This is a genomic window from Rudanella lutea DSM 19387, assembly GCF_000383955.1.
Classification (GTDB): Bacteria; Bacteroidota; Bacteroidia; order Cytophagales; family Spirosomataceae; genus Rudanella; species Rudanella lutea.
The window spans coordinates 3416708-3532050 of record NZ_KB913013.1 but is presented as its reverse complement, the minus strand read 5'-3'; the positions used below and the strand labels follow the sequence as shown (position 1 = coordinate 3532050).

Annotated in this window: 104 protein-coding genes and 1 riboswitch (2 of these 105 running past the window's edge); of the genes, 53 read left to right on the top strand and 51 right to left on the bottom strand. The window is 54.0% G+C overall.

The features are described 5' to 3' along the window. Positions 1-272 carry the 5' portion of a fasciclin domain-containing protein gene (locus RUDLU_RS0114545; RefSeq protein WP_027303073.1) on the bottom strand. The gene continues 283 nt to the left of window position 1, outside the view, so the window shows 272 of its 555 coding nt (coding positions 1-272); it begins with the start codon at positions 270-272; the stop codon falls past the left edge of the window. A gap of 254 nt (positions 273-526) precedes the next feature. On the opposite strand from RUDLU_RS0114545, the gene RUDLU_RS0114540 reads away from it, so the two are divergent. The 3 genes from RUDLU_RS0114540 (at position 527) to RUDLU_RS0114530 (ending at position 2151) form a co-directional block, all read left to right on the top strand. Then, positions 527-1423 carry a hypothetical protein gene (locus RUDLU_RS0114540; RefSeq protein WP_019989124.1) on the top strand — a complete coding sequence of 299 codons (897 nt, stop codon included), beginning with the start codon at positions 527-529 and terminating at the stop codon, positions 1421-1423. A 201-nt stretch (positions 1424-1624) separates the two neighbouring features. Beyond that, a complete protein-coding gene (locus RUDLU_RS0114535) occupies positions 1625-1936 on the top strand; it encodes a DUF3817 domain-containing protein (RefSeq protein ID WP_019989123.1) in 312 nt (103 codons plus the stop codon). A 5-nt stretch (positions 1937-1941) separates the two neighbouring features. Continuing rightward, positions 1942-2151 (top strand): hypothetical protein, encoded by a 210-nt coding sequence (locus RUDLU_RS0114530; protein ID WP_019989122.1) that lies wholly within the window; start codon positions 1942-1944, stop codon positions 2149-2151. Between the two features lie 113 nt (positions 2152-2264). Here the strand turns inward: RUDLU_RS0114530 and RUDLU_RS0114525 are convergent, their stop codons facing one another. The 14 genes from RUDLU_RS0114525 to RUDLU_RS0114460 all read right to left on the bottom strand — a co-directional run bounded on the left by RUDLU_RS0114525 (position 2265) and on the right by RUDLU_RS0114460 (position 23479). Continuing rightward, positions 2265-3458, bottom strand: a complete 1194-nt coding sequence (locus RUDLU_RS0114525; RefSeq protein ID WP_019989121.1) for a helix-turn-helix domain-containing protein — start codon at positions 3456-3458, stop codon at positions 2265-2267. A 39-nt stretch (positions 3459-3497) separates the two neighbouring features. Beyond that, entirely contained in the window at positions 3498-4124 is a 627-nt protein-coding gene (locus tag RUDLU_RS0114520) for a hypothetical protein (RefSeq protein WP_019989120.1), read from the bottom strand. Between the two features lie 12 nt (positions 4125-4136). Next, positions 4137-6605: an outer membrane beta-barrel family protein gene (locus tag RUDLU_RS0114515; RefSeq protein ID WP_019989119.1), complete on the bottom strand. Its 2469-nt coding sequence runs from the start codon at positions 6603-6605 to the stop codon at positions 4137-4139. Positions 6606-6702: 97 nt separating this feature from the next. Beyond that, complete coding sequence (locus RUDLU_RS0114510; RefSeq protein WP_019989118.1) at positions 6703-7800, bottom strand: M48 family metallopeptidase; 1098 nt, start codon at positions 7798-7800, stop codon at positions 6703-6705. 7 nt (positions 7801-7807) lie between these two features. Then, positions 7808-8764 (bottom strand): YjgN family protein, encoded by a 957-nt coding sequence (locus RUDLU_RS0114505; RefSeq protein ID WP_019989117.1) that lies wholly within the window; start codon positions 8762-8764, stop codon positions 7808-7810. Positions 8765-8992: 228 nt separating this feature from the next. Next, positions 8993-10330 carry a TldD/PmbA family protein gene (locus RUDLU_RS0114500; RefSeq protein WP_019989116.1) on the bottom strand — a complete coding sequence of 446 codons (1338 nt, stop codon included), beginning with the start codon at positions 10328-10330 and terminating at the stop codon, positions 8993-8995. A 160-nt stretch (positions 10331-10490) separates the two neighbouring features. Further along, positions 10491-12131 carry a TldD/PmbA family protein gene (locus RUDLU_RS0114495; protein ID WP_019989115.1) on the bottom strand — a complete coding sequence of 547 codons (1641 nt, stop codon included), beginning with the start codon at positions 12129-12131 and terminating at the stop codon, positions 10491-10493. Positions 12132-12290: 159 nt separating this feature from the next. Continuing rightward, positions 12291-13622, bottom strand: coding sequence for a TldD/PmbA family protein (locus tag RUDLU_RS0114490; protein WP_019989114.1), 1332 nt, complete (start codon positions 13620-13622; stop codon positions 12291-12293). Between the two features lie 97 nt (positions 13623-13719). Further along, positions 13720-15363, bottom strand: coding sequence for a TldD/PmbA family protein (locus tag RUDLU_RS0114485; protein WP_019989113.1), 1644 nt, complete (start codon positions 15361-15363; stop codon positions 13720-13722). 167 nt (positions 15364-15530) lie between these two features. Beyond that, positions 15531-16139, bottom strand: a complete 609-nt coding sequence (locus RUDLU_RS0114480) for a cytochrome c oxidase subunit 3 (protein WP_019989112.1) — start codon at positions 16137-16139, stop codon at positions 15531-15533. A gap of 6 nt (positions 16140-16145) precedes the next feature. Further along, on the bottom strand, positions 16146-16976 hold the full coding sequence (gene ispE / locus RUDLU_RS0114475; RefSeq protein WP_019989111.1) for a 4-(cytidine 5'-diphospho)-2-C-methyl-D-erythritol kinase: 831 nt from the start codon (positions 16974-16976) through the stop codon (positions 16146-16148). Positions 16977-17277: 301 nt separating this feature from the next. Then, positions 17278-19836 (bottom strand): OmpA family protein, encoded by a 2559-nt coding sequence (locus RUDLU_RS0114470; protein WP_019989110.1) that lies wholly within the window; start codon positions 19834-19836, stop codon positions 17278-17280. A 111-nt stretch (positions 19837-19947) separates the two neighbouring features. Continuing rightward, entirely contained in the window at positions 19948-22086 is a 2139-nt protein-coding gene (locus RUDLU_RS27480) for a T9SS type B sorting domain-containing protein (protein ID WP_019989109.1), read from the bottom strand. Between the two features lie 238 nt (positions 22087-22324). Beyond that, positions 22325-23479 carry a CaiB/BaiF CoA transferase family protein gene (locus RUDLU_RS0114460; RefSeq protein ID WP_019989108.1) on the bottom strand — a complete coding sequence of 385 codons (1155 nt, stop codon included), beginning with the start codon at positions 23477-23479 and terminating at the stop codon, positions 22325-22327. A gap of 181 nt (positions 23480-23660) precedes the next feature. Here RUDLU_RS0114460 and RUDLU_RS0114455 point away from each other — a divergent pair, with 181 nt between their 5' ends. The 3 genes from RUDLU_RS0114455 to RUDLU_RS0114445 all read left to right on the top strand — a co-directional run bounded on the left by RUDLU_RS0114455 (position 23661) and on the right by RUDLU_RS0114445 (position 25670). Then, positions 23661-24269 carry an RNA polymerase sigma factor gene (locus tag RUDLU_RS0114455; RefSeq protein ID WP_019989107.1) on the top strand — a complete coding sequence of 203 codons (609 nt, stop codon included), beginning with the start codon at positions 23661-23663 and terminating at the stop codon, positions 24267-24269. Next, a complete protein-coding gene (locus tag RUDLU_RS30150) occupies positions 24266-25048 on the top strand; it encodes an anti-sigma factor (protein ID WP_019989106.1) in 783 nt (260 codons plus the stop codon). Before RUDLU_RS0114455 ends, RUDLU_RS30150 begins: the two co-directional genes overlap by 4 nt. Before the next feature lie 142 nt (positions 25049-25190). Further along, positions 25191-25670, top strand: coding sequence for a tryptophan-rich sensory protein (locus RUDLU_RS0114445; protein WP_019989105.1), 480 nt, complete (start codon positions 25191-25193; stop codon positions 25668-25670). Between the two features lie 23 nt (positions 25671-25693). Here the strand turns inward: RUDLU_RS0114445 and RUDLU_RS0114440 are convergent, their stop codons facing one another. Next, positions 25694-26593 carry an oxygenase MpaB family protein gene (locus tag RUDLU_RS0114440; RefSeq protein ID WP_019989104.1) on the bottom strand — a complete coding sequence of 300 codons (900 nt, stop codon included), beginning with the start codon at positions 26591-26593 and terminating at the stop codon, positions 25694-25696. A gap of 150 nt (positions 26594-26743) precedes the next feature. Next, positions 26744-27943, bottom strand: coding sequence for an acyl-CoA dehydrogenase family protein (locus tag RUDLU_RS0114435; RefSeq protein WP_019989103.1), 1200 nt, complete (start codon positions 27941-27943; stop codon positions 26744-26746). Positions 27944-28083: 140 nt separating this feature from the next. Between RUDLU_RS0114435 and RUDLU_RS27470 the strand changes: the two genes are divergently transcribed. Continuing rightward, positions 28084-28776, top strand: coding sequence for a porin family protein (locus RUDLU_RS27470; protein WP_019989102.1), 693 nt, complete (start codon positions 28084-28086; stop codon positions 28774-28776). Between the two features lie 251 nt (positions 28777-29027). Here RUDLU_RS27470 and RUDLU_RS0114425 read toward each other — a convergent pair whose 3' ends face one another. From RUDLU_RS0114425 to RUDLU_RS0114390, 8 genes are all read right to left on the bottom strand, one after another. Beyond that, positions 29028-29846 (bottom strand): SDR family oxidoreductase, encoded by an 819-nt coding sequence (locus RUDLU_RS0114425; protein WP_019989101.1) that lies wholly within the window; start codon positions 29844-29846, stop codon positions 29028-29030. A 168-nt stretch (positions 29847-30014) separates the two neighbouring features. Then, on the bottom strand, positions 30015-30926 hold the full coding sequence (locus tag RUDLU_RS0114420) for a DUF1735 domain-containing protein (RefSeq protein ID WP_169578044.1): 912 nt from the start codon (positions 30924-30926) through the stop codon (positions 30015-30017). 68 nt (positions 30927-30994) lie between these two features. After that, complete coding sequence (locus tag RUDLU_RS0114415; RefSeq protein ID WP_019989099.1) at positions 30995-32581, bottom strand: SusD/RagB family nutrient-binding outer membrane lipoprotein; 1587 nt, start codon at positions 32579-32581, stop codon at positions 30995-30997. A gap of 10 nt (positions 32582-32591) precedes the next feature. Continuing rightward, positions 32592-35726 (bottom strand): SusC/RagA family TonB-linked outer membrane protein, encoded by a 3135-nt coding sequence (locus RUDLU_RS0114410; RefSeq protein ID WP_027303071.1) that lies wholly within the window; start codon positions 35724-35726, stop codon positions 32592-32594. A 282-nt stretch (positions 35727-36008) separates the two neighbouring features. Further along, entirely contained in the window at positions 36009-38072 is a 2064-nt protein-coding gene (locus RUDLU_RS0114405; RefSeq protein ID WP_019989097.1) for a M13 family metallopeptidase, read from the bottom strand. Positions 38073-38203: 131 nt separating this feature from the next. Continuing rightward, the gene (locus tag RUDLU_RS0114400) at positions 38204-38722 is read right to left on the bottom strand and encodes a hypothetical protein (protein ID WP_019989096.1); all 519 of its coding nucleotides are present in this window, start codon (positions 38720-38722) and stop codon (positions 38204-38206) included. Between the two features lie 21 nt (positions 38723-38743). Next, positions 38744-39097, bottom strand: a complete 354-nt coding sequence (locus RUDLU_RS0114395; protein ID WP_019989095.1) for a PadR family transcriptional regulator — start codon at positions 39095-39097, stop codon at positions 38744-38746. A 133-nt stretch (positions 39098-39230) separates the two neighbouring features. Then, positions 39231-39806, bottom strand: coding sequence for a thioredoxin family protein (locus tag RUDLU_RS0114390; protein ID WP_019989094.1), 576 nt, complete (start codon positions 39804-39806; stop codon positions 39231-39233). 230 nt (positions 39807-40036) lie between these two features. Between RUDLU_RS0114390 and RUDLU_RS0114385 the strand changes: the two genes are divergently transcribed. Beyond that, positions 40037-40723, top strand: coding sequence for an alpha/beta fold hydrolase (locus RUDLU_RS0114385; RefSeq protein WP_019989093.1), 687 nt, complete (start codon positions 40037-40039; stop codon positions 40721-40723). Here the strand turns inward: RUDLU_RS0114385 and RUDLU_RS0114380 are convergent. Next, positions 40696-41859 carry a BamA/TamA family outer membrane protein gene (locus RUDLU_RS0114380; RefSeq protein WP_019989092.1) on the bottom strand — a complete coding sequence of 388 codons (1164 nt, stop codon included), beginning with the start codon at positions 41857-41859 and terminating at the stop codon, positions 40696-40698. The genes RUDLU_RS0114385 and RUDLU_RS0114380 overlap by 28 nt on opposite strands. A gap of 190 nt (positions 41860-42049) precedes the next feature. Here RUDLU_RS0114380 and lpdA point away from each other — a divergent pair, with 190 nt between their 5' ends. Next, positions 42050-43453, top strand: coding sequence for a dihydrolipoyl dehydrogenase (lpdA, locus tag RUDLU_RS0114375; protein ID WP_019989091.1), 1404 nt, complete (start codon positions 42050-42052; stop codon positions 43451-43453). A gap of 92 nt (positions 43454-43545) precedes the next feature. Here lpdA and RUDLU_RS0114370 read toward each other — a convergent pair whose 3' ends face one another. The 3 genes from RUDLU_RS0114370 to RUDLU_RS0114360 all read right to left on the bottom strand — a co-directional run bounded on the left by RUDLU_RS0114370 (position 43546) and on the right by RUDLU_RS0114360 (position 46715). Continuing rightward, positions 43546-44829, bottom strand: coding sequence for an acetyl-CoA hydrolase/transferase family protein (locus tag RUDLU_RS0114370; RefSeq protein ID WP_019989090.1), 1284 nt, complete (start codon positions 44827-44829; stop codon positions 43546-43548). 143 nt (positions 44830-44972) lie between these two features. Then, positions 44973-45332, bottom strand: coding sequence for a nucleotide pyrophosphohydrolase (locus RUDLU_RS0114365; protein ID WP_019989089.1), 360 nt, complete (start codon positions 45330-45332; stop codon positions 44973-44975). Positions 45333-45437: 105 nt separating this feature from the next. Then, positions 45438-46715, bottom strand: coding sequence for a DUF349 domain-containing protein (locus RUDLU_RS0114360; protein ID WP_019989088.1), 1278 nt, complete (start codon positions 46713-46715; stop codon positions 45438-45440). Between the two features lie 87 nt (positions 46716-46802). On the opposite strand from RUDLU_RS0114360, the gene ettA reads away from it, so the two are divergent. The 11 genes from ettA (at position 46803) to RUDLU_RS0114305 (ending at position 56248) form a co-directional block, all read left to right on the top strand. Then, a complete protein-coding gene (gene ettA / locus RUDLU_RS0114355; RefSeq protein WP_019989087.1) occupies positions 46803-48470 on the top strand; it encodes an energy-dependent translational throttle protein EttA in 1668 nt (555 codons plus the stop codon). 23 nt (positions 48471-48493) lie between these two features. Next, the gene (locus RUDLU_RS0114350) at positions 48494-49315 is read left to right on the top strand and encodes an aminotransferase class IV (RefSeq protein WP_019989086.1); all 822 of its coding nucleotides are present in this window, start codon (positions 48494-48496) and stop codon (positions 49313-49315) included. A 291-nt stretch (positions 49316-49606) separates the two neighbouring features. After that, the gene (locus RUDLU_RS0114345; protein ID WP_044130341.1) at positions 49607-50233 is read left to right on the top strand and encodes a transposase; all 627 of its coding nucleotides are present in this window, start codon (positions 49607-49609) and stop codon (positions 50231-50233) included. Between the two features lie 127 nt (positions 50234-50360). Beyond that, on the top strand, positions 50361-50954 hold the full coding sequence (gene hisH / locus RUDLU_RS0114340; protein ID WP_027303068.1) for an imidazole glycerol phosphate synthase subunit HisH: 594 nt from the start codon (positions 50361-50363) through the stop codon (positions 50952-50954). 54 nt (positions 50955-51008) lie between these two features. After that, a complete protein-coding gene (gene hisA / locus RUDLU_RS0114335; RefSeq protein WP_019989083.1) occupies positions 51009-51728 on the top strand; it encodes a 1-(5-phosphoribosyl)-5-[(5-phosphoribosylamino)methylideneamino]imidazole-4-carboxamide isomerase in 720 nt (239 codons plus the stop codon). 9 nt (positions 51729-51737) lie between these two features. After that, positions 51738-52451, top strand: a complete 714-nt coding sequence (locus RUDLU_RS0114330) for a hypothetical protein (RefSeq protein WP_019989082.1) — start codon at positions 51738-51740, stop codon at positions 52449-52451. Then, the gene (locus RUDLU_RS0114325) at positions 52448-52873 is read left to right on the top strand and encodes a GNAT family N-acetyltransferase (RefSeq protein ID WP_019989081.1); all 426 of its coding nucleotides are present in this window, start codon (positions 52448-52450) and stop codon (positions 52871-52873) included. The genes RUDLU_RS0114330 and RUDLU_RS0114325 overlap by 4 nt, the downstream gene beginning before the upstream one ends. Further along, positions 52873-53673, top strand: coding sequence for an imidazole glycerol phosphate synthase subunit HisF (hisF, locus tag RUDLU_RS0114320; protein WP_019989080.1), 801 nt, complete (start codon positions 52873-52875; stop codon positions 53671-53673). Before RUDLU_RS0114325 ends, hisF begins: the two co-directional genes overlap by 1 nt. A 24-nt stretch (positions 53674-53697) precedes the next feature. Next, entirely contained in the window at positions 53698-54303 is a 606-nt protein-coding gene (hisIE, locus tag RUDLU_RS0114315) for a bifunctional phosphoribosyl-AMP cyclohydrolase/phosphoribosyl-ATP diphosphatase HisIE (RefSeq protein ID WP_019989079.1), read from the top strand. A gap of 104 nt (positions 54304-54407) precedes the next feature. After that, the gene (locus RUDLU_RS0114310; protein ID WP_019989078.1) at positions 54408-54743 is read left to right on the top strand and encodes a phage holin family protein; all 336 of its coding nucleotides are present in this window, start codon (positions 54408-54410) and stop codon (positions 54741-54743) included. Positions 54744-54886: 143 nt separating this feature from the next. Then, entirely contained in the window at positions 54887-56248 is a 1362-nt protein-coding gene (locus RUDLU_RS0114305) for a flavin monoamine oxidase family protein (protein WP_019989077.1), read from the top strand. Positions 56249-56439: 191 nt separating this feature from the next. Here the strand turns inward: RUDLU_RS0114305 and RUDLU_RS0114300 are convergent, their stop codons facing one another. The 3 genes from RUDLU_RS0114300 to RUDLU_RS0114290 are packed head-to-tail and all read right to left on the bottom strand — an operon-like array spanning position 56440 to position 58368. Further along, positions 56440-56736, bottom strand: coding sequence for a muconolactone Delta-isomerase family protein (locus RUDLU_RS0114300; RefSeq protein WP_027303067.1), 297 nt, complete (start codon positions 56734-56736; stop codon positions 56440-56442). A gap of 14 nt (positions 56737-56750) precedes the next feature. Continuing rightward, positions 56751-57383, bottom strand: coding sequence for an alpha/beta hydrolase (locus RUDLU_RS0114295; RefSeq protein ID WP_019989075.1), 633 nt, complete (start codon positions 57381-57383; stop codon positions 56751-56753). Between the two features lie 31 nt (positions 57384-57414). Continuing rightward, positions 57415-58368 carry a ring-cleaving dioxygenase gene (locus tag RUDLU_RS0114290; protein ID WP_019989074.1) on the bottom strand — a complete coding sequence of 318 codons (954 nt, stop codon included), beginning with the start codon at positions 58366-58368 and terminating at the stop codon, positions 57415-57417. A gap of 329 nt (positions 58369-58697) precedes the next feature. Here RUDLU_RS0114290 and RUDLU_RS0114285 point away from each other — a divergent pair, with 329 nt between their 5' ends. Both RUDLU_RS0114285 and RUDLU_RS0114280 read left to right on the top strand, forming a co-directional pair. After that, positions 58698-59630, top strand: a complete 933-nt coding sequence (locus RUDLU_RS0114285) for an AraC family transcriptional regulator (RefSeq protein WP_019989073.1) — start codon at positions 58698-58700, stop codon at positions 59628-59630. 40 nt (positions 59631-59670) lie between these two features. Continuing rightward, positions 59671-59768: riboswitch (TPP riboswitch) on the top strand. A gap of 86 nt (positions 59769-59854) precedes the next feature. Beyond that, entirely contained in the window at positions 59855-62236 is a 2382-nt protein-coding gene (locus RUDLU_RS0114280; RefSeq protein ID WP_019989072.1) for a TonB-dependent receptor, read from the top strand. Between the two features lie 84 nt (positions 62237-62320). Here the strand turns inward: RUDLU_RS0114280 and RUDLU_RS0114275 are convergent, their stop codons facing one another. Next, positions 62321-62707, bottom strand: coding sequence for a TraR/DksA family transcriptional regulator (locus RUDLU_RS0114275; protein ID WP_019989071.1), 387 nt, complete (start codon positions 62705-62707; stop codon positions 62321-62323). Positions 62708-63039: 332 nt separating this feature from the next. Between RUDLU_RS0114275 and RUDLU_RS0114270 the strand changes: the two genes are divergently transcribed. The 3 genes from RUDLU_RS0114270 (at position 63040) to RUDLU_RS0114260 (ending at position 66903) form a co-directional block, all read left to right on the top strand. Next, positions 63040-64314, top strand: coding sequence for a Glu/Leu/Phe/Val family dehydrogenase (locus RUDLU_RS0114270; protein ID WP_027303066.1), 1275 nt, complete (start codon positions 63040-63042; stop codon positions 64312-64314). A gap of 201 nt (positions 64315-64515) precedes the next feature. After that, positions 64516-65181: a phosphatidylserine decarboxylase family protein gene (locus RUDLU_RS0114265; protein ID WP_019989069.1), complete on the top strand. Its 666-nt coding sequence runs from the start codon at positions 64516-64518 to the stop codon at positions 65179-65181. A 111-nt stretch (positions 65182-65292) separates the two neighbouring features. Then, entirely contained in the window at positions 65293-66903 is a 1611-nt protein-coding gene (locus tag RUDLU_RS0114260; RefSeq protein ID WP_019989068.1) for an OmpA family protein, read from the top strand. Between the two features lie 33 nt (positions 66904-66936). On the opposite strand, the gene RUDLU_RS0114255 is transcribed toward RUDLU_RS0114260, so the two are convergent. The 5 genes from RUDLU_RS0114255 to RUDLU_RS0114235 all read right to left on the bottom strand — a co-directional run bounded on the left by RUDLU_RS0114255 (position 66937) and on the right by RUDLU_RS0114235 (position 71558). After that, positions 66937-67707, bottom strand: coding sequence for a hypothetical protein (locus tag RUDLU_RS0114255; RefSeq protein ID WP_019989067.1), 771 nt, complete (start codon positions 67705-67707; stop codon positions 66937-66939). A 144-nt stretch (positions 67708-67851) separates the two neighbouring features. Further along, entirely contained in the window at positions 67852-68775 is a 924-nt protein-coding gene (locus RUDLU_RS0114250) for a helix-turn-helix domain-containing protein (RefSeq protein WP_019989066.1), read from the bottom strand. A 169-nt stretch (positions 68776-68944) separates the two neighbouring features. After that, a complete protein-coding gene (locus RUDLU_RS0114245; RefSeq protein ID WP_211220238.1) occupies positions 68945-70084 on the bottom strand; it encodes an acyl-CoA dehydrogenase in 1140 nt (379 codons plus the stop codon). 109 nt (positions 70085-70193) lie between these two features. Beyond that, positions 70194-70931 (bottom strand): 3-oxoacyl-[acyl-carrier-protein] reductase, encoded by a 738-nt coding sequence (gene fabG / locus RUDLU_RS0114240; protein WP_019989064.1) that lies wholly within the window; start codon positions 70929-70931, stop codon positions 70194-70196. Positions 70932-71087: 156 nt separating this feature from the next. Continuing rightward, complete coding sequence (locus RUDLU_RS0114235) at positions 71088-71558, bottom strand: MaoC family dehydratase (protein WP_019989063.1); 471 nt, start codon at positions 71556-71558, stop codon at positions 71088-71090. A gap of 47 nt (positions 71559-71605) precedes the next feature. Here RUDLU_RS0114235 and RUDLU_RS0114230 point away from each other — a divergent pair, with 47 nt between their 5' ends. After that, a complete protein-coding gene (locus tag RUDLU_RS0114230; RefSeq protein ID WP_019989062.1) occupies positions 71606-72424 on the top strand; it encodes an alpha/beta fold hydrolase in 819 nt (272 codons plus the stop codon). Positions 72425-72428: 4 nt separating this feature from the next. Here the strand turns inward: RUDLU_RS0114230 and RUDLU_RS0114225 are convergent, their stop codons facing one another. Together RUDLU_RS0114225 and RUDLU_RS0114220 are read right to left on the bottom strand one after the other, a co-directional pair. Beyond that, positions 72429-73097: a TVP38/TMEM64 family protein gene (locus RUDLU_RS0114225; protein WP_019989061.1), complete on the bottom strand. Its 669-nt coding sequence runs from the start codon at positions 73095-73097 to the stop codon at positions 72429-72431. A gap of 27 nt (positions 73098-73124) precedes the next feature. Next, entirely contained in the window at positions 73125-74363 is a 1239-nt protein-coding gene (locus tag RUDLU_RS0114220; RefSeq protein ID WP_044130332.1) for a peroxiredoxin family protein, read from the bottom strand. 110 nt (positions 74364-74473) lie between these two features. On the opposite strand from RUDLU_RS0114220, the gene rsmH reads away from it, so the two are divergent. The 11 genes from rsmH to RUDLU_RS0114165 all read left to right on the top strand — a co-directional run bounded on the left by rsmH (position 74474) and on the right by RUDLU_RS0114165 (position 84519). Further along, the gene (gene rsmH, locus RUDLU_RS0114215) at positions 74474-75442 is read left to right on the top strand and encodes a 16S rRNA (cytosine(1402)-N(4))-methyltransferase RsmH (RefSeq protein ID WP_083940666.1); all 969 of its coding nucleotides are present in this window, start codon (positions 74474-74476) and stop codon (positions 75440-75442) included. Next, positions 75379-75768 (top strand): FtsL-like putative cell division protein, encoded by a 390-nt coding sequence (locus tag RUDLU_RS0114210; protein ID WP_019989058.1) that lies wholly within the window; start codon positions 75379-75381, stop codon positions 75766-75768. The genes rsmH and RUDLU_RS0114210 overlap by 64 nt, the downstream gene beginning before the upstream one ends. Further along, positions 75758-77878 (top strand): penicillin-binding protein, encoded by a 2121-nt coding sequence (locus RUDLU_RS0114205; RefSeq protein ID WP_019989057.1) that lies wholly within the window; start codon positions 75758-75760, stop codon positions 77876-77878. Before RUDLU_RS0114210 ends, RUDLU_RS0114205 begins: the two co-directional genes overlap by 11 nt. Positions 77879-77918: 40 nt before the next feature. Next, positions 77919-78521: a PDDEXK family nuclease gene (locus RUDLU_RS0114200; RefSeq protein ID WP_019989056.1), complete on the top strand. Its 603-nt coding sequence runs from the start codon at positions 77919-77921 to the stop codon at positions 78519-78521. A 53-nt stretch (positions 78522-78574) separates the two neighbouring features. Beyond that, positions 78575-80053, top strand: coding sequence for a UDP-N-acetylmuramoyl-L-alanyl-D-glutamate--2,6-diaminopimelate ligase (locus RUDLU_RS0114195; protein ID WP_027303063.1), 1479 nt, complete (start codon positions 78575-78577; stop codon positions 80051-80053). Positions 80054-80166: 113 nt separating this feature from the next. Next, the gene (gene mraY, locus RUDLU_RS0114190) at positions 80167-81378 is read left to right on the top strand and encodes a phospho-N-acetylmuramoyl-pentapeptide-transferase (RefSeq protein ID WP_019989054.1); all 1212 of its coding nucleotides are present in this window, start codon (positions 80167-80169) and stop codon (positions 81376-81378) included. 38 nt (positions 81379-81416) lie between these two features. After that, positions 81417-82166: a 5'-nucleotidase C-terminal domain-containing protein gene (locus RUDLU_RS0114185; RefSeq protein WP_019989053.1), complete on the top strand. Its 750-nt coding sequence runs from the start codon at positions 81417-81419 to the stop codon at positions 82164-82166. Beyond that, the gene (locus RUDLU_RS0114180; RefSeq protein WP_019989052.1) at positions 82144-83064 is read left to right on the top strand and encodes a bifunctional metallophosphatase/5'-nucleotidase; all 921 of its coding nucleotides are present in this window, start codon (positions 82144-82146) and stop codon (positions 83062-83064) included. The genes RUDLU_RS0114185 and RUDLU_RS0114180 overlap by 23 nt, the downstream gene beginning before the upstream one ends. A gap of 101 nt (positions 83065-83165) precedes the next feature. Continuing rightward, entirely contained in the window at positions 83166-83855 is a 690-nt protein-coding gene (gene purQ / locus RUDLU_RS0114175) for a phosphoribosylformylglycinamidine synthase subunit PurQ (protein ID WP_019989051.1), read from the top strand. 53 nt (positions 83856-83908) lie between these two features. Then, a complete protein-coding gene (locus RUDLU_RS0114170; protein ID WP_019989050.1) occupies positions 83909-84115 on the top strand; it encodes a hypothetical protein in 207 nt (68 codons plus the stop codon). Further along, positions 84097-84519, top strand: a complete 423-nt coding sequence (locus tag RUDLU_RS0114165; protein ID WP_019989049.1) for a putative toxin-antitoxin system toxin component, PIN family — start codon at positions 84097-84099, stop codon at positions 84517-84519. Before RUDLU_RS0114170 ends, RUDLU_RS0114165 begins: the two co-directional genes overlap by 19 nt. Positions 84520-84597: 78 nt before the next feature. Here RUDLU_RS0114165 and RUDLU_RS0114160 read toward each other — a convergent pair whose 3' ends face one another. The 3 genes from RUDLU_RS0114160 to lolA1 form a co-directional block, all read right to left on the bottom strand. Further along, positions 84598-85926: a RagB/SusD family nutrient uptake outer membrane protein gene (locus RUDLU_RS0114160; protein ID WP_019989048.1), complete on the bottom strand. Its 1329-nt coding sequence runs from the start codon at positions 85924-85926 to the stop codon at positions 84598-84600. A gap of 37 nt (positions 85927-85963) precedes the next feature. Further along, on the bottom strand, positions 85964-88972 hold the full coding sequence (locus RUDLU_RS0114155; RefSeq protein ID WP_027303062.1) for a SusC/RagA family TonB-linked outer membrane protein: 3009 nt from the start codon (positions 88970-88972) through the stop codon (positions 85964-85966). A 215-nt stretch (positions 88973-89187) separates the two neighbouring features. After that, a complete protein-coding gene (gene lolA1, locus RUDLU_RS0114150; RefSeq protein WP_027303061.1) occupies positions 89188-89817 on the bottom strand; it encodes an outer membrane lipoprotein periplasmic chaperone LolA1 in 630 nt (209 codons plus the stop codon). Between the two features lie 600 nt (positions 89818-90417). Here lolA1 and RUDLU_RS0114145 point away from each other — a divergent pair. Beyond that, complete coding sequence (locus RUDLU_RS0114145; protein WP_019989045.1) at positions 90418-91569, top strand: sigma-54-dependent transcriptional regulator; 1152 nt, start codon at positions 90418-90420, stop codon at positions 91567-91569. Between the two features lie 87 nt (positions 91570-91656). Here the strand turns inward: RUDLU_RS0114145 and RUDLU_RS0114140 are convergent, their stop codons facing one another. Next, positions 91657-92724 (bottom strand): hypothetical protein, encoded by a 1068-nt coding sequence (locus tag RUDLU_RS0114140; protein WP_019989044.1) that lies wholly within the window; start codon positions 92722-92724, stop codon positions 91657-91659. A gap of 41 nt (positions 92725-92765) precedes the next feature. Here RUDLU_RS0114140 and RUDLU_RS0114135 point away from each other — a divergent pair, with 41 nt between their 5' ends. Further along, complete coding sequence (locus RUDLU_RS0114135; RefSeq protein ID WP_019989043.1) at positions 92766-93320, top strand: hypothetical protein; 555 nt, start codon at positions 92766-92768, stop codon at positions 93318-93320. Positions 93321-93401: 81 nt separating this feature from the next. On the opposite strand, the gene RUDLU_RS0114130 is transcribed toward RUDLU_RS0114135, so the two are convergent. Continuing rightward, positions 93402-94592, bottom strand: coding sequence for a sensor histidine kinase (locus RUDLU_RS0114130; protein WP_019989042.1), 1191 nt, complete (start codon positions 94590-94592; stop codon positions 93402-93404). A gap of 308 nt (positions 94593-94900) precedes the next feature. On the opposite strand from RUDLU_RS0114130, the gene hemA reads away from it, so the two are divergent. The 8 genes from hemA to RUDLU_RS0114090 all read left to right on the top strand — a co-directional run bounded on the left by hemA (position 94901) and on the right by RUDLU_RS0114090 (position 100360). Continuing rightward, on the top strand, positions 94901-96178 hold the full coding sequence (gene hemA, locus RUDLU_RS0114125; RefSeq protein ID WP_027303060.1) for a glutamyl-tRNA reductase: 1278 nt from the start codon (positions 94901-94903) through the stop codon (positions 96176-96178). 74 nt (positions 96179-96252) lie between these two features. Beyond that, on the top strand, positions 96253-96849 hold the full coding sequence (locus RUDLU_RS0114120) for a DUF4230 domain-containing protein (protein ID WP_019989040.1): 597 nt from the start codon (positions 96253-96255) through the stop codon (positions 96847-96849). Between the two features lie 67 nt (positions 96850-96916). Further along, positions 96917-97474 carry a YqgE/AlgH family protein gene (locus tag RUDLU_RS0114115; RefSeq protein ID WP_019989039.1) on the top strand — a complete coding sequence of 186 codons (558 nt, stop codon included), beginning with the start codon at positions 96917-96919 and terminating at the stop codon, positions 97472-97474. A 69-nt stretch (positions 97475-97543) separates the two neighbouring features. Further along, a complete protein-coding gene (locus RUDLU_RS0114110; RefSeq protein ID WP_019989038.1) occupies positions 97544-98143 on the top strand; it encodes a porin family protein in 600 nt (199 codons plus the stop codon). 14 nt (positions 98144-98157) lie between these two features. Next, positions 98158-98637, top strand: a complete 480-nt coding sequence (locus tag RUDLU_RS0114105; RefSeq protein ID WP_019989037.1) for an NADH-quinone oxidoreductase subunit A — start codon at positions 98158-98160, stop codon at positions 98635-98637. Next, the gene (locus tag RUDLU_RS0114100; RefSeq protein WP_019989036.1) at positions 98634-99185 is read left to right on the top strand and encodes a hypothetical protein; all 552 of its coding nucleotides are present in this window, start codon (positions 98634-98636) and stop codon (positions 99183-99185) included. Before RUDLU_RS0114105 ends, RUDLU_RS0114100 begins: the two co-directional genes overlap by 4 nt. 64 nt (positions 99186-99249) lie before the next feature. Further along, entirely contained in the window at positions 99250-99846 is a 597-nt protein-coding gene (locus RUDLU_RS27465) for an NADH-quinone oxidoreductase subunit B (RefSeq protein ID WP_083940580.1), read from the top strand. A gap of 28 nt (positions 99847-99874) precedes the next feature. Continuing rightward, a complete protein-coding gene (locus tag RUDLU_RS0114090) occupies positions 99875-100360 on the top strand; it encodes an NADH-quinone oxidoreductase subunit C (RefSeq protein WP_019989034.1) in 486 nt (161 codons plus the stop codon). A 231-nt stretch (positions 100361-100591) separates the two neighbouring features. Here the strand turns inward: RUDLU_RS0114090 and RUDLU_RS0114085 are convergent, their stop codons facing one another. Next, positions 100592-102265 (bottom strand): peptidase dimerization domain-containing protein, encoded by a 1674-nt coding sequence (locus RUDLU_RS0114085; protein ID WP_027303059.1) that lies wholly within the window; start codon positions 102263-102265, stop codon positions 100592-100594. A gap of 219 nt (positions 102266-102484) precedes the next feature. On the opposite strand from RUDLU_RS0114085, the gene RUDLU_RS0114080 reads away from it, so the two are divergent. Together RUDLU_RS0114080 and RUDLU_RS0114075 are read left to right on the top strand one after the other, a co-directional pair. Next, a complete protein-coding gene (locus tag RUDLU_RS0114080; RefSeq protein ID WP_019989032.1) occupies positions 102485-104917 on the top strand; it encodes a TonB-dependent receptor in 2433 nt (810 codons plus the stop codon). A 180-nt stretch (positions 104918-105097) separates the two neighbouring features. After that, positions 105098-106321 carry an NADP-dependent isocitrate dehydrogenase gene (locus RUDLU_RS0114075; RefSeq protein WP_019989031.1) on the top strand — a complete coding sequence of 408 codons (1224 nt, stop codon included), beginning with the start codon at positions 105098-105100 and terminating at the stop codon, positions 106319-106321. Positions 106322-106400: 79 nt separating this feature from the next. Here RUDLU_RS0114075 and RUDLU_RS0114070 read toward each other — a convergent pair whose 3' ends face one another. The 5 genes from RUDLU_RS0114070 to RUDLU_RS0114050 form a co-directional block, all read right to left on the bottom strand. Next, positions 106401-107168, bottom strand: coding sequence for a ferritin-like domain-containing protein (locus tag RUDLU_RS0114070; protein WP_019989030.1), 768 nt, complete (start codon positions 107166-107168; stop codon positions 106401-106403). 12 nt (positions 107169-107180) lie between these two features. Beyond that, positions 107181-107918 carry a ferritin-like domain-containing protein gene (locus RUDLU_RS0114065; protein ID WP_019989029.1) on the bottom strand — a complete coding sequence of 246 codons (738 nt, stop codon included), beginning with the start codon at positions 107916-107918 and terminating at the stop codon, positions 107181-107183. A gap of 235 nt (positions 107919-108153) precedes the next feature. Continuing rightward, positions 108154-109080, bottom strand: a complete 927-nt coding sequence (locus tag RUDLU_RS27460; protein ID WP_019989028.1) for an FKBP-type peptidyl-prolyl cis-trans isomerase — start codon at positions 109078-109080, stop codon at positions 108154-108156. A 116-nt stretch (positions 109081-109196) separates the two neighbouring features. Further along, a complete protein-coding gene (locus RUDLU_RS0114055) occupies positions 109197-110273 on the bottom strand; it encodes an MBL fold metallo-hydrolase (protein ID WP_019989027.1) in 1077 nt (358 codons plus the stop codon). Then, positions 110270-111235 carry a fasciclin domain-containing protein gene (locus RUDLU_RS0114050; protein WP_019989026.1) on the bottom strand — a complete coding sequence of 322 codons (966 nt, stop codon included), beginning with the start codon at positions 111233-111235 and terminating at the stop codon, positions 110270-110272. Before RUDLU_RS0114050 ends, RUDLU_RS0114055 begins: the two co-directional genes overlap by 4 nt. A 232-nt stretch (positions 111236-111467) precedes the next feature. Here RUDLU_RS0114050 and RUDLU_RS0114045 point away from each other — a divergent pair, with 232 nt between their 5' ends. From RUDLU_RS0114045 to RUDLU_RS0114035, 4 genes are all read left to right on the top strand, one after another. Next, positions 111468-112205 carry an undecaprenyl pyrophosphate synthase gene (locus RUDLU_RS0114045; RefSeq protein ID WP_019989025.1) on the top strand — a complete coding sequence of 246 codons (738 nt, stop codon included), beginning with the start codon at positions 111468-111470 and terminating at the stop codon, positions 112203-112205. A 143-nt stretch (positions 112206-112348) separates the two neighbouring features. Beyond that, positions 112349-114892, top strand: coding sequence for an outer membrane protein assembly factor BamA (gene bamA, locus RUDLU_RS0114040; protein ID WP_211220237.1), 2544 nt, complete (start codon positions 112349-112351; stop codon positions 114890-114892). Positions 114893-114964: 72 nt separating this feature from the next. Continuing rightward, positions 114965-115195, top strand: a complete 231-nt coding sequence (locus RUDLU_RS29685; protein ID WP_157580202.1) for a hypothetical protein — start codon at positions 114965-114967, stop codon at positions 115193-115195. 3 nt (positions 115196-115198) lie between these two features. Next, a protein-coding gene (locus tag RUDLU_RS0114035) for an OmpH/Skp family outer membrane protein (RefSeq protein ID WP_019989023.1) crosses the window boundary here: on the top strand, positions 115199-115343 show its 5' portion. It continues 449 nt past the right edge of the window; only the first 145 of its 594 coding nucleotides appear in the window; the start codon lies at positions 115199-115201; its stop codon lies beyond the right edge, outside the window.

Sequence of the window (115343 nt, the reverse complement as noted above, 5' to 3'; positions counted from 1 at the left end):
TCAACGGTGCCAGCGGGCAGTTTACCAAATGCCTTGTCGGTCGGTGCGAATACGGTGAACGGACCAGCCCCTTGCAATGTCTCAACCAGACCAGCAGCTTTTACAGCGGCTACCAGTGTGGTGTGATCTTTTGAATTAACGGCGTTCTCAATGATGTTCTTCGTCGGGTACATCGGGGCGCCACCTACTGTTTTGGGAGCCTGTGCCTGAACAGAAGTTGATACGGCCAGAAGAGTCAATGCGGCAAAAACTGATTTTATGATCGCTTTCATGTGTGTTGCGAAATGAGGTTTTTTGTGAAACGTATCGTGGTTGCAACCGATTACTGTCATACCTACGCGCCTATTGGACACACGGATTGACTAAACCCTAAAATTTTGTCAAAAACCTTAAACAGCGCCTTGAATGTCAGCCCATTATTTAGCGCAACGCGCCCCTATCGAGACCCGCTAAAGCCCTATCTGTAAGCCCGTAAGCGGCAAACAGGCACCTTTTTCTTTCGCAAAGCGCCCTTACCTTTGCGGGTATGATCTACCTCGTTGCCAGCATTGTTCTTTCGGTGCTGCTGCTGCTAAACTTCCGGCTCTTTCCGCGGTTTGGGGTCAATACCACCCAGGCCATTGTATTCAACTACCCCGTTTGTTTCCTGACCGGGCTGCTGCTGATGCCCGCGGGGCAATCTTTCTCGGTCGACTTTTCGGCCACCTGGACTTGGCTGGCACTGGGCCTGGGCGTGGGGTTTATTGTCACGTTCCTGTTGTCGGGGGCCAGTACCCAGCGCAGCGGCATTACGGCTACTTCGCTGGCCAACAATTTGTCGCTGGTGATTCCGGTCACGTTTAGTCTGCTGGTACTCGGGGGCGGCAAAGTGTTCGATGCGCTTAATTACCTGGGGCTGGGGCTCGCCCTGGTAGCTGTTGGTTTGAGTACGTACAAAAAACCGGACTCAGGTACGAGCACCGGCAGTAACCTCTGGCTACCGGTGGCCGTGTTTCTGATGTACGGGTTTACCAACACCACCATCAATTACATGAATGTGCGGTACATCACAGCGGCCGACCAAACCGTAGCCGTAACCCTCACGATGGTGCTGGGCGCTATTGCTGCCGGGGCCGTTTTGCTCGTTGTTCGGTTGGTGCGCGGGCAGGAACGCATCGAAGCCCGTAGCTTCGTGGCCGCCGTTACGCTGGGGGTACCCAATTACCTGAGCTTTTACACCTTGATTCTGGCTCTGTCGGCCTACAGTGGCAACGGGGCTTTTGTGTACCCGGTGTACAACATCGGCGTGATTCTGCTGGCAGCCGGCACAGCGGCCCTTTTCTTCCGCGAGCAATTATCGGGTCTCAATAAGGTTGGGCTGGCTTTGGCCGTGCTGGCTATTGCGCTCATTTCGTGGCAGGAGCTTAACACCCTGCTCGCCTGACAGGTTTCTCCGTTTTATTCACTCTCCAGTCTTTTTGCCCGGCCTAATCTGCCGACTGCCACCTCACAGTTCGATTCAGAACCGCTCATCACAAAGTGGGGTCTGGGGCGATTTATTTTCTGCCCGTCACGGTTTTCTTGTCAATCTTTCTTTCGCGGGCCCGCCAAACCCACGGCAGCTTGCTACATCCTGTCTACCGCTATGTTCGACCTGTTGAAATCCCAACTGGGGCGTCTCCGTATTCTGGCCTTCCTCGAAGGTGTTTCGTTTCTGTTGCTGATCGGTGTAGGTATGCCCCTCAAATACGCCTACGCTATGCCCATGCCCAACCGCATTATCGGTATGGCACACGGGCTGCTTTTTGTTCTGTACGTATTACTCGTGATTCAGTGCGGCATTGAATATCGCTGGAGCTGGCGCAAAACCGGCCTGGCCCTATTGGCTTCGATTATTCCGCTGGGTACGTTCTGGGCAGACGCCCGGCTGTTTCGCCATCCAAACCAAACCCTCTAACGTGTATGGACGTGTTAGTTTTTAAAACCGATTTGACGCAACAACATCTGCCTTTGCTTACGCATACACTGAACCCGCTCGGCGGACTTCTGCGCTGGTCGGTGGATTGGGAAGACTGCGACCGAGTCCTGCGGGTTGAGAGCAATGACCTCCCCTCGCAGGTCGTAATTCGGGAGCTTGAACAGCTAAAAATCAGCTGTGAGGAGCTTACTTAACTATTTTGAAAAATAATACCACTATTTTTCAACTATGAAACATTCCGATACCTCCCGCCGTTTACTATACAACTGCGTCGCAAAGCTCGCCTGATACTCTCGGGTGAGCTTTTTTATTGCTGGGCAAACTCCTTTGGTGAGGTGCCCGTAAACTTCCGAAACGCCCGGTTGAACGTGGCCTTCGAATTGAATCCGCAGTCGAGCGCCAACCCCAGAAAACTCAAATGCGTGTTGGCCGGATTGAGCAGCTGCCGCTTGAACTCCTCAACGCGGTACTCATTCACAAAATCATTAAAGTTCTTGCCCACCCCCGTGTTGATCACCTGCGACAGCACGACCGGATTGGTGTGCATACGCCGGGCCAGGTCGGTTAGGGAAAGGTCAGGTTCGAGATAAGGTTTTTCAGCGTTCATGAAATCGAGTAACCTATTGCGCAGCGGAAGCAGGTCATCGGGAAGCAAGGGTACTACGCTCGGCTCGGGCTGACGCTCCGTACCAGATTCGGCAGTGAGCGTGGGAGCGTAGTCTGATGAAAGCGTCACTAGTGTAGGGGCAATGTCAGGCGTTTGGAACGTGAGCCGCCGACCCGGTTGTATTTGCGCATAGCCGTTAATGCTAACGTAGTAAATTAGCACCACTTTGGCGAGTTCATCCCACCAGTTCTGCCAGAAATTCAGATTCAAAGCCACACTTAAGCCATCCATCAAATAACCCAAAAACGTAGCCAGTGTGAGCGCAATCAGAAAGTTGCGGAACCAACGAAAACTGATGGAGTCGGTTTCGGAAAACTGGTTCTTAATCCACTCCCGATATTGGCGGTAAAGTTGTATCGCCAGGTATAAGTAGTATAGATCAATGATTATACCCAGCCAGAACTCCACTTCGCCGATATGGTACGGGTCATGAACCTGGGCTTCCCAGTATCGTACGAACGCTGCTCCCTGAGCAAACACAACGAGGTGATACGTCAGTTGAATCAGAAAGGGTACGGCATGCCAAATGTCGCGCCGGGAAAACCGAAAATCGGCGTTAAACTGCGTTTTGAGATAAAAACAGCACAGCACCGGAAACAGGTAGCCCAGCGTTCGGGGGAAAAACTCCAGCTCACGCCAGAGAATTTCGATACCCCCAAAACCCAGCATGTACTCCCAAATGTTAAACGCCATGCCTACCAGTACCCAGCCCAGCAGCACGTCGGACAAGCGCTCCTCTCGCCGACCCCGAATCCAAAGTAAAACGGCATAGATCCAGGCTTGCAAAAAACCAAACAGCAATGGGCTGGAGTAGGCAGAAAAGTAAAACGACATCCGTGATCAAAGTGAACGGTTACAATATACGACGGCACGTTATTTTACTGGAAATGACTTTCCAGAATCGGTAGCCTTGATGACTAGAAATGGCTTATCGGCATCGATCCGTTTACCACTCATAACGGTGTTCACCTGCGCATCATCGGCAAGGTAAATTTTTGTACCAACAGGAAACGTGAACGACTTACAGCCCACCAGAGGAGGCAGTATGGCAATACTCGTACTGTTGCCGGCAGCACCGGGTTCGTAGCTAATAACGGCCACTTTGCGGGGTAGTACACCTGGGTTTCGAATGCTGAATGTAATGCCGGTACTACTGGACGATGCCCCTACGTTCTTCATCCGCCTATCTTCGACGGCCCCCGTGTCCGTTACGAGGGTTTTGCCCTCATCGTTGGCGGTTACGGTCAGAATGAGGCCGGTAGACGTTTCTCCATCCTGCGTGAAGTACAGTTTGGAGCCAACCGGCCAATTGCAGGGAATGGTTTCGCGCCGGCTCATGGTAAAACCGTATTTGATCCCCGGCCCCTCGACCAGAAACATGCGATGGTAGCCCAGCGTATTCCTGAGCATGAAGGTGATACGGGCGGGGGTATTGATAGTACCCGACTGCGGTTTTGCCTCGGTACATATCAGCAGAAAAACAAGGAGGTAAATTTTCATAGCCGATGTTTATTACAAATTTCCTTTGACTTTAATCCGGCCCGCATCCTGACCCATTTCGCGCTCGCGGGCGGCTTTGATCTCGCGGCTACCGAATCGGTAACTGAAGCGGATATTGACCCGGCGGCTTTCCCACTTGCGGTCGATACTAAACTGCGGAGCGTACGTTGCCCCAGCCTGCCCCTCACCCGACTGTTGGGTGCCAGACCACCGCCAGCGCATAGTGTTCAGCACATCGTCGAGGCTGAAGGTTAGCTTACCCCGGTTACCCAGCACGTTCTTTTGCAGACTCAGGTTGAGCGCCCCCAGGCCCCCAATGCGGTAAATAGCCTGCCGGGTGGGGGCATTCCAGAACCCCGAAACCTGCGCCGACCACATTTTTGAGAGTGTGAACGACTGCTGCATGTAGCCCTCGAAGGCAAATGCCCGTTCGCGAAACGAAACATCAGGCGACAGTTGACCAACAAACCGGTTCCAGGTGGCCCCGGCATATCCGTACATACTCCACCACTTCGTGAATTGGTAAGGGCTGCTCACCGACACGTTCAGCGCGTCGACTTGGCCTACATTGGCTACCGTCTGATACGCAACAACGCCCTGTTGCTGAATAACATCCGTCGAGAAATCAGTGGTGCGGCTGTACGCAAACTTGACCGTTGTTGCCCATTTGTAGGTGTAACTTAGCTCCATATTGTGCGTGTAATTGGGTCGCAGGTAGGGGTTGCCGCGCCCACTCGTGTACGGGTCGACTGGGTAGACAAACGGGTTCAGATCCTGATAGGTAGGCCGCCCGATACGTCGGCCGTACTTCATCGAAATCTGGCTATTCTGCGTTGCCCCATACTGCACAAAAGCGGTTGGGAAGAGATTCAGATACGTGGTGTCAGGACGATCAATACGACGGTTCAGCAGATCGGTTGAGCGGCCTGTTGCGGTGGTGTGTTCGGCCCGGAGCCCCCCCTGCACCGACCATTTCCCCGCCGACCGACTAAGCGATACGTACCCCGCGCGCACAACCTCCCGGTATGTAAAACGGTTGGTGCGGGTGAGGTCGGGTTGTTCAATAGCAGCGGCTCCGGTAAATGCCAGCAGCTCGTTGTCGGTGGCTACATCGGTGTGTTTTAGGCCGGTTTCCAGTTTTACCGAAGCACCAGCCGGCCGATTTGGCTTCCATTCCTTCACCAGATCGGCCTTCAACGCTACAATCGTAATATCGGTGTTGGCATCGAAGCGATTGCGTCGGGCAAACAAAACCGGGCCATCAACGGGACCAGCTATAAAGTTGCTCATGAGTGAATTAGGCGAGGTATTGGCGAAACGGGTCAGGTCAGCATCCAGATTCAGTTCCAGGCCGGTTGTGTCGGTGTACCGGTAATTCAGGGCGGCCTGCATTCGGTTGTTTTGTGCCGGGTTATCCACTCTGTTCACCACGCTCGTATCTACCCGGTTGGTTAACCGGTTGGCTATCTCTGTGGTGGTGTACGTTCCGAACCGATTACCTATCGTGTTACCCGATACGAGCAGGCCCAGTGTCTGGCGGGAACTTAGGGAATAATCTATGCCTGTTTTGTACACCAGCCCGCGCGTACCATCCGAGTCGTATCCGCGCTGCCGAAACAGGAAGCCCCCCGCCATTCGGTCAATGCGGACATGCGTGATCTGGTAATTATCACTACCCGAAGCGTTACCGAACAGATTGATACGTTTGGCGCGGTAATTCAGGTCGAGGGCCGCGTTGGCACGGTGATGATTGCTCTGCCCATACCCGCCCGACGCGCTCCCGTTGATTCCCAGGCTTTTGTTGCGCCGGAAGCGGATATTGATAATACCGGCACCACCCTGCGCATCGTAACGGGCCGAAGGGTTCGTCATCAGCTCGACTTTGTCGATGGTAGCGGCCGACGTAGCCCGGAGCAAATTAGCCAAGTCGGCAGCCGAAAGGTTGGTTGGTCGGCCATCGAGCAACACCACGGCCCCTTGTTTACCGGCCATTCGGATATTATCATTTGGGTCAATGACCACGCCGGGAGCCTGTTGCAGCAATTCGTACGCTGTTTTACCCTGCGCTGCCGCATCAGCCGCGACATTCAGCACCGTTTTGTCAACCTGCTGGTCAACGGGTAGCTGCCGGGCGCGCACCTCTACCCCGGCCAGGGTCTGTACGGCTTCGCCCAGTTGAATCGGGCTCACCCGCACCGGTTGGTCACCAGCAACCTGCACCACCGCACTTACAGCACTTTTCAGGCCCACGAGCGAAGCCTGCACGCGATAATTTCCGGGCGGTACGTTGGTAAATGTGTAGCGCCCGTCCTGATTGGCAACGCTTCCCCGGACAAGTGTCGAATCGGCTAAGCGAAGCAGTTTGACCACCGCGTACGGAGCTGGCCGGTTGGCCACATCGCGCACGGCCCCACTCAACGTTTGGGCGTCGGCAAATTCAGTAGAGACAAGAAAAGCGAGGGTAAACAGAAAGCGAGCCATACATCAAGTGCCACTGCTGGCGTTTTTGATTGATGGCTCAAAGGTGGCCGATTAGCCCCCTTCTGTTCGACTCAATACTAATTTGAGACGGCTCAGGTTATGATTTGAGACTAAACCCGGCCGCTTTGATCTCATTCCACAGGCGTTTTAACTCAGGGCTACTATTTCCGCGGGTGCGCGCCTTTTTGGCCAATGCCCGCGTAGCCGCTACCCGCTCGGCATTGTGCGGGTGCGAGCGGAGCAATGTCGGAATCACCTCGCCCTCGGTAGGCAGGGCTTCCATGAGCCATACGGCGCCCATCGGGTCGATGCCCTGCCGCGCCAGTTGCTCTACCGCAAAAGCGTCGGCCTCTGCTTCGTGCTGACGCGAGTACGACAGCGAAACCAGATTGTCGGCATTATCGACGAGCACTGCCGTTATACCACTCACATCCCCAAACATGACCGATATAATGCTGTAAGCCGCTATACTGCGGATCAGCTGTTGCAGCGAGTGCCGCTTTTCGACGTGGGCGGCCTCGTGGGCGAGCAAGGCCGCCAGTTGCTCAGGCCGGTTAAACTTTTTCAATATTCCCGTAAACACCACTACATGACCACCGGGCACGGCAAAGGCGTTTACATCTTTACTCTCGACAACGGCGATCCGGATCGGCAAACGGGTTTTCACGCCCATTTCGCGCCAGAACCGTTCAACATGGGCCGTTTTCGCTTTATCGACTGGCAATTGACCTGAGTTTTCGAGCTGCCGGTAGAGCATATCGCCGAGGGCAACCTCCTGTTCGGCAGGTACCTGACGGGCCACCTGCAACGACAGGGCCGGAATCCCGTAGGCGTACAGAACCCACAGGAGAGCTACCGTTACTACGCCAACCAGCACCACACCCCGGAATCCCTTACTGAGCACAAACTCGTACAGACCCGGCCGTGCCGGCTTGAGCAGTTGACGGGCGGGAATAAACCGGGCCTCGTAATCGGCCGTTTCCACATCCAGATACTGATGCGGAAACGGCCCAAACTGCAGCCGCGTCTTTCCCGACGGGTTCCAGGTCGCCAGCCGGGCCTCCTGCAAGGGCCACACTACCTCCTGCTCCTGCCCATCGGTATCGGTGTAGCGGATCTCAACGGTGTAAGCCGAGAGGGTGTACTGAGCCGGATGCGGCCGGGAGACTTTTCCGTCGAAAAAAGTAGCGTTCACTATCGTTTTAAATTAAGCCAATGTCCATCATGTCGGCCAGGTCTTCGCCGGTTGCATCGCGGTATTCGAGTTCAGTCTGCACCAGCGAACTGGTATCCAGCCGCTCGTCGAGGAGGGTATTGTCGAGCAAGGTTTGCAACGTACGTGCCGTAGCCCAGGCCGCCCCGAGCCCCAATGTCAACACAATCAAGAGAATATTCCCAATGACCAACCCGGCATACGAGCCTACCGTAAGCGACGACTGAAACTGGTACATTTCGCCCTCGTTTTCAATGGCGAGGTTGTCGACGAAATAAGCAAACAAGTCGCGGCCCCACCAGAACCCGTAAATGCCGAGCGTCAGAATCGTCAGAACATATCCTTTCAGGCAGAGCCAGAAATAATCGCTCCCGTCGCCGGTGTAGTGCATCCGGGCCGAGCCAAACCGGATATGCCCAATGGTGTAGCGGTTGATGTTTTGCGTCATCCAGAAGCTATAAATACCAAACGTAACCACCGTCAGCAGCCCTTGCAGAACGTACATTTTGATCAGTTCGTTGCGGTCGCCCCGGTAGCCAAAGTGAATGCCCCGCCACAAACTGCGCGACATCCGGTAACGCAGCGCCCCATGAACCGCAATAGGCACCAGCGCCAGCGCAAAAGCGTAGATAGCCACAAAACCTATAATCTTCAGGCCCAGCGAAGAAGCAAACGTAAGGGCAATGGCGGCCGCGTAAACCCCCACAATAACAGCTACTGCTTTCAGAAAGCCCACAAAAATCTCTTTACCCGTGCCGTGAAACTGAAACGGACTGTTGTCTAAGTGCGTGTTGGCGTAGGTGTATCGGAGCACGGCTGCTTTGGCCCAGGGGTAATACAGTCCCAGCGTGACAATACTCAGCAGCATGTTGAGGAGATAAATACCGAACAAATCGGCACCGGTGCCTACAAAACGCAGGCGGTTGCGCAAGGCGTACGATTCCATGAATGATTAAAGGATTTAGGTTAAGAATACGTTAGAGCAGTAATCTAAGAAATAGATGCATATAAAATCAAGTGTACTACCCGTGACATGCAAATAAGGCCTATCAATTGATTAAACGTATCGGTTACAACCCATTTGTTGGGCCAACAGGCTTGCTGGGGCCCCCAACAAAAAACCCGGACCGTAGCAAAGTACAGTCCGGGTTTGAGCAGGTTGCCGGGCCGGGAATTATACGGCGTCGGACAAACTTGAAAACGTGAACTCCCGAATTTTCATGGGCGGAATAAGATAGTTTCCGTCCGACTCAGTACTTACGACCCGCTCGGGCCGACCGAGGGTTTCGAGGTTATTGAGCATGATAACGGGGCTCTCGTTGAACCGGAAGTTTTTCACGGCATGTTTGATTTTGCCGTTTTCGATGTAGAACGTTCCGTCGCGGGTGAGGCCCGTATACAGCAGCGTCTGCGGGTCAACTTCCCGGATGTACCACAGTTTGGTAACCAGAATACCGCGCTGTGTGCTTTTGATCATGTCTTCGAGCGAGGCCGTTCCGCCCGCCATCATCACATTGTTCGGAAAGGGCACCGGCTTTTTGCCCTGCTTCTGAGCCCAGTAGCGCGAGTAGGCCATGTTTTTCACAATACCTTTCTCAATCCAGTTGATGCGGGTCTGCGGCTGTCCGTCGCCCGCCCACGGTGAGGCTGGCAGTTCGGGGTGGGTGGGGTCAGAGTAAATCGTGACGCGGGGGTCTACAATTTTCTCGCCCAACTTGGTTTTACCACCGGGCTTGCTCAGAAAACTCCGTCCTTCGTCGGCCGAGCGGGCGTCCATTGAGAAAAACAGTTGTTCCATGAGCACAGCGCCAGCCGTTGGCTCCAGAATCACGGTGTACTTGCCCGGTTCAAGAGCCTGTGCGTTGGCCGAAGCAGCCGCTTTCTGAGCCGCAATGCGGGTAGCCGCGGCTGTATCGAGCTTGCTAACGTCGGAGTACCCCTTGGCTACATAGCCCGATCCTTTGCCATCGTCCGTCCGTACGGTGAGCGAAAAGTTGATGTTGGTGCTGGGGTAATACGCAAACAGGCCCTTCGAATTCATCATGGCCTGGTAGCCTTTGAAATCTTCCAGAAAACCAGCCGCAGTCAGGTTCTGCGTACGGGTTAGCTCCAGGCTTTTGGCTACGGCTTCGGCCCGGTCTTCGGCGGTGAGCTTAGCCGTCGATTCAAAGTAGCCGTTACTTTTGAGGTAGGTCTGCGGCCCTAAAATTCCGACCCACTCGGGGTTTTCGGGGGCCAGCCGAGCCAGTTCCTCCGCCCGACGAACTACTTTTTCGAGCGAGGCATCATCAAACTCGTCGATGGTTGCGGTACCCACTTTTTTGCCAAACGCCGACTGCACCACCAGATTCTGATTGGCCCGGGAGCCGCTGGTCGATACGGCATTGCGGGCATACCGAATGTTGCCCCGAATATCACCCGACAGGTTTGCCTCACACTCGTCAGCTTTCGAGTAGCTGAGGACTTTTTGGAGAAGCGTTTTGGCTTCTGCTTCGGTTAGAATGATTGCCATAATTGCGTCAGGCTGAAGCCTTTCTTCACAGTTGTTACGCAGAGATTCGCAGAGGAGGAAAGAGAGATTCGCAGAGATCTTTTCTCTGAAGTTCTATACGCTTTTCTCTGTGAATCTTCATTTTTCTCTGCGTAATAACTCCTTAGGGACTTCAGCTTCGTTAAATCTTCCGTGCCGTATTGATCACATTAACCCCGTTGAACCGCGTAGTGGCCGACCCATGCGACACCGCGCTGCTCTGACTCGGTTGCCCCTTACCGTCGAAGAAGCTACCGCCGAGCCGGTAATCGCGCTCGTCGCAAATGGCGGCACACGAGTTCCAGAACTCCTGCGTGTTCGACTGGTAGGCCACGTCTTTGAGCATACCGGCAATCTGTCCGTCTTTGATTTCGTAGTACAGTTGCCCGCCAAACTGGAAGTTGTAGCGTTGCTGATCGATAGAGAACGAGCCGTCGCCAATGATGTAAATACCTTTTTTCACATCCTTGATCATATCCTGCACCGAGAGCGGTGTTTTGCCCGCTTCGAGCGATACGTTGGGCATCCGCTGAAACTGCACCGTACCCCACGAATCGGCATAGCAGCAACCGTGCGATTCTTTCTCGCCGATGATGGCCGCCTGATCCCGAATGGCCTGGTAGTTGACCAGTACGCCATCGCGCACGAGGTCCCACTTTTTGGTTTTCACGCCTTCATCGTCGTACCCAACAGCCCCAAGCGAGCCAACCTGCTGCTTATCGGCCACGAAGTTGACAATCTTGCTGCCGTACTGGAAGTTTTTCGACTGCCACTTGTCGAGCGTGGCAAAACTGGTACCCGCAAAGTTGGCTTCGTAGCCGAGCACGCGGTCGAGTTCGAGAGGGTGCCCCACCGACTCGTGAATGGTGAGCCACAGGTGACTGGGGTCGAGTATGAGGTCGTACTTACCCGCTTCTACCGACTTGGCGGTCAGTTTTTGCCGGGCCTGCTGAGCGGCCGCTGTCACGTCTTCGAGCATATCGTACCCCTTGTTGTAGCGGGTCGTGATACCGGTTACTTTGTCAGACGGGTTGGTTTGCAGGTACTCATAGCCCATACCCACCGGAGCACTCAGGGCGTTACGGGTTTCAAACTTCCCCGATTTCGCGTCGATGCAGGTAACGTTGAAAATCGGCCAGATTCGGTGAATATCCTGATCGGCGTAGGTCCCGTCGGTGGTGGCAATGTACTTCTGCTCGTTCACCATAAACAGCACCGAATTCACGTAATTGGCCCCGTTTTTCATGGCTGCGGCATTGACACCCAGCAGCAGGTCTACTTTTTCTTTGACCGGAACTTCAAACGCGTTTTTCTGGATGGGAGCCTTCCACGAAACCTCGCCGTAGCCGGGCTGCGGAGCCAGTTGTACGGGTTCTTTCAGCAGCCGGGCGTTCGCTTTGGCAATGGCCACGGCCTGTTCGGCCGCGCGGGCCATATCGGCTTCGCTTTTGGCATCGGCCGCAGCCGCAAACCCCCAGCAACCGTTGGCAATTACCCGAACCCCAACCCCGTAACTCTCGGTATTGGCGATGTTCTGCACTTTGTCTTCGCGGGTAACTACAAACTGATTCAGGTAGCGCCCAATACGCACGTCGGCATAGGTAGCCCCTTTCGACTTAGCCGCGTTGAGAGCCGCATCGGCCAGCCGCTTTTTGAGGGCTACATCGAGCCCCGGCTCCAGCAAGGCTTCCGGGGCTACGGATCGCCCCAGCGAGGGTAGGCTGGGCAGTACCAGACCGGCAGTGCCCATGCCCAGGAGTTGATTAAAGTGTCGGCGGTTCATAAAATAAGCGGGCCGGAGCCCTTATTATGTTGTTATGCAGAGATTCACGTTTAGGTTGTTACGCAGAGATTCATGGAGTAATTAAGAGATTCGCAGAGGGGTGTGGGCGAAACGGCTCTGTGCATCTCTGCGTAACAGCTTTGCTTAGCACCTGATTAATTAAACAGCGTCAGACAAGCTGGAGAACGTGAAGTCGCGGATTTTGAGCGGTGGAACCAGGTTACCCCCAATCCGTACCGGCCGGCCAATGGCTTCGAGATTGTTGAGCATGATAACGGGGCTCTCGTTGAACCGGAAGTTTTTCACCGGGAACTTGATCTGCCCATTTTCGATGTAGAACGTTCCATCGCGGGTGAGGCCTGTGTACAGCAGTGTTTGCGGGTCAACCGGCCGGATGTACCACAGGCGCGTTACCAGAATACCCTTCTCGGTGCTCTTGATCATGTCGGCCAGCGATTGGGTGCCGCCTTCCATGATAAAATTACCCCCCGGCGGAATAGCCGCTACCCCTTTTTTCTCGGCCCAATACCGCGAATACGACATGTTTTTGACGACCCCTTTCTCAATCCAGGTGACCCGCTCCAGCGGACGGCCATCGCCCGCAAAGGCCGATGTAGGCACTTCGGGGTTCATGGGGTCCGAATAAATCGTGACGCGCTCATCGAAGAGTTTTTCGCCCAGGCGGGTACCACCCCCTTTTTTACTCAAAAACGAACGCCCCTCGTCGGCCGAGCGGGCATCCATCGACCGAACCAATGCGGCCATCAGCGAGGCATCGGTATTCGACACGAGGGCGGCCGGTTCCATAATCACGGTGTACTTGCCCGGCTCCAGCGCGCGCGCACTCACCGAGGCCATGGCTTTCTGCATGGCAATTTCGGTGGCCTCGCGGGTGCTCAGCTTCGATACATCGGTAACGTCGCGGGTGGCATAACCCGAGCCCAGACCATCGGCCGTGCGGACGGTGATCGAAAACTCGGCGGATGTCTGCTGATTGTAAGCCCACAGGCCTTTGCTGTTGGCGAGCGCAAAAAACCCGGTCGAATCTTCGAGGTAACCGGCCGCAGTAAGGTTTTTCTTACGGCAGGGGTCCAGGCTATCAAAAGCCGCCTGGGCCCGGTAAGCCGGGTCTATCTTGGCAGTAGTTTCGGCGTAGGGCTTCGTGTTCAGATACTTTTGTGGCCCCAGCATCGGCACGTACTCCGGGTTTTCGGGGGCCAGCCGGGCAATTTCTTCGGCCCGCCGAACGGTCCGGGCAAGCGAGTCATCGTCCAGTTCGTTGATGGTTGCCGTACCGCTGCGCTTTCCGAAAACAGAGGTGACCGCCAGCGACAGGTTATTGCTTTCGCCACTCGTCGATACCGAGTTGCGGGCGTAGCGGATGTTGCCCGTGCGCCCACCCGAGATGGTGACGCTTGTTTCGTCGGCTTTGGCAAAGCTCAACACTTTATCAACAATCCGCTTGGCTTCTTCTTTACTTAAAATAGCCATGTTTTATTACAGGTTTTTCGGTGTCAGGTTTACAGGGCTGCTGCCTTGCTTCGACAGGAAGCGCGGGTCTGTCTGCGTTCTGCAAACCCAAAACACGTTAGATTTTCCGTCTGGTATTAATCACATTGACCCCATTGAAGCGCGTAGTCGGGCTACCGTGTGATACGGCGCTGACCTGCGAGGGCTGACCTTTGCCATCGAAAAACGACCCAAACGTACGGTAGTCGTCTTTGTCGCAAAGCTGGGCGCACGAGTTCCAAAACTCCAGGGTGTTGGCCTGATACGCCACGTCGTCGAGCATACCCGCGATCTGACCATTTTTGATCTCGTAAAACAGCTGCCCGCCAAACTGGAAGTTGTAGCGCTGCTGATCAATTGAGAACGAACCCCGGCCAATGATGTATATGCCCTTGTCGACACCCTTGATCATGTCCTGTACCGAACGCTTCTCGGTGCTGGGCTTGAGCGATACGTTGGGCATCCGCTGAAACTGCACCGAATCCCAGTTGTCGGCGTAGCAGCAACCGTGCGACTCTTTCTCACCAATGATGGCCACCTGATCCCGAATGGCCTGGTAATTGACCAGAATGCCGTCTTTGATCAGATTCCACTCTTTGGCCGGTACGCCTTCGTCGTCGTACCCAACAGCCCCGAGCGAACCGACCTGGGTTTTGTCGGCCACGATATTGACAATCGGGCTACCGTATTTGAAGTTTTTCGACTGCCACTTGTCGAGGGTAGCAAAGCTGGTACCGGCGTAGTTGGCCTCGTAGCCGAGTACGCGGTCGAGTTCGAGGGGGTGCCCCACCGACTCGTGAATGGTCAGGCCGAGGTGGTTGGGGTCGAGTACAAGGTCGTACTTACCAGCCTCTACCGACTTGGCGGTCATCTTCTCCTTCGCCTGTTTGGCAGCGAGGGTAGCGTCTTCGACCATGTCGTACGAGTTCCGGTAGCCAACCAGCCCGTTGGGACCGGGGATTTTTTCGGAAGCCAACCCATCGAGGTATTCGTAGCCCATACCCATGGGTGAGCTGAGGGCATCGCGGGTTTTGAACTTACCGGCCGCCCGGTCAACCGCCGTTACGGTAAACGTAGGCCAGATCCGGTGCACATCCTGATCGATGTACGAGCCATCAGTCGAGGCAAAGTACTTCTGTTCGTTGATGAAGAACAGGTTGGAGGTCACAAAAGCCGCGCCGTTGTCGAGGGCCGCATTGTTGACCTTCATCAGCAGATCAACTTTTTGCTGCACCGGAATCTCAAACGCGTTTTTGGTCAGGGGCGTTTTCCAGGTCACCTCGCCTACGCCTTTTTGCGGGGCCAGCTGCACGGGCTCAGTCTGAATTTTTGAGTTGGCCTTGGCAATGGCTACGGCGGTTTCGGCGCACTTGGCAATACCGTCGGGGGTGACGTCGGAAGTAGCCGAGAAGCCCCAGGTGCCGTTGGCGATCACCCGGATACCCACGCCATAACTCTCTGCGTTGGTGATGGTCTGCACCTGCTTTTCGCGGGTAAACAGAAACTGCTGGAGGTAGCGCCCGATCCGCACATCGGTGTAGGTGGCGCCCCGGCTCCGGGCCGCGTTGAGGGCAATATCGGCCATACGTTTTTTGATGGCCACATCGACTCCGGGTTCGAGCAAGCGTTCGAGGGGTACGGCATTTCCGACAATCGGAACTGACGCGCCCATGAGTGCTCCTACGCCCAGCCCCGCCTGTTGAATGAAGTTTCTTCGATTCATGCAGTCAATAAAAATAGTTGCATTAATGGTTGAAGTACTGACTGGCAATATCGCGAAAAACAGAACGCAACGGGGCCAATAATGATGAACGGCAAATTTTATATGGCTGTATCGCACAAAAAAAGCCGAACCCTAAGGCTCGGCTTCTCTCGGAAACAGGCGCTTACTCAGGCCATCAGATTCCAGTTGAGGCTGTGATGCAGCAACAGAAACAAAAACAGAGCTACCCACAGGATATCCACAAAATGCCAGTACAATGAGATCAGCTTGAGCTTGAGCTGATTGGGTGGGTTTACGCTGTACACAAACGAGTCGACGTATTGTCGACGGCGCATGGCTTCGAGCAACGCAATCACCAGAAAAATAAGGCCGATCAGAATATGAAGCAGGTGCAGGCCCGACAAAATATAGACAAAGCCCCCGGCCGGATTTCCCTCCAGCCCAACGCCCGCTACCACCATTTGTCGCCAGCCCCAACCCTGCAACAGGATAAACAGCGTTCCCAACACGAGGGTCATACCCATGTTGGTTCGGTACAGAGCAAACCGCTCGGTCTGAAACGCCCGATTCGCATTGTGCAGGGTAAAACTGCTGAGCAGAATCACCACGGTACTAATCAGAAACACATTGGGTAACCGAACCTCGGCCCAGCCGGGCCCGGTGCTTCGGACAATGTAGGTGGTCAGCAAAATGGTGAAGAGCAACACGCTACCCCCAATGCCGAGCCAAACCATGAAACGGAACGGCTCCCGCCGTTTGGTAAAGACATTACTCATGCAAGCTTAGAGTTTCCCCTGCCAGGTTGTATAACGTTCAAAAACGGCCATACCGTTCGGCTCGGCCCCAAAAATCCCGTAAACCGTAGAGCCCGAGCCCGTCATGGCGGCATACACCGCCCCCAACTCGTACAACTGGGCTTTCAGCTCACCCAAAACAGGGTACCGGGGAAACAGACTATCTTCAAAATCGTTATGGACCGTGTGCCGCCACTCACTCAGCGGAGCTTCGAGCAGGGTGCGCAGGGGTACGTCGGGCTGATGGGGGCGCACACCCGCGTAAGCTTCGGCCGTCGAAATGGCCAGATTTGGGTACACCAGCACGATATGATACCCCGTCAGGTCAACGGCAAGCGACTCAAACACATCGCCTTTTTCCACGCAGTATAGAGGGCGATTCTGAATAAAAAATGCACAGTCGGCTCCGAGCGGGCGCGCGTACTCTTCCAGTTGCGCCAGGCTCAGACCCAGCTCAAACATACCATTGAGGTGCTTGAGGGTGAGGGCGGCATCGGCCGAGCCCCCGCCGAGCCCCGCCCCGATGGGGACAATTTTGTGCAGGTGCATTTTTACGGGCGGCAGGTCAAAATCGGCCCGGAGGGCTTCGTAGGCACGCACGCAAAGGTTGTTGGACGCCGAGGGATCGCCGGGAATCGGAATCCCGGTAGCGGTAAACTGCACCGGTACCGGGGCATCATTGGCCGATACGGAAATGATTTCCAGCACGTCGGACCAACCCACCGGGTAAAAACAGGATTGGAGATTATGGTAGCCGTCGGGTCGGCGTTGGGTAATCTGAAGACCGATATTGATTTTACAGTTGGGAAAACCGAGCATGATGCAAAAATAAAGCACCGGACGTTAGCAGCTGACCTGTAGGCACTACTCATTTCAGAGCGCCCGGCCCGAAACATCATCGAGTACTTTATGTAATACGGTTTAGCCCGTTTATGGTTTTTGGTTTTTAGTTATGTCAACCTTTCGCAACCCACTCATTGCGATGAAGGGCAGACACGTTCAAGTGAATGAGCAATGTAAAATGCATAATGAATAATTGGATTGCCTGCTGACGATCAGCAGTTTAATTATCCATTTTACATTGTTCATTATACATTCACTTCTACCCGATTGCTTAAACTTATTTGATTGCCAACACTTTAAACTCCGTCCGGCGGTTGCGCTGATGCTCGTCTTCGGTACAGATGACCCCATCGGTGCAGTTGTTCAACAGCATCGACTCACCGTAGCCGCGCGCCGTGATGCGTTTGCGACTGATGCCCTTGGACACCAAATAATCGGCCACCGACCGCGCCCTGCGTGTCGACAGCTCCCGGTTGTAGGCCGCGTCGCCCTTGCTGTCGGTATGCGACCGAACCTCGATCACGAGCGATGGATACCGGCGCATGGTCGACACCAGCTTGTCGAGCTCGCGGGCCGCATCGGTACGAATACTCGATTTGTCCAGATCGTAGTAAATATTGTCGAGCGTGACTACATCGCCCACGCTGAACATACGTACGTCGGCTTCAACCTGTTTTGGCTTCGATTTCTTGGGAAGCTTCTTGATTTTCTTCGTGCTGGTGCCGTAGGTTGGCTTACGGGTAACGAGGGTGTAATCGCAGCCTTCGGTCAGGTCAAAAACATATACCCCATCGGGGCCTGTCACCACCGACTGTACGCTTTTGTCACATTCATTCCGGAGAGTCACCGTCACGCCTTCGATAGGTCGCTGATCGCGCTCAGTAGCCACTATACCCCGGATACGCGAGCGGGTCAGGGTAGCTATGTCAGCGGCCGAGCCCGGTGCCGCCGTGTACACCGTGTCGATCATGAGAGTGGGTTTGCTCAGGCCGATTTCCAACCGGCTGGGCTGGTCATCGGTGAGGCCTTGTGTTGAAAAACCCACGGTACTGCTCACGTATCCATCGCGCGACGATACAAACCGAAACTCGCTATCGCCCTGCAAACAAAGCCGTACAAGCCCGTTTTTATCGGTCAGCAGTTGCTGGTCTTCGCCCCCTTCGGTACGGCCCACCACATCAACCTGCACACTATCGAGCGGCTGATCGGTGTCGGCGTCATAGAGTCGGATGGTAAGGTCGCGGCAGGCGTAGAGCGAGCTCTGCCGCACAAACCGCATAATATCGTCGCTACCATTGCGCCGGTTAGTGCTAAAGTAACCCGACTGCCGGTTGGCGTCGGTAATCAGACCAAAATCGTCCTGTGGCGAGTTGATGGGCGCATCGAGGTGTTCAACAGTTTGGGGAGCCGTGCCAGCCATCGTAGCCATGAAAATATCGAGTCCTCCCAGCCCGCGTTTGCCGTCAGATGCGAAGTAAAGATTACCGGCTTCATCCACAAACGGAAACAGCTCATTTCCTTTTGAGTTAACCGTAGCCCCCAGATTGACGGGTTTCGACCAGCGTCCGTTCCCGTACTGGGTGACGTAAATATCACTGCCTCCCTGTCCGCCGGGCATATCCGACGCAAAGTAGAGCGTGCGGCCGTCGCGGGTTAGCGTAGGGTGGCCCACCGAATACTCGTCGCTGTTAAAGGGCATCTCTTCGACGTTGACCCATGCCCCGTTTTGCTGCTCGGCCGTGTAGAGCTTCAGTTTATTTACGCCCTCGGCACTTTTGCGGGCTTTGCCGTCATTGTAGTTGTTGCGGGTAAAAATAATCCGCGAGCCATCGGCATAAAACGTAGCCGGGCCCTCGTGGTAGCGCGTATTGAGCGATTTGCTGAACTGCTGAGCCGCACTGACCGGGCGGGCATCGTAACCCAGCCCTTCCGACGCCCGAATACCGCCCGAAAAGCTCGGCACCGTTTTCGAATCATTGGAGGTTGGGCGGGTATAGGCATCTTCACCTACCCGATTCCGACGACGGTTACGCGGGTTATCGGCCTTAATTTCCGAGCCATCGGGGCCAATAATAGTCGACGCCAGAATATCGTTCCGGTTCGGAATATACAAGAGGTCGAGGTAGCCCGAACCGCCCCCACTCCCGGCCGTTTCGATAGCCGATCCGCCTTTGCTACCGGCCACGTACACCAGCCCGTTGCGGTAATACATCGGGCTGAACTCTTCGTTTTTGGTGTTCAGTTCGAGGCTTTCGAGCCGGTATTGCACCGGCTGACTACTCCGCGAGCGTTGCCCGGCCTCGGTGGTCACCTCGGCTGCCCGGCGCGCTTTCTGCGCATCGAGCAACTGGTTGTATTCCTCGTAAAACCCTTCTGCTTCTTTAAACTTGCCGTTGGCAGCCAGAGTTTGGGCCAACTGCAACACTGGCTGCGGTCGGCGTTCGGTGGCAGGTACCCTGGCGAGCCAGTCGCGGTAGTACTTTTCGGCCTTTGTATTATCGCCCACCAACCGGTAGGCATTAGCAAGGCCAACCGTAGCGGCCGTGCGCTGGGCTGCATTCAAAGGGCCCTCCGTATCGGCCAGCAACTGCGTGTAGATGTCGATCGCCCGGCCGTACGCCTTCCAGCTGACCATTCGGTCGGCCTGCCGCAACAGCGAGTCGGGCGTTACAAGAGGCACTTTGGGGGGCACTGCTTTGGGGGCAGTAGCCGTCACGGTCTGACGACGCCCGGCGTTCTTTTTTGTGCGCGGACCGTTGGCCGGGCTTTCGGCCCATACCACCGCCACCCACAAAAAGGTTGCCAGCACGCTCAGAAATGTCCTATAGCGAGTCATTGGTTCGCTTGGGTTAACGTTATTGAGCCAAAAGCTCGATTTCAATACGCAAAAGAACTACCTAAAGTATTCTATTTCGATAGGGTTATCTCCTTCTTGCCAAAAAATAACTTACCGACTGAGCGTGAGGAAGCGGGTGTACTCCCGGCCATCGCTCAACCGAACGGTGTAGAAGTACGTCCCTTCGGGCAAACCCTGCCCTTTGGGGCCCACTCCTCCCTGATTCGAGGTGCCGCTCCAGTCGTTACGGTAGTTGTCGCTGGCATACACCAGGCTCCCCCAACGGTTGTACACTTTCAGCTGAACCGTTGTATTTGTTGGGACTCGACTCACCACAAACTGGTCATTGATCCCATCGCCATTGGGCGAAAAACCTTCGGGAATAAACACGGTGCCCTCAGGCGATACCGACTGAAGCGTAATCACCGTTGGCTCATCGTTATCCGCCGGATTACCGTTGCTATCGGGGTCAGGATTATCGCCATTGGTCGATAAGTCGCGGCACAAAGCGCCGTTTTTATCAACTGCCTGCACCTGTGCCTGATTGCTGAAGGTGAGCGTGCGGGCCTCACCCACATTGAGCCGCACCCGTAGCCTTACCCCCAGTACTCCGCCTGATGGCAAGGTTTGGCCACGAGCCAGCAAGTTGGTGTTGGGCGCAATCCCTGTGTACGTTGGATCGACCCGAAACCCATTAAACTCATTGACCACAACCGCCTTGACCTTAGCACCCGATGCCGTAAAGGCTTCGGCCAGATCGTCGGTTACCTGAATGTTGCTCAGGTCGTACTGCCCCCCATTTTTTACCGTCATGTGGTACGTCAGTTCCACCTCGCCATTTTCGAGCCAAACCGGTTCAAATACTTTTTTGCTCAGGCCTACGATTTCACGCAAGGCATTGTCGGCGCGCGGTACGGCAACGGTCAGGCTTGCCACTGCGCCCACACACGGGCCGCTGCCGTCGGGGTCGGGCGTGGTCAGGGCAAACACAACCGAGCCGCGCTGCCGGTCGGCTTCGGAAAACAAATACCGACTCGGCACCCGTTTGGGGTCTGTCAGCAGGCCGCTACCGGTGGTGCTCCACGTCAGTTCCTCAACATCGCCCCCGATCCGAGCCTGCAATACAACCGATTGGCGCTCGGCATTGAGCGAATCGGTCCAGGCCACTACCCGGGGCGGATTGCTGATACAGGGCGCAATACCATCCTGACAGGGGGTTCGTTCGGCCTGAATGGGCACGGCCCCGCTGAAGCAGCCGTCGTTCGTTTTCAGGTACAGGAAGTACGATCCCGGCCCGGCTGCCATCGGCGATTTCACGTCGGGGCCGTTGGGGTCCTGGGTGTACCGAAACAGCCATTGCCCGGATGGGTTGGCCGAGGGGTCGGCCGGAATGGCCTGTGTTAAGTCAATCGTTTGAAACGGGCAACGGTTCGTAAAGGTCCGCTGCTTTACAATTGGCGTAAACTGGGCAGGCAACACCTGCACGGTTACGGCCTCGGAGCTATCGCTACGCGCACTTCCAACCTGACAAACAGCCCGGTACGTTTGGGTAGCATTCAGATTGCTGGCAATGGTTGCGCCCGACAGCCCGTTCGACCAGCGTACGACACCCAGACAGTTGCTCGCCGTAAGGGTGGTGGTTGTGCCAAAGCAAACGGCCGATTTAGCCGCCGTCACGACTGGCCGGGTGGGCGTAGCTACCAGCAACTGAACTGGTACAGAGCCCACACTGGGGCAGCTATTCACGGTACAGATAGCCCCGCTGAACGTGGTTGTTTCGTTGACCCGGAAGGTCGTGGTAAGCCCGGTTGTGCCGTCGGGCCAGCTCACGGTGCCGGCGCAGCCGCTCGCGGTAAGCGTCACCTGATCGCCCGCTGATACGGGCGAAGCCGAAGGCGTTACCACCGGCGGACGAGGTGTATTGATCCGAATCGTGACCACGTCGGCAAAGCAGCTCAGGCAGCCCTGCGCCGACCGGCAAAGAGCCGTGTAACGCGTATTTTGCGTAGGCTGAACCGTAATTTGCGGGCCTGTTTCGCCGGTACTCCAGATGATGGTGCCGGTGCAGCCCGTTGCCGAAAGCACAGCCGACTCACCCCGGCAAATATCCGTTCGGTCGCTTTTCAGCACGGGTGCTGCCGGGGCTATACAGGCATCTGCCGTTTGGGCGCAGGCACTCGTGGCCAACCGCCCAATCAGGAACGCTGTAAACAACCAGCCTGTCGTGTGTTGACGTAAAGTTGATACCATGCAACGCGGATAATTTTTTCGTCTGCTGTTTATACCTAAAAACAGCTCTATCCACTTGCATTCAGTCGAATATCATGCCAAGGCCTTTATTGGCCTGTTTGCGCCTTTTCTGGCTTATTTTTTTACAGTACGGCCCTTCTCTTTCTGCTCCACTCAAAAACGCCGGGGTTGAACATAAATCATGCCATATTTAATCAACATTATTTCATCTATACACTCCTTTGTCACTTAATCGCATTTAAATATCATGACTACCATCTTCGCCCAGTTTTGGAGCAGGCCATGCCGGTTGAGCAGGCGTTGCCGAAAACTTGATCGGTACCCCAATTGAGGGTACAGAACCTACTACGGGGTGGTGTTCAGTCAGAACCATGTTACGGGCCGTAAGATGTGGGTCGGTAGCCAGATCGGCGAGATCATGTACCGGCGTGATGAGCAGATCATGCTCGGTGCCAAACTGCACCCACTCAGCCTGGGTCCGCTCCAGAAACAGGTCTTGTAACTGATTTTTGTAAGCCACCAGCTCGTCGGGGCTTTGTGGAAGCATGAAGCCCATCCAGTCGGGCTTATTGAGCAGGTTACAGAATTTGAGCCAGAATTTGGGCTCCAGCGCCCCCAGCACCACATACCTGACCCGGCCATCGGGCTCCGGTTTTGTGGGGTACACCCCATAATTGGGCAACCCACCCGACAAAGGCATTTGGCCGCGCTGCGGGTTCATACCGCCCGCAAACAGACTGTAGGCTACCGACAGCAACGGCATGACGGCGTCGGTCATCGATACATCGACGTGCTGCCCCTCGCCCGTGCGCTCGCGGGCGTACACAGCCGCCAAAGTCCCCATCACACAGCCGTACGAGCCCCCCGCAATGTCGGCCAGTTGAACACCGGGCAGTGTCGGCGCTTCGGCAGGGTTGCCAGTGAGACCCAGCACGCCCGATATACCGAGATAATTAAGGTCGTGGCCGGCTAAGCGCGCGTAGGGGCCTGTTTGGCCATACCCGGTAACCGACACATAAATGACCCGGGGGTTGCGGGCGCGGGCGGTGGCGTAACCCAGCCCCAGCCGGTCGAGGTAGCCGGGCCGAAACTGCTCGACCACGACATCGGCCGTGGTGACCAGATCGAGAAACTGCGCCCGGCCTTCGGGAGTCTGGTAATCGAGCAACACACTCTTCTTGGAGCGGTTGTACATCAGGTAGTTGACCGATTCGCCCTCGATGTGGGGCGGAAACATCCGAACGTAGTCGGGGCTATTGGGGTTCTCGATCCGAATCACCTCGGCCCCCATATCGGCCATCAACATGGTACCGAGTGGGCCCGGTAGCAACCGGGTGAGATCAAGAACACGAAGACCCACAAGCGGGCCGGTGGCGGGTTTACGGTCGGTCATGCGATTGGGTATTGGAAACGAAGTGGCCTATCCGCAAAGTTGACGAAAGTTTGTCGGTAATGGAATGCCCCGCCAAATCGGTTGGCGTGCGGGCTCGTGTGGAATTTGGCACGCCAATGCATCTACTGACTGAATGCGTACATTTACCCCGCATCCGGTTGCTTTATAAACTTGCCTGCTGATGTTTCTGAAGCGGTTTCTCCCTTTTCGCTCGCCCTCTTCGCGCCCGCAAACGGATGCCGAGTATGTTGCGACCTACCGCGAATCGGGCGACCTGGAACTGCTAGGTGAGTTGTATGAGCGGCATATGGATCTGGTGTACGCGGTTTGTTTCAAGTACCTGCGCGATGAAGAAGAAAGCCGCGATGCCGTAATGCAGTTGTTTGAGCAACTGATACACGACCTGCGCCGGCATGAGGTAAGTAATTTTAAAAGCTGGCTGCATAGCGTAGCCCGCAACTACTGCCTCATGATACTGCGTAGCCGTAAAACGGCCGTGGTTGAACCCGCCGATGGCCTGCTCCCTACCGACGATGACGAGCGTGCGGGGCAACGGCTGCCTGTTCAACCGGACGATGATGACGATGCGTTTTATCTCGAAGAGAACCTGAACCGCATGAATGGATGCCTGCAAACGCTGCCTCCGCAGCAGCGGCAGTGTATCGAACTGTTTTATTTACAAGAAAAATCATACGTCGAAGTGGCCGAACTGACCGGCTTCGACCTGAAACAGGTGAAGAGCTTCCTGCAAAACGGCCGCCGAAACCTGAAAAACTGCATGAGCCAGTGAACAATCAATTGACTATCGACGAACTGCGCGCTTATCAGGCTGGCCAACTCGACGGCCCGGCCCGGCACCGCGTTGAGCGTTTGCTGCTCGAAGACCCCTTTTATGCCGATGCACTCGAAGGGCTCGAAGCCTTGCAGCGTACCGGTGCCTCACTGCCCCGCCAAACGGCGCAATTACGGCAGGCTCTGCACCAGCGGATCAACGAATCGGCTACCGAGAAACGGCTGTTCCCGCTTTGGGTGACAACCATGGCCGCTTCCATTTTGCTGATGATGGGGGTGGCCCTGTATTTTATTTTCAACACGAAACCGGCTAAAAAGCCCCTTCGTCAACCCGATCAGCACACCGAAGCGGTCGGGGGCCTCCCCGTTGAAATTGGACCCGGCGACTCGGCCGTACAGAAGACCGTAGAGACCGTAGCCGCCCTGGAAGCGCATGCCAACCGCCATACCGACCGGTTTGCCTATTTTTTTGCCACGAACCTGAGCCAGTCGGAAAAAGAAACGTTTGCTGCATATCTGCGGGCTCAGGCATCGGCCGGTTTTCAGGGGCCAATTTCGGTACGTGTCCGCACCCGGGCCGACGGCTCAGTACAACAGGTTGAGGTCGAAGACGGGATCCTCATTGCCGAAAGAGGGAAGAAACCCCGGCGCGACTTCCGGCCCAGCCCCGCCCAGAGAGCCGAAGCGGAGCAATTAGTGCGGCAGTATTCCAACTGGCCCCACAAACGGCAGCTTATTCTGTGGGGGCTGGGATGGCCCCAGCCCGACAAGCCCTGATCCATTACCTAAACTCTTTGCCTGTCAGCTTGTTATCTCCTAAAGCACGTTGCTTGACACCGCGTTAACCATCAGCTATTAGGCTTTCTGCACATAAGATAGCATCTGAAAGCTGTTGACCTACTCTCACCTATACTCCACTATGGCCTGGACCATTATCAGCAGCATCCTGATTTTTTACGGTATTCTGACCGTCGTGAATATTCCGGCTCCATTTATCGGGCTGGAATTTGGTAACGACACTGCGCCCCGGCTGTGGTACCAGCCACCCGGTTACGTAATCCCGATTATTTGGTTTGTCCTGTTTGCGCTCCTCGGCGTGGCTCGGTCTGCTTTACTACCCACGGCGCAGCCTCAGGCACAATGGTGGCTGTTTGCCCTCGCTTTTCTGTGTGCCACCTACGCCTACTACACACTCGGTTTTGCCAAACTGACGCACATCTCAGCTCTCTGGTTTGGGCTCATCGGCAACATTATCGTGATTCTGTTTGCCGGGCTGGTGATTTACCAGCTGTTACCCATCTCGAAACTGGCCGCGTATCTGACCGTACCGGTTATCGTCTGGACGGCTTTCGCCACCCTCATCGTGCTGGGCGAACTCAAAGCCGAACACCTGATCTAACCAAACCTGACCGCCGGTAGTCTCTACCCAGCCTCGCGTCGGATTACCCGTTGCAGGCTGGCAGGCCCCAGGGCTTCGATCTCGGGCAGGCCAGCTTTGTACGATCGGTAGTGGGTGTTGTCAATGCGGGTTGGGTAGGGCTTAAACGTGATGTATCGAAGCGGCTGTTTCCGAAGCCAGAAAGCCCCCTCAAGCAGGGCCACAAACAGGCGGGGCGGCTTCCCGTAGCCAAAGGCCTGCCGTAGTTTTTCGCTGATGAGTGCGGCAAAAGTAGGTTGCACAAGCGGCCGCAGGGGAGCCGGGAACCAATTTTCGACGATCCGGACGGTGGCATCGGCAATGCGCCGGTTCGACTCGGTGTACCGAAAATGAGTGGCCTCGTAGGCATCCGTGAAGGCCCGCAAGCCCTCAATTGTGTCGGGCAGGTTCTGAATATGCATCCGGCGACCTGCTTCCATCCAGAACCGAAACAGAGCCCGTTTCTCGCGGGCGGTGAGCGCGCGCCAGCCGTACTTCGCCAGCCAATCGATAGGGTAAAACACGAACGTAGAGAGTACGAGCAGGTAATCGTCGTTGGCAATGGGATACGCCCCATGAATCCGGTTCATGTGGTCGATGGCCCGGCGGCCCAGCTCGCTGTCGAGCCCCTCCTGCATGAACCACGAGATGAGCAGACTCGTATCGTCGTAACGCTGCTGCCCGCGTCGCTTAAACTCACCCGTACGCGCCAGCAAGCCCGAAATACTCGGGCTGGCGTAGGTATGAAACAGGGCCAGTTCGAGCGCCCGCGTAATGTCGAACGGGAATTCATAGCCTACCAGCAACTGCACCATCCGTTCGTAGTCGTGTTCGGGGTCGAGTTGTTCCAGCTCCTGCCGCACCGCCGGGTTGCGGAACAAGCCCCATTTTTTTGCGTATTCCATACATCAAATCGGTTTTTGGAGAGAGAAAGTCTTTCAGGTGGGTGTAGGACAGGTTTGTTTTTTCGACAGGATGTACAGGATTATTTTTAGGGAAGAAAATCCTGTACATCCTGTAATCCTGTCGAAAAAAAGAACTTACCCTACACCCTTTCAGGTTTTGTACACCCGTTTGTAGCCCACGGCATCAATCACAATTTTGGCGATAATCTCACGCATGATTTCCGACGAGCCACCCGCTATGGTGCCCACGCGGGCGTCGCGGTAGGCCCGACTAATGGGGTAATCGTCCATGTAGCCGTAGCCGCCAAAAAACTGAAGGCAGGTATCCACTACCCGTTTCTGCATTTCGGAGGTGTAGAGTTTTGCCATAGAGCATTCTTTTACCACCACTTCGCCCTGTGTGTAGAGCCAGCAGGTGTGGTACACAAACTGCCGGGCCATCTCGATTTCGGTAGCCACGTCGGCTATTTTGTGCCGAATGGCCTGAAATGCCCCGATAGGCTTTCCGAAAGCCTCCCGCTCCTGTATGTATTGCAACGTCCACGAAAGGGCCAGATCAGCCCCCGACACCGCCATGATGGCCGCCACGAGCCGCTCCAGTTGCAGGCTCTCCATGAGGTAGTAAAAGCCCATGTTTTCCTGCCCGATGAGGTTGGTAACGGGCACACGCACCTCATCAAAACGAATTTCGGCCGTGTCCGACGAGTGCCAGCCCATTTTGTTCAGCTTGGTGCGGGTAATGCCGGGGCTGTCCAGATCGACCACAATCAGGCTCAGTCCATTTTGGGCCGCCCCCTCGGTATTGGTGCGGGCCGTGAGCGTGACAAAATCGCCGTAGGTGCCGTTGCTGATAAACGTTTTGGCCCCACTGATAACGTATTCTTCGGCCCCCGTATCGGCATTGACTTGTCGGCGGGCGACCGTCCGGATAGCCGACACATCGGAACCAGCATCGGGCTCAGTAATGGCAAGGGCGGCTACTTTCTGACCCGCAATGGCCGGCACGAGGTATTTTTCTTTCAGTGCCGGGCTCCCGGCCTTAGCCAGATGATTCACGGCCATGTACTCGTGTACACTCACGGCCGTTGTAAACCCACCCATGCCACAACGGGCCAATTCTTCCAGAAAAACAACCGAGTACCAGAAGTCGGCGTCGGAGCCCCCGTAGGCTTCGGGGTATGGCAAGCCCAGATACCCAAGTTGACCCATTCGCTCAAAAATGGAGAGCGGAATACGCCGGGCGGTCTCCCAAGCCTCGGTATTGGGTACTACTTCGGTCTGAATAAACTGCCGAACGCTCTGCCGAAACAGGTCGTGATCGTCGGAAAAATAAAGGGAGGGGCGCTTCATAGTCTGTTAATGCAATTTCTTCGTAGTGTTGTACAACCGTCAAAAGTACGCCCCCCGGACCGTTCAAGAAAGTGAAGGGCCAAAATCAAACATTCATCTTGTGGGCTCGTTTACCCCGCAGTAACACATTCAAATTCACTATGCAAAAGATTGCTTTTTTTCAACGCACATTACTCACGTTATCGCTCATAATCATTGCCTTAGCTACTGCCAATGCTCAAACGCGTCAGCGGTGGAGCCTCGGGCCACGGCTGGGCCTGAATCTGTCGAAATTTAGTGGCGACGTGATAATTCCGAATAATCAGGTTTCAGACACCAAATTTCTACCCGGTTTTTCGGCTGGTTTAGGAGCCATGTACAGCGACATCAGCCATTTTGGTTTTGCGATCGACGCCCTCTATTCACAACGCGGTGCCCGCTACACCAACGGTAACTCGCGCCAGCGGATCAACTATATCGAGATCACGCCCACGGCCCGCTATTTCCTGAACGATGGCGGTAATTTCCGGCCTAACATTCTGCTCGGACCATCCGTTAATTTCCGGACGGGCGCCAATTTTGACCCGACGCAGGGTTCTCCGGCCGATAAGTTCGACAATATCAACTCAACCCGGCCTTATGACATTGGCATTACGGCGGGCTTGCAACTCAACTTCCGGGTGCGGAACCGCGAGCGGTTTATCATCGACACGCGCTTTACGCAGGGCCTGACCGATGTGATGACCACACCCGGCGTTACGCGCAACCAAACGATCACAATCGGACTGGGTTACAACTTCGGCGTAGGCCGTAACTACAACCCCGGCGATCAGAAATTGCCCTTGCGCCGGTAAGCGTCGATTCAATCTGCATTTCGCTTAAAAAGGGCCGCTCCTATCAGGATGCGGCCCTTTTTTGGTATCTGTATTAAACCAACGTGAATTATGGATGACGCAGGCCTCTACTACCTGATTTACAATTAGTTGCTGACGCAAAGGCCTTCGACAGGCTCAGGCTGACGGGCAGCTCACAAATTTGAGGTCAGCCTGAGCCTGTCGAAGGCCTTTGCGTCAGCCATTTTCCATAACTCACGTTAAACCAATTGTCAGAATAATCGGGGATCAGGGTAACTAAACGAGTATCCCGTCTGAGCAATCAGTTTGGCCGACGAAACCAGTTTGAAGGGCAACGGAGACTCTGGCTCAACCAGCTGCGGCAAGGCATAGCCGTGTTTTTGGCAACTAGCCGCATATACCTCGGCGCGGGTCGGGTGCTGCGGAGCTACCACATTGTACACGCCCGTAAGCCCCTGCTCGAGCACGGCTACCAGCAACCCCACGGCATCATCGCGGTGTATGTAGTTGACCCGCACAGCCCCACTATCGACCGTACGACCCGCTACGTATTTACCCGCCTGTCGCTCGTAGCCCATGAGGCCCCCACAGCGCAGGATGGTGACCTGGAAAGAATCGGTCTGGAGCGATTGCCAGATCTGCTCGGCCTGCAACAGCGCCGGAGCCGCCGATTCGTCGGGGGTTTGTACATCCGTTTCGACTACCTCCCGATTCAGCTCGGGGTACACCGAAGTTGAACTGACATAAAGCACCCACCGCACGGCTGATGCCGCGACGGCATCAGCCAGGTGCCGCATCTGTTCCGGGTGGAACGCATCACCCATTTTGCCGGCTTTGGGCGGCACATTCACCACCAGCACATCGGCTTCCAGCAAGTAGGACAAGTTACCCTTCGGCGCTGGTTCGAGCGCCATAACCACGGCATCGTACCCGCTACGCTGTAGCGAAGACTCTTTTTCGGGGGTACTGGTACTGCCTTTTACCGAATAGCCTTTTTGCAACAGAGCCTGCGCCAATGGCAAACCCAGCCACCCTAAGCCGATAATACTGATTCGCGGGGTGTTCGTCATCTTTAGCTGTTTGATTAGTGGGGGCACTTTCGGTACAGTGGAGTAATGCTCCCAGAACAAAACACAAAAGTCCTCTTCTGTGCTAAACAAACAAAGCCGTGCCGGGAGTTTTCCGGCACGGCTTTGTGCTACCCGAACGAACAAAGGCCCGTTCGGTTTAGGCTTCTCTTAGCGAGGATGCGAGAACGTCAGCGTCTCTTTCCAGGTAGTCCGAACGTTGGGGGCAGCGGCTACCACGCTTGGCTGAACCATGAAGTAGTTCAGGCTGATGGTTTTTGCCGCTGGGTCGTATTTGTTGGCACCCGATGGATCCAGACGACCCGAACGGGTGTTACCCGCGGGCTGACCGTAGAAGTTAGTGATCGCTACAACCTTGTCCGTAGCCGGGTCAAATTCAACCACCGCACCGAAGCTGCCGTAGTAGCTGATACCGGTACCTGTCCAGAACACGTGTGCCGGAGCGCCGATGCCATACTCCCGGTCAACGATGGCGCACTTGGTGGCCGAGATCGTTTCGAGCGAGTACTCCAGCGGCTGACCTACTTCGGTCAGGTGCTTAAAGGCAGCGTTCGTTACGTCGACCATCGTTCCTTTCACGGTATAAACGCCGTCGTACTTGTTCTTGGCGTTTACGCTCAGCAGAATCGTGCCGAAGTTACCGCTAACGGTACCTGTTGAGGCCGATTTGATCTGAAGCGGCAGCACGTAGTTCTTGCTGAAATCGAAGTTGTTGCTTTTGAACTTCAGCACGACATCGGCCGTACGCTCGCCTTTCCGAATCGTTGCCGATGTAGGAAGGGTGTACAACGAAGCCGGAATCAGTTCATACGCCGTGCTTTGTTCGGTGTTGTACTGCTTAATGGCCGGCTCGTCGATACCGAGTGTTACGGCGATATCTTCGGGAGCCACCTGCGCGCCCGAATAGCTTACCGTAACGGTGTAGCTATTTTCGGGGGCCAAATCAAACGCCTTGGTGTACAGGGCATACTTGCTACCGTACGGCGACACAAAACTCGACGGATTCTTGAACTCAATCACGTTGGTCGACTTGTCGGGGTCCAGCGTGATGGTGTCCTTCAAACATGACGTCAGGACCATTCCCAACGCAAAAACTAAAAGTATATTGAAATATTTTTTCATGAGTCAGATCAATTGGGGTCCCAGAAAATCAGATCGCCAAATACGTTGATTGCCTTGTAGTTAGCCGAGTTGTACGACTGTTCCGACGATGGGTACAGTACGCGGGTTGGCAGCTTATCGGGCCGTGATGAGTTCGACTTGTTCGAAGCAATGTTGGTGTATCCGTTTCCAGCCGGGTTAGTTTTTGGGTAACCCGTCCGACGGTATTCGTTCCAGCCTTCTTCTGAGTTGATCATCGCCACCGCAATGTACTTCTGGGTGATGATAGCCTCCAGCTTCTGCTCATTGGTAGTCGCCAGGCTAAAGTTTACAAGGTAGCTGGCCGCGTTGTCTGATTTGTACTTGGCTACGTCGGTTGCTACGTTCTTGTTCGATGCCACCACGTTGGTTACGTCCTTATACAGGTACGTGTACGAATCGGTGATACCTTGATTGAAGGGTACCGCCGGATCGCCCGCCAGCAGGCCTTTCAACCGGCCTTCAGCCTGCAAAAAGCTCGACTCAGCGGCCAGCATCAGAACCTGTCCCTGCGAGGGGCCTTTCAGTACGCCCAGAGCGTTGCTGATGCTCGATGCGCTGCTAAACGTACCCGTGTACCAGGTTGAGTAGTTGGTAATAACCGTCGGCGCGTTCGACTCGTTGCCCAACTGGTTGATCGGCGTAGCCGGGTTGCTCACCCCAAAGTTTTTGAAGATCACGCTACCCCGGCCCGGATCGGTCAGTTTCTGACCGTTGTAGAAGCCGTACACATACTGGGTTGAAATCCGCGACGAGTTAGCCAGCGTACCCGTAGTTGAGTAACCAAACGTGTTCCACGATGGGTTTGGCTTGTCTTTCACATAACCGGGGTTCACAATAGCATCAGCTGCCAGGAAACCCAGGTTCTTATCCAGGGCCGCTGCCTTTGAGGTCACAAACGACGACAACGCAGCAACGCCCGACATCCGAATCAGAATGCGCAGCTTAATGGTATTGGCAAACTGCTTCCAGCGGGTCATATCGCCACCAAACAGGGGGTCCGACGACGAGTTGAGACCCAGCGGGAACTTCGCATTGTTGATCGTTGCAATGGCCTGATCGAGTTGGTTGATCAGATCCTGATACACCGCCGAACCCGAGTCATACTTCGGAGCCAGGTTACCGTTGCCTTTCAGAGCCTCGCTGTACGGAACGTCGTTGAAGGCGTCGACCAGACGCTGGTAGCTCAGGGCCGTCATGATACGAGCCGCAGCGTTGTAATACGCCTGATCGTCTTTACCGTCGGTTTGCTCCAGTACATACTTGTAATCCTGGAGGTTATCGTAGGTATTCGTCCACAGGAAGTTATAATCACCCGGTACAAGGTTGTAGTTCAGCAGGTTGCCAAAACCGGAGAAACCACCGGCATTGGCGATGTAGCCACCGAAGTGAGCTCCGTAGTTGAAGTTGAACTGCGACGTAATAGCAGCTGTACCAACAATAGCCTGAGGCAACACGAGTTGTGCCGAAGCGCTGGTAGCCTGGTTGGGGTTGGTGTTAACGTCCAGATACTTTTCGCAGGAAGTAGCGAAGAAGGTGGTGAGCGTCAACAACAAATAGATATGTATTTTTTTCATTGGTCGTCAATTAGAACGTGAAGGATACCGTACCACCCATGTAACGGGCTGGCGGAGTCTGACCCAGGTTGGTTACCCCAACGGCGTTGCTGTCAGCACCATTGGCACTGTACTCTGGATCGGTGTAAAGGTTCGACTTGGGAACCCAGATAAACAGGTTACGGCCCTGAGCGCTAATCGTTGCTCCCTTCACGAAGCGTGATTTAGCCAGCAGCGTAGCCGGAACGTCGTACGAAAGCGCTACTTCGCGCAGCTTCCAGAAACCAGCCGAGTTGGTGTAGTTCTCACCAATACCCGTGTTGCGGGTTCCGTCGGTCCAGAAGTCAGCACCACCGCTGCGTACAGCAATATTGGTGTTGGCAACGTACGAACCATCGGCCTGCTTGATCGATGAGTTCGGGATTACGAAACGATCGCGGTTGAACCAGGTAGTACGGATACCAGCCCCTGAGAAATCGTAACCCGTCGATACAGCATTGTAGATGTAGTGACCGTTGCGGTATTCGAACAGGGTCGTGAAGCGGAAGCTCTTGTATTTCACCAGTGAGTTCAGACCCACAATGTGCGGAGGAGTCGTGATACCTACGTTGGTGAACGAACCGTCGCTGGCTGGGTAGCCCGTGATCGGGTCAACAATGATCCGGCCCTGTGGGTCACGGTTGTAGCGGGTTACCTGGAGCAGCGGGAACGGCTCGCCTACTTTCGCCAAAACGCGTGAAGCCGTACCAACCGTCGACAGAATCAACTGATCCGACTGGTCTGACAACGAAATTACTTTGTTACGGTTCAGGGTGTAGTTACCACCCAACGTTACTTCCAGACCGCTTGAGGTACGGATTGGCGTAATGCTCAGCGTCGACTCAAGACCCCGGTTTTCAACTTCACCCACGTTGGTGAGCAAGTTGCTGAACCCGCTTGCGGTAGAAACCAGTACCGAAATCGTCTGATCAACCGTGCTGGTCTTGTACGCCGTGATGCTACCCGTTACGCGGTATTTACGCAGTTCGAAATCGAGACCACCTTCGATACCCGTCGTGATTTCGGGGTTGATGTTCGGTGATACCAGGCGGTTGCCTACCGTGAAACCAGCACCGCTGGCGTACGGATAGCCATAAGCCTGACCAAATGTGGTGTTCAGCGAGTAAGCACCGCCGGGGTTACCACCGATGTTTACCTGACCTACCTGTGAGTAACCGCCCCGAATCTTGAGGCTTTGCAGCCAATCGTTAGACTGGAGAGCTGGGAATGCGTCGGTTACGATAAACGAGAAGTTAGCCGAGGGGTAGAAGAACGATTGGTTACCCTTCGCCAGTACCGAACGCCAGTCATTCCGGCCCGTTACGTTAATGTACAGGTAATCGCGGAAGCCCAACTGAGCCGAACCGTAGACACCGGCTTGCCGGGTCTGGTAGTTAGCCTCGCCGGCGCCGGGGTTGTTCAAGCTGTTACCTACGTTGAACAGACCGTCAATTACGAGGCCGTTGGCGCTCACCGATACATCTTTATTTGTGTTGTCGCGCAATGATGCACCACCTACCAGATCCAGTGAGAAATTCTGGTTGAGCTTCGTCTTGTAGTTCGCAATCAGGTCATTCACCAGCTGCGTCGAGAAACCGCTGTAGTCCGAAACGCCACCGGCAATGTCGGTCTTCGAGCTACCCGAAATACTCTTAGTGTAGTCCGAGTAGATGAACTTACCCGTTGAGCCCTTCGATGAGTTGTTGCGGGTGCTGATACCAACCCGGTACGTCAGAGCCAGATTCTTGATCGGCGTGAACCGCAGTTCGAGGTTACCCTGGAAATAGTCGTTACGGGTCAGGCTGCGGTTATTAGACAGCGTGAAGTACGGGTTGGGGTAGTACTCGTTGAAGTAGCCGTTCGGGTTAGCAAACGGATCGGTCCGCCAGTTTTCGTACTTCGTTACATCCACCTGTGCAGGCGACATGAGTAGGTGCTCGTAAGCCGCGCCCGTTGCGCTGCTGATGTCGTATCGGTTGGCAATGAAGTTCGTGTTGAAAATAGCCGTCAGGTTTTTGTGGATCTGACGTGTGCTGTTGGCCCGCACGCTGTACCGCTGATACTTGTCATAAGGCACGGTCGACTGCTGTGTAAAGTACTGACCTGATACAAAGTAGGTCGACTTATCGTCGCCCGACGAAATGCTGAAGTCCGTTTGATTCTGCACGCCGGTCTTCCAGAATTTCTCCCGCGAGTACTTAGGATCGTAGGTCGTTTCCTGAATAGAGCCATCCTGCAGCGGCTTACCAATCTGAACCATGCTTCCGTTGAAAGCCGGGCCATACTGCTGGTTCTCGTACGGCGTGTACGTAGGCACATCGTCCGGGGTAGTACCTGAGCCAAACTGCGTTTGCAGCTGGGGCAGGTAGCTTACGCGCTCAAACGTAGTGGTGTTCGACAGTTTCACCTGCGTTACGCCAGCCTTTCCTTTTTTCGTGGTCACGATCAAGGCGCCGTTCGACGCATCAGAACCGTAAAGAGCAGCAGCACCCGCACCGTTGAGTACCTGAATATCTTCAATATCTTCGGGATTGAGGTTGCCTAAAATGCTGTTTGGTGAGATGATGTTGTCGATGATAATAAGGGCCTGGTTGTTACCAGTCAATGAGCGGTTACCCCGCAAAACCAGACGATAGTTCGGGTTAACCCCGCTGCTTACCGCCGTAATAACCAGACCGGGCACTTTACCCGACAAACCAGCCGCGATGTTCGATGACTTACCCTGGGTGATTTCCTGCGACTTGATGGTTGTCGCCTGGTTACCCAACTCGCGGCGCTGAGCGGTCAAACCACCGGCCGTTACAACGACTTCGTTCAACTGACGCGAATCCGTTGCCAGCACGACGTTGATAACGCCGGAAGCCGGAATATCGAGCCGCTTGCTGAGGAAGCCTACGAACGAGAAGTTCAGCGTACGCGTGCCTGCCGGTACATTCAACGAGAATGCTCCCTTCGCATCGGTCAGCGTACCCACGTTGGCCAGCCCTGGAATGCTAACGGTTACCCCGGGCAATGCAGAGCCATCTTCTTCAGACGTTACCTTACCGGTAACGCGTCGGTCTTGTGCCCACGACGGCCCACTCAGCACGCCCATAAGCAACAGACAAAGCAGTAGAATTTTTTGCATGTTGATAGATTAAGAAACGAAAAAATAATTTGTGTACTACCGACAAATGTATGCATACATTCTGCCAATTCAAACAATTTGCAATTGTAACTTACCGGTAACAAACACCATAAATAGCCCAGAAAAAAGCTTTTTTATTGAATTTTCCTAAGAAAAACGTATATAAGACCGTGCAGAAAACCAATTTTTTTGGACGTTTTTTGAAAATTTAATTTTTAGGAAATACACAAAAAAAGCGGACAAAAGCCCGCTTTTTCTAAAACATTCATTAGGGTAAGTTAGTTACCAGACCTTTATCCGCTGATCGGCCGGCTTGTACATTTTGTCGCCCGGCTGCACGTTGAATGCCTTGTACCAGGCATCGATATTAGCTACCGGTCCGTTACAACGGTACTGCCCCGGAGAGTGCGGATCCGTCAGAATTAACTGCGCCTGCGTCTCGGGCAGTACATTGGCCCGCCAGATTTGCGCCCACGACAGGAAGAAACGCTGATCGGGTGTGAAACCGTCGATCAAGGCTTTGCTTTTACCCTGCTTCGTTTTCTTGAACGCATCGTAGGCAATGGCCAGGCCACCCAGATCGGCCAGGTTTTCGCCCAGCGTCAGCTGACCGTTTACCTTGAGCGAGTCGAGAACTTTGAAGCCAAAAAACTGCTCCTTCACCTGATCGGCCCGCTGCTTGAAGTTAGCCGCATCTTCTTTCGTCCACCAATCGCGTAGCATACCGTCGGCATCATACTGCCGGCCCGAATCATCGAAACCGTGGGTCATTTCATGCCCGATTACAGCCCCGATACCACCGTAATTGATGGCATCGTCGGCTTCAAAATCGAAGAAAGGGAATTGCAGAATAGCCGCCGGGAACGCGATCTCGTTGTTTACGGGATTGTAGTAGGCATTTACGGTCGGCGGTGTCATACCCCACTCCGTTTTGTCGATGGGCTTACCCAGCCGGTTGATCATGTAGTTGTACGACCACTTGCTTGCCGATTTTACGTTGCCGTAGAAGTCATCGCGCCGGATGGTTACGCCATCGTAGTTTTTCCACTTATCGGGGTATCCAATCTTGCGCTTAAACGAGGTCAGCTTGTTCAGCGCCCGCTTTTTGGTATCAGCGCTCATCCACTCCAATCCGTTGATATGCTCTTTGTACGAAGCCTCCAGGTTATCAACCAGCACGAGCATCCGCTGCTTGGCTTCGGGCTTAAAGTACTGCTGTACGTACAACTGCCCCAGCAAGTCGCCCAGCGTCCCGTCGATCAGGCTGCTCATCCGCTGCCAGCGTGGGGTTTGCTCTTTCTGACCGGTCAGCACGCGGCTAAAGGCGAAGTTCTGCTTCACGAACGGCTCACTCAGATATGGGGCCGAGCTTTTCAGCAGATTCCAGCGCATATAGGTCTTGATATCTTCTACAGGCGTTGCCGTAAGGAGACTATCTGCCGACCGTAAAAACGACGGGTTCTGTACCAGCACGGTATCCTGATTCCGTACGCCCATTTTCTCCATCAGGCTAGCCCAGGGCATACCGGGCGTTTGCTTGGTGAGGTCAGTTACGGTCAGTTTGTTGTAGGTTTTGTACGGGTCGCGCATTTCCACCCGCGACATCTGCGCCCGCGCCAGCGCGGTTTCGAGTCGCATAACCAGATCAGCGTTTTGCGAAGCCCGGCTGGGTTCTTCGCCAATCAGGCCAAACATCTTGGTCAGGTGATCGCGATAAGCTTCGCGGATCTTCTGACTGCGCGGGTCGTTTTTGAGGTAATAGTCACGGTCGGGCAGCGTAGTTCCACCCTGCGAGAGCTGGGGCAGGTACTTGCTCACGTTTTTACGATCCTGTGCCACAAAAAAGCCGTGCAGCATACCATTGCCCTGCGTCCGCTGATACGCCATTTCGTTCAGCACATCCGCCTTGTTCTTTACCGCATCAATGCGGGCGAGGTCGGCCTTGATGGGGTCAAAGCCTTTTTTGTCGATGGACACGCTATCCATCCCGCTCGAATAGAAATCACCCACCATCTGGTACAGGCGGCCCCGGTTGGTGCTTTTGGTGGCGTCTTCGAGCAGGGTTTTCATGGCCTGCAAGCTTTTTTCGCGCAGTTCGTCGAAGCTACCCCAGCGGGTTTTCGACGCCGGGATCGTGTTTTTCTTCAGCCACTCTCCATTAGCGTAGCGGTAAAAATCATCGCCGGGTTTTACGGCCAGATCCATGTTCTGGCGGTCAATAAAAGGACCCTTTGCCGTTCCGGGCTTGGGGGCTTTAGCCGATGCGGGCTTGTTTGTGGGGGGTGTTGCTGCCATCAGGCCGGCCGAGAGGGCCACCGCTGATAGTAAAGCAATTCGTTTGTTCATGAGATAATTGGGAATTGGACTATTAAGGAGACAAATTTAACGCATTAGTAGCTCAATTCCAGCGTACCCGGCGTCGGCTCCGCACCTGATTGCCGCAACTCGTTATACGCACAAAACGGTCCCCCTCACCCTTAGGAAATCTCCATATACCGCTGCCGGAGATTATGCAAAAACCACGACCCGACGGCCACCCCCACGCAACTCACGCCCACCAGCCACAGGAGGCCCAGCGGACTCATGTACGAGAACGACCGCTGATTAAACGCAGCCACCCAAACCACAAGCATCAGAAACGCCCCAATACCGAGCAGCAGGGCATTCAGCAACGACAATCGGTAGCTCTGCCGGAGGTCGTACGCGCCGTAGTACTTGTTGCGGAACTCAAACACGATGTCGTCGAGGGTCGCACCCCGCATGGCATCAAGGTCCATAGCGGTTTGGTAGGTTTGGTTGAGGTAATGCACGGCTGTATGGCTGGCTTCGAGCAGTACTTTGTCAAAAGCAGCCTCGAAGGGCAACCCAATCCACATGTAGTGTTCTACTTCACAAATGAGGTGATCGAGCAGTTCGTACAGCAGGGCGTCGGAAGCCCCTTGCCGGATTAGGTGGTCGTGCAATTGTTTGATCTGGGCAGTCGAGAGCTTTTGCATACTATACAGGATTGAAGTGGATTACATGCCGGGGGCCAACGAAGGAGGAGGCAACAGCAGTATGCGCATAGCCTCCATAAATTGTTCGAAATCAGATACTTTTTGTACAGCCACCTGGCTGCCACCGGGCGTAAGCGAGTAGTACTTGCGCAACCGCCCCTCTACTTCCTGCGACTCCGTAACGAGCAGCCCCTCCTGTTCGAGTTTGTGCAAAACAGGGTACAGGGCCCCAAACGTCAGGGTAATTTGCCCCCGGGTACGCTCCTTTACGGCCTGCGTGATCTCGTAGCCGTACATTCTCCCCTGCTCGGCCAACAATTTCAGGACAATCGTTTTGAGCGTTCCCCGCAAAAATTCATTGGCTGATGGTTCCATAGTGCTAAATTCTTGTATCAAATATATATAAGAAAACTATATATCCAACAACAAGCAAAAAAAATCCGCTCCATTACCTGGAGCGGATCGAATAAAGTAGCATTAACCAGCAAGCCGTCAGGCGATTGTCTATTTACTGCCCGGCCGACGGGTTAGGTAATTTAGCCTGAAACTCTTTCACATAGGTACCGGCTTTGTACTGGTCAAACGACTCTTTGGTGTGAAAATCACCGGCAAAGTACGTCGTAATCTGGTGAAACATCCGGGGTTCCAGATAGCCCGGTACCGGCTGAATAAGTTCCATTTTTTCGTTCAGGTACACGGTAGTTGGGTAGCTCATTTTACCCTGCAACATGGCCGCGGCCAACTCGTGTACGTTACCCAATGATTTGTACGTACGGCCCCCGAGAGTAATATCTTCTTTACCTTCGGCATCGAGTTTTACGGAGTAGTAATTCTCGTTCATGAAATCAACGATGTACGGATTGGTAAACGTATTCCGATCCATGACCTTGCACCAGCCGCACCAGTCGGTGTACACGTCCACAAATATTTTCTTCGGCTTCTTCTGCGTAGCGGCAAAAGCCTCCTGAATGGTCATCCACTTAATTTTTTTATCACCGGGTTTCAGTTCCCCGATCGCCGTGGTAAAGCCAACACCGGCTATGCCGATGCATACGGTCAACAGGAGGGTAAGAAGCGTTTTCATGCTTTATTCGCGTTAGCTAACTCGTTCGTTCACAACAAATATAACAGACTCACCGGGGCAAAACGTATGCCAGCGATGTTCTTTTTGGGGATTAAACAACGCAAAATGGCCTCCGTTTGGTCCTAACCCATCGGTTCTGTTACTGACCCATTCGCCAAAATGCGTAGTTTAGCCTGCCGGGGCGCCCTTCTCCCCATACAACAATCTTGCCCAACCCAAATCCTTATCAAATGAAACGTCTGATTCTGATTCACGGCTACCTCGAAGATCCGGGTATTTTTGATCCCCTCGCTCCGTTGCTCATGCCTGCCTATTTTGTGCCGGTCGACCTGAAAGACGAGTTTGCCCGCTGGCAACCCAAAGGACCGATCAACGCCCGGCAACTGGCACAGTACCTCACGGATTATTATGAGATTACAGCCGACGACGTGTTGATTGGTCACTCAATGGGCGGCTGGATTGCCGTGAACATCAAGCAACTAACCGGAGCCACTACGGTGCAGCTTGGCTCCTGGACGAGTCAGAAGAAGATCAATTTTCCGGTCACCAATCTCCGGCTCCTGCGCCTGATGCTCTACGGCGGTATTACCCAAAGCAACTGGCTGATGGCGTTCTTTAAAAAGCAGTACCCGTTTGCCGAATCCAGATCGCTGTACAATCAACTCGTCGACGGTGGTCGGCAGCAAGATCGGGACTACGTGTACCAGCAGCAGATGACCCTGTTTGGCAAGGTACCCCCGCTCACGGTACAGCCCGACCTCCGGATTCACGCCCGCCCCGACAGCATCGTGTTTCCGCCCGACGAGCCCTTTGTTGAGGTGCCCGGCGACCATTTCAGCCTGTATTTTCACCCGGAGCGCGTTGCCCAGCCGATTCTGGAGCTGTTGGCTCAAAAAGCCTCTCCCGTAAACACATAGAATCCCGGTCCCTCGCGGGTGAAACCCACATCGAACCGCAGAAAGATGTCTTTCTTCGGAAACAGGAAATACCGTAATCCGGCTCCACCGGCGGGCAACAGCTTTCGTACATCCAGTTGCGCGGGTGTGGGCGCTACGGTACCCACGCTCGCGAACACCGCCCCCCCCAATCGCTTGCTGAACGGAAACGGCAAAAACCGGTATTCCAGCTGCGTGGCTACATACGCCCGGTCGCGGAACCGGCCGGGGTAGTACCCACGCATGATGGTTTCGCTCCCCAGCAAGGCCAGCTGGTTGAACGGCACCGTGCCCGACATAAACTGCCCGAACCCCTGCCATGCCAGCACCTGCGTGGCATTGATAGTCCGGTAGTAGCGCAGGTCGAAGTTGGTATTCTGAAACCGGAAGGTACTACCCCAGGCCGGGTTATAATCGAGGTAGGCTAACTCGCCAAAAAATCCCCGGCGGGCATTGAGCGCATTTTTGCGGCTGTCGTATACCACACCCGCCCCCAATCCCAGATTGGCAGACCCTCGCGCGCCCGTTGGCAACGGAAACGGGTTTCTGTCGGGCTGTTCAAACGACACCCGACTGAGGGCCTGATAATCGACCTGAAGGCCCGCAAACAGATTTTTGCCAATACCTTTCAGCGCCCGCTGCCGAACCTGAATCGAAAGAGCATCGACCGTAGCCGGAGCTGCGGGGCTCGCTTCCGGCCCAATGCCATAATACAACAGTGGAAACCGTTGCAGCCGCGTGCGGCCAATAAAAAGCCAGCGGTCGCGGTGGCCATACAAAGCATTATCGATGTTGAACCCGTACTGACCGCGCAGGGTCACAAACGTAAAGGCATTGATCTCGCTCAGTCGGTTGGCTTTATAGTCGCCCCGGGCGTGGTAGAGATACAGGGTGGATACGCCCAGTTCGAGGCTGGTTTCGGGTGCGTAGGTAGCCGTCGGATACACCAGAAAGCGGGGCTTCTCGGGCGCGGTGGTATCGTTGGTAAATTTGCCCAGATACCGGCCCAGCAACGTATGCGGTTTCACCACCTGCGCGTTTGCCTGGGTACCAACAACGGTAAGCCACAGCAGGAACAGAAAAATTCGGAAAGAACAGCGTAGAGGTCGTGGTATCATTTCATCTGTTTTAACGCCCAAATACCCGGTCTGGTTATGTACGTACCCTAACCAAAATGCCATTCCCCAACAAAAAAGCGTCATTGTGCCGGGAAGAATCAAAATCTGAACGAAATTCGCCCCGCGAACGCTTTATAAATGAATGGTTTCCCACTTGATGAGAGGCCATCGAACATACGACTATTACCCTATGCAAGAATACGACGTTATCTTTATCGGCGCCGGACCGGGTGGTTACACGGGCGCTATTCGTTGTGCTCAATTGGGCCTCAAAACGGCCATTATTGAAAAATACAACACCCTCGGCGGCACCTGCCTCAACGTTGGCTGTATTCCATCGAAGGCCCTGCTCGACTCATCGGAGCACTACTACAATGCCAGCCATACCTTTGCCGAACACGGTATTAAGCTCGATAATCTGGCCGTGGATCTGGGGCAGATGATCAAGCGCAAGCAGGAGGTTGTCGATCAGACCACGAAGGGCATCGTTTTTCTGATGAAGAAAAACAAGATCGACACGTACTTCGGTCTGGGCTCATTTGTAGACGCTAACACCGTTAAAATTGCCAGGAACGAAGGGGGCGAAGAAACCATCAAAGGCAAGAACATCGTCATCTCGACCGGCTCGAAGCCTATGGCGTTCCCATCGATGCCACTCGACAAGGAGCGTATTATTACCTCGACCGAAGCCCTTAAGCTGAGCGAAGTTCCCAAACACCTGATTATTATCGGGGCGGGCGTAATCGGGGCCGAGTTGGGGTCGGTGTACGCCCGTTTGGGTGCAAAAGTGTCGTTTGTCGAGTTTGCGGATTCAATGATCCCGACCATGGACAAAACCATGGGTAAGGAACTGCAAAAGGCCGTTAAAAAACTGGGCGCCGACTTCTATTTCAACCACAAGGTAACCTCGGTAGTACGCAATGGCGATGAGGTGACTGTAAACATCGACACCCCCAAGGGCGAGCAAATGACGCTCACGGGCGACTATTGCCTTGTTTCGGTAGGTCGGAAACCATACACCGAAGGCCTGAATCTGGAAGCGGCCGGTCTGAAAACCGACAACCGGGGCAAGATTGAAGTCGACGATAACCTCCGCACGGCCGTACCGCACATCTTCGCTCTGGGCGACGTGATTCGGGGGGCTATGCTGGCGCACAAAGCCGAAGAAGAAGGCGTATTTATTGCCGAAACCATTGCCGGTCAGAAACCGCACATCCACTACCGGCTCATCCCGAACGTGGTGTACACCTGGCCTGAAGTAGCCGCCGTAGGTTACACCGAAGAAGAACTGAAGGAATTAGGCAAATCGTACAAAACCGGGTCGTTTCCGTTTAAGGCGTTGGGCCGCGCCCGCGCCAGTATGGACATCGACGGGCTGGTAAAAGTATTGGCCGACAAAGAAACCGACGAGATTCTGGGCGTTCATATCATTGGTCCCCGCGCTGCCGACATGATTGCCGAAGCCGTAGTAGCTCTTGAGTACCGGGCCTCAGCCGAAGACATCTCGCGCATGTCGCACGCCCACCCGACCTACACCGAGGCCTTCAAAGAGGCTTGTTTGGCCGCTACCGGCAACCGGGCTATTAATATGTAAAAGAGGAGAAAGGAAAATGGAGGAAGGGAGAAGGGTCGCAAGTGTGCCGTTCTCCCTTCCTCCATTTTCCTTTCCTCCTTCCTCCGCCTTCTCTACACACTTCCGAAACGGGCGTACGCCTGTCGTTCGAGTTCTTCGCGATGATCGGGGTGGGCAATCTGAATAAGTGCCCGCGCCCGTTGCCGCAGGTTTTGCCCATACAGATTAGCAATACCGTACTCAGTCACAATGTAGTGTACGTGTGCGCGAGTGGTAGTCACGCCCGCCCCTTCTTTCAAAAACGGCACAATCTTGCTGAGTCCTTTGCTCGTGACCGAGGGCAGCGCAATAATCGGTTTACCTCCTTCCGAAAGCGACGCCCCCCGCACAAAATCCATCTGCCCGCCCACGCCTGAGTATTGCATGGTTCCGATGGTATCGGCACACACCTGACCGGTCAGGTCGACTTCGATGGCGCTGTTGATAGCGGTCATTTTAGGGTTACGCCGGATATTGACCGTATCGTTGGTATAATTGGCCTGCTTCATCACCACGGCCGGGTTGTCGTTGATAAAATCGTACACCCGCTGCGTTCCCATGACAAAACTCGATACAATTCGGTGAGGCAATACCGCTTTGTGCTCACCCGTGATAACCCCACGCTCAACCAGATCGATTACCCCATCGGAGAACATTTCGGTATGAATACCCAGCCCCTTGTGGTAAATCAGCTCGGCTAAGGTTGCGTTGGGAATCCCCCCGATACCGAGTTGCAGCGTAGCGCCGTCTTCCACCAAACTGGCTACGTGTTGCCCAATTTTGTGGTCAGTTTCGTCGATCGTACCGGGGTGAACTTCGTAAATAGGCTCATCGACCTCAATGGCGGCATGAATCATCGACGCCGGAATCATACCGTCTCCGTGCGTACGAGGCACGCGGGGGTTTACCTGCGCAATCACGTACTTGGCCGCCCGGATGGCCGACAGCGACACATCGACCGAGGGCCCAAGCGAGCAGTACCCGTGCTGATCGGGGGGCGAAACCTGAATCAGAGCCACATCAACCGGCAAGATCCGGCGCGAAAACAGTAGCGGCACCTCACTCAGAAACACCGGCACGTAATCGCCGATTCCCTGCGCCAGTTGCTTGCGCATGTTAGCTCCAATAAAAAAGGAATTGGGCTTAAAGCTTTGTTGCAGGTTAGCGTCGAGGTAAGGCAGGGGGCCTTCGGTATGAATATGACAAATTTCAACATCGCGCAGACGGTCGGCCTGCGCCACCATCGCATTGATGAGAGCATGGGGGGTTTGCGCCACGCTGTGCACAAATACCCGGTTGCCCGACTGAATAACCGACACGGCCTGTTCGGCCGGAACAATCGTGAGTAATGAGGCCAAATTAGAGTTGGTTTTACAATACCAGGGCTAAACTACGGCTGATACGTTTATAATCAGCGAGCGAACGATTTGTTCGGCCCTGGGGTCAAACAAACCGTTCGCTCATGCTGGAAGGAGTACCTCGGAGGTTTTAGTAATTCGAATCAGTTGCCGGAGCCAACTACATCAGTAGGATTACCGGTCAGCTTCGGATTCTCTTTGTGCCGGGTGGCATCGCGGATATTCTTTTTTTCCAGATTCTTATGGAGTGCTTCGGTCAGGTCCACACCGGTTTGGTTGGCCAGGCAGATCAGCACCCAAAGAACATCGGCCATTTCATCGCCGAGGTCGCGGTTTTTATCCGACTCTTTCTCCGACTGCTCGCCGTAGCGCCGGGCTATAATGCGGGCCAATTCTCCTACCTCTTCGGTTAGAATAGCCATGTTGGTTAGTTCGCCGAAGTAGCGCACACCCACCGTTTTGATCCAGTGATCGACCGTATCTTGTGCTTCGCGCAGCGTCATAAAACAGTGATGAGTGATGAGCGATGAATGATGAGTTTGCTGACGCACACATGCTTTTCTTGCGTCAGTAAACTCATCATTCATCGCTCATCACTCATCGTTCGATTAGTATTCGATCGTCTCCAATCGCTTGTTGAACTCACGCAGAATGAGTTCTTTCATCGCGATCTTCCGCTTTTGGGTATTGATCTTATTCAGAATCTGCTTGTCTTCGGGATTATCGGGGTTCAGGCTATCTGCATCCTGCAGGGCAATTTGCAAATCGCTTTTCTCGCGACGAACCAAGTATTCCATCTCCCGGATTTTGGTACGCAGCTGCTCCGATTCACTCTTCATCTCGAAGGCCGGATATTTCCGCGTCAGTACGCGCCCAAGGTAACTTAATTCAAAGATTTTGTCGCAGGCCGCCCGGAAACGCTCGTTGATCGACTTGTCCTGCAACTTAAACGGAACTTTGATTTCTTTCCAGCTATTGAGGAGTACTTTAGCCCGCTCGGCAGCCGCAAAAATATCGGTCTGCTTCGAGAGCCGCTCGGCCTCCTCGGTCATCTTCATCTGCGCTTCTACACGCGGATCTATTTTCGGAACCACAACGATGCCTTTAGCTTCGTTATACTTCGTGTAGATGATCGTGGTGGCTTTCTTAAATTGCTTGTAGAGTTTGCCACTTTTCTTGATGGGCACCTCACCAACGGCTTTCCAGGCATTGTTGAGTCGGCGTACTTCACCGTAGGCTTCTTCGATATTGTGGCTACGCGAGAGTTTGAAGGCCTCCCGAATCAGGGCGTCGTATTGATCCAGACGCTCCTGAATAACCTTGTTCTGTTCGTTGAAGAAATCCCGACGGCGCTGGAAGAAGCTATCCAGCAAGCCCGTAAAGGTCCCCTCAATTTCTTCATCGAGCAACTTGTCTACCGGCCCCGTTTTGATCCACTTCATTTTGATCTCCTGCAAGGCATCGGCGGTGGTTTTCCAGTCGTCGCTACCCACAATGGCTTCGGCCTCGGCGATAAGCGCCCGCTTAATTTCGAGATTTTTAAGCTGATTGTGTTTGATCAGATCGGTCAGCACCAACTCCTGCGCATCGAGACGGTCGAGCAGCGGAATAAAGTCCCCGATGGCATCAAAGGTGGTCAACTTTTTACGCAGCTGCACCAGTTTAGTCAGGTACGACCCTTTGTTCTGAGCCTCTTCGATTTCACGTTCGAGCTGAGCAACTTTGTTTTGGGCAATAACGAAGCGGTTCTTAAAGTAGTCGAGTGCTTCCTGCTCGGTTCTTTTTACTTCGCCAATTTGGCGATCCGGGTAGTGGAGGTAGCCTTTCAAAAATACCTTTCCGTCTGCGACGTAACCGTATTCATCTACCAGTGAAGCGTTTTCCATTTTTCCAGCAAATTAAAGCTGCGCTTAGGGTTAATTGTTTGATATTTGCCAACCACAAATCAGACCGCCGAAACGGCAGTACATATAATGAGTCAGGAAACCATTATCTTCTCTATGGCGGGCGTGAGTAAAATTATTCCGCCTAACCGACAAATCCTAAAAAACATATACCTTTCCTTCTTTTACGGCGCGAAGATCGGCGTTTTGGGACTCAATGGATCGGGTAAATCTACCTTGCTGCGCATCATTGCCGGCATCGACAAGAACTACAACGGCGAGGTTGTTTTTTCGCCCGGTTATTCGGTCGGAATGCTTGAGCAAGAGCCCCAACTCGACCCCAGCAAAACCGTGAAAGAGGTTGTGGAAGAGGGCGTTCAGCCCATTGTCGACCTGCTGAAAGAGTTTGATCAAATCAATGAAGCCTTCGGTGATCCCGACGCCGATTTCGACAAACTTATTGCCCGGCAGGGTGAGGTGCAGGAGAAGCTCGACCACTACAATGCCTGGGAACTCGACGCCCGGCTCGAGCGCGCCATGGACGCCCTCCGGACACCCCCTTCCGACGCGCTTATCAGCACCCTCTCAGGGGGCGAAAAGCGCCGGGTGGCCCTCTGCCGACTGCTGTTGCAGGAACCCGACGTTCTGTTGCTCGACGAACCCACCAACCACCTCGATGCCGAGTCGGTGTTGTGGCTGGAAGAACACCTGCGGCAGTACAAAGGCACGGTGATTGCCGTAACCCACGACCGTTACTTCCTCGACAATGTGGCCGGCTGGATTCTCGAACTCGACCGGGGCGAAGGTATCCCCTGGAAAGGCAACTACTCGTCGTGGCTGGAGCAGAAAGAACAACGCCTGGCCAAGGAGGAAAAAACGGAATCGAAACGCCAAAAGACGCTTCAGCGCGAATTGGAGTGGGTGCGCATGGCTCCCAAGGCCCGGCAGGCTAAGTCCAAAGCACGTTTGGGTGCGTACGAGAAGCTCCTCAGCGAAGACGCCCAACAACGCGAACAGAAGCTCGAAATTTTTATTCCACCCGGACCCCGGCTCGGTGCCAAGGTTATTGAAGCGCACGGTGTTGCCAAAGCCTTTGGCGATAAACTGCTGTACGAAAACCTCGACTTTACGTTGCCACAGGCAGGTATTGTGGGCATTATTGGCCCCAACGGCGCGGGTAAAACGACTTTGTTCAAGCTGATTACCGGTCAGCTCAAACCCGACGCAGGCACCTTTGAAGTGGGCGAAACCGTAAAACTGGCTTACGTAGATCAGGAACACGACGGCCTTGACCCCGACAAAACGGTATTCCAGACTATCTCGGAAGGCAACGAGTGGATTATGCTCGGTGGAAAGCAATCCAACGCCCGGGCATATTGCAGCCGCTTCAACTTTGCCGGTTCGGATCAGGAGAAAAAAGTGGGCACACTCTCAGGCGGGGAGCGCAACCGCGTACACCTCGCCATTGCGCTCAAGGAAGGCGGTAACCTGTTGTTGCTCGACGAACCGACCAACGACCTGGACGTGAACACCCTCCGGGCGTTGGAAGAAGGTCTCGAAAACTTCGCCGGTTGCGCCGTGGTCATCAGCCACGACCGTTGGTTCCTCGACCGCGTAGCTACGCACATTCTGGCGTTTGAAGGCGATTCGCAGGTTTACTGGTTTGAGGGTAACTTCTCTGAATACGAAGAAAACCGGCGCAAGCGGCTCGGCACCGATGCCACGCCCAAGCGCATCAAATACAAGAAGTTGGCTTAGAAAAAGCGTTAATCGTTTTCGGTATGCACTACGGGTATCTTAACGGCACCATCCGACCTGTCGATGAACTGAGCATCGGTATCACCGACCTGAGTTTGTTGCGCGGCTACGGCCTGTTCGACTACTTCCTGACCTACAACGGCCGGCCTTTTCAGTGGGACTGGTACTGGGAGCGGTTTCAGAACTCGGCCACGGGGCTACGCTTGCCCCTACCCATGGGCAAAGACGAAACCTACGCCTTAGTGATGGATCTCGTTAACCGGGCCGGTGGGGCCGATGTAGCCCTTCGGTTTGTGCTGACGGGCGGCTATTCGGCCGATAGCATCAGTATCGGAGAGCCTAACCTGCTGATCATCACAGAGGACATTCACCCGGTACCGGGCGAGCAGTACAAAGTGGGGATCCGGGTGATGCTCGACGAATACGTTCGGGATATGGCTGAGATCAAAAGCACCGATTACAAGCGCGTAATTCTGAAAGCCCCGGCTATTCGGGCGGCTGGTGCGTCGGATTTGCTCTATCATAAAGACGGCGAAATCAGCGAGTTGAGCCGGAGTAATTTCTTTCTGGTGAAAGGAAATACGCTCATCACGCCCAACCGGCACATTCTGCGGGGTATCACCCGCCGAACCGTGATTGAGCTGGCGAAGCCTGACTTTTTTGTGGAGGAACGCCCCGTATTGCTTTCTGAGTTGCAGGATGCCGATGAGGCCTTTACTACCAGCTCGACCAAACGGGTGCTACCCATTGTACAGGTTGGCGAGATCACCATTGGCAACGGGCAGGTTGGCCCCAAATCACGGTTTTTGTTGCAACGGTTCGATGAGTTTGTGGCAAAATGGTAGCCATCTTGTATCTTTGTACCATGTTCAGCACAAAGACAGTACATCACCACCATCATTCGATTTGCCCATAAGGCAGAACGATGCGGTTTGTTTTGTGCTTTTGCAAGAAATTGGCAACAACACACAATACACAAGAGCCCGGTTCTGCATCCAGAGCCGGGCTTTTTGATTGGTACAGTGGAGCGATGCTCCGCTGGGCCGCAAGGCCAATGAATAAACGCCTAACAAACGCTTGAGTAAGCGATGCCTGTTGGCCTATCGGCTCAGCGAAGCACCGCTTCACTGTACAATATGCATTATCATCGAAATTTGCCTCATATCCAGCCAACCGAAGCGGTCTTCTTCATTACCATGAGGTTATCAGGGAGCATACCTACTGCCATAGTAGCGATGATACAGGAACGTTATGAGTTGGATCAAAAAAGGTTGGAGAAAAGCATAATCGATGAAAAGCAATTGAACCAACTTAAAGCCGACAACCGAAAGCGTTACTTTGCTCACTTTGAGCATCACCTCGACCATCCGCAGAACGGCCCTTATTGGCTATCAAAGCCTGAAATTGCCAACATAGTGAAAGAAGCACTGCATTTCAGAGAACAAGAACAGTATGACCTCATTGCTTACACCATTATGTCGAATCATATCCATATCGTCATTGATACCCGAAATAAGGGTAAGCAAGACCGGCCTTTATTTAGGGTTTTACAATCGTTCAAAAGCCATACAGGACGTCATACAAATAAACTGCTTGGCCATACGGGCAGCTTCTGGCACCAAGAGAGTTACGACCATGTAGTGCGAGATAGCGCTGAGTTAGAAAACATTATCCGATATGTTTTGGAGAATCCCGTCAAAGCAAAATTGGTGGAAAATTGGCAAGATTGGCCACACACGTATGTTAACGAAGCGTACTTATGACGCAACCCGTGCAGCGGAGCACCGCTCCTCTGGGCCGATAGGCCAACTTTTGAACCACTAACAAACGCTTGAGCAAGCGATGCCTGTTGGCCTATCGGCCCAGCGAAGCACCGCTTCACTGTACTTTATGAAAACCGTCATTATCAAATACAATGCAGGCAACGTTCAGTCGGTAATGTACGCCCTCGACCGCATCGGTGCGAGCTACCTCCTGACCGACGATGAGACCGAAATCCGGTCGGCCGACAAAGTCATTTTTCCCGGCGTAGGCGAAGCCAGTACCGCTATGGCGTACCTGCGCGAGCGCGGCCTCGATCGCCTGATTCCATCGCTGAAACAACCCGTGCTGGGTACCTGTATCGGCATGCAACTCATGTGTCGTCACTCCGAAGAGAACAACACGACCTGCATGGGCATTTTTGATATTGATGTGCGCCGGCTGCCGGCCGATGGTGGCCTCAAAGTACCGCATATGGGCTGGAATAACATCAATCAACTACGCGGGCCGCTCACCGAAGGGCTTCCCGCCGATGCCTACATGTATTTCGTACACAGCTACGCGGCCGACGTTTGCCCCGAGACCGTGGCCGTGTGCGAGTACGGGCGTCCGTTCAGCGCTATGCTCCAGAAAGACAACTTCTACGCGGCTCAATTTCACGCCGAAATTAGTGGCAACGTAGGGCAGCGCGTGCTCGAAAACTTTTTGAATCTTTCGCTTTAACCGTGTGGGCAACTCCGTTGTGGCAACGGCTCTGTGGCCAACCCAATACCGTTTATGCACATTATTCCCGCAATTGACCTGATCGACGGCAAGGCCGTTCGGCTTACGCAGGGCGACTACAACCAGAAAAAAGAATACAACGCCCGCCCGCTTGAGGTAGCTCAGCAATTTGAAGATGCGGGCCTGACCCGGCTGCATCTGGTGGATCTGGACGGGGCCAAACAAAAGCGCGTCATCAACTGGAAAGTGCTCGAACTGATTGCCACCAAAACCCGGCTCCATATCGACTTTGGTGGCGGGGTACAGTCCGACGACGACCTGCGAGTTGTGTTCGAATCGGGCGCCAGGCAGGTTACCGGGGGCAGTATCGCCGTCAAAAACCCCGACCTCTTCGAACGTTGGCTCGCCCAATACGGCCCCGAGGCCATTATTCTGGGGGCCGACGCCAAAAACGAGAAAATCGCCGTGAGCGGCTGGGAAGAAGGCACCGATGTATGGGTGTACGACTTCGTGGAGAAGTACCTCGAAAAAGGCATCCGGTACGTAATCAGCACCGATGTGGCCAAAGACGGGCTGTTGCAGGGTCCATCGTTCGAGCTGTACCGTAACCTACAGGAGCGGTCGGCCGATTTGCAGATTATTGCCAGTGGGGGGGTTGCCAACATGGGCGATATTGAGAAACTGGCCGAAATGAACCTCTTCGGGGTGATTGTAGGCAAGGCCATTTACGAAGGTCGCGTGACGCTGAAAGACTTGATGGCCCTGAATAGTTAACTTTGAGGTATGAGCCGCATCGTTTTACTCCTTTTCTGGTTGGCTTACTGGCCCGCCTGTGCTACCCCGGACGACTCCACACGGGTGCAGGCCCGGTTTGATGCGTTGGCTCAGAAAGTCGGTCTAAAAACCTTGCCGCTGAAACCGGGTAACTATCAGGTACGCATCTGGACCAAAGTAAGCCTGGCCTATGGCGATGCCCAAAAGCTATACGTGCTCGACCGAACCGATGCGGGCTTATTTCTGTCTGAATACTCGCTGAACTGGGCACAAAATCGTTTCGAAAATTCTGAGCGCTTAACGCGAAGAAAGAAAGTAGACCCGGCTATCTGGAGTCAATTAGTGTCGGACGGATTACTGACCTTACCCGACCAATCGGTACTTCGAGAGCAGATTTTTCCCAAATCCGCTCCGCGCGATACCAGTATTCCCAGTACTGTCGTGAGTGTCGACAAGGAAGGCGAGGTAACCGTAAAAGCCCCGAAGAACACGGAGCGTTACGTAATCATTGGCGACGGCATCAGCTACCGTTTCGACATTTTTTCGGCCGAGGGCCATCGAACGTACAAATACCATTGCCCGGCCGGATACGGTAAAGTCCGAACCAAAGTAGTTGAACTTCAACAGGTAGTGTCGATCCTGAAGCAGCTGTTCTCACTAGCTAAAAACCCAACAGACATCTGCCGACGAACCTATCCGCCTAAACCCGTTTGTACCACATGACCGAAAATTACACCATCAGCACCGACAAATCCCGGCTCGACCTGAACGTGATTCACGGGTTTCTGAGTCAGGAGTCGTACTGGGCGCAGAACATCCCGCTCGAAAAAGTCGAGAAAGCCGTTGCGCACTCGCTTTGTTTTGGGGTCTACGCCCCCGATGGACAACAGGTTGGGTTTGCCCGCGTCGTAACTGACTATACTACGGTAGCGTACCTGTCCGATGTGTTCGTGGTTGAGAGCAATCGGGGCCGGGGCCTTTCCAAAAAACTGGTTCAGTACATCACCGAATACCCCGAATTGCAGGGGCTGCGCCGGTGGATTCTGGTCACGCAAGATGCGCAGGGGCTCTACCGTCAGTTTGGCTTCGTCAACCCCGAAGAGCCCCACTGGTACATGCACCGCAAATTATTTACCAGCTACTAATGCTAACAAAACGAATTATTCCCTGTCTCGATATCAAAGACGGGCGCACCGTAAAAGGAACGAACTTCGTGAACCTGCGCGATGCTGGCGACCCCGTAGAACTGGGGGCTATTTACGCACGACAAGGGGCCGATGAGCTTGTTTTTCTGGATATTACCGCCACCGTCGACGAGCGCAAAACCCTGATTGAACTCGTCCGGCGGGTGGCCCACGCGGTCAATATTCCGTTTACTGTAGGCGGAGGAATCTCGTCGGTGGCCGACGTATCGGCGCTGCTCAACGCCGGTGCCGACAAGGTTTCGATCAACTCCTCGGCCGTGCGTAACCCCGCCCTGGTCGATCAGCTCGCGCTCGAATTTGGTAGCCAGTGTATTGTGGTGGCCATCGACACCCGCTGGATTCCCGCCGGCGCTGACATTTCTTCAAACGAAATGTCAGCGCCGGGACAACACATCGTGCACACGCATGGCGGCCGCAAACCCACTCATTTGCGCACGCTCGAATGGGCTAAAGAAGTAGAAAATCGGGGGGCGGGCGAAATTCTGCTCACCTCAATGGACACCGATGGTACCAAGGCAGGCTTTGCTCTCGAACTGACGGCAGCCGTGTCGGGGGCGGCTCATATACCGGTGATTGCGTCGGGGGGCGCGGGCACCATGGATCACTTTGTGGATGTGTTTACCACTGGCAAAGCCGATGCCGGGCTGGCAGCCAGCATTTTTCACTTCAAAGAGATCGATATTCCTGAGCTTAAGCAGTATTTGGCCCAACAAGGTATTCCGATGCGCCTGACTAATTAGGCGTTTCTCAAGCAAACGAATTGTATGACAACAATTGATTTTAGCAAATCGCCCGACGGCCTTGTGCCCGCCGTGGTGCAGGACGAACAAACCGGTAAGGTGCTCATGGTGGGCTACATGAACCGGGAAGCCTACGACAAAACTCAGGCCGAGGGTGTGGTTACGTTTTTCAGCCGGAGCAAAGGTAGGCTCTGGACCAAGGGCGAAACCTCCAATAACTTTTTGCACGTTCGGCAGATCCTGATCGACTGCGACGGCGACACCCTGCTGATTAAGGCATCGCCCGCCGGCCCTACCTGCCATACCGGTGCCGATACCTGTTTTGAGGAGGTAAACCGGGGAAAAGGGCAGTTCCTGAACTACCTGCAAGGCATTATCCACGACCGGCGCGTGAATCCCACCGAAAAATCGTACACCACGTCGTTATTCAACCGGGGGGTCAACAAAATTGCGCAAAAGGTTGGCGAAGAGGCCGTTGAGCTGGTAATCGAAGCCAAAGACAACAACGACGACCTATTCCGGGGCGAAGCCGCCGATTTGCTGTTCCATTTTCTGGTGTTGCTCGAGCAGAAAAACATCGACCTCGACGAAGTCATCACGATTTTACAGGGCCGTCACGCCGGAAAATAGGATTCAAATCCTATCTTTCGCGCTCAGGTTGTTATCATTCGTAGGAGGGCGGCCCTCCGAACGGCTGGCCGCAACCTGAATAGTACAAACTGTAAAACTGAAAAATGGGACTCATCATTCGCATTCTGATCAGCGCTGTGGCGGTGTTTATCGCCAGTCAGTTCATTCCGGGTATCCGAGTCGACGGTTTCGGAGCCGCTATCATCGTGGCTATCGTGCTGGGCTTGCTCAACGCGTTTCTGAAACCAATTCTGGTACTGCTCACTATCCCAATCACCATTCTGACGCTGGGTTTGTTCTACCTCGTCATTAACGTCATCATGGTGTATCTGGCAGCATCTATCGTCGACGGCTTTGCCGTCAGTGGTTTCTTTGCCGCTTTGCTGTTTAGTATTGTGGTGTCGATTGTCACCTGGGCTATCGACGCGATCATAAACTAATCGTTAGGCCGGTTTCAGCATCGAGGGCTTTGTGAAGTGTGTAGAGATGTCATTTTGTTTGAAAAGATGACATCTCTACACACTTCACAAAGCCCTTTCTTTATTTAAAGACCTATCTTACAAGCCCTAAACCACCCAAATAAATGCCTACCGAACACCCAACCACCCATGATGTCATTGTTGTAGGGGCTGGTTATGCCGGCCTGACAGCCGCCCGTAACCTACACCGGGCGGGCAAAAGCGTGCTGGTTCTCGAAGCCCGCGACCGAATCGGTGGCCGGGTCTGGACACGCCATTTCGACGACGGTTCGTACGTTGATCTGGGGGCGGCCTGGGTTGGCCCTACGCAGGACCGGATGTACGCGCTGGCCCGGGAGTATGGCGTTGAAACCTACCCAACCTACAACGACGGCAAAAGCACGCAGCTATTCCGGGGCAAAGTAAAACGCTACAAAGGCCTCATACCACCCCTCCCCCTGCTGTCGTTACTGAGCCTCGACTGGCACATCAAAAAACTGAACAAACTGGCAAGGACCATTGATCTGAAACAGCCGTGGGCCTCGCCCAACGCCCAACAGCTCGACGCTATCACCCTAGCCGACTGGATGCAGCAACACGTGGGTTACAGAACCGCCCGACAGTTCCTCAAAATTGCCGCCGAAGCGATTTGGGCCGCCGACCCGGCCGATATTTCAATGCTGCACACGTTGTTCTACATCAAGTCGGGCCGGGACCTGGACACGCTGATGAACGTAAAAAATGGCGCGCAGGAAGAACGGTTTGTGGGCGGCTCTCAACGGATAGCCGACCAAATGGCCGCCGAGCTGCATGGGCATATTCGCCTGAATGCGCCGGTGCATCAGATTGAGCAAACCGAACAGGGAGTCCGGGTCAGTGGCCCCGATTTTGACTATACAGCCCGGCGGGTCATTGTGGCTATTCCGCCTATACTGGCCAATGAAATTCAGTTTACGCCCGCTCTGCCCCCTAAACGGGTACAACTTCAGCAAAACGTACCGATGGGCGTCGTCTGGAAATGCTATGCGTTCTACGAGCGCCCTTTCTGGCGCGATCAGGGACTGAATGGGCTCGCGGCCACACCTGAGGGGCACGTAACCGTCACGTTCGACAATTCACCAGCCGATGGTGGCCGGGGCATTCTGATGGGTTTCGTGCTGGGGAATCAGGCGCGGGCGTTTGGGCAACTGAGTGAGGCCGAGCGGCAGGCATCGGCACTGGCGTCATTTACCACCTTGTTTGGGCCCGCGGCTGACAGGCCTACGCGTTACCTTGATCACAGCTTTGTGGATGAAGCCTGGAGCCGGGGCTGTTATGCCGGTTTGTTTGGACCGGGCGTCTGGACCCAATACGGCACGGCTTTGCGTGAACCCGTCGGCCGGATTCACTGGGCTGGCACCGAAACTGCCGAAGTCTGGAATGGCTATATGGACGGGGCCGTACGCTCCGGCGAGCGAGCCGCGCAGGAGGTATTGCTGGCGGAGTGAGGCCGAAAAAACATTAACTGACGTGAAGTATGGATACTAAGCATCGCAAGTATTTGCTTCAAAAATAGTTGCCGACCAATGCGCCGAACGACAAGGGCCTTCGACAGGCTCAGGCTAACGGGCGGCTCTCAAACCGATGTCAGCCTGAGCCTGTCGAAGGCCCTCGCGTCAGCCATTTTCCATAATTTACACTAATTGAGCGAAAACAACGGAATGCGGGCCGCCACCATGTTATGAAACATTAGCTCGCTGATGGTGGGGTCCATGTATTGGATGAGCGGAAACTGGGCAATTACTTCCATAACTTCCAGCTCCGAATCTACCTTCAAAATGCACCACAGCTTTTGGCGGTCGGCCGAGAGCGAATACGAAAGCATTTTGCCGCTTTCCATCAGTTCGTTGACCTTCAGCCGCTGGGCCGGTATTTTCTGAACAAATTCTTCGTTCATTTCGGCCGGAAGCGCAAATTCAACCATGTACTGGCTCATATCATCGGGATTTATCAACGCCCACGCAGTAACAAGTTAATGGTTTTCAGTTCATCCTCATTAATTGTGTGGGCGAAATTCGGGTACAAGGTAGTGGTTACCTCGGCGCCCATCCGGCTCAGTACGGCTTCGGTTTCCAGAACCCGCTCCTTCGGAATGTGCGAATCGGTATCGCTACAGCCTAAAAACACCGGTGTCCCGTCGAGCGTTCCCGCGTAATCGCGGGGAGAGCCCTCAGGACCAATCAGCCCGCCACTCAGGCCAAACACCCCGCCGTACACCTGCGGGTTGCGGGCCACAAACTCAAGCGTCAGGCAGGCACCCTGCGAAAACCCAAGCCAATAGATCTGCGGAGGCTTCAGGTTGAAATCCGACTGCAACCTGGCCCGCACCATTTCGAGGGTGGTTAGCGCCGACGACAGATAGGGCTCGTTGCGCTCCATCGGTTGCAAAAACGAATATGGGTACCAGCTATTCTGATGGGCTTCGGGTGCAATGAACGCGAACTCATCCTGGTGGTCAATGTACTGGCTCAACGACAGAATATCACGCGCTGACCCGCCCCGGCCATGCACCATCACCATCACTTTACCCGCCTTTTCGAGGGGTACACCAGCCGTAACAATATTATTCGGGTTGTGAATCATACCAGTTGTCTCCGGTTCAGGAGAGCGTTTTTTACTTAACCGAAATTGGGGGTAAACCGGCTTCGATCTGTGCCCGGCGCGGCTCATACCACTCGGGTAATTTGAGTTCGCGGCCGAGTGAAGCTACAGGTTCGTCGATAGCAAAGCCCGGCGGGTTGGTCGCAATTTCAAACAATACCCCACCCGGCTCACGGTAGTAGATACTCTTGAAATAATTCCGGTCCAGAATCTCGGTCGGCATGAAACCGTTGTCAATAAGCCGCTCCCGGATAGCCACCTGCGTTTGGTGGTTGTCGGTGGCAAAGGCCACGTGGTGCACTGACCCCGCTCCCTGCGCCCCGCGCAACTCGCCAGCCGCGTGCTGCACATCGACAAAACTCCCTGACCCGCCTGTACCGGCCGCGCCCGGCCCCGCTACAAACCGGAATCGCCCGGCCTCCTCAGCCACCAGCCGATGGTCCATGCTTTCGGTAAGCAGTTTGATGGTGGCATCGGGGTTGGTTTCGTTCAAGGTCACCGTATGAAAACCCCGAATGGCAAACTGAGCCGGTACAGGGCCGGTAGCCCAACCAGTACGAAGATCCTCGTCATTAGCTACCAGTTCAATGCCCATTCCGTCGAAGTCATCGAACCGAATGTACGTTTCGTTGAACCGTTTGTACGGGCCGGCAAAGGCAATCGAGTAGGTGTTGAGCCGGTCGATCCAGTAGCTCAGCGAAGCCGTCGGCACCGAAAACGCCGTGTAGGTCAACTGCCCAGCCCCTTTACGCCCCCGCGGGATACGTCCGTACGGAAAAAAGGTCAGGATCGTTCCGGGTGAGCCGGTTTCGTCGCCGTAGTACAGGTGGTACACGTCGGGGGCATCGAAGTTGATCGTTTTCTTGACCAGCCGAAGCCCAAGAATATCCGTGTAGAAATCGACGTTGCGTTGGGCGTCGCCCGCAATGGTCGTTACGTGATGGAGGCCGTTGATTAAGGTGCTCATGGTATTTAAACGTTTGAAGGCGAATGGATTGTTTTAAATGTCATTACATTTAATGTATATACATTTAAATTTCAGATTAAGTTCAACCTGTTTAAAAGAAGTTTAGAGAACCCGGCAAAAAACAGATTGCCTCTAAAAGCCTAAAAACTAAAAAGCCGCTGATGCAGACGCTGTTCGACCAAAATACGTTTGGGGAAGAAAAGGGCCAGGCTTCACAATGCAAACAAAATTTATAACTAAATTGAGGCCCACCCCAATGAACCAACGCAAGGATGGCCTGCACACAACCACCCATTGCGCCTAACGCTTGCGGTATTCGGCATTTCACTATGAAGCGTGTTCAGACCTCTCCTCTTGATATTTCGCGGCACTTAGAAACCCGTCGGCTGGAACAGGAAGTCGAAAACAGAACGTCGTACACCCTCGACTCTGCCGAACTGAATATTTACGAAACCCACCACGTTGCCGAAAAAGTTGAACTGACGTTCAGCAGCCCGGTACTGGCCAGCATGATTCGGGGCAAAAAGGTGATGCACCTGCCGCAAACGCCCTCGTTCGAGTTTCTGCCGGGCGAGTCGGTCATTGTGCCGGGTAACGAAACCATGTGCATCGACTTTCCCGAGGCCCAGATGCACAACCCAACCCAATGCCTCGCGCTTGCCATTGCCCCCGACACGGTTCAGCAGGTAACCGATTTGCTCAACGACCGGGCGCCCCTCGTTGATAATCCGCACGGCTGGCAGTTTGGGCAGACCAACTTCTTCCTGACCAACGACGAGCCTATTCACCAACTCATTGCCCGGCTCATTTACATTTTTACAGAAAACAACCGGGCCAAAGACGTTTTTGCCAACCTGGTTTTGCAGGAGCTGGTGGTCCGGCTCATGCAAACGCAAGCCCGCACGCTACTCCTCAACCCTAAAACTACCGTTGCTAACGTGAATCGCCTGGCCCATGTCGCGCAGTACATCAACAAGCACCTCCACCGCAGCCTACACATCCGGGAGCTGGCCGATCAGGCCTGCATGAGCGAGCCCAACTTTTACCGGACCTTCAAACAGACGTTCGGCATGACCCCAGTCGACTATATCAACAGTCAACGCATTGCGCTGGCGTCGAAACTGCTCCGCACCACCAACCGCTGCCTTGCCGACATCAGTATCGACTGTGGCTTTAACAACCTGACTTACTTCATGAAACTCTTCCGGCGCGAAGTAGGTATGTCGCCCGCCCAGTATCGGAAACAAATTATTCCGCTCTAAACCGCACACCCAAGCGGCCTCCTTCGTAATTTTGCCCCGCTAATCTTATCAGGGGTGCCCCAAAACAACGGGCTGAGATTATACCCATAGAACCTGATGCGGGTAATGCCGTCGAAGGGAACAGGAGCAGCGAACGGGTGTTCGGCTGCAGCAATTATCGTTTCACATACATTCACCACGGTAGGTAACAGCCCCTTTACCTGTACGTCCATTTTTCGTCGTCGATGAAAAAAAAGACAACCTATCGACTTGCCCACAGTATTGTGCTGTGGTTGTTTAGTTTGGCCGCTATGGCCCAAACGGCTGTGCTGTCGGGCCAAATCCGCGATTCGGAAAGCCCGCTACCCGGCGCGGCCATCATGCTGGAAGGCTCCTTCCGGGGCACCACCGCCGATGCCGAAGGCCGCTACCGGCTCACTAATCTAGCCCCCGGCTCCTACACCATCCGGATTTCGCTGCTGGGTTACGAACCCCAAACCCGCTCGGTAACCGTTGGGGGCAATACACAACTCGACGTTACGCTCGTCAGAACCGAGGTCGTGGTCGACGAAGTAGTGGTCAGTGCCACCCGCGCCAACGACAAGTCGGCCATTGCGTACTCAACCGTTACAGCACCTGAGCTACGCAAACTGAACCTCGGACAGGATTTGCCTATTCTGCTCAACTTTACGCCCTCGGTGGTCACCACTTCCGATGCCGGGGCAGGTGTGGGTTACACGGGCATTCGGATTCGCGGGTCCGATGCTACCCGCGTCAACGTGACTCTCAACGGGATTCCGTACAACGATGCCGAGTCGCAGGGGACGTTTTGGGTCAATATGCCCGATTTTGCCTCATCGGTGAGCAGCGTGCAGATTCAGCGTGGGGTAGGCACGAGCACCAACGGGGCCGGGGCTTTCGGGGCAACGCTCAACGTGCAAACCAACGCTCTGCAGCGAGACCCATACGGCGAGGTAAACCTCTCGGGAGGATCGTTCAACACCCGTAAAGCTACCGTGATGGCCGGTACAGGGCTTCTCAACAATCACTGGGTAGTCGACGCCCGGCTGTCGGCAATCAAGTCCGACGGATTCATCGACCGGGCCTTCTCCGACCTCAAATCGTTTTATGTGTCGGGCGGGTATTACGGCAAGAAAAGCTACGTGCGGCTCAACGTATTCTCAGGCCGCGAGCAAACCTATCAGGCCTGGAACGGGGTTCCTGAAAACCTGCTCGCCACCAATCGGACGTTCAACTCACTCACGTACGATAACGAGACCGATAACTACCAGCAGGATCAGTATCAGCTTATTTCGTCGCACGAGCTAAGCCGAAACTGGCGGCTCAATGCGTCGGCGTTTTACACCAAAGGCCGGGGCTATTACGAGCAGTTTCGCGAAAACGACCGCCTGAGCCGGTACGGAATTCCGAACGTAACCATTCGCGACTCGGTCATCAGCCGCTCGGATCTGATCCGGCGCCGGTGGCTCGACAATGACTTTTATGGCGGTATTTTCTCCCTCGACTACACCGGCTTCGGACGGCTGACGGCCAACATCGGCGGGGGCTGGAATCAGTATAAAGGCAAGCACTTTGGTGAGGTGATCTGGGCCCGGTTTGCAGGCACAAGCAACATTCGGCAGCGATATTACGACAACGATGCGACCAAGAACGACTTCAACCTGTACGCAAAGGCTTACTACCGGGTCACGACTCAGTTGACCACATTTGCCGATTTACAGGTGCGTACCGTCGACTACTCGTTTCTGGGCTTCGACAACAACCTGAACAATGTACAGCAAACCGCGCAGCTTTCGTTTTTCAACCCCAAAGCCGGCCTGACTTATGAACTAAATGACCGCAGCACCCTGTATGCGTCGTTTGCGGTAGGCAACAAAGAGCCCAACCGTGACGATTTCACACAATCGTCGCCCACGAGCCGCCCCCGGGCTGAACGGCTCTACGACTGGGAGGCTGGCTACAAGCTGCGGCAAAACCGGCTCGCTTTCACTGCCAATGCGTACTACATGAACTACCGCGATCAGCTGGTGCTTTCGGGCCGGATCAACGACGTGGGCGCTTACAACCGCGTCAATGTCGACCGCAGCTACCGGGCTGGTATTGAGCTGGAGGCCGGCCTGCGGTTGGCCAAAGCTCTGCAATGGAACGTCAATACTACGTTTAGCCGCAACAAGATCCGGCAGTTTACCGAGTACCTCGACAACTTTGATACCGGTAAGCAGGATGTCCGTCAATACAGCCAAACAGACATCTCGTTCTCGCCCAACGTGATCGGGGGCTCCCAACTGACGTACACGCTGCTGAAAGGGTTCGACGTATCGTTGCTGTCGAAGTATGTCGGCAAGCAATACCTCGACAACACCTCGAATGAAGCCCGTCGGCTGGATCCGTACTTTGTGAATGATATCCGGCTGGCTTACGTCTGGAAACCCCGTTTTGCCGAAGAGGTGAGCCTCACGCTGCTACTCAACAACGTGTTTAACGAGCTGTACGAGTCGAACGGGTACACGTATGCGTATGTCTCAGAAGGACGGGTTCAGGCCGACAATGCCTTTTTTCCGCAAGCGGGTCGGAACGCGCTGGTAGGGGTTCGGGTTCGGTTTTAAGCCAAAAGCAAACGGGAGGAAAGAAGAAGGGAGATGGCTTACGCTTTCTCCTTTTTTCTTTCCTCCCGTTTGCTTTTGGGTTCTTTAGTTCGACTGACGGAGCTTGGCTTCGATCGTCTGCTGCGTGTGCGGTACAGCCCGCAAACGCTCTTTCGGAATCAGCTTACCCGTGTCTTTGCAAATGCCGTAGGTTCCGTTTTTGATTCGTACCATGGCGGCCTCTAATTGCTGAATAAACTTTTGCAGTCGACCCGCTAACTGACTCAGGTTTTCGCGCTCGCTTGTATCAGCGCCGTCTTCCAGTAACTTCGAGTTGCCCGATGTGTTGTCGGTACCGCTATCGTTCCGTTTACTGAGCGTTTCTTTAATGTAGTTAAGCTCACCTCGGGTAGCCTCAAGCTTTTGGCCAATCAGAACCTCAAACTCTTTCAGTTCCTCATCCGAATAGCGCTTCTTTTCTTCCTGAACCATAGGGGTCTCGATGGGTTGTGTGTTGATTTTGCCGGCGCAAAGTTACGCAGTAACCCGCGGCTTTTCAATCATTAGTACACAAACACTAACTTTTTTGAAAAATTTACCGAATTGTAGAAACCCATATTTTCCAATGAATATTTCGACTTGCCAACAGATGCCCTAATACCGTTTTGGCGTCTTCTGGTTCCGGGCAACTATTCTATTTAGTCAGAATTTTAGGACTTGTTTAAGAAAAAATATCCTTTAGGCATTATCGTTTTTGTTTTGGTATGTTTGCAACATACACTTCATCAACTTTTTTGTTTAAAGAAGGAATAAGCGTCATGGTTATGGGATACATTGAACCAGCCCCGATAAAAGATAAAGAGAATCCGCTTGAGTCGATGATGTCACGTTTCGATGCTGCCGCCCAGATTGTAGGCATCAGCGATGAGATGTACGACATCCTGAAAGTACCCGCCCGCCAGGTGATTGTTGGCTTGCCCGTTACGATGGACAATGGCAGCATCAAGGTGTTTGAAGGGTACCGTGTTATTCACTCCAACATCCTCGGCCCGGCCAAGGGTGGTATCCGGCTCGATCCGGGCGTACACCTCGATGAGGTACGCGCTTTGGCCGCCTGGATGACCTGGAAATGCGCCGTTGTTGATATTCCGTACGGAGGTGCCAAAGGGGGCATTGCCTGCAACCCCCGCGAGATGTCGGCCGGCGAAATCGAACGACTGATCCGGGCATACACCGTACAGATGCTCGACGTATTTGGCCCCGACCGCGACATTCCGGCTCCCGACATGGGCACCGGCCCGCGCGAGATGGCCTGGATCGTCGACGAATACTCGAAAGCCCGCGGCATGACCGTCAACGGCGTCGTAACCGGCAAACCGCTCGTATTGGGCGGCTCACTCGGCCGTACCGAAGCCACAGGCCGGGGGGTAACCGTGGCTGCATTGGCCGCCATGGACAAAATCCGGCTTAACCCCTACCGCGCTACGGCCGCTATTCAGGGCTTTGGTAACGTTGGTTCGTTTGCGGCTGAGCTGCTGCACGAGCGGGGCGTAACCGTAGTAGCTGTGAGCGACATTTCGGGCGGTTATTACAACGAGAAAGGAATCGATATCACGGCTGCCATGAACTACCGCAATGCCAACAAAGGCACGTTGGAAGGATTCACGGGTGCCGAGAAGATCTCGAACGAAGAACTCCTGACCTTACCCGTTGACCTGCTGGTGCCAGCCGCTAAAGAAGACGTCATCACCGACGAAAATGCGGGGCAGATTCAGGCTAAAATGATTGTGGAGGGTGCCAACGGCCCCACCTCTGCCAGCGCCGACGAAATTATCAACAACAAAGGCATTCTGGTGGTCCCCGATATTCTGGCCAATGCCGGTGGAGTTACGGTATCGTATTTCGAATGGGTACAGAACCGGATTGGCTACAAGTGGACCCTCGACCGGATCAACCGCCGGGCCGACCGCGCCATGAAGGACGCTTTCGACCGGGTGTTCGATGTGTCGCAGAAGCACAAGATTCCGCTTCGTTTGGCGGCTTACGTAGTAGCTATTGAGAAAGTTGCCAGCACCTATAAATTCCGGGGCGGGTACTAATTCATGGTTTTTGGGGATTAGGTTTTGGTTTCGTGTTTGGGTGCTTACCGCGCATCGACTTGTATTAGCTTACTCGTCTTTTTAGCGAACCACAGGCGATAAACCCAAAACCAAAACCACTTCTGATGGATAATGTATATTTTTGCCCAACGACTTTGTTGGCAAACACTATACATTATCCATTTTTATTTACCCGTCATTATGCGTCTGCACCGCGAAGGCAACACGATCATGCTCACCACCGCACTGGCTTTACTGGTGATCAATGGTCTTGCTTACTATTTTTTGTTCGCTGGCAACACCACGGCTATTGTCCTTATGGCCGTTGTTAGCCTCGTTTTGTTTGCCCTGGTGGTTCAGTTTTTCCGGGTTCCCAACCGGGCGCTTACCATTCACGACCGGCAAGTGGTAGCCCCCGCCGACGGCACCGTGGTTGTGATTGAAGAAACCGAAGAAACCGAATACTTCAAGGAACGGCGTCGGCAAATCTCTATTTTTATGTCGCCCCTCAATGTACACGTTAACCGCAACCCGGTTACGGGTATTGTAAAGTACTTCCGGTATTATCCAGGTAAGTATCTGGTGGCCTGGCACCCCAAATCGAGCACCGAAAACGAACGAACTACGGTAGTTCTGGAAACCAAAAACGGCATTCAGGTGCTTTTCCGGCAGATTGCCGGCGCTATGGCCCGCCGAATCGTGTGGTACGTGAAAGAAGGCGAGCCCGTAGAGCAGGGAAGCGAAATGGGCTTTATCAAGTTTGGCTCACGCGTGGATGTGTACGTACCCCTCAATGCCAAAGTGAAGGTTAAACTGGGCGATAAGATGCAGGGGGGCGTATCGGTTCTGGCCGAATTGCCCGAGTAAACGTTGGCACGAAAAATGTCTTTTATTTCGTTTTTAAAGATGTCATCTTGTTTCAGGGATGACATCTTTGGTTTTAGCGTAGTTAATTAAAGCTCTGCCTTTCTGGACCCAATGAATGCCACTCGTATCCTGCTGACCGGTATCCTGCTCACGGTAGCGTTGCCCAATCTCTGGGCTCAATACAAAGCAGAGAATCTGGGGAATCAGGTCAACTCGGATTACAACGAAATCAATCCGGTTATCTCGCCGGACGGAAAAACCCTGTATTTCGCCCGAATCAGCCATCCGCAAAACACCCACGGCGACAAAGGCAGTCAGGACATCTGGTATTCTGAACAGGACATGAGCGGAAAGTGGGGCCCGGCGCGCCGGATGGCCGCTCCGCTCAATAAAGAAGAGTACAACTGCCTCTACAGTATTACGCCCGACGGCAGTACCATGCTGGTAAAAGGAGCCTACCTCAACGGCAACTACGAAACGCGGGGGTTTTCGCTCAGCAAACGCACGGCTAATGGATGGGGCGTTCCCCAAAAAATAAGCCTACCCGGCTACGAAGGCATGAGCAAAGGGCAGTTTGACTGCGGCTTTCTATCGGCCGATGGTAAAACGCTGCTGATGGCCTTCAGCGAGAAAAAAGGCAGCAAAGAAGATGATCTGTACGTGAGTTTTCGGCAAAAAGACGGTTCGTGGAGCAAACCCATGAACCTCGGGGCCGACGTAAACACCAAATTCACCGAGACAACGCCCTTTCTGGCCCCCGACGGGGCCACGCTGTACTTCTCCAGCGACCGCGAAGGCGGCCTGGGCAGCAACGATATTTACGTATCTAAACGCATCGACAAAACCTGGAAACGCTGGTCGAAACCGGTAAACATTGGCCCTAAGTTCAATACCGAAGGCTACGATGCCTACTACACGCTCTCGGCCGCAGGCGACTATGCTTATCTGACTACGTTTAAGGCTACCCTGGGAAAAGGCGATGTGGTACGCGTGAAACTGATCGAAGACACGCCCGATCCGACGCTTGCAGGCAACCAACCGGCACAGGTAGGCGGCAGCAATCAGCCCGGTACCGATGTGGCCCGCCCCGACCCCGTAGCTTTGCTGACAGGCAAAGTGATTGACCAACGGACCGGCAAGCCCGTGCAGGCCCGGATTGTGTACCAAACCCTGCCCGACGGCGAAGAAGTAGGCGAGGCTACCTCTGACCCGCTTACGGGCGAGTACAAGATTGTGCTACCCTACGGCAAAAAATACAGTATGCGGGCTATTTCGCCCAATTTCATTGCCGAAGGCGACAACGTAGACCTTACCTCAGCCCCCAAAGGATTCCAGGAAATCAAAGGCAAGGAGCTGAAACTTGTTCCGATTGAGGTGGGTCGGTCGGTGCGGCTCAACAATATTTTCTTCGATACTGGCAAATCGGAGCTACGGCCCGAATCGGGCCCTGAACTCGACCGGATGGTTACGACCATGAACGAGAACCCCAAACTCGTTATCGAACTCGCGGGGCATACCGATAATGTGGGCTCCAACGAAACGAACCTGAAACTCTCACAGGATCGGGCCGATGCCGTCCGTGAGTACTTTATTGGCAAAGGCATTGAACCCGACCGGGTGGGCAGCAAAGGTTACGGCGAGTCGAAACCGGTGGCCCCGAACGATACCGATGAGGGCCGGCAACAAAACCGACGGGTAGAATTTGTGATTGTAAAAAAATAACCGGCTTGGCCGGTTATTTTTTTACGTGATCTATTAACCATCAAGGCCGGGTCGCCTAAATGCCCGGGCGTCCGGAAAGAGGATTTCCATCTCCCGGCGCAGGCGCGTGAGCAGGGCCAACGCGTCGAGGGCTTCATCTAGTTTATCGGGGTAACTCGCCAGCACCGTTTCCCAGGCCGTCAGCGATTGGTCGATGCACACGAGTACGAGCTTGGCCTTGCCCAGATAGTAACTCATCAGTGTGGTATCGGTAGTCGGCTCGGTCAGGATTCGCAGGGCCGACATCGTCTTGACCGGAATAAGCGTCCGGTACCATTTTATTTTTTCCCAGGCGTCTTTAAGACCGTTGAGCAGGGTCATAGCGTCGTCCTGACTCCCAATGCCCAGTTCAACGTGGGTCAGTTGCTGTTGGCCGGTTTCTTCGAGCAACTGGGCTTCGCTGGCAAGCCAGACACCCGATTCGCGCATGTATTGGTGACTCAATTGGGCAGCCGGGTGGTTTTTCGCCTGCTGCCGCCGGAAAGCAGCCCGCTCCTCCAGCATCCGTTTCTCCTCTTCGGTAGGGCCTTCGGTGTCGGTATTACCCGTTTGTGCCCGCAGTTTGTCCAGATACTGCCGGGTCATATTCAGAGCCTCGGTCAACTGCTGCACCAGCACCTCTCCTTTATTGGCAGACGAAGCAGTCGGCGCGACAGGCTCCTGCCGCTGAAGCTGAAAGCTTTGGCAACGAGCGGTAAACGGGCATCGCTCGCACCAGGTATCGCAATAATTATAAATACCCGGAATGAATTCGGAGTCTTCCATTTTGCGTTTCTCTCTCAAGGCAGTATTTGGTACTGCGAATATAAGATTAGGCAAAACGGCAAAGGATTAAAGTAAAGTGAAATTTTAATAGACAAAAAAGGAGGCTTTGCCTCCTTTTTTGTCTATTAATAAGAATAATATTGTTTACACATTCATCAGCGACTCACGACGACGCATTTTGCCCGCCGGAATACCGAACATCATCTTAAACCGGCGACAGAAGTACGCCGTGTCTTTGTAGCCCACTTCGGCACCAATAGCCCGAATACTCTTCTTCGAAGTACGAAGCAACCCAACGGCGGCCTCCATACGCTGGTATTCGATATAGTCCTGTGGGTTAATACCCGTGAGCATCTTGAAGTACTGCCCCACGTAATCTTCCGATACGTTGGCCACGTTGGCAAGAACTTTGTTCGACAGGTCGCCCCCGAGGTTATCTTTGATGTAGGCAAAAATATCGATCAGACGCGGGTCTTTGAAGTAGGTGCTGTTGGTCACCAACTGCTCCACAAAGAGCCGGTTTTTCAGGATGTACCGAATAATCTCGATGACGATTTCTTCGGTTTTGATCTTGATCACCCGGCCTTTTCCCGCAATATCGCTCATATCTTCGGCCAGAATCATGTTGATGGTCTGGGCCAGATGCGTATCGGCTTTGATAATGAACGGCGGTACGTCGAGCGAATTGAAGAAGTTGACCGAGTCGAAGACCTTAGCCTCAAACGAAATGTAGCCAAACGAATTGGGTAGCGTCCCGATTTTGTCGGGATTACGGTTGGCTTCGAAATAGCTTTCGCGTTGGGTCAGAAACTCTTCATTGCTGACCGTTTTGCTGGGTCCATCGCCGTAGGTTACGGTCAGGTGTTTACCGCCGGGTATGAACAACATATCCCCTACCTCTACCCGCTGAGCCTCTTCGCCGAACGTCACTTGTCCATCGTACAGAATCGTAATCGAGTTCTCGACGTCGTAGAAGTTCTTAATCGTGATGGGTTGCAAGATGCGAATGTTGCGCGCCTTGATGAACTTCACCCCCAGCGATTCAATGATTTTATTATAATCTTCCATAGCCCGAAAGAGTAGATACCAGGATTGGTGCGTGTAAAGTTGCACAAAACTAATAAATTGTACAAATCCAATACAAGCGGAAAAGTTTCCAAATAATAAAAAAAAAGTGCGTATTCGCTATGAACACGCACTTCCATCTTAGAAAAATTTAGTTTTTGGTTCGTCCTCCTTATCGAATTAGCTCGCGGGCAATTACTAATTTTTGTATTTCAGATGTTCCTTCATATATCTGGGTAATCTTGGCATCGCGCATGAGTCGCTCCACGTGGTACTCCTTTACGTACCCGTAACCGCCATGAATCTGCACGGCCTCGGTGGTGGCCCACATGGCTACTTCCGACGCAAACAACTTAGCCATTGCCGCAGCCTGCACGTAGTCTTTGTGCTCATCTTTCAGCCGGGCCGCTTTGTACACCAGCAAGCGGGCCGCTTCGATTTTGGTAGCCATCTCGGCCAGTTTGAACTGAATGGCCTGATGGTCGAAAATCTGACGCCCAAACGCCTTCCGCTCCTGACTGTATTTCAACGACAGTTCGTAGGCTCCGGCGGCAATACCCAGCGCCTGCGCAGCAATACCGATTCGGCCGCCGTTGAGCGTCGACATGGCGAACTTAAACCCGAAGCCATCATCACCAATGCGGTTTTCTTTGGGCACTTTCACGTCGGTAAATAGCAGCGAGTGCGTGTCCGATGCCCGAATCCCCATTTTGTCTTCTTTCTTACCAACGGTAAAGCCCGGCGTACCCTTCTCCACAATCAGGGCGTTGATGCCCCGGTGCTTTTTGTCGCGGTCAGTTTGGGCAATCACCAGCGCCACGCTCGACGAGTTGCCGTTGGTGATCCAGTTTTTGGTACCGTTGACAAGATAATAATCGCCTTTGTCTTCGGCGGTAGTGGCTTGCGAGGTAGCGTCAGAACCGGCTTCGGGTTCCGACAGGCAGAAGGCCCCGATGATTTGCCCACTTGCCAGCGGAGTCAGGTATTTCTGCTTCTGCTCTTCGGTGCCGTAGGTTTCCAGACCCCAGCATACAAGCGAGTTGTTGACCGACATAATCACCGAGGCCGACGCGTCGACTTTGGAGATTTCTTCCATCGCCAGCACGTACGACACGGTATCCATGCCGCTGCCGCCGTATTCGGGCGACACCATCATGCCCATAAAGCCGAGCTCGCCCATTTTCCGAACCTGCTCCGTCGGGAATTTTGCTTCATTGTCGCGCTCGACAATACCGGGGAGCAATTCGTTCTGCGCAAAGTCACGGGCGGCCTCCTGTACCGAAAGCTGTTCTTCGGAGAGGTTAAAATTCATACCCTGTAATTCCAGCGTTGCTGATGCCATAGGGGTTACGTTTGGTTTTAGTAAGTGTTTGAGAAGTGGTATAAAGGTACGAATTAATTGTATGCAAGCATACTAATCATCAACTCGCCTGCCCGCCGTTGACCCCCAGCACCTGCCCGTTGACAAACGAAGCCTCGTCGGAAGCGAGATACAGGTAGGCGTAGGCAATGTCTTCGGGCTCGCCCATGCGTTTCGCCGGAATGGTTTGGATGGTGGCCTGCCGGGCTTCTTCGGGCATGGCGTCGGTCATATCGGTGCGGATAAAACCGGGGGCAACCGCATTGGCCGTGATTCCCTTGCTACCCAGTTCTTTGGCCCAGGTGCGGCACATGGCTACTACGCCCGCCTTGGTAGCTGCATAGTTGGTTTGCCCAAAATTGCCGTGTACCCCTACTACCGACGAAGTGCAGATAATCCGGCCGTAGCCTTTCTCAACCATGTAAGGCACCACGGCCTTCGTGCAGTTGAACACGCCCGTCAGGTTCACGTCAATCACCTGTTGCCACTCCGTATGGCTCATTTTGAGGAGAGTCCGGTCGCGGGTGATGCCCGCGTTATTGACCAGAATATCGATTCGGCCGTATTTCTCTACAACCGCCCGCACGGCTTCTTCCACACGGGGCACGTCGGTCACGCTGATGTTCATGTACTCGACCTGTGCTCCCGTTGCCCGGATAGCCTCGGCGGTTTGGGCACCCTCGTCGAGCATATCCCAAATGATAACAGTGGCCCCTTCGCGGGCAAAAATCTCGGCGGCCGACCGACCAATGCCCCGTGCTGCGCCGGTGATGATGGCAACTTTATTTTGTAAACGCATTTTGCTTTAATGGATAATGTAAAATGGATAATGAATAATGGGTAACGCGCAATGGACAGCCCGTTACACGCAGTTAAACCACCCACGGCCAATGAATATGCATTGTTCATTGTTCATTGTTCATTGTTCATTGTTCATTGTTCATTGTTCATTTATTTACTCGAACAACAAGCTAATCAATTCAGCCACACAGGCAGGTTTTTGCTGCCCTTCGACCTCAAACACGCACTCGACAACGGCCCGCACGCCAGTCGCGCCTTCATTGGCGTTGGTTGGCTCTGCGTGATGCAGCCAGGCTTTCATCCGAACGCGGCTCCCAACGGGTACAGCCCCCGTAAAGCGGATTTTATTGGCCCCGTAGTTAATACCCATTTTTACGGACTCAACCCGGTAAATTTCGGCCATCAGCTTGGGTGCCAGCGAGAGTGTCAGAAACCCGTGGGCGATGGTGGTACCGTAGGGCGAAAACTGCCGGGCTTTTTCCTCGTCGAGGTGGATCCACTGATGATCGCCGGTGGCATCGGCGAATTTCTGGACCATTTCGGGGGTTACAGTCATGTACGCCGATTCGCCGAGCGACTGTCCGGCATGGGCCGAAAAGTCGGCCAGCGTTGCGAAGGTTTGCATAGGGTGTACGTGTTTATTGTTTTCGGAATCTCAACCTGACCTGATCAATGCCTTCTGTTTTCGCGTTCGATGCTATCCACCTACGTTACCACCAATGGGGGCACGGCCCGGCGGTACTCCTCTGTTTTCATGGCATTGGGCAAGATGGTCGGGTTTTTGCACCCTTTGGCGATTCGTTGGCCTCTTTCTTTACCATCTATAGCTTCGATTTGTTTTACCACGGCCAAAGTTCGGGGCTGAACGGCAACACCTATGCGGAGCACGAGGCACTCACGCCCGACCGCTGGACTAAACTGCTCGACGCGTTTCTGACCGAACAAACCATTGACCGGTTTTCGGTGGCGGGTTTCAGCATGGGCGGGGTGTTTGCCCTGGCTACGGCCGAGCGGTTTTCACACCGGATAGACCGGCTTTGGTTGCTGGCCCCCGACGGGATCTCGACCAACGGCTGGTATGCCTTTGCGACCGGGTCGGGGCTGGGTCGGACGTTGTTCCGTTATTTTCTGAATCACCTGCCGCTGCTGCAACGCCTGAGCAATACACTCGTGCGACTCGGATGGCTCGACCGCAGTCTGTTGCGGTTTGCGCAGAGTACGCTGGCTACGCCCGCCCAACGCGAGCGCGTGTACCGGTCGTGGATTGGTTTCCGGCCACTACGGCCTCAGCTCGATACGTTAGCCAAAGTGCTCAACCAGTCATCGATGCGCATTACATTGTATCTGGGTGAATACGACCGGGTGCTGCCCAAAACAGCCGTGGAGCCCTTGCTCAGGCGGGTGCCCTCGGCCCAGGTGATTGTGCTACCAGTAGGGCACAATCGGCTTCTCGAAGCCATCGCCAAACGTATCGACGAGCGATTGGGCTAAACCCTTATTTACCCTTCAGTACCCGCCACAGCCCCACTACCGACACGAGCAGCAGCACGGCCACAATACCCTGTGTCCAGCCCAGGTTAGCCGTGCCTCCCGGTTGCGTGAGCAAAGCCCGGAGTTCGCGCGCCTGACTCCCGGCCCAGACCGCCAGCGCCGTGCGGGGCACCATGCCCAGAAAACCACCCAGCAACACGTTGTACAGCCGCGCCCCCGACAGGGCAAACATCAGGTTGGTCACCGCAAAGGGCAACACCGGCGAAAGCTTGGCGAAAAAGATAAACCGGAGTTCGCGCTGCCCGATACGGTCGAGAATTTGGTGCACCTTCGGGTTTTGTTCGAGATGGTGCCGAAGTCGGTCGCCATCGAGCCAGTGTACGGCCGTGTTGACAAACAGAATGGCGGCCATGTTGAGCGCAAACAGCGGAATCAGGGCGTTCCAACCCAAAAAATAGCCAAACACCAAGGCCAGAAAGGTGGGCGGCATGAGCGCCAGCGCCGACGCCAGCGCACACACAACCGTCACTACGGCCCATTGCCCGGCCGTGAGAGCCGCCAGCAGCGGCTCGTTGACCAGCACCTGATACGTGATAAACGAACTGGTGAGCAAAGGGGCCACCGTCATCAGCGCACTGACCACCGCTGGCAGGGTGAGTTTGTTGGAGATCATAGGCGAGCTTCCCGAATCGGCGCGTGGTTACTCGGCCAGGAGCTTCGTGATCAGGCCATTAAACTCGTCGACAAACTGATCGTAGTAGACGCCGGTGCCCGGTCCGCTGAAACCGGTGTGAATGTGCCTTACCTGCCCTTTTTTGTCCAGAATAATGGTTGTCGGGAACGCAACTACCCGGTTCAGGGCGGGCAGAGCTTTAGCCGCTTCGACCTTATCATTGGTACCGGCCAGCAACACCGGATATTGGATACCAAACCGCTCTTTCATGCGCTGAATGCGCGGGCCCGACTCCGCCATAACGGCCGACTTCTCAAAAGCCAGCCCCACTACCTCGACGCCCCGACTCCGGTTTTTTTGGTACCACGGGCTCAGAAAATTGGTTTCGTCCATGCAATTAGGGCACCACGAACCCAGAATCTGCACCACGGTCACTTTGCCCTTAAACCGGTCGTCGGTGAGCGAAACGAGCTTATTGGCAGGATCTGGAAACGAAAACGAGAACTTCTGACCGGGCTTGACAAACGTCAGCAGGGCCGGGTCGGGCAGCGACGCGTTGGGATCGAAACGGGCCGTCCAGGTTTCGGCGTAGGTCGGCCCTGAGTTAAACGTGCCGGTCAGGGTTCGGTTAGGACCGCGCCCGGCCTTCGCCTTAAACAGAAACAGGTGCGACCCATCGAAACACGACAGCAACAGACTATCCCCGACTACGTTACCGGCCAGATACCGGTAGTCGCCTGTGGGCGTCAAAAACGTACCCGTGATGGTATTTCCCTGCTGCTCAAAAACCCCAACGGCAGCAGTGGTATCGGTTCCGGTGGTACTGCGGAAGGTAGTGGCCCATTTGCCGGTCAGGTCGACCGAGGCCGCGCGGCCATCGGGCGTGAAGCGGTAATTCAGGCCGTGCTGGGCTTCAAACGGAATGCTCTGGTATTCGTTGCCGGTGCGACGCCGACGCCAGATGCCCCGCATAGTTTTACCCTCCACACGGGCAATGATCTCCGACTCAAACAGCGACATCGGAATCCGCAGTGTGTCGTTGCGGTACGTGGCCGCGTCCATCGGCAGGCGCTCTTTGCCGTTCACAGCGTGCACGGTAAAGGTTTGTTTATCCGCCCCCGGCTGAATGTCGAGCCCAAAGGGCAGCTCGCCCCCGGCGGTTTTGACGGTAGCACGCCATGTACCCGCCGTCAGCGGTTTTTCGGACTGAGCCGTACAGGCTGTAGAAAACGTTGCCAGTGAGAGCAGAAGCAGCAATTTGTTCATACCGCAAAAGAAACCAAAAATGAATATCTGAGCCGCCTGATTCACTTCCGGGGCGGTTTCGTTAAGTTTGTAACGGCCGACCGTTTCGATTTGGTTCCGCCCTATTTTGCATGACAACAAGTTACCACGAACCCGTAATGCTCACCGAGTGCCTCGATGGGCTGGCCATTAAGCCGGGCGGTATTTACGTAGACGTCACCTTTGGAGGAGGGGGACACAGCCGGGCTATTCTGGAGCGAATGGACCCGAATAGCCGACTCATTGCCTTTGATCAGGACGCCGACGCCCGCGCCAATGCCGAGGCCATCCATGACGCACGCCTGACGTTTATACCCGCCAACTTCCGCAACCTCAAACGGTTTTTGCGGCTGTACGGCATTAAGCAGGTCGATGGCATTCTGGCCGATTTGGGCATCTCATCCCACCAGATTGACACGCCCGAGCGGGGGTTTGCCACCCGGTTCGATGCCGACCTCGACATGCGCATGAATCAGCAGGCCGAGCGCTCGGCGAAGGCGGTGGTCAACACCGCCACCGAGGCCGAACTACACAAGATTCTGGGCATGTACGGCGAAATCACGAACGCCCGCACGGCCGCTACGGCGATTGTGGCAGCCCGCGCCAACCGCCCCCTGCAAACCGTCAATGACCTGAAAGCCGCCCTGCAACGACTGGCCCCGCGCGGCAAGGAAAACAAGTTTTTTGCGCAGGTTTTTCAGGCCATCCGAATCGAAGTAAACGAAGAACTGAGCGTACTGGAGGAGTTTCTGGAGCAAGTGCCCGACGCCCTCACGCCCGGCGGGCGGCTGGTGGTGATGAGCTACCACTCGCTCGAAGACCGGCTGGTCAAGAATTTCATCAACAAGGGTAAGTTTCACGGGGAGGTTGAAAAAGACCTCTATGGCAATGAGCTGAAACCGTTACAAGCCGTCAACCGCAAGCCTATCGAAGCCTCCGCCGAGGAAATTAGCCGCAACCCCCGAGCACGTAGCGCCAAATTGAGAATTGCAGAAAAATGGCTCAAAACACCTTTCGCACCCCCAAAACCATTGCCCGGCAAAAACGCAAAAGCCGCCTGACCAACTGGGTCAACGATGTCATTGGTCTAGACCGGCTCTTCGGTGAGAACAACTCCTGGCCTATCCGCAACATCGACCGCATTTTGTGGGTCACGCTGTTGCTCATTATTTACATTGGGCTCACGCACAATGCCGAGCGGCTCGTTCGCCGGATTCAACGGGCCAAAATTGAGCTCGACGAGCTGCGCGCGCAGTACACAACCCTACAGGCCGATTTTATGAAGAGCGGCAAACAGTCGGAGCTGAGCAAGCGTGTGGCCCCCCTCGGCCTGACCGATAGCCAAACACCACCCCGTAAACTTGTTGTGAAGCCAGATGAGTATTAAGCAGGACTTTCTGAAGCGGGCCACCTACCTCTACCTGGGGCTGGTTGTGGTGGCCGTGGCCATTGTAGCCAAGCTGGTGTATGTCCAGTATTTTCAGGTCTATGATGGTAAGCACTGGATTGAGCGGCTCGAGGGTGTCAAGATTCGGCGCGACACGCTACGGGCCATGCGTGGCAATATTTACGCCGTTGATGGAAGCCTCATGGCGACCTCTATTCCAACCTACGAGGTCGGCCTTGACCCCACCATTGCCGACTCAACGTATTTTGCCCAAAAAGTAGACTCTCTGGGTATACTGCTCTCCAGGGTCTTTGGCGACCACTCGCCCGCCGAGTATGCCGATATGGCCCGCGACGCCCGCGAACACGGTCGGCAGTTTTTGCCCCTGTACAGCCGCCGGGTTACGTATGCCGAGCGGCAGTACATGCGCCAATGGCCGTTTTTCCGTCGTTCGGCCAAAATCAGTGCACGCGGTGGGGTATTCAGACCTTACTACGAGCGGTATCATCCCTTCGGCGAAATGGCCAAACGGACCCTGGGCGACCTCGACGCTAAAACCGGCAAAGGGCTCATGGGCCTCGAAGCCAGTTTTCAGAAAAATCTGGCCGGCAAGAATGCCGTTGGCCTTGTGGAGGTACTTAGCAATGGGGTAAAGAAACCAGTCGACGACGGCCCCGACATGCGCCCCGAAACGGGCATGGACCTGTACACCACAATCGACGTCAATTATCAGGACATGGCCGAGTCGTCGTTGCGGCAGTACATGGAGAAGTTTCAGGCCGATAAGGGAACCGTGATTGTGATGGAGGTACAGACCGGCGAAATCCGGGCGATGGCCAACCTGACCCGCTACCCCCGTACAGACGGGTCGAGCCAATACCTCGAAACATTCAACCACGCACTGGCGGGCCGCACCGACCCCGGCTCTACCTTCAAGCTGGTGAGTATGATGGCCTTGCTGGAAGAAAAGGCCATTACGCCCAACAAAATTGTGCATACCGGCAACGGGAGGCTGCGGTACCGAACCATCGATATTGTTGACCCCAAACGGGGCGGCTACGGTACGCTGACTGCCCAGCAGGTGTTCGAGAAATCGTCGAACATCGGGGTTCACCTGCTCATGCAGAATTATTTCTACAAACGTCCCGACCTGTACTGCCAATACCTCCGCCGGTTTCACCTGACCCAGCCCACGGGCATTCACATGAAGGGCGAAGGGGTGCCGTTTATCCGCAACCCAGACTCTAAGGGCTGGAGCAAAACCTCGCTCACGTTTATGTCGTACGGGTACGAGATGCTCATTACCCCCTTGCAGATGCTCACCTTTTACAACGCCGTAGCGAACGACGGGCGCTGGGTGCGACCCATGATTGTGAAAGAAATTCGGCAGGCCGGCGACCTCGTCGAGGCATTTGAGCCTTATGTAGCCCCTGAGCCTATTGCGTCGAAGAAGACGATTCAGCTGGCGAAACGGATGCTCGAAGGGGTAGTCGAACGCGGTACGGCCCGCTCCATCATGAGCCCGTACTATAAAATTGCCGGCAAAACAGGCACCGCCCAGAAATACGTCGGGGGCACCTTCCGCGAGGGTTTCTACTACTCGTCGTTTATTGGCTATTTCCCGGCCGACAAACCCAAGTACACCATTCTGGCAGCCATCGATAATCCCCGGTTCAGCAATATCGACTCGCTGTACGGCGGCAAAGTAGCCGCGCCGGTATTCCGTGCCGTAGCCGACCGGATTCATGCCTACGATATTCGGATGCACCCACCATTGCGGAAAGGCAAGGCAGGGTCGGCACCCACGCCTAAAGCGGGCTATGCCGAAGACCTCCACCTGATTAGTCAGGAGCTCGAACTGGGCAAGGAGCCATCGGTTGAAGGCTGGGTACGCACGACCCAAAATGGTAGCTGGCAATCATTGTCCACGCGCGAAGGCAAAATGCCCGACGTACGCGGCCTGCCCCTGCGCGACGCCCTGCCCCTACTCGAAAATCGGGGGGTTCGGGTAGCCATTCGGGGTAGCCGACGCGGGCGCGTTTCGGCCCAGTCTGTAGACCCCGGCGAAGACATAAAGGGCCATAGAGGAATTGTGTTGAAAATAGAGTAAATTGCCGTTACAGAATTTCTCATTCTACCCCATAACAACGATGACGACAACGGCCCCATTGACGATTCCGGCCACCTTCCGGCACGAGGAGCTGGAAGGTCAGATATTGTACCGCAAAGGCACGCTTGCCGTTCTGAATGGCCAAAAAACGATAAACGAAATTATGGGCAGCAGTTCGTTGCAATCCTTGGTTGTCTCGATCTTATTCGGGGAAATCTTTAAATATCTACCCGACGATTATCTGGCCTTTGTAAGCGAACCGGGCTTACATATCGCCCATAACTCCAACGTGGCCAACGATATTGCCATCTTCCGACTGGCCGAAATCGAGAAGGTGAACCGAAAATACTTTGCCACTCCCCCCGATATTGTGATCGAAGTGGATGTTAAACTGGAAATTGACCTATCGAACTATCAGAAGGAAGAAGACTATATTTTCCACAAAACACAAACGATGCTCGACTTTGGGGTGGGAACGGTGATTTGGATCACAACAGAGGGAACCCGCAAAGTTCTGGTTGCCCAACCCAATCAGGATTGGCGTGTGACAACCTGGGAATCTGATATTGACTTTGCTCCCAATTGCCGCTTCAATTTAATGGCTCTGCTGGAACGGCGGGGGCTGACCGGGCTCTTAGCCTGACCGTTGCCTGGCTGCTGTAGGCAGAATCGCCAACGGGGCTTTATCTTTGCCCTATGCAATTATCCTCTCTGCTTTACAAAGTCCCGCTGCAAGCTACAGCGGGCAGCATGGATACCGACGTCACGCACCTGACTATGGACTCGCGCCGGGTGGCACCGGGGAGCCTGTTTATTGCCGTGCGGGGTACCGTTACCGACGGCCATGCGTACATCGATAAAGCCATTGAACTGGGGGCATCGGCCATTTTGTGTGAAACCCTGCCCGATCAAACCCCCGAGCACGTAACGTTTGTACAGGTTGCCGACTCGGCCCGGACTATGGGGCTGGTAGCGGCTAACTTTTACGGGCATCCGTCCAAAAAAATCCGGTTGGTGGGCGTAACCGGCACCAATGGCAAAACCTCGGTGGCCACCTTGCTTTTCCGGTTGTTCCGCTCGCTGGGATACCGTTGCGGCCTGCTCTCGACGGTGCAAAATCAGATTGACGATACCGTAATCCCGGCCACCCACACCACCCCCGACGCCATCACGACCCACGAGTTGCTCGTCAGGATGCTGGAGCACGGCTGTACGCACGTATTTATGGAGGTGAGCTCGCACGCGGTGGTGCAGGAGCGTATTGCGGGGCTACATTTCGCGGGGGGGATCTTCACCAATATCACCCACGACCACCTCGACTTTCACAAAACCTTCGACAACTACATCAAGGCAAAAAAAGGCTTTTTTGACCAGCTGCCCCGTGCGGCCTTTGCCCTGACCAATGCCGACGACAAGCGGGGGGCGGTGATGCTTCAGAATACCCTGGCCCGTAAAGAGAGCTACTCGCTGCAAACACTAGGTACATTTAAGGGCAAAATTCTGGCCGATGGTCTGTTTGGGCTCGAAATGGACATCGATAACCGGCGGGTGTGGTTCAAACTCATCGGGCGGTTCAATGCGTACAACCTGCTGGCGGTGTACGGTGCGGCCGTGTTGCTGGGCGAAGACCCCGACGATGTGCTGACCCAACTCTCAGGCCTGATGCCCCCACCGGGTCGGTTCGAGCAGGTAATTTCAGACGACCGGATTGTGGGCATTGTCGACTATGCGCATACCCCCGACGCCCTGCAAAACGTACTCGAAACCATTGCCGAGTTTAGCCAGGAAAGCGAAACGGGTCGCCTGCCGCAGGTAATTACGGTGGTGGGTTGTGGAGGCAACCGCGACGCAGCAAAGCGCCCGCTTATGGCCGAGATTGCCTGCAAATTCAGCCAACGTGTCATTCTGACGTCGGACAACCCCCGCCACGAGGAGCCCATGGCGATTCTGGAACAGATGCAGGCCGGTGTACCGCCTATCGATTTCAAGAAAACCATCACGATTGAAGACCGGCGCGAAGCCATTGAGCGCGCTGTGGCCCTGGCACAACCGCACGACATTATTCTGGTAGCGGGCAAAGGCCACGAAACGTATCAGGAAATCAAAGGCGTGAAATACGACTTCGACGACCGGCTCGTGCTCCGCGAGGCTTTTGCAAACCGCGGAAAAGCGTAACTTTGTTTAATTAGTGAATGAGCGAATTAGTGAATGAGCGAATGAAGTCTTAAGCACACCCGCTTGCCTGTTATCATTCACTAATTCGCTCATTCACTCATTCACTCAATACAATGCTCTATTACCTCTTCTCGTACCTCGACCGCCAATTTGATTTTCCCGGTGCGCAGGTATTTCAGTACCTTTCGTTTCGGGCGTTGGGCGCCGTAGTTACCTCGTTGATCATCGGGGCGGTATTTGGCCGACGAATCATTGACTATCTCCGCAAACTACAAATTGGCGAGTCGATTCGGGATCTGGGCCTCGAAGGGCAGATGCAGAAACGCGGCACCCCAACCATGGGAGGCTTCATTATTCTGGCCGCCCTGCTGATTCCGGTCCTGCTGTTTGCCAAACTCTCCAATGTGTACATTGTTCTGTTGCTGGTTTCGGCCGTCTGGACGGGTCTGATCGGGTTTCTGGACGATTACATCAAGGTATTCAAGAAAAACAAAGAGGGGCTACACGGCCGGTTCAAAATTGTAGGTCAGGTAGGATTGGGGCTCATTGTGGGCCTTACGTTGTCGTTTAACCGGTACGTAAAAATCCGGATTTACGACAAGCCCGTGGTGAGCACCAACATTGGCTCGGTATCGGTTTATGAAGATATCAAATCGACGCTGACCACGGTACCATTTCTGAAAAACAACGAGTTCGATTACAGCTCACTCCTGTTTGGGCTCCTCCCCGACGAATACACCTGGATTATTTACACGGCGGTCTGTATTTTCATTATCACCGCCGTATCGAACGGGGCCAACATCACCGACGGTATCGACGGGCTGGCGGCCGGTTCGTCGGTTATTATTGCCCTCACGCTGGGGGTACTGGCGTACCTGTCGGGTAACGCCCGTTTTTCGGAATACCTCAACATCATGTACATTCCCAACTCGGGCGAGCTGGTTATTTTCTGTGCCGCCTTTGTAGGGGCCTGCGTGGGTTTTCTCTGGTACAACTCGTACCCGGCGCAGGTTTTCATGGGCGACACGGGCAGCCTCATGCTGGGGGGCGTGATTGCGGTGGTGGCACTGGCCATTCGCAAAGAATTGCTGATTCCGCTCATGTGCGGTATTTTTCTGGTCGAGCTGCTGTCGGTCATGATTCAGGTGAGCTACTTTCGGTACACCAAGAAAAAGTACGGCGAAGGTCGGCGCATATTCCTGATGTCGCCCCTGCACCACCATTTCCAGAAGAAAGGGTACCACGAAGCCAAAATCGTGACACGCTTCTGGATTGTGGGCATTATTCTGGCGGCCCTCACCCTCGCAACGCTAAAGCTGCGTTAATCTAAACTTTTGAACGCCCAAAACGCGTTGATTCCATAATGACATCCAAACAGTGGCTCCCGGTATGGCTCCTATTCATTGCCATTGCCGGCTGCAAACCAAGCTATTATCTGGGTCAGCAAACCGCGACCCGGCTGACGGTCGACTCCGCGACGGCCCAAACCGACCCCGGTATGGCGGCCTTTCTGCAACCGTATCGGCAGAAACTCGATCAGACCATGAACGAGGTGCTGACCCGGTCAACGGGCCGCATCGAGAAAGGCCAACCCGACGCTCCGCTCAACGACCTGCTCACCGACGCCCTGCTCCAACAGGCCACCCAACGGTACGGTAAACCCGTTGATTGCTCGCACCTGAATCTGGGTGGCATCCGAACCAACCTGCCCGCAGGAAATATCACCATCGGCTCTATTTACGAGGTGATGCCGTTTGATAACCAACTGGTGGTGATGACGCTCAAAGGCGATATGCTTCAGCAATTCCTGAATCACTTCGCGGCCTCCAACGCCCTGGTTATTGGCGGTTTGCGCACTAAAATCAAGGATGGCAAAGTACAGTCGGTACAGTTTACCAACGGCCGTACGCTGCAACCCAACGAGACCTACACCGTTGCCATGAGCGATTACATTGCGGATGGGGGCGAAAACGTGGGCTACATCAAAGGAGCTATCCGTCGCGAGAATCTGAACTACCTCATCCGCGATGCATTCATTGATTATTTTCGTCAACAGGGTAAAACCGGCACCCCTCTAACCCCCGTATCGGATGGACGCGTTACTGTCGAATAGACGTCAGTTTCTGAAACTGCTGGGTTCGGCCGCCGTGATTGGGGCTACCGCACCTGAGGCTTTGGCCAAGTCTAAAACCACCCAAATTACCATTCTGCACACCAACGATGTGCACAGTCGGCTCGATCCGTTTCCGTTTGATGGCGGGCGCAATGCCGGGAAGGGGGGCGTGGCCCGTCGCCTGACGCTCATCCAGCAGATTCGGAAAGAGAAAACCCACGTACTGCTGTTCGATGCGGGTGATATTTTCCAAGGTACGCCCTATTTCAACCTGTACCTCGGTGAGCCCGAAATTCTGGCTATGAACCGGCTCGGCTACGATGCCGGCACCATTGGTAACCACGATTTCGACGGGGGCATCGACAATATGCGTACTCAGTTTGCCAAAGCCGACTTTCCGTTTCTGATTGCCAATTACGATTTCCGGAATACCGTGATGGACGGTCGCACGAAGCCCTACCAGGTGTTTGTGCGCGATGGCGTCCGGATTGGTGTATTTGGCCTTGGTATCGAGCCAAAGGGGCTTATTCCGACGGATGCCTACCGCGAAACCAAGTACCTCGACCCGATTGAGCTGGGCAACGATATGGCCCGGCGATTACGTCAGGACGAGAAATGTAGCTACGTAATCTGCCTGTCGCACCTGGGCTTTAAATACAATGATGCCACCGTTTCGGACAACGTGCTGGCGGCCAAAACCCGCCATATTGATCTGATTATCGGAGGGCACACACATACGTTTCTGAACGCACCCGTATCGGTCAATAACCTCGACGGCAAACCCACGCTCATCAATCAGGTAGGCTTTGCCGGTATTCACCTGGGGCAGCTCGACCTCACCTTTGAGCGAGGCAAGGCTACCTTAAATGAGGGGAAACCGGTAGCGGTGCAGGGTTAATTTGTATCTTTGCAACCAAGAGGGAAAAGAGTGAACGAGTGGTTAAGCCGCTGTGATCTGGACGTTGTTCTTTCTCCCTTTCACTATTTCGCTTTTCAGTTATGAAATTTGGCGTTGTCGTATTCCCCGGCTCAAACTGCGATCAGGATGCAGTCGATGCCCTGACCCTGATGGGCCAGCCCGTTGTGAAACTCTGGCATAAAGACCACGACCTGCAAGGTTGTGACTTTATCTTGTTGCCCGGCGGTTTTGCCCACGGCGATTATCTGCGGACGGGGGCCATTGCCCGGTTTTCGCCCATTATGAACGAGGTGATTGCGCACGCCAACCGAGGTGGCTACCTGATGGGAATCTGCAACGGTTTTCAGGTATTGGCCGAGGCTCGTCTGGTACCGGGCGTACTGCTGCGTAACCTCAGCCAGAAGTACACCTGCAAAAACATTTATCTGAAGCCACAGTCATCGAGTGTGCTGGTTTCGGCCGGACTCGACAAGGAGCAACCCCTGAAAATTCCGATTGCGCACGGCGATGGCCGGTACTATGCCGATGCCGATACGCTAAAGCAACTGAACGATAACGATCAGATTATTTTCCGCTACTGCGACGAAACCGGGGCCATTACCGACGCGGCCAACCCCAATGGTAGCCTCGAAAACATTGCCGGTGTAGCCAACGAGCGCAAGAATGTATTTGGCATGATGCCCCACCCTGAGCGTGCCGCCGACCCCCTGCTGGGTAATACCGATGGCCGTTTGATTCTGGAGCAGCTCATTACGAGTGTGCTGGCGTAAGGAGCTATTAAGCGTTGTATGTGGTTCATGTAGTTAACGACTATCCATTACCAATGAATCAGCTTACCCTACCGCTATCGAATGTTCAGACTGAGCTACTGCGGCTGTACGCGACCGATCTGTCCGAATCAGACTTGTTGGATCTGAAGCAATTACTGGCAAACTTCTATGCGGAGCGTTCCATCAAACGCGCCAATCAGATTTGGGACGAACGCGGCCTGACAAACGATGACATGCTTCAATGGCTGGAGAAAGACTAACATTGGTTGTGGACACCAATGTATTGCTTGTTTCCATATCTGACCGTTCAGTATTTCACTGGCTTTACAGAGGTATTCTAAGCGGCCATTTTGATTTGGCCGTAACCACTGAAATTCTGGATGAATACGCTGAAATAATCGGCAAAAAATGGCATCCTGACGTTGCCAGTGATGTTTGTCGTACGCTTTTGGAGCTACCTAATGTTCAGAGAATCGAGCCTTCGTTTCGAATGAATTTAATTCCAGAAGACCCTGACGATAACAAATTTGTAGACTGTGCTTTTGCGGCAAATGCACACTATTTAGTCTCGAATGACAAGCACTATGATGTTCTTAAGCAGCGTGAATTTCCACAGATAAACGTGTTAACCATCCAGCAGTTAGCCCAGCTTCTCTCAGTCTGACTTAACTCTCGTCTGAAATCACATAATAAAAATGCCCCGCCGGGAAATCGACGGGGCATTTTTGTTGATTGGGTATTGCTACGGATTAAATACATCCCAGTTCACTTCGGCAACGGGGCGCTCCAGACGCTCCAGCACTTTCATACCGGCCACGGGCAACACAATCTCACCCAGCTTGTTGTACCGGCGCATATCGACCCACCGATGTCCTTCGTAAAACAGCGAATACTGACGCTCTTTCAGAACAGCGTTGATAAGGGCGTCGCGCGTGGTGGCACCGGCGTAGGCAGGCAGGCCCGCTGCCGTCCGTACAATGTTCAGGTGGCGGGTAGCTTCGGCCGCGTTACCTTGCTGAGCCGCAATTTCGGCTGCAATCAGGATCAGCTCCTCGTTCCGAATAATAGGCACAGCATCGTTGGCACTGGCATACATGTTTGTCAGGTAGGGCGTGCCATACGTAACCCCAGAGGTATACGTGAGCGGAGTGGCTAACTTACGTACCTTGCTTAGCCGCTTGTCATTGGCCTCGGCCGCATCAAACACCTGCTGAACGCCCACAATCTGGCTCGATGCCGTGTTCAGCAACGGATTGGCCCGGTCGGGGGGCGTGGCATTGAACGTATGCCGCGGCCCGGCGTTCAGGTCGCCGGTAGCATTGTAAAACGTTTGGGGGAGCAAGGTAGCTGCCTTTGCCCAATCGGCCTGGTAAATGGCAACCCGCAACGCAATGGCCCGGTTGAACCGCTTAAAAGCCGCCGGAGTATCGAAACCCGCGTACCCGGAGGGCAACGTGTACGGGAACGTAGCCCCCGCCTGATCGAGCTGGGCAGCACCCTCGTCCAGAATTTTCGCAATACCCGTCAGCGACTCGGCATAGCTGGCAGGCTTGCTCGGCTTAAAGGGGTCTTCCACATTCAGGCGAACGCCGTTGGAGCCCTGCGCATTGAGCATGTACAGGTAGGCCAATCCCTTAAACGTGTTGGCAAGCCCCCGGTAGCCGTTTTTCTCACGGTCGGTTACCGAGTTAGTGTTATTAACAGCCGCCAGCGTAATGTTTGCCTGACGTACGGGCAGGCCAAACGCCGTAGTTGCCCCATTGTAAAAAGCCGAGTTATCGATAGGCCGCAACCCGTTCAGTTCCGTCATCCAGCGCGACTCGGTACCGTTGAAGTTAAACAGCTCTTTGCCCAGCGTACCCAGTACCCAGAGGTAGGTCTGGATACCATCGCGGGCAATTGAAACTTGCCCGATCGAGAGCCCATCAAGCTGGGCTTTGGTAGCGTTGTTGGTAACAGCCCCTACACTAGGGTAATTCGGGTCAATCACCTCTTCGGTCTGCAACGGGTTACAGGCCGTAAAACCACCTACCAGCAGCGTGGTAAGCAGAATTTGTGTATGTTTTTTCATAATGAATCTCTTTGAATGTCTCGGTTTGACAAAGGCCTTAAAAATCAACAGCAATGTGGAACATCATCCGGCGCACCGCGGGCGACGAACCCAGGTCGACCCCGCCACCCAGCGCGAGCGAACCAAAGTTTGAGTTTTCAGGGTCGTAGCCAGCCGTGTAGTTGGTCCAGCGGAGTAAATGATTCCCGGAAACCCCAAACCGAACATTACTTACCGCATTGCCAAACACACTCTTGAGCGTTGCCGAGGGCACACGATAGTACAGAGCAACCTCACGCAGTTTCAGGAAGCTGTACACGTCGGGGTTATAGCCGGGCTTCGGGTCGCCATTGTCGCCGAGGCCATTCACGTTCTGACGATACATGCCGTTGGGCGTTTTGCCGTCATTACCAATGTCGTCGGTTTCGTTCCAGTCGTACGTATTGCCGCCTTCATCCCAGAGCACGCGCGACAGCGACACCACCGTAAACCGGTGCCGATAGTTGAGCAGGGCCGAGAATTCGAAGTGTTTGAGGAACGTGATCCGGTTCATCAATGACAGTTCGTACTTCGGCTGCTGATCGCCATACACCGTCCATGAGCGTGGGTCGTTCGGGTCGGTGCGGGGCTGACCCACAATCTGCGTGGGCGAGAAGCCCTCTTTTACCCGCCATTGGCCAAACGTAGCGCCAAAGCCACCCGTCAAACGCTCGGGAATAGCCAGTCGGGTAATTTTTGAGCGGTTGTACCAGAAAATAGGCTGTACAAACCAGCTGAAATTTGAGCTACGCACCACATCGGCACCAAGTGTCAGTTCAAGCCCTCGGTTGGTCAGATCGGCTGCGTTGATTTGTGTCGAGGTTACCCCGGTAGTTGGGGCAGTGGTCAGGGGCTGAATCAGGTCAAATACCTTCTTGTTATACAGGGTCAGCTCACCCGTTACGCGGCCGTTGAACAGACCGAAATCCAGACCGTACTCCAGCTCAGTAGCCCGCTCCGGCTTGATGCTCGAGTTCCCCAGGATTGTCGAGGGCACTAGGCCCCCCAGACCGCCCACACCGCTTACGGTAAGCTGCGAATAGGTGGTACCAAACGTAGGCAAACCGGCCGTAGCCCCGTAGGCCACCCGGAACTTCATCTGGCTCACGGCGCTACCAGCCCAGTCGCCAAAGCGAGCGGCATTGACGGCGAGCGAAGCCCGTGGAAAGGCATAAAACTTGTCGAAGTCGGCATTGAGCGTCGATTTATCGAAACGAATACCTACCGAACCAATCACTTTATCTTCGAAGTTGGCATCTTGCTGGGCAAACAAACCAACGTCGGTATTACGTTGATAATCAACAAATCCGTCGATCACTTTACCCCGCGACGGGTTCGATACGCCTGCCGGCAGACCCGTACCGCGTACGAAGTTGGACCGCAGGTATTTCGTTAGCCGAACAGCGCCCGCCGAGCTTGTCAGGTTCAGGCGGCCGTCCATCAGCGATTGCGTGTAAATGGCCGACAGCTGCACATTGGAGTTGAACACTTCGGTACGGGTATCCTGCGCGAAACCGGGGTTAGCCTCGGCCCGCTGCGATTGCAGATCCGACGGCAGCCAGATCAGGGCGTACCCGTTTTGATAATCCAGACCACCATTGATCCGGAACGTCAGTGATGACCGCTCGTTGTTGATCGCCCGGGCGTTTACCGTGAAGCCCTGAAGCACCCGGTTGTTTTTCTGGTTGTTGATGGCCCGGTCGCGCACAGCCAGTGGGTTCTCACCCACGCCCGACCCGTTGTCGGGATAGCGGCCGTTGGCATCGGGGTAGAGGTTAATGTAGGGTTTGGTATAAGGCAGCGAGTACCCGTAGTTGATATAGGAGTTGTCGTTACCGGTCCAGCCCCGATCGTTGTCGCTCACGATGTAGTTGGAGTTTACCCCAAAATCGAGCCAACTCGACAGTTTATGGTCAATATTAGCCCGGATTGAGTAGCGCTTGAAACCGGTATTTTTAATGATTCCTTTTTCATTCTGCATACTTCCGTTCACATAGAACTTCGTGCGCTCGTTACCGCCCGTGATGCCCAGCCGCGTATTGGTGATTTGCCCGGTACCGCCAAACACAACCCGCTCCCAATCGGTATAGGTACCATTGGCCTTGGCCGCGCGCAGGAGCGGAATCTCCGATTTATCGAAATAGTTGGTCAGTTTGTCTTCCGTCCAGTCGGCACCACCGTAAAAACTCATGGCTTTACTGATGCCCACGTCCTGCCCGAACGAAACCGTCGTTTTGCCGCCTTTGCCCCGCTTGGTGGTGATAATCACTACCCCGGCATTGGCGCGGGTACCGTAGATAGCTGCCGCCGACGAGCCTTTCAGTACCTCCACCGTCTCGATATCGTCGGGGTTCAGGTCGGCCAGGCGGTTGGCGTTGTTATCCTGCGTACTCGCGGCCGAACCGGCGGCCGCTTTATTGGCCGCCGAACGTCCGTTGGAATATTGCCCGTTGTCGATATACACCCCATCGACAATAAACAGGGGCTGCGAAGCCGAGGCACCCAGTGTAGACACGCCCCGGAATTGTAGGTTGAAACCACCTCCCGGCACCGACGAGTTGGCAACGATGTTGGCCCCTGCAATTTTACCCTGAAAGGCACCGTCGGTGGTTGTTGGCGTTGTGGTTCCGGTCAGGGCCTTGCTATCGAGCAGGGTTACGGCATTGGCCAGATTCGAGCGTTTTACGTTGGTAGCCAGACCCGACACCACCACCTCTTCCAGATTGGCGACATCCTCAACCAAACTTACATCCAGAGACGTTTGCCCGTTGCCCAAGTCCTGCTCTTTCGATAAAAAGCCGATGCTTGAAATCTGAACCCGACCCGTAGCGGGTACGTCGGATAAGGTGTAGCGCCCCTGCGCATCGGTGGTAGCTCCGCGATTTGTACCCCGGATCACGATGTTAGCCCCCGGTATTGGCTGACCATTGGCGTCTCGGACTACGCCCGATAAGGTCCGAGACTGCGCCCAGGCCGTAGCCATCGTTATTCCCGACAGCAGAATTAGACTCAATAGATGTTTCCTCATAATTGTAATTCACAATATTTTAGGTAAAGAATTGGGCGTAATGTACAAATATTATTTTCTCTTTTAGTATATTATCCCTACAAACACCTTTTTGAGGGTCATCTTCGAATATAATTTTTGGTATTTTTTCCTGTCAACTACTTATAAATGAGCATAAAAAAAGAGAACCTACAGACAGGTTCTCTTTTGTACAATTTGGTAAGCGGTATCCTGTACTAGCGTAAGTCAACTACTTCAACGCCGGGGTACTTAGCCTTATCAAATACAAAATAGGCATCAGTAATGCCCACATTGGGCGTGAACTTACTGATTGAATAGGTAGTTCGCTTGCCAGCCTTATCGGTAATTTGCCAGCTCCGAATCGACTTATCGGCCTTATCAACGCTGATTTGTACCTTCGAAACCTGCGTATTTTTCTTCTCGGGCGTCAATTCAACAACTTCAACCGGTTTTCCGGCCAGTTTCTGGTCACCCACAAAACGGTAGTTGAAGCCTTTCTTATAAATCGAATAAATCCGGCTCGGGTTGAAATCGTTATTGGCACTACCATCGTAGTCCTGCACGTTCACCTCGTTTGACTCTTTGATGTACGTCGACATGGTTTTGCCATCGTTGAACACCTCTTGCCCGCCAAGCTTGAGACGAAATTTCTGGTCTTTCACCGTCAGGTCGCCTTTGAGGGGAGCTGCTCCGTCGCTGGTGAAGGAAAAAGTGGCCTGATACGTTTTGTACGTTTTGTATTTTTTACTCATCGCATCCAGGATGTCTCCGGCACGCTTATCTTTCTGGGCTAAGGCTGGCAACGTCAGCATAACAGCCACCAACGCCATGAGTGCTTTTCTCATTCTTATCGTTTCGGATTAATAAAATTGCCCGCAAAATTGGCAATCTGTTTTCAGTTAGACAGACTTACCCTCCAAAAAGTTTAACGCACCGTATAATTCTGTCTGGAGCATGCCTGGTTGTTGGTCATCGGTGGTTGGCTTCATCACCGTGCCACATTCAGTCTCAAAGCCGGAAGCTCGTGTTTAAGCTCAGTATAAGTTTTCGTAGAATACAGATCCAACCATACGACCGCAAAACGGCCGGATTACAGCCATCGGCAAACTTCCTAAATCCCCCTACAATGCCCGAACAGGCTGGTCTCCGGCACACCCCTGAACATGCCATTTCCGTATCTAATACGGAAATCGGCGACAGGATACCAAAGCCTCAGGGCTTACGCACGGGTTAATTTTGCCCTCATTAAGGCCATATCCCCATTTTATCGCTTTTCTACTTGTCAACCGCAAACACTCAACCGGGTATTTATAACTGTAATGACATTCTTACTTTTTGTCTCAAAAAAAAGAAGCTCTACTTGCAAACTGAGGGCCTTTTCTCTTACATTCGTCCGATTTACGCGCTGACATCCCAGCCGCAGTTGACTAAGTTATTCCGCTACTATGGCTAAAATCATCATCATTGATGACGAGAAGAGCATCCGTGCAGCCTTGCGCGATATTCTTGAATACGAAGGGTACGATGTAGAAGAAGCCAAAGACGGCGAAGAAGGCCTGGACATGATTCTGAGGTCGAATTATGACGTAGCGCTCTGCGATATTAAGATGCCCAAGATTGACGGTCTGGAGCTGCTCCTGAAAGTAGGTGAAGCCGGCAAAGGAACGCAATTTGTCATGGTATCGGCCTTTGGCAACGTCGAAAATGCCGTAGAAGCCACCAAACGGGGCGCCTTCGATTTCATTACCAAACCACCCGATCTGAACCGGCTGCTCGTTACGGTGCGCAACGCCCTCGAACGGTCGAAGATGGCGCAGGAAACCAAAACCCTCCGCAAACGTATCTACAAACTAAACGAGATTGTTGGTGACTCGCCCCCGATCCGGAAGGTTAAAGAGACCATCAACCGCGTGGCCGCTACCGAAGCGCGTGTGCTTGTAACGGGGCCCAACGGCTCCGGTAAAGAGATGGTGGCCAAGCAAATTCATGAGAAAGGCAACCGCGCCAATATGCCGCTCGTGGAGGTAAACTGTGCCGCTATTCCAAGCGAACTCATTGAAAGCGAATTGTTTGGCCATGAAAAAGGAGCCTTCACCGGCGCTATGGCCAAGCGCGTTGGTAAATTTGAGCAGGCCGACGGCGGTACGCTATTCCTCGACGAAATTGGCGACATGAGTCTGTCAGCTCAGGCCAAAGTACTGCGGGCTCTGCAGGAAAATAAAATTACCCGCGTGGGTGGCGACAAAGAAATCCGGGTCAACGTTCGGGTGATTGCCGCTACGAACAAAGACCTCCGTCGGGAAATTGCCGAAGGAAACTTCCGGGAAGACTTGTTCCACCGCCTGAGCGTTATCGTGATTCATGTGCCTGCCCTGGCTGAGCGCAAAGAAGACATTGGTTTGCTGGCCGATAAATTCTTGCAGGACATTGCCTCCGAATACGGTGCTCCCGTTAAAGAACTTAGCCCCGACGCCCTCCGGCAGCTGGAATCTCTCCCCTGGACGGGTAACGTGCGCGAGCTACGCAACGTGATTGAGCGTCTGGTGATCATGTGCGGAGACACCATCACCGGCGAAGATGTAGCGTTGTACGCATAAGAAGGGGAATGGATAAAGGAGGAAAGGGAGAAGGGGGCTGTCGCGGTCTTCCTTCTCCCTTTCCTCCTTTATCCATTCTCCTTACTTTTATACCATCAAATTACACCCCCGCACGTCGGAATTATCAAAACGGCCCATGACCCGGAACGTACCCGGCTCTGGGCCGTTTTGGCCTAAATCCTGCGTTTCGATAAAACTACAGGAGTCCAGATTAGCCAGATCAATGACATTGATACCGCCCGTACGGGTATAATCAGCCGGAAAAATCGTAAACGGGTCGTTGATATCACGTAACCGAATTTGCATGGTAGCCCCCGGCCTGAATACCCCCTCGCCCGTAGAATAACCCTGCGACAATAGCTCGGTCATGCCGTACTCCGAATGAATACGGGGCGTTTGGAGCCGGTCAGTCAGGATTTCATGTACCTCTTCCCGGAGCATTTCGCGCCGACGGCCTTTCATGCCGCCGGTTTCCATGATTAATACACGCTTACTTTCACCAATAAATGCTAAGTTCGTTGCCGACTCCACCCAGTCGAGCAGAGCAAAGGTGACGCCCATCAGAAGAATGGTGCGGGAAGAGGTATCGAGCAGATGCCTGATCCGGCGGGTTAGCCCGTCGGTGTCATGCAGATAAAAACCCGATTCAGCCGACCCGGTTTGCTCGATAAACTGTCGAACCATATACACCAGCGACGAGTTATTTCGTTCAAGGTAAGACGGTAACAGCGCCAGAATATGGACGTTGGTCAGCGGGCCGTACGTAGCTTCGAAGATCTGCCGACTTACCTGATCGTACAACGGCTCATCGAAGAGGTAATGGTGGCTTGTGGTTGCTCCGGTGGTTCCGCTGCTGGCAAAGCACACGGCCGACTCAAGGACCGCCGGACTAAGCCACTCCGCCGATACAATGGCGTGGTGTTTGAAAAAACCGATGGGCATAAACGGCACCTGAGCCAGTTGCTGAACCTCATCGACCTCGACCCGGAGGGCGTTCAGAAACGCCCGGTACGTTGGATTGAGGGCTGCCTGATACCGAAACACGTCGAGCGCCAGAGACTCAAACGACTCGGCATCGACGGTTAGAATACGCTGTCGGAGGTTCGCCCGAATGCGAGCCCACTCCGGCGAAAGACAGTAGAGTAAATTTTGCAAGCGAAAAACTACATTAGCTTCTGTTACGATTTTACAACACCATGCAACGGCAACTAATTCACGGCGCTATCCTGCTCTTCGGGCTCTCACTCATTCTGACCTCATGCTGGAACGAACCTGATTTCGACGAAACGCCCAAAATTGAATACTTTGGGCTGAGCCCGTTTCGCCGGTTGCCTGCCCGCCCCGTTGTGGGTGGTGGTGAGCGCGACTCGATCATTATCTCGGTGAAATTTACGGATGGCGATGGCGACCTGGGAGAGAATACCCCCCGCAACAAAGCTGATTCAGCCGTGGTAGCCGAACGCTACAAAGACGGTTGGGGCAACTACGAAATAAAGACCTTTCGGTTTGTAAATGGCCGATTTGAGGCCTTCGACCTCCCTGAAAACCGGTTTTTGCTTTTTCCGCGTCTGACGCGTGAGGGGCAGCGGGGCGCTATCGAAGGGACCCTCGATTTGCGGCAGGTGTTCTTCTACACCCGCAACGCCCAGATACTACCCGTGAAGTTTCAGATTCGGATTCGCGACCGGGCCCTGCGCGTAAGCAACACCATCGAAACCGACACCATCCGGGTACCTATTTTGGCCCGATGAGGGGAAGGAAAAAGAGAAAGAAAAAGGGAGAAAGGTAACTCGTACGGCAGGCCTTCGCCCTTTTTCTCCTTTTTCCTCTTTTCATGTTTCCTTATTCAGTACAATTCTGAACGTAGTGCCTTTGCCGACTTCGGAGCTTTTGACAAAAAGGCGGCCATTGTGGTATTCTTCCACAATACGCTTGGCCAACGTCAGCCCCAGCCCCCACCCCCGCTTTTTGGTGCTGTAGCCAGGGGCAAACACCTTCTGAAGATTCGCTTTTGAAATGCCCTTACCCGTGTCGCTGATGTCGATCGCGACTTCGTCGTTATGGAGCGGAATCATTCGGAGCCGCAGCTCGCCCACTCCCGCCATGGCATCCACCGCATTTTTGCAGATGTTTTCGATTACCCACTCAAACAGCAAGCGGTTGATACGCACCACCTGTGTAGGCGGCAAATTACTCTCAACGGTCATTTTTACCTTGGTCGATATTCGGCGGGCCAGATAATCGGTGAAGTGCGTCACCACCTCGTTCAGGTTTTCCTCTTTCAGCGTCGGAATGGAGCCAATGCTCGAGAACCGAGCCGTAATCGTGTTCAAACGCTGCACATCTTTCTCAATCTCGTCTGTCACCGACTCCTCGTAGTGCTCGGGATCAGAGCGCATGTACTCCACCCAGGCCATCAATGACGACAGGGGCGTGCCCAGTTGGTGAGCCGTTTCTTTGGCCAGCCCAACCCAAACCCGATTTTGCTCAGCCCGGCGCGACGAACTGAACGACAGATACGCCAACAGACCCAGTGCCGTCAGAATGGCAATCAGAGCATACGGAAAATAGCGGAGTTGCCGGATCAGGGTTGAGTTATTGTAATATACCAAACCAAAGTCGCCGTCCCGCAGATCCACCCGAATGGGCGAATGATTCGTACGCATCTCAAGGATTTGCTGCCGCAAAAACTGTTTCGTCTCATCAGGGGAGAGGTCTTGCGGAATGTCAATGTTCAATTTATAGGCTGGCTCATTCTGCTCGTTAACGTAGATAGCCGGTATCGTTTTGTTGGCCACCAAAACTTCCTGCACAATAAAGTTTACGTCGGTATTGACATCGGCGGTTTGTACGTAGCCAAGTGCCCGGGCGTACAGCTGCACATACTGCTCTTCCCGATCTTCCAGCTTATTGATAATCCGGTTGATGAAAATCAAAGCCCCCGACCCCACCAGCAGTAGGTTAAGCGCCACAATGATCTTCAGTATATTATTCTGGCTGTAAATATCGAATGACTTCAGCATGGATCTTTTAAAAACACTTCAACAGGCAATAGTAACGACTGGGCCGGGCATTTTAGCACCTTTACCCGAAAATCAAGGATTTGGTGCAACCTTGTGCGTACGTTTGAAAACGCTATTCTGATAAAGCACATTAGATTCTGGTAAAAAACGAACGTGGGTCACAGATCAATTGTTCTGTCTGGAAATAGGATATTAGCCAGAATCTGGCAGCTTGTTTAAATAGATTCTAAATAACAAGCATAGAGTCCCGACGTGTTTATCGTCCCATAATCATGGTGTAATTTTGTGTGGTGAAGTGATTCTGAGGTATGTTCGATAATTTTAAATCAATTAGCCTGTCCCACAAAACCGCTCCTTTGTCGGTACGCGAGCTAATTGCACTCAACGAAGAAGAGGCCAAGCGGCTTATGTTCCGCCTGCGCGACTTTTTTGGTCTAACGGAGCTTCTGGTGGTTTCGACCTGCAACCGAACAGAGGTGTATTATACCTTTGGGCAGGACCTGAACCGTGAAATTGCCCAACTGGTCCTGATTGAGAAAGGACTGACCGATACCGAGGCTTACCTGCCTTATTTCCAGTTTTTTGACGATCATCTGACGGCCGTTCGCCACCTTTTCGAGGTTTGCGTTGGCTTGCATTCGCAGGTAGTGGGCGACATGCAGATCCCGAATCAGGTAAAGCAAGCCTATCAATGGTCGGCTGATATGGATATGGCCGGGCCATTTCTGCACCGGCTCATGCACACGGTCTTCTTCACCAACAAGCGGGTTGCGCAGGAGACCTCGTTCCGCGACGGAGCCGCGTCGGTTTCGTATGCCGCCGTCGACCTGATCGACGAGCTGGTGGGGCATCAGGCCCAACCCCGCATTCTGGTGGTTGGTCTGGGCGAGATTGGTACCGACGTTTGTAAGAACCTCGCCGACCGCGACCTTAAGAACATCACCCTCTGCAACCGTACCCGCTCGAAGGCCGAAGCCCTGGCTACACAGTACGGTTTTCAGCTGGCCGATTTTGATCAGCTCACCGCCGAACTCGAACGGGCCGATGTGATCATTTCATCGGTGCAGCGCGACGAGCCTCTGTTTACTCCCGAGCTGCTGAAAGGTATTTCGGTACTGACCTACAAATATTTTATTGACCTCTCGGTGCCACGCAGCGTAGATGCTGGTATTGAGCAGATTCCGGGTGTACTACTGTACAACATCGACCATATTCGGAACCGGGCCGACGAAGCCCTGAACCGCCGGGTGGCTTCTATTCCGCAGGTCGAAGCCATTGTGGCGCAGGCTGTGGTTGAGTTTGGCGACTGGTCGAAGGAGATGATGGTATCGCCCACGATTAACAAGCTGAAAAATGCTCTGGAGCAGATTCGGCGCGAAGAAGTAGGTCGGTATCTAAAAAACATGACCCCCGAAGAGTCGGACAAAGTAGACAAGATTACGCGGGGCATTATGCAGAAAATCATTAAACTGCCGGTGTTGCAGCTTAAAGCCGCCTGCAAACGGGGCGAAGCCGAAACGCTCATCGATGTGCTCAACGATTTGTTTAATCTGGAGCAGCAACCCGCCGACGCCCCCCGCAATTAATAGTAGACAAACGTTGTTTGTTATACAGAACCCGATCCGTTACCGGTTCGGGTTTTTTATTAACCACCTATTTTATGCTCTACCGTCCATTCGCCCGCTTTCTTGTGGTTGCCCTGCTGGTTGTCGGCTTACTCACGCTTTGGGAGTTTTTGAGGCCATTACCTCTTTTTGCCCGATTCGCCCGAGGAAACCAGAACCTCAGTGGCGTAGTACTGAAAGAGGTTACAGCGCTGGGGAAGCTGGAACTGGTTCGTTACACATTTAAAGACATTGTGGAACACAGCCAACCCCGTACCATGCTTCCCAACGCCCGCGCCGTACTAATTGTACAGGGCGAAGCTACCGGCTGCCTTGACCTCACCCGTCTGACAGCCGCCGACATAGAAACCGGCGACACCGTAGTGGTGCATTTGCCGCAACCTGAACTGTGCAACTGGAAAATCAACCACGATCAGTCGAAGGTGTACGATACCGAGTACGGGTTTCTGGATGAGTCGGCTCTGGTAGATGGAGCCTACCAAAAGGCAGAAGCCCAAATTCGGCAGGCGGCCCTAAAAAGTGGCTTACTTGCGCAAACCCGCCAGAATGCCGACAAAATTCTCCGGCCGATGCTCGAAAAAGTAGCGGGTAAGCCCGTTGTTCTACGATATACAGATACGCTCACTCGGTAAATTTTCGTTGGTGATTCAAACCGCATGCCCGGCTTTTCTGTACATTACTCATTGAACCGTCCAAGCCATGAAAAAGATATCAACTGTCACCAATGGTAGCCTGCTGATTGCCGAGCCCTTTCTGGGCGACTCCAACTTCGAGCGGAGCGTGGTACTGGTATGCGAGCATAGCGATGAAGGTACGTTTGGTCTGGTGTTGAATCAGACAACCAACCTGAACCTGAGCGACGTAATCGACGATGTGTACGCCGAATACCCCCTTTTTCTGGGCGGACCGGTTCAGCAAAACACCTTACATTACCTGCACCGCCGACCCGACCTTATCGACGGTTCTATTCGGGTTGGCGAAGGCCTGTTCTGGAGTGGTGATTTTGAGCAGGTGAAACAGGCCATCAACATTGGTACCCTGCCCGAAACCGATATTCGCTTCTTTGTGGGGTATTCGGGCTGGGGCGAAGGGCAACTGGAGGGCGAGTTGGCCGAGAAAGCCTGGATCATTGCCCGCAGCGAAGCCACCTTCCTTTTCGACACCCCCGCCGACCAGTTTTGGCGCGGAATCCTGAAAAGCATGGGGGGCGAGTTCAAAGCAATGGCCAACTACCCGGTTGATCCGCGTTTGAATTAACTTTTTTTAACCAATTTTGCGCCTATCAACTCGTTACTGAAAGGTCAATGACTTTTCAACTCCGTTTTCATGCGCATTTTTCGACTCCTCATTCTTTTCTTTCTGACTTGCCCTTTCCTGGCAGTAGCCCAGGAATCTAACATTTCGGGCCATTTCGGTATCAAAGCCGGTCCTTCTGTAACGACTCTGCGGGTTTCGGGCATTACCCCCAACAGCCCCCGCCGGAAATTCGACTACCACCTGGGCGGCATGTACCGGCTGCGGCTCAATCAGTTTGTGATTCAGCCCGAAGTGCTGATCAGCCTGAAAGGAGGCACGTTTGTGACCGAGCGGGTAGGCGGCCGCCAAACCACCCGTAATAACTTCAATTACCTGAGCGTGCCGGTAATGTTCGGCTATATTCCGACCGAGGGCATCACCCTGCAACTCGGGCCTGAGTTTAGCTATGCCTTTGATACGCCCAACGGCCCCGGCCGTAAGCAGGACATTGGTCTTGCCGTAGGTGCCCACTACGATTTTCTGGATATGCTCGACAAGTTCAGCCTTCAGCTCCGGTACATCTACGGCCTGAAAAACGTAGCGCCCCCCTCCGACCCGGCTCTCAACGTCGACTATCGCAACCGCGTGTTGCAACTGTCGATTGTGTACAACTTCTACAAGAAGAAATAACCTCGTTCCCGCTTATGCTCTCCGATTTTGGCGTCATCTTCCTGTTCATTGTGGCCGCGTTTGCGTTCATCGGCGGGGTGTTGTTTTTGGCCAGTTTTCTGCGGCCCGATCGTCCAAACCCGGAGAAGTTAAGCACCTACGAATCGGGTGAAGAACCCATTGGCAACGCCAGTGTTCAGTTCAACGCCCGTTTCTACGTGGTTGCCCTCATTTTTGTCCTGTTTGATGTCGAGCTGGTTTTTCTGTTTCCGTGGGCCACGGTATTTGGTCAGCGTAGCCTTATTGCCCAAACCGATGGCCTGTGGGGCTGGTTTGCCCTGACCGAAGCGTTTTTGTTTGTAGGGCTACTGGCTCTCGGACTGGCCTATGCCTGGGCCAAGGGCTACCTGGACTGGGTAAAACCCCAACCCCAACTGCCAACCACCGACTCCAAAGTACCGCCCTCTTTGTATGGGCAGGTCAATGAGAAGTATAGTAGCCGTCCAAAACCATGATTCGGCTGGTCAGCTCGTTTCTGGTTTCGGTCTTGCTATCGTCGTTCGCTGTAGCGCAACGGCCCGCTCCACTTACGTATCAGGCTATTGTGTACCTGACCGATGGAGGCCGGGTTCGCGGTACGCCCGACGAGGTAATCAATGGATCGCTCACGTTTGTCCTTTCTGACCCGCTTTATTTCCGAGGAACACGCCTGAATTCATACATCGTACCGCTCGAACAGGTTCAGCGGGTGGTCATTCGGCGGATCGACAAACGCCGGTCTATCCGGGCGGGTGCCCTTATCGGAACAGCCCTGGGGGGGTATCTGGCTTACCAGAGCAGCCGAAAAAGCGCGTTTCGCTCGCCGGTTATGGCGGGGTTTTCCATTGCGCTATCGGCCGCCACACTCGGGGCATCGGGGGCCTTTCTGGGCTCAGTGCTGGGCGGGGCTACCCGGCAGCAGATTCGCCCACCCGACACCGACGACCGGGTGTTGAGCCTGGAGCGCCAGTTGCGCCCCTTCACGCGGGCATATGCCGAAGACCCACCGTTTCGTGAGCAATAATTCTCCCGGCCCAAACAGAACGTTTTGCCTTTCGGCTGGCGTTATTTTTTAAAACAACGAGCTCATGACTTCCTCTGCGCCAAACCAGAAAACAGCCGACCCCGGCGTTATGCTGATGCACTCCGAAGACCTCCTCAACTGGTCGCGGGCATCGTCGTTATGGCCGTTGACGTTTGGCCTGGCCTGCTGCGCTATCGAGATGATGCAATCGATGGCGTCGAGTTATGATCTGGAACGTTTTGGGATTTTTCCCCGGCCTTCGCCCCGGCAGGCTGACATTATGATTATTTCGGGGACGGTGACCTACAAAATGGCCGACCGGATTCGGCGGCTGTACGAGCAGATGGCCGAGCCCCGGTATGTAATTTCGATGGGATCGTGCAGCAATTGCGGAGGCCCCTACTGGCAACACGGCTATCATGTGGTCAAAGGAGTGGACAAAATTATTCCGGTTGATGTGTACGTGCCGGGCTGCCCCCCGCGCCCCGAAGCCCTGATTGATGGTTTTCTGAAACTACAGGAAAAGATAAAAAGCGAGAAGCCACTCACGAGCGGACAGCCGGACCCGAAACCTGTTTCGGCGCTCTCTCAGCGCGATGAGGAGCCATCGCCCGGCAATCTGTCTCCCCTGCCCGACGCACCCGAACCCACGGCCAGCTAATTTGACTGTACCTTACCCGTTCGCCCCCATGACGTTTGCCCAACTTGTCGATTTGATCCAGGCCCGTTTTCCGGTTACGGTCAACAGCACGAATGCGCAACCCTACCTGAGCGTTGAACCCGATCAGCTGGTTGGGTTGTGTACGTTTCTGCGCGACGACGAGAACCTGTTTTTCGATCAATTGGCCTGTCTGACCGCCATTGACAACGGCCCGCAGGCCGACACGATGGAGGTTTTTTACAACTTCACGTCGATTCCGTACGAGCACACGCTCATGGTACGGGTACAATTGCCGCGTCATACCGCAACAGGCCAATTACCCGAACTACCTACCCTGAGCCACCTTTGGCGCACCGCCGACTGGCACGAGCGCGAGGCCTTCGATTTGATAGGTATCCGGTTTACAAACCATCCCGATCTGCGCCGGATTCTGCTGCCCACCGATTGGGAGGGCCATCCGCTCCGCACCGATTATGTCGAGCCGGATTTTTATCACGGAATCGCGAATAAATAAGTTTACCTCTATAACTAAATAGGCTGACCGATGCATCGGTCAGCCTATTTAGTTATTTACGCGAGTCATGGACGATATGCATTACAAATATCTGTACCATAAATAGTTGCTGACGCACGGGCCTTCGACAGGCTCAGGCTGACCTGCGACTCTTAAGCTCGTAGTCAGCTTGAGCCTGTCGAAAGCCCACGCGTCAGCTATCTTCCTTAACTCTCGTTCGTTTAGCCCCAATTACTTCCCTTTACTCTCCTGTTGCTTTAGAGCCGCCCGTTGATCGTCGCGCAGGGTTGGGTACTGAATACCCAGTTGTTCCAGGTAGGTCTTGTACTTCGACGGGTCGTAGTAAAACGGCTTCAGCTTCGGCTTAAACTCAGCCATGATTTTCTGATTCAGGTACGTCGCCGGGAACTCCTTAGGGGAAATCAGGGGCGTATATTTCTGCTCTTTTGTTTGCTCATCTTTGTAGTAAGCCCAGGCATTTTTGATAATCTCAGGCTTGAGCAGCAAATCGATCAAAGTCATAGCCTCTACTTTGGCCCCCGCCACAATTCCCTTGTGCGCAATGGGCGTTGCCATTGAAATAGCATTGCTCCAATGGTGCCCCGGCAGGTCGGGAATGTTGCTCGGGTAGCGGAGCACCACCGTCGGCAACGACCAGGAAATATCGGCGATATCGTCGGAACCCGCGTTTGAGTTGAGCGTAGCGCCCCCCATCATACGGGTCGGAGGAGCCAACTCGGCGGGCAGGCCGATGGTATCGAGCTTGGTAGCCAGTCCTTTTATGTTGAGCGCCTGCAACTCCATCTGACTCGCTTTGGCCAGTAACTGATCTTCCTCCGACCAACTCGGCAATCCTACCTGCCGAATATTTCCGTACATCGCTTCGGCAATGGGCCGGTTGAAATGCCCCGGCCAGGCCGACCCCAGAATTTCGTAGGTAAACTTGGTGTCGGTCATTAACGCAGCTCCCTCGGCCATTTTGATGCCCGTTTCGAAGAGCTTCTTAATTTTAGGGTAGCTTCGCTCCCGGAAGTAATACCAGACAGCCGCCTTAGAGGGCACTACGTTTGGCTGATCGCCCCCGTCGGCAATAACATAGTGAGAACGTTGGCTCAGCTCCAGGTGCTCGCGCCGGAAGTTCCAGCCGATATTCATCAGTTCTACGGCATCGAGCGCACTTTTGCCTCGCCACGGCGCCCCGGCCGCGTGAGCCGCCGACCCTTCAAACGTAAACTTGACCGACACCAGCCCATTGTTACCCGCATCGCCCCACGACACGTTCAGGTTGTTGCCCACATGGGTGAAGATACAGGCATCCACGTTCTTGAAGTAGCCGTCGCGCACGTAAAACGCCTTAGCCCCCACCAATTCTTCGGCTACGCCCGGCCAAATCATGAGCGTACCCGGAATCTTGTCGCGCTCCATGAGTTGCTTTACGGCCAGCGCAGCTACAATATTGAGGGCCTGCCCTGAGTTATGCCCTTCACCGTGGCCCGGTGCACCTTCTATAATCGGATCTTTGTAAGCTACGCCCGGTTTCTGACTTGCCTTCGGGATACAATCAACATCGGAGCCGATGGCAATCACAGGTTTACCGCTGCCCCAGGTGGCAATCCAGGCAGTAGGCATACCCGAAACCCCTTTCTGAACGGTGAATCCTTCTTTTTCCAGAAGCCCGGTCAGGTAGGTAAAGGTTTCTTCTTCCTGAAAACCCAATTCCGAAAAACTAAACAGTTGATCGTTGATTTGCTGCGCCTGTACTTTCCGGGCTTCAACAGCCGCAACGGCCTCTAACTTGAGCTTTTCAATAGGATCTTTTGAAGAAAGAGCCTTCTTTTTTTGCCCGAGTGATAAGACAGGCACTAATAGCATCATGCCCAACAATGGCCAATATAACTTTTGCATTGATTCCGAATTTTATAGGTTACACACCCCTTTTAACAATCTATTATCCGAGTAAAAATAGGTTCAGCAATATAAAAACAAAGCTTTCGTCCAGCTTATAGCTCTGGCTACCTTCACAAATAGAATGGCTCCAAAAAGTTTATTAATAATTTGTCTAAATAAATATTGAATACCGAACCCACCGACATACCTTTGCACTGTTTATAACAATTCTAAATAATGAAGTCTATATATACATTTACCTTCCTCTTTGTATTGTTCTTTTGGTCAAGCATCTCTCCGGTATCGTCACAAGTGCCTGGTGCTATTCGGGGTGTTGTAACCAGCAGCGATGGCAAACCGGTCGCGTTTGTCAATGTAGAGCTGAAAGAGACACGGAAAGGCGCGACTACGGCTGAAGACGGCTCCTTTCTGCTCAGAAACATTGCCCCCGGCACCTACACACTCCGCACCACCTATGTGGGCCTTCAACCGCAGGAAGTTACAATCACCGTAAAGGCCGGTCAGGCTACACCGGTTACACTTGCCTTAACCGAAAACACGGCCCAACTGCGCGAAGTGGTTGTGACGGGGTACAACAAAACGGTTTCGGTTGGGAAAGCTGGCATTACCCCGCTCGACATGCCGCAGATGAGCGGAATTGTGAACCGGGTGGTGCTTGAGAACCAGCAGATCTCGCGGCTGGGCGATGCCATCAAAAACGTGAGCGGAGTGTCGCTCACACAACAGCGGGGCGGGGTAGCCGAAACCTTCTCGGCGCGCGGGTACAGCATCGGTATTGCCGGAGCCGCCGGTAGCATCTTCAAAAACGGCACCATTACCAACTCCGCGGGTTTCCCGGAAGCCAGCACCCTCGAATCGGTGGAGGTGCTCAAGGGGAGCGCGGCCCTGCTCTACGGCAATGTTTCGGGAGGCCTGATTATCAACATGGTCACCAAGAAGCCGAAGTTCACGTCTGGGGGCGAGGTGTCGATGCGGTACGGTAGCTATAATCTCTACAAACCTATTGTCGATGTGTACGGCCCCATCAGCAGGAACCTGGCGTATCGTATAGTGGGTACGTACGAGAAATCTGACAGCTACCGGGATGTGGTAAAAACCAATCGACTGTACGTAAACCCTTCACTTTTGTACAAGCTCGGTCAGAAAACAACGATACTCGTACAGGGCGACTACCTCAAATCAAACCTGACGCCCGACAATGGTGTGGGGGCTCTCAACGCCAATCAGGACGCCGTTATTCCGACCAATATTCCGCGGTCGCGGTTTATCAACACCCGCTGGGCGTACAACAACCTGGAGCAAACGAGCGGCTCGGTCAATGTAGACCACAGCTTCAGCGACCGCCTGAAACTGAACCTCATCACATCGGCCCAAAGCACGCTGGTAAGTGCCTACGGGGCAGGAGTGCCCAACAACAACGTACTGGCAAACGGTGACTGGAACCGCCAGTTGAGCCGCACCAAAACCGAAGAATATAATTATACGGGCCAACTGAATCTGAACGGGCGGTTCAGTACGGGTGGCATTGGACATCAGGTACTGGTTGGAACCGACTGGATCCAGATCAGCAGCGTAAGCAACTCGTTTACCATCACCAGCAACGGCGTGGGCGTAACTACCTACGACAAAATCAACATCCTCGACCCGGCCAAGTACGAAGCCCGAACCGATATTCCTATGGCTACTGCCATCAGCCAAACCACGGCCCCCTCGCTCCGGTTCGGCGCATACGTACAGGATCTGATTAGCCTTAGCACGAAGTTTAAGGTACTGGCGGGTTTACGTTGGTCGTATCAGAAAACGGGGCAAACCTCTATTCTGAACCTCCGTAACCAAACCACTACGCCCGGTGCGGCTGCCGCGCGCTATGACCGGGCATTCTCACCCAAAGTGGCCGTACTGTATCAGCCTACAACCAGCAATACGGTATTTGCCAGCTACGCCAACAACTTCCTCATCAATAGCGGGATTGATGTGTACGGACAGGCCCTGGCGCCGTCCATTGTCGATCAGTTTGAAGCGGGGGTAAAAAATGAGCTGTTCAACGGGCGGATTACAGCCAACCTGGGCGTGTACAGGATCATCAACAGCAACTTTGCCCAGATAGCCCCGTTCAAGCTCGACGGCACACCCAATACCGATACCAACGTGCGCGAACTGACTGGCCAAACCACGAGCGACGGTCTGGAGGTCGACTTTACAGGCAACCTCTCCAAAAATTTCTTCTTCATCACAGGCTACGGCTACAACTACATGCGCTACACCCGCAGTGCCAATGTGAAGGGCGCTCCGGTGCTGGGCGAGCGGCTCACCAACAACCCCGCCCATACGGCCAACGCTACGGTATTTTACACCCTCGACCGCACCGCGCTGCGGGGACTCAAACTCGGCGCGTCGGCTTTTTACACGGGTGCCCGTTTCGGCGGCAACAACAATACGGTTGGGCAAACACCCGAATTCAGCCGGCTGATTCCGCTGAGCGGCTTTACCACCTTCGACCTGACGGCCGGGTACACCTACCAGCACGTATCGCTGCTGGTGAAGGTCTCGAACCTAACCAATACGCTGAACTACCTCATTCACGACCGGTACAGCATTATGCCTATTCCGCCCCGGCAGTTGCTCACCACACTGACCTACAAATTTTAACAACACTCCCTTAACCCGTTTGCAGCAGGCTCCAACTTCGGTCAGGGGCCTGTTGTCATTTAGTGCCGACTTTAGCCGGGGGTTGGCGGGTCTGCCTTTGATTCACTACTTTTGCACCGCACAGGCAACCCCTGCCTGACGATTTTTTGCTTCGTTCCCAATTCTTTATAAACAATTCGCATGGAAAAAATTAAGGTGGCGAATCCGGTTGTCGAACTGGATGGCGACGAAATGACCCGCATCATCTGGAAGTTCATTAAGGACAAGCTGATTCTGCCTTACATTGACGTTGATATTAAGTACTACGACCTTGGTATCGAATACCGCGATGAAACGAACGATCAGGTAACGATCGATGCGGCCAACGCGATCAAGGAATACGGCGTAGGTATCAAGTGTGCGACCATCACCCCCGACGAAGCCCGCGTAAAAGAATTCGGTCTGAAGCAGATGTGGAAGTCGCCCAACGGAACGATCCGCAACATTCTGGACGGTACCGTATTCCGCGAGCCTATCGTCATGAACAACGTACCCCGTCTGGTAACCAACTGGACCGCCCCAATCATCGTTGGTCGTCACGCCTTTGGTGATCAGTACCGCGCTACCGATTTTCTGGTACCAGGCGCTGGTAAGCTGACCATGAAGTTTGAAGGCGAAGACGGCACCGTGCAGGAATATGAAGTGTTCAACTTCAAGGGTGCTGGTGTTGCTATGGGTATGTACAACGTCGACGAGTCGATTCGTGGCTTTGCTAAAGCCTGTTTCAACATGGGTCTGCAAAAAGGCTGGCCGGTGTACCTCTCAACGAAGAACACCATCCTGAAAAAATACGACGGCCGTTTCAAAGACATTTTCCAGGAGGTTTACGATGCCGAGTTTAAAGACAAAGGGGTTCAGTACGAGCACCGTCTGATCGACGACATGGTGGCCTCGGCCCTGAAGTGGGAAGGTAACTTTGTATGGGCTTGCAAGAACTACGACGGCGACGTACAGTCGGATACCGTAGCGCAGGGCTTTGGCTCACTCGGCCTGATGACGTCGGTACTGGTTACGCCCGATGGCAACACCATGGAAGCCGAAGCCGCTCACGGTACCGTAACCCGGCACTACCGCGAGTACCAGAAAGGCAACAAAACCTCAACCAACCCGATTGCCTCTATCTACGCCTGGACCCGCGGTCTGGCGTTCCGGGGCAAGTTGGACAACAACCAGCCCCTGATCGACTTCGCCGATGCGCTGGAGCAAGTGTGCGTAGAGGTTGTGGAAAGCGGCAAGATGACCAAAGACCTGGCCCTGTCGGCATTCCCGGCGGGTACGAAGCTGGTGGCTGGTGAGCACTACCTGTACACCGAAGACTTCCTCGAAGCTCTCGACGCAGCGTTGCAGGCCAAACTGTCGGCATAACCCACCCGGTTTTATCCGAAAAAAGGCAGCCCCGGTCCGGGGCTGCCTTTTTTATGGACAGACAAAATCGTTGGGCCTGCTAGCGCACAAACTGGAGCGCAATCGCCAGCACCTGATCTTTAGTCAGCGGCTCATCGAAAGCCTCTGTAACGCCCATAGCCGATACGCCCGAAATACCGGGTACATCCACTTCGCGCTCGCGGGTGGCCTGCTCACCGGCATATACTGCACCGGGGAAACCTTCCATACCCGAGATCCAGCCCTTCATGCCCCGCAGCACACGAACGCGAGCCGCATGGCGTGCCTCTACCGAGTGAATCCGCAGGGCCGTTTCGAGTACAGGGTCTTGACCGATGTTAGCGACCTGACCTTTGTAGGCGCGAACACCCGTATCTTCAAACGCCTGGGCCAACGCCGTAAACGTCTGATAGTTGGAGAATACCGTTGGGAAAGCCCCCTTGGCCGTAAAGTCAAAGTTAGGCTTCGGGTCGGCAGCCGCACCGAGGGCCGTACGCAACAGGGCTACGTGTGAAGCCTCATGCTTGCTGATCTGGGCGAAAATAGGCCGGTCCTGACCCGGAATCAGACCCGGTGTGTTCAGGCCAACCCGGTAAAATTCATCTTCCAGGTATTCGAGCACCAGAGCGAACTTGAGCACCTCGACCGTACGGTCGGGCATCGACTGCCCGTAGGCTTTGTTGATGGATGAAGCAACGGCCAACGGAGCAGCTACCAGAGCGGCTTTTTTACCGAAGCTAAACAACTGACGGCGTGAAACGTGCTTCACGCGATCGTAGATCTCAGGATCTACGTTTTCTAAAGCATTGAATAAGTTTTGCAGATTCATGTCTGTCCGGGATTACATGGTTGGGAGATTGTTGGCCGTAATAGTCTGTACGACAAATGGCTGCGCAGCGGCCAGAACGGTGCCTGGCATGTTGACTACGTCGAGGCCCGTATCGCTTGTTACCACATCATCACCGGCAAACGACGTCGTAAATGGGGCCAGCAATTCACGAATGATGGCCGCATGGCGCGCTTCTACCGAAACAATTTTACCGGCCGTCGACAGGTTCAGGGGGCTGCTCAGCAGCTTACCCGCCCCGTTGTAGGCCGACACCCCGAGGTCTTCAAACGTGCGGGCAGTGCTCAGTACGCTGGCCCGGTCATTAAAGTTGATGGCACCAAAATTGGCGGATAAAGCCGGAATAGCTGCTGCACCTAAAGCCGCCCGGAAAAAATCGCGGTGTGCTTTTTCGTGGTCCCGAATATCGGTCAGAATCATGCGCTCCATGTTGCTCATGCCCGAAAAGGGCGTAGCAATCACCTGCGCATAAAAAGCGTACTCCAACTGCTCCAGGGCATAGGCATAGTTGAGGATACCCACATCGCCCGACCCCAGATCGATTGATCCGTCGGCAGCAACCCGGGCGCCCGTTCCTTCGCCCAGTGTAGAGGGCTCCATCGCTGCATTCTCGCATGCGGCCAGAATAGTGGTTGCTGTAGCCGCCGAGAAGCCCGCATAGCGTAAAAACCGACGACGGCTATCCGAATCCACCGTCTTGGACCGGATAAGTAGATTGGTTTTGTTTTCCATAAACGAAAAGATGATAAGTAAGGCCAACTGTGTATCAGCTGGCTGCCCATACCAACGGAATAGTTTCGCCCATGGATTTTTTTAACTTACGAAAAAGCCCATTTCGTGACCTTTCCTGATTGAACGGCCCAAAACCGAATACCTAAAACAAAAAAAGGAGACTAATGCCTCCTTTTTTCATATTCCAATAACACGAAGTACAATTACTCACAGCATAAAGTCTGTAACCGTATTACTACTTAGCCCCCAGAACGCTTATATCAAAACGAAGCGGGCTGTACGGAAGAATAACGAATTGGCCACTCGCATTGCGGGAGCCCTGCGTTCCGTATCCGAGCGAAGACGGGAAGATAATCGTCGCTTTTTCGCCAACCCGCATTTGAAGTACGCCTTCTGTAAAGCCAGCAATAAACTGATCACGGCCGACCACAAACGAGAATGAACCATCCGTTACTTTGTCAAAAGGCGTCAGTGAGCGCAGGCCCAGCCCCGAGTAGTTGAGCGTAACCGACTGCCCGGCCGTAATTGAAGCCCCCGTTGGGTTGGTTACGGTTTTGATAATGCGCAGTCCCGTGGGCGTTTGCACAGCCGTGGGAGGAGCCGTTAGCGACAGCGAACTGGTTAGCGCCGTAGAGCTCAGGTAGTTCGTAATCTGTTGATCTTCGGTGAGAGAGCTAACCAACTTCACATCCAGCCGAATAGGGGTATTACCTGCCACCGGGGGTGAGGTTTGCCCCTGACTTCCGTAGGCCAGGTGCGATGGAATGAGCAACCGGGCCGTTTCACCCACGCGCATGTACGAAAGGCCTTCCTGCAAGCCCGGCAACAATACGTTCAACCCAAACGTAAACGAAGGCAGTTGGCTCGCTTTGGAGCTATCGAGAGCCTGATCCGCCAGGTTATAGAGCACGTACGAAAACGTCACCTCTTCGCCAACTGATGGTAGTTTCGAAGTCGGCGTTGGGTTCAGAATAACATAATGAAGACCCGATGCCGACATGCTGTAGCTGGTCGCATTAGACTGCTTGGTAATGTACTGACGGATGCTGGCGTCATTGTCGGCTGCCACCTGATTGGAATCCACAAAATCGTTGGACATACAGGAAATCAGGCCGATCGAGCACAGCAACGCAACCAGCGGAAATACAAAAAAACGATTCATTGATTAAACGTTATGATTTAGCAGACAGACCCCAACAAAGGCCCTCTGCAACTAAATACGTATTCAGGACCCGTTTTAATGCAAAAGGGTTGGCATCCGACCAAAACTTTTGCCAATTAGTCGACAGTCAGGCCTTCGCCATTTCGTAATACCCGAAACTGCGCCGGGTCAATCTGATGCTGCTGCAGCGCCTTCTGGAGTTGTTCAACGGGCTCCTCCTCGCCATCGTCGGCCAGCGGAAACGTACCAAAATGAATAGCCACGCTTTGTTCTGACCGTACATCTTTGTGTAGCTGCACGGCCTGCTCGGGCGACACGTGTATGGGGGCCATAAACCACTCCGGTTTAAAAGCACCAATGGGTACCAACGCCAACCGAAACGGGCCAAATTGCTCACCAATCGTTTTCAGGAACGGCCCGTACCCTGTATCGCCCACAAAGTAGAGCTTGCCCGCTACTTTGCTATCGATCACAAAACCCGCCCAAAGGCTCGCATTCCGGTCGAACAAGCCACGGCCTGAAAAATGCTGTGCCGGCACACAGTGAATGGTGGTGTTGGCGTCGAACATATACGCCTGCCGCCAGTCGAGTTCGGTTACCTTCTCATAGCCCTTCTGCTCCAGAAACGCCTTCACCCCCAACGGACACACCAGCCGCGGTTGGTCACGAGCCCAGATTTTCTCGACCGTCCCGATGTCCAGATGGTCCCAGTGATTATGACTCAGCAGAATCAGGTCGATTTTCGGCAGATCTTCAAATCGGATTCCGGGCGGGCGGTTGCGTTTTGGGCCTGCAAACTGAAACGGGCTCACCCTCTCATACCAAACCGGGTCGGTCAGCACGTTGAGACCATCGAACTGCAACAGAACGGTGGAGTGGTTCACAAACGTAACCCGCACCGAATCGCCCCCCACGCGTGGCGCGGGTGCCGGGGCGGGCGGGTCGTTATGATACGCGGGCCAGGGCTCTTTGCGCTCCCGTGAGAAGAGCCAGCTGATAACCTCCCGAAACCCCTTGGCCTCAACCGGTTTTCCGTTGGCATCAGGCAGGTTACGAAACTCACGTCCGTCGAAATGATCGGTTATTGGCCCACTGTACCGGGGCCCTGACACCCAAAAACCAACACCTACCGCTCCCAGAGCGATGATGATAACAACTCCCAGTAGTGTGAGCATACTGTTGCGGAAGGTCATGGGCGAAGCACCTGACTAACCACATGGATAAGTCCGTTGTTGGTAATGATATCGGCCCGCTTGACCGTCGCCGGGCTTGTATTCTGGTTCCCCTTCAGGGTGGGGGCGTTGTTGGTAATAGCGATGGTGAGCCGTGCCGACGCCGGATTGAGGGTACTAAGCTGCCCGGCCGTCAGCTGATCAGAAAACAGCAGCCCGTTGGTGGCATGGTAGCTGAGCAAGCTCGTCAGCGCCGTCAATGTAGCGCCGTTGATAGCCGCCAGCGAAGTGTAAGGCGATCCAGCAGCGGTGAAAGCCGCATTGTCGGGCACAAAGATCGTGACGGGCCCGTTGGGCGAGTTGGTCGCGCTCAGGAGGGCAGTTAGCTGCGGCACCCGGTTGATAGCCGCCACCACAAGCGAGAAGTTGGCCGGATCGGCCTGCAACGCACTCAGAATATTGGTGGCGGGCGGCAGCAATACCCGGTCGATGGTGTGCACAATGCCGTTGGCCACTTCCTGATCAGCCTTGACCACCCGCGCCCCGTTGATGGTGACGCCCGTGGCGCTTCCGCTGCTGATGCGCGAAATGTAAGCGGTACCCCCTTCTACCGACTGCACGGGCGTGTTGGTGGCCAGTTGCGGAGCATCAGACTTCACAATACCGTTGAACAGATGGTATTTCACAATTCGCTCCAGCTGGGCTACGGGGGCATTGTTGACAGCCGCAATGTCGGCAAAGCCAGCCGCTTTGAAAGCGTCATCATTCGGGGCAAATACCGTTAAGTTAGTGGCCTTGAGTGCGTCTGACAGGTTGGCCCGTTGCACGGCGGCACGCAGCAGGCTGAACGAGGCATCTTGCCCGATCAGCTCACTAACAGACTTAGGGGTAGCCTCTTCGGTGCTTTTGTCGCAGCCGATCAAACAGCCGAGCACCATCAACAGGCTCAGCACAGAACTCCAGACGCGCAGGGTAGAACGCATAATTGTTAGGTTGTTTTCGGTTATAAGCCACTTCTAACAAAAAAGATGCTAAGAGGGCCCAAATTTGTGTAACCCGCTAAAAAAAGGCCAAAGAAACGAATTCTCTATTTATTCAGTAGTGAAATCTCCTGTTTCAATTGGTCGTACATTTGTGTACTTTTGCCCTTTCATTTTCAGCGCCTAATAAACGGCGTAACAGCTTGTTAAATTATCTTAAAAGTAGGGTTTCTGCATGGAGGAACACATTGATCCCAGCAATCTGCCACAGCACATAGCCGTTATCATGGATGGAAACGGACGCTGGGCCAAGAAGCAGGGAGCTGCCCGGGTATTTGGCCATCGTAACGCCATACAGGCAGTACGGGAGGTAACAGAAGGATGCGCTGAGTTGGGTGTTAAATACCTGACTCTGTACGCCTTTTCGACCGAAAACTGGAACCGCCCCAAGTTAGAGGTTGACGCCCTCATGCAGTTGCTGGTTCATACGATTCGGGGAGAAATGAAAACCCTGATGAAAAATAACGTTCGGCTCAGTACCATCGGGAATACGGAAAGCCTGCCCAAAGACTGCCAGCGAGAGCTACAGGAAGCCATGCAGGCAACCGAAGCCAATACCGGCCTGACGTTGGTGTTGGCCCTGAGCTACAGCGGACGTTGGGAGATTCTGGAAGCCGTGCGGCAAATTGCGACCGAAGCCCAGCAGGGAACGCTCTCGCCCGATAGTATCACGGAAGAGACGTTTGGAAACTACCTGACTACCCGCAACATGCCCGACCCGGAACTGATGATCCGGACGAGTGGCGAAATGCGGATCAGTAACTTCCTGCTCTGGCAATTGGCGTATTCGGAATTGTACATGCCGGATGTGCTTTGGCCCGATTTCCGAAAGAACCATTTGTACGAAGCTATTCTGAGTTACCAGCGCCGGGAGCGCCGTTTTGGCAAAACCAGCGAACAACTTGTAAAATGAGTTTTCAGTTTTCAGTTTGTCGTTTTCAGTGCTCCTGCTTCGAGAGTACTGTTGATGCACACGCTGAGCCCTGTAAACAGCAAACTATAAACATTCAGTAAGTGAAACACAGTCTAAGTACCGCTTTGGGGGCCATCGCTCTGATGGTCGGGTTGTTTCCCGCTTCGGTTTCGGCGCAGGTGCGCATCGGTGCAGGTATACCCACCGCTCCTCCGGCTACTCCGGTCTCTGACCTGAACAACTATGCCGACCCGAAGGAGTACGAGATTGGCGGGCTCACCGTAACCGGTACCCGCTACCTGGACCCCAACTCGCTGGTATCGCTTACCGGTTTGAAGATTGGTGATAAGGTTCGAATTCCCGGCGAAGCGCTTGGCTCCTCCATTCGGAAGCTGATGGAATCGGGCCTGCTCGACGATGTGGAGCTATTTGCCACCAACGTGACTGACTCTAAAATCTTTCTGTCGTTTCAGGTAAAAGACCGCCCCCGTCTGATGAAAGTCAACTTTGCGGGTGTCCGCAAAGGCGAGCAGGAGTCGCTTAAAGACAAAGTGAAGCTGAACCTCGGCCGGGTTATTACTCCCACAGTGACCAAAAACACCCAACTGGCTGTTCGGAAGTTTTTTGTTGATAAGGGCTACCTAAATACCAAGGTTAAAACGACCGTGATCCCCGACAGCGCGCGCAACAACGCGACCATGCGGGTGACCGTAGACAAGGGTGAGAAAGTAAAAATCCGGCACATTGCCCTCAACGGCCGCAAGGAAGTTGAAGAGAGCAAAGTGCGGCTGAAAATGAAGGGGACTAAAGAAATGCGCTTTGGCCGTTTGTTTACCCCCTCGAAGTTTGTGCCCAAAAAGTACGAAGAAGACAAGCAAAAGCTCATTGAATACTACAATAAGCTTGGCTACCGGGATGCAGCTGTTGAGTCGGACTCAATTATCAACAATGGGGGTAACACCATTGATCTGGTTCTGAACCTCAACGAAGGACAACGGTACTACGTGCGCAACGTTTCGTTTGAGGGCAACTACCTGTACACGGCCGATCGGCTCCGCGAGGTACTCGGCGTGAACAAAGGAGATATTTACAATACCGAAGACCTTGAGAAAAAACTCAACGGCACTCCGGGGCAAGACCTGAGCTCGCTGTACATGGACGATGGCTACCTGTACTTCAGCGCAACACCGGTTGAGAAAGCTATTGAGGGGGATTCGATTGATCTGGAAATCCGGGTATTTGAAGGCAAGCAAGCCACCATCAACCGGGTAATTCTGAACGGAAATACCAAAACGAGCGACCACGTAGTGATGCGGCAGATTCGGACACTGCCCGGCCAGAAGTTCTCAAAAACGCAGCTGATCCGTACGCAGCGCGAACTGGCCACGCTCGGCTACTTCGACCCCGAGAAAATCGGCATTAACCCGCAACCGCAAAACGACGGTACGGTTGATATTGAGTACACCGTTGAAGAAAAGCCCTCGGACCAGATCGAACTATCGGGTGGCTGGGGTGGCTTTATCGGCTTCGTAGGTACGCTGGGTCTGACGTTCAACAACTTCTCGGCCCGCAACATCACGAACATGAACGCCTGGCGGCCCCTGCCCGCGGGCGACGGTCAGCGGCTTTCGATTCGTTTTCAGGCCAATGGTCGGCAGTTCCAGACTTATTCGCTTTCGTTTGTAGAGCCCTGGCTGGGTGGCCGCAAGCCCAACGCCCTGTCGGTGAGCATCAGCAGTACGGTGTTCCGTCAGTTTAACCAGGTTGACCTGTTTTCGCGCGGCACCCGCAATGCCACCGCCATTGGCGATTATAAAAACGTGGCCGTCACGGTGGGCCTGGGTCGACAACTGAAGCGGCCAGATGACTTTTTCTCGCTGAGCCACTCGCTTACCTACCAGCGCTACGACCTAAACAATATTGCCCTCTTTGGCAACGGCTACAACAACGGTTTGTCGAACAACTTTACGTTCAACACAACCCTGTCGCGCAATAGCATCGATAACCCACAGTTCCCCCGGTCGGGTTCATCGTTCTCATTGAGCGGTTCGTTTACGCCCCCGTACTCGGTTTTCCGCCCGAAAGACTACAAGCCACCAGTTGAAGATCGGTTTAAGTGGGTGGAGTACCACAAATGGATGTTCGATGCCACCTGGTATCAGACCGTGGTTGGCAAGCTGGTGCTGAGCGCCCGTGCGCACATGGGCTTCCTCGGTAGCTATAACAACCGTACTGAAATCGGGCCGTTTGAGCGGTTCGTACTGGGTGGTTCGGGTCTGGCTGGTCAGGGTGTATTTGCCCTGGCGCAGGACATCGTTGGTCTGCGGGGTTACCCTGACCGGCAGGTGTACACGGCCGACAACAACCGGATTGCCGGTACCGGCGTAACGAGTCAGGGCGGGGTTGTGTACAACAAGTTTGTGAGCGAACTCCGCTACCCTGTTTCGTTGAACCCCTCGGCTACAATCTTCGTATTGGGCTTCCTGGAAGGTGGCAACAACTGGGGCAGCTACAAGCAATTTAACCCATTCGATCTGAAGCGTTCGGCGGGGGTTGGTGCCCGTATCTTTATGCCGGCTTTTGGTTTGATTGGTATTGACTACGGCTGGGGCTTCGACCCGATCCCGGGCGTTCAGAAAGCCAACACCGGTCAGTTTCACTTTACCATCGGTCAGCAGTTCCGTTAATTCAGCGGGTCATGTGCAGGAAGCAAGCGTATAGCCGGGCGTTCGCCGGTATTATTTACCCCCTTCCTGTACATGATTCGTGCCGTTCGAACGTTTTATACGAGAATGGTCGGCGAGCTGGATGGACATGGTTTTGTGGTTGAAATTAAACCATCCAGCCGCCCGACTATCCAACCCATCGAACAAGCAGCTCGCCTACAGGGCCAGATTATTACCGGCTCAACGAAACGCCCTAAAGCATCTCTTTTCTACCTGAAAATCAATCTCTTAAACAGATCAACACCGTTAAAAACCGATAAATAGCGCATGAGAAAAGGACTCTTTTTGTTATTATTGTGTTCTCTTTTCGGTGCTTCGACGGCTTCGGCTCAGAAATTTGGCTACGTAGATACGGAGTTTATCTTCAGCAAGATGCCGGAATACCAGAAAGCCCTGACCGAAATTGACAAGT

Coding starts and splice junctions, on each gene's coding strand:
- RUDLU_RS0114540 (WP_019989124.1), top strand. CDS start 527: ATGATCTACCTCGTTGCCAGCATTGTTCTTTCGGTGCTGCTGCTGCTA.
- RUDLU_RS0114535 (WP_019989123.1), top strand. CDS start 1,625: ATGTTCGACCTGTTGAAATCCCAACTGGGGCGTCTCCGTATTCTGGCC.
- RUDLU_RS0114530 (WP_019989122.1), top strand. CDS start 1,942: ATGGACGTGTTAGTTTTTAAAACCGATTTGACGCAACAACATCTGCCT.
- RUDLU_RS0114525 (WP_019989121.1), bottom strand. CDS start 3,458: ATGTCGTTTTACTTTTCTGCCTACTCCAGCCCATTGCTGTTTGGTTTT.
- RUDLU_RS0114520 (WP_019989120.1), bottom strand. CDS start 4,124: ATGAAAATTTACCTCCTTGTTTTTCTGCTGATATGTACCGAGGCAAAA.
- RUDLU_RS0114515 (WP_019989119.1), bottom strand. CDS start 6,605: ATGGCTCGCTTTCTGTTTACCCTCGCTTTTCTTGTCTCTACTGAATTT.
- RUDLU_RS0114505 (WP_019989117.1), bottom strand. CDS start 8,764: ATGGAATCGTACGCCTTGCGCAACCGCCTGCGTTTTGTAGGCACCGGT.
- RUDLU_RS0114500 (WP_019989116.1), bottom strand. CDS start 10,330: ATGGCAATCATTCTAACCGAAGCAGAAGCCAAAACGCTTCTCCAAAAA.
- RUDLU_RS0114495 (WP_019989115.1), bottom strand. CDS start 12,131: ATGAACCGCCGACACTTTAATCAACTCCTGGGCATGGGCACTGCCGGT.
- RUDLU_RS0114490 (WP_019989114.1), bottom strand. CDS start 13,622: ATGGCTATTTTAAGTAAAGAAGAAGCCAAGCGGATTGTTGATAAAGTG.
- RUDLU_RS0114485 (WP_019989113.1), bottom strand. CDS start 15,363: ATGAATCGAAGAAACTTCATTCAACAGGCGGGGCTGGGCGTAGGAGCA.
- RUDLU_RS0114480 (WP_019989112.1), bottom strand. CDS start 16,139: ATGAGTAATGTCTTTACCAAACGGCGGGAGCCGTTCCGTTTCATGGTT.
- ispE (WP_019989111.1), bottom strand. CDS start 16,976: ATGCTCGGTTTTCCCAACTGTAAAATCAATATCGGTCTTCAGATTACC.
- RUDLU_RS0114470 (WP_019989110.1), bottom strand. CDS start 19,836: ATGACTCGCTATAGGACATTTCTGAGCGTGCTGGCAACCTTTTTGTGG.
- RUDLU_RS27480 (WP_019989109.1), bottom strand. CDS start 22,086: ATGGTATCAACTTTACGTCAACACACGACAGGCTGGTTGTTTACAGCG.
- RUDLU_RS0114460 (WP_019989108.1), bottom strand. CDS start 23,479: ATGACCGACCGTAAACCCGCCACCGGCCCGCTTGTGGGTCTTCGTGTT.
- RUDLU_RS0114455 (WP_019989107.1), top strand. CDS start 23,661: ATGTTTCTGAAGCGGTTTCTCCCTTTTCGCTCGCCCTCTTCGCGCCCG.
- RUDLU_RS0114445 (WP_019989105.1), top strand. CDS start 25,191: ATGGCCTGGACCATTATCAGCAGCATCCTGATTTTTTACGGTATTCTG.
- RUDLU_RS0114440 (WP_019989104.1), bottom strand. CDS start 26,593: ATGGAATACGCAAAAAAATGGGGCTTGTTCCGCAACCCGGCGGTGCGG.
- RUDLU_RS0114435 (WP_019989103.1), bottom strand. CDS start 27,943: ATGAAGCGCCCCTCCCTTTATTTTTCCGACGATCACGACCTGTTTCGG.
- RUDLU_RS27470 (WP_019989102.1), top strand. CDS start 28,084: ATGCAAAAGATTGCTTTTTTTCAACGCACATTACTCACGTTATCGCTC.
- RUDLU_RS0114425 (WP_019989101.1), bottom strand. CDS start 29,846: ATGACGAACACCCCGCGAATCAGTATTATCGGCTTAGGGTGGCTGGGT.
- RUDLU_RS0114415 (WP_019989099.1), bottom strand. CDS start 32,581: ATGAAAAAAATACATATCTATTTGTTGTTGACGCTCACCACCTTCTTC.
- RUDLU_RS0114410 (WP_027303071.1), bottom strand. CDS start 35,726: ATGCAAAAAATTCTACTGCTTTGTCTGTTGCTTATGGGCGTGCTGAGT.
- RUDLU_RS0114405 (WP_019989097.1), bottom strand. CDS start 38,072: ATGAACAAACGAATTGCTTTACTATCAGCGGTGGCCCTCTCGGCCGGC.
- RUDLU_RS0114400 (WP_019989096.1), bottom strand. CDS start 38,722: ATGCAAAAGCTCTCGACTGCCCAGATCAAACAATTGCACGACCACCTA.
- RUDLU_RS0114395 (WP_019989095.1), bottom strand. CDS start 39,097: ATGGAACCATCAGCCAATGAATTTTTGCGGGGAACGCTCAAAACGATT.
- RUDLU_RS0114390 (WP_019989094.1), bottom strand. CDS start 39,806: ATGAAAACGCTTCTTACCCTCCTGTTGACCGTATGCATCGGCATAGCC.
- RUDLU_RS0114385 (WP_019989093.1), top strand. CDS start 40,037: ATGAAACGTCTGATTCTGATTCACGGCTACCTCGAAGATCCGGGTATT.
- RUDLU_RS0114380 (WP_019989092.1), bottom strand. CDS start 41,859: ATGATACCACGACCTCTACGCTGTTCTTTCCGAATTTTTCTGTTCCTG.
- lpdA (WP_019989091.1), top strand. CDS start 42,050: ATGCAAGAATACGACGTTATCTTTATCGGCGCCGGACCGGGTGGTTAC.
- RUDLU_RS0114365 (WP_019989089.1), bottom strand. CDS start 45,332: ATGACGCTGCGCGAAGCACAAGATACGGTCGATCACTGGATCAAAACG.
- RUDLU_RS0114360 (WP_019989088.1), bottom strand. CDS start 46,715: ATGGAAAACGCTTCACTGGTAGATGAATACGGTTACGTCGCAGACGGA.
- ettA (WP_019989087.1), top strand. CDS start 46,803: ATGAGTCAGGAAACCATTATCTTCTCTATGGCGGGCGTGAGTAAAATT.
- RUDLU_RS0114350 (WP_019989086.1), top strand. CDS start 48,494: ATGCACTACGGGTATCTTAACGGCACCATCCGACCTGTCGATGAACTG.
- RUDLU_RS0114345 (WP_044130341.1), top strand. CDS start 49,607: ATGCATTATCATCGAAATTTGCCTCATATCCAGCCAACCGAAGCGGTC.
- hisH (WP_027303068.1), top strand. CDS start 50,361: ATGAAAACCGTCATTATCAAATACAATGCAGGCAACGTTCAGTCGGTA.
- hisA (WP_019989083.1), top strand. CDS start 51,009: ATGCACATTATTCCCGCAATTGACCTGATCGACGGCAAGGCCGTTCGG.
- RUDLU_RS0114330 (WP_019989082.1), top strand. CDS start 51,738: ATGAGCCGCATCGTTTTACTCCTTTTCTGGTTGGCTTACTGGCCCGCC.
- RUDLU_RS0114325 (WP_019989081.1), top strand. CDS start 52,448: ATGACCGAAAATTACACCATCAGCACCGACAAATCCCGGCTCGACCTG.
- hisF (WP_019989080.1), top strand. CDS start 52,873: ATGCTAACAAAACGAATTATTCCCTGTCTCGATATCAAAGACGGGCGC.
- hisIE (WP_019989079.1), top strand. CDS start 53,698: ATGACAACAATTGATTTTAGCAAATCGCCCGACGGCCTTGTGCCCGCC.
- RUDLU_RS0114310 (WP_019989078.1), top strand. CDS start 54,408: ATGGGACTCATCATTCGCATTCTGATCAGCGCTGTGGCGGTGTTTATC.
- RUDLU_RS0114305 (WP_019989077.1), top strand. CDS start 54,887: ATGCCTACCGAACACCCAACCACCCATGATGTCATTGTTGTAGGGGCT.
- RUDLU_RS0114300 (WP_027303067.1), bottom strand. CDS start 56,736: ATGAGCCAGTACATGGTTGAATTTGCGCTTCCGGCCGAAATGAACGAA.
- RUDLU_RS0114295 (WP_019989075.1), bottom strand. CDS start 57,383: ATGATTCACAACCCGAATAATATTGTTACGGCTGGTGTACCCCTCGAA.
- RUDLU_RS0114290 (WP_019989074.1), bottom strand. CDS start 58,368: ATGAGCACCTTAATCAACGGCCTCCATCACGTAACGACCATTGCGGGC.
- RUDLU_RS0114285 (WP_019989073.1), top strand. CDS start 58,698: ATGAAGCGTGTTCAGACCTCTCCTCTTGATATTTCGCGGCACTTAGAA.
- RUDLU_RS0114280 (WP_019989072.1), top strand. CDS start 59,855: ATGAAAAAAAAGACAACCTATCGACTTGCCCACAGTATTGTGCTGTGG.
- RUDLU_RS0114275 (WP_019989071.1), bottom strand. CDS start 62,707: ATGGTTCAGGAAGAAAAGAAGCGCTATTCGGATGAGGAACTGAAAGAG.
- RUDLU_RS0114270 (WP_027303066.1), top strand. CDS start 63,040: ATGGGATACATTGAACCAGCCCCGATAAAAGATAAAGAGAATCCGCTT.
- RUDLU_RS0114265 (WP_019989069.1), top strand. CDS start 64,516: ATGCGTCTGCACCGCGAAGGCAACACGATCATGCTCACCACCGCACTG.
- RUDLU_RS0114260 (WP_019989068.1), top strand. CDS start 65,293: ATGAATGCCACTCGTATCCTGCTGACCGGTATCCTGCTCACGGTAGCG.
- RUDLU_RS0114255 (WP_019989067.1), bottom strand. CDS start 67,707: ATGGAAGACTCCGAATTCATTCCGGGTATTTATAATTATTGCGATACC.
- RUDLU_RS0114250 (WP_019989066.1), bottom strand. CDS start 68,775: ATGGAAGATTATAATAAAATCATTGAATCGCTGGGGGTGAAGTTCATC.
- RUDLU_RS0114245 (WP_211220238.1), bottom strand. CDS start 70,084: ATGAATTTTAACCTCTCCGAAGAACAGCTTTCGGTACAGGAGGCCGCC.
- fabG (WP_019989064.1), bottom strand. CDS start 70,931: ATGCGTTTACAAAATAAAGTTGCCATCATCACCGGCGCAGCACGGGGC.
- RUDLU_RS0114235 (WP_019989063.1), bottom strand. CDS start 71,558: ATGCAAACCTTCGCAACGCTGGCCGACTTTTCGGCCCATGCCGGACAG.
- RUDLU_RS0114230 (WP_019989062.1), top strand. CDS start 71,606: ATGCCTTCTGTTTTCGCGTTCGATGCTATCCACCTACGTTACCACCAA.
- RUDLU_RS0114225 (WP_019989061.1), bottom strand. CDS start 73,097: ATGATCTCCAACAAACTCACCCTGCCAGCGGTGGTCAGTGCGCTGATG.
- RUDLU_RS0114220 (WP_044130332.1), bottom strand. CDS start 74,363: ATGAACAAATTGCTGCTTCTGCTCTCACTGGCAACGTTTTCTACAGCC.
- rsmH (WP_083940666.1), top strand. CDS start 74,474: ATGACAACAAGTTACCACGAACCCGTAATGCTCACCGAGTGCCTCGAT.
- RUDLU_RS0114210 (WP_019989058.1), top strand. CDS start 75,379: ATGGCTCAAAACACCTTTCGCACCCCCAAAACCATTGCCCGGCAAAAA.
- RUDLU_RS0114205 (WP_019989057.1), top strand. CDS start 75,758: ATGAGTATTAAGCAGGACTTTCTGAAGCGGGCCACCTACCTCTACCTG.
- RUDLU_RS0114200 (WP_019989056.1), top strand. CDS start 77,919: ATGACGACAACGGCCCCATTGACGATTCCGGCCACCTTCCGGCACGAG.
- RUDLU_RS0114195 (WP_027303063.1), top strand. CDS start 78,575: ATGCAATTATCCTCTCTGCTTTACAAAGTCCCGCTGCAAGCTACAGCG.
- mraY (WP_019989054.1), top strand. CDS start 80,167: ATGCTCTATTACCTCTTCTCGTACCTCGACCGCCAATTTGATTTTCCC.
- RUDLU_RS0114185 (WP_019989053.1), top strand. CDS start 81,417: ATGACATCCAAACAGTGGCTCCCGGTATGGCTCCTATTCATTGCCATT.
- RUDLU_RS0114180 (WP_019989052.1), top strand. CDS start 82,144: ATGGACGCGTTACTGTCGAATAGACGTCAGTTTCTGAAACTGCTGGGT.
- purQ (WP_019989051.1), top strand. CDS start 83,166: ATGAAATTTGGCGTTGTCGTATTCCCCGGCTCAAACTGCGATCAGGAT.
- RUDLU_RS0114170 (WP_019989050.1), top strand. CDS start 83,909: ATGAATCAGCTTACCCTACCGCTATCGAATGTTCAGACTGAGCTACTG.
- RUDLU_RS0114165 (WP_019989049.1), top strand. CDS start 84,097: ATGGCTGGAGAAAGACTAACATTGGTTGTGGACACCAATGTATTGCTT.
- RUDLU_RS0114160 (WP_019989048.1), bottom strand. CDS start 85,926: ATGAAAAAACATACACAAATTCTGCTTACCACGCTGCTGGTAGGTGGT.
- RUDLU_RS0114155 (WP_027303062.1), bottom strand. CDS start 88,972: ATGAGGAAACATCTATTGAGTCTAATTCTGCTGTCGGGAATAACGATG.
- lolA1 (WP_027303061.1), bottom strand. CDS start 89,817: ATGAGAAAAGCACTCATGGCGTTGGTGGCTGTTATGCTGACGTTGCCA.
- RUDLU_RS0114145 (WP_019989045.1), top strand. CDS start 90,418: ATGGCTAAAATCATCATCATTGATGACGAGAAGAGCATCCGTGCAGCC.
- RUDLU_RS0114135 (WP_019989043.1), top strand. CDS start 92,766: ATGCAACGGCAACTAATTCACGGCGCTATCCTGCTCTTCGGGCTCTCA.
- RUDLU_RS0114130 (WP_019989042.1), bottom strand. CDS start 94,592: ATGCTGAAGTCATTCGATATTTACAGCCAGAATAATATACTGAAGATC.
- hemA (WP_027303060.1), top strand. CDS start 94,901: ATGTTCGATAATTTTAAATCAATTAGCCTGTCCCACAAAACCGCTCCT.
- RUDLU_RS0114120 (WP_019989040.1), top strand. CDS start 96,253: ATGCTCTACCGTCCATTCGCCCGCTTTCTTGTGGTTGCCCTGCTGGTT.
- RUDLU_RS0114115 (WP_019989039.1), top strand. CDS start 96,917: ATGAAAAAGATATCAACTGTCACCAATGGTAGCCTGCTGATTGCCGAG.
- RUDLU_RS0114110 (WP_019989038.1), top strand. CDS start 97,544: ATGCGCATTTTTCGACTCCTCATTCTTTTCTTTCTGACTTGCCCTTTC.
- RUDLU_RS0114105 (WP_019989037.1), top strand. CDS start 98,158: ATGCTCTCCGATTTTGGCGTCATCTTCCTGTTCATTGTGGCCGCGTTT.
- RUDLU_RS0114100 (WP_019989036.1), top strand. CDS start 98,634: ATGATTCGGCTGGTCAGCTCGTTTCTGGTTTCGGTCTTGCTATCGTCG.
- RUDLU_RS27465 (WP_083940580.1), top strand. CDS start 99,250: ATGACTTCCTCTGCGCCAAACCAGAAAACAGCCGACCCCGGCGTTATG.
- RUDLU_RS0114090 (WP_019989034.1), top strand. CDS start 99,875: ATGACGTTTGCCCAACTTGTCGATTTGATCCAGGCCCGTTTTCCGGTT.
- RUDLU_RS0114085 (WP_027303059.1), bottom strand. CDS start 102,265: ATGCAAAAGTTATATTGGCCATTGTTGGGCATGATGCTATTAGTGCCT.
- RUDLU_RS0114080 (WP_019989032.1), top strand. CDS start 102,485: ATGAAGTCTATATATACATTTACCTTCCTCTTTGTATTGTTCTTTTGG.
- RUDLU_RS0114075 (WP_019989031.1), top strand. CDS start 105,098: ATGGAAAAAATTAAGGTGGCGAATCCGGTTGTCGAACTGGATGGCGAC.
- RUDLU_RS0114070 (WP_019989030.1), bottom strand. CDS start 107,168: ATGAATCTGCAAAACTTATTCAATGCTTTAGAAAACGTAGATCCTGAG.
- RUDLU_RS0114065 (WP_019989029.1), bottom strand. CDS start 107,918: ATGGAAAACAAAACCAATCTACTTATCCGGTCCAAGACGGTGGATTCG.
- RUDLU_RS27460 (WP_019989028.1), bottom strand. CDS start 109,080: ATGAATCGTTTTTTTGTATTTCCGCTGGTTGCGTTGCTGTGCTCGATC.
- RUDLU_RS0114055 (WP_019989027.1), bottom strand. CDS start 110,273: ATGACCTTCCGCAACAGTATGCTCACACTACTGGGAGTTGTTATCATC.
- RUDLU_RS0114050 (WP_019989026.1), bottom strand. CDS start 111,235: ATGCGTTCTACCCTGCGCGTCTGGAGTTCTGTGCTGAGCCTGTTGATG.
- RUDLU_RS0114045 (WP_019989025.1), top strand. CDS start 111,468: ATGGAGGAACACATTGATCCCAGCAATCTGCCACAGCACATAGCCGTT.
- bamA (WP_211220237.1), top strand. CDS start 112,349: ATGGTCGGGTTGTTTCCCGCTTCGGTTTCGGCGCAGGTGCGCATCGGT.
- RUDLU_RS29685 (WP_157580202.1), top strand. CDS start 114,965: ATGATTCGTGCCGTTCGAACGTTTTATACGAGAATGGTCGGCGAGCTG.